We start from the raw sequence: 115,343 nt of genomic DNA, 5'->3' as shown, positions 1-115,343 counted from the left end.
CCGAGCACGTCGCCGCCGCCCAGCGGAAGCTGTTCCGGTCGCTGCTTGACTAAGGATCGATTATCACATTCCGACGCCGCGAGAATCCGAGGTCCGTTTGATGGGCATGGGGAGCGTACGCACGGGTATGACGGGGCGATCCACCCACACCTTCGTCTGCCCGGAGTGTCGGCGCTCGATCGAGGTGGACGACGCGATGCGGGCGACGCTACTCGAGACGGGCTGTGTCGTCTGCGGGGCGCCGGTCACCGAGGAAGACATCGGCGAGGCGCCGACGATCAGCTGAACGGAGTCGGCCGGCGACCGCCGCAGAGCCTCCGCCGTCGTCCGCACCACCGAGACGCCTCTCCGCTGTCCCCGCGCTGCGCGCCGTCTCGTTCCCTTTATCAACTCGTGGGAAGAAGGTTCGATATGCCGACGAACAGCGAGGTCGAGATGTCGTCGACCGAGGTGGACGCACACCTGTCTCGCCACGAGACGGGCGTTCTCGCGCTCGCGCGCGACGACGCGCCGTACGCGATCCCGATCTCCTACGGGTACGACGCGGACGAGCGCGCGTTGTACCTCCGGCTGGTGTCGACGCCCGACAGCGAAAAGCGCGAGTTCCTCGCGTCGACGCCGCGGGCCCGCGTAGTCGTCTACGAGGACGAAGACGACGAGTACGCCAGCGTCGTCGGCGTCGGCACCCTCGAACGCGTCGATGTCGACGAGCTCACCCCCGAAACGATCTCACAGTACGGTGAGACGCAGCGTCCCCTCTTCGAGATCTGGGCCGACGACAAGCCGGACCTCGACATCGAACTCTACCGCTTTGCGCCCCAAGAACTGACCGGACGGAGGGTCGTTGTCGAGCGCGACGAGGCGTAGGGATTTTTCCGATTAGGTTTGTATTTAATCCAAACTAATTTTTCTGCCGTCTCATGGGAAGCGAATAAGTCAGGCTGTTTGACACCCTCCCCGCGCTGAAGCGCAAAGATCCCCACGGCACCGCACCACTGGGTTGGGATATTGTAGTTTACCTGAATTGAGGCGCTGAGGCCCCTTCCTCAACGAACGAGCGAAGCGAGTGAGTAGAGAGGGGATACAGTGTTCACAAGAGCAGCTCTTGTGTGCGGACGAGACGCAAGAGCGTGGCATTCAGCGTGGACTCCCGTTTTAACTGCCCAAGGTAGTAGGCGAGGATCCGCCATTCACATTCAACGCCTCGCTGTCCAATCACACGCCTACGGATGCGCCTCTATGCCTAGACTTTTGCTGGTCGCAGAGGTACTTCAGCCCGATATCCTTCACCGCATTATTTCACTACTCGATCAAAACGAAAGGTGTCGACGACGCACCCGGACCGATGCCAAGTCAGGTAACCGTACACACTAGTACAGATCCCAGAGTAGCATCGCCGACAACAACCGGTGACTCTTGCTGGATAGATAGCTACCTGTCCAAGCAACAATTCGACTAGAATTACATGTCGAAAATATACTGACCATCCGTCTTCAGTTAATGCTCACAGTAATACGCAGTGGGTTCGTTTTCTTCCCCTATTCGACACCTTCACGCCAGCTACACGGAGAAAATAGCATTGATGGGGGATGCGTATCGCTCGATAGTTGGACCATCAGATTCTGAACTGTATATTCTCCCATGCTTAATACCATTGGGCATAATTCACTATAGAATATTACCACCGGGCTTAACTAAAGACGGATGATATACTGACTTCTTCCCAACCCTACTCAATCACCGCTGACACGGTTCTCCTCTTGAGGGTGAAGGGTTTGTTTCTATAGCTTACTTTGTAAAATTATAATACTGGCAAATATTGAATCTCACCCAGAGACAGACAGGTTGATCCCTTCCCATATCCCGTGATAGTGCTCCCACAACAACACTGCTGGAGGAAGCGCGATCACTGTGAATACGAAAGAGTATACCACGCTCAGCGCCATCAAAAGGCCGAAGTCCCCAAGCACGGGTGTGATGGCGAGCGCGAGCGCGCCCGTCCCGAGCGAAGTGGTGAGCATGCTTCCGAGCAGGGCGCCTCCCGTCCCCGAGAGCGTGATAATCATCGACTCGTAAGCGTCGGCGCCGGCGTTGTACTCATCGATGAACCGATGAGTGGCGTGTACTGAGTACGCAATTCCGAGCCCAATGGAAATCGATAGAATTGTGCCGGTCAGTGCGTTCAGTGATATCCCGAGATATCGCATTGTCCCAAGTAAGAATGCGATTGCGATTAAGATCGGGAAGAGATTCGCTATTCCGAGGAGCGGCTTGCTCTCCAATACGGCGTAGGCAATAACGAGGAACAATCCTGTTAACCCAATTGCGATGATTAGTCCCTGAATCGAAGAATTGAAGATGATATCAGTCACGGCATCAAATACGACGATCTGACCGGTGGCGGTCGTCTTGTACCGGAACTCTTCAGCGAACTCCCGAGTGTCGGCCGCGGCCTCAGCCTGTGAAGCCCCGGAGTCGATCGCATAGTCGACCTGCGCACTCCGTCGATCCGGCGTGAGGTACTGCTCAGCCCGATCGCCGGACGACGAGGCGAACAGCACGTCGTAGATGCGGTCGAGATTCTGGTCGGGAATTCCGTTTCCGTCGATATCGTTGCGGGCAACCAGTTTGGCAAACTCCGGATTCTGTTCGGCATGCGATTGAATCACAGTCACAATACTTGTTGGCTGGGCGCTCCCGCCGTCACCGACTGCGAGTGAGCCTGATGCATCGTCGTTTGGGTCCGCGAGAGCCTCAAGCGCATGGCCCTCTTCGAAGTTCCCTTCGACGTACAACTTCACTGTTTGGTCCTGATTGGTCGAGAACCGATCTTCAAGCAGGTTCAACGTCTCAGTGACGGTGTACTCACTCGGTGCGAACGGCTCAGGGAGGCCGGTCACATAGTCCGGTTGCTCCTCCGGGGGAAGGAAGTCCTCAGTCTCGAAAGAGGTGTCGACGCCGCTGCCGTACGCTGCGGCCATCCCCCCCGTCACGAGCAGCACGACCACGAACGCGATTGGCGCGTACCGACTGACCTGTGCCGGGAACGTCAAGAATTTTCCAAGTGTTGAGTCCTCCGAAGAGATCGGAGCCGAGTTGAATTCTGGGACTCCGTACTGCTCTCGCAGTCTGTCGACGACCAGTTTTGCTGCCGGCAGAAACAACCCGAAGATCAGGAAAGTGAAGGTAATCCCGACCGCCGAGGCGATTCCCAAGTTTCGGATCGGCGTGAGGTCAGAGATTACGTTTGCCCCAAATCCGAACACAGTGGTCACAGTGACAATTATGAACGCGATCATCAGTTGGTTATTCGCCTCACGCATCGCCTCTGTCGCCTCGTACCCCTTGACGGTCTCCTCGCGATAGCGGTTGATAATGTGGATTCCGAAGTCGACCCCGACCGCAAGCAACAGCACAGGAACGGTAATCATCTGTTGGTTAAATGGGATTCCAGAGAATCCGAGGAACCCAAACGTCCAGATGATGGTCATCAGAAGCGACAGCAGCCCGAGCCCGAGGTCGATCGGGTCACGGTAGGCGACGACCAGGAACAAAAGCAGCAACAGCACAACGACAGGCATTACGATGGTGAGCGAATCACCGATGACGTTGGCCGTCTCGGCGTTCGTCACGCCGCTGCCGAACGCCGTGAGATCCCCTGGCTGATCAGCCGCAATCGATCGGATCGTCGTTTGAACCTCTTGGAGGTCCCCATCCGAGAACCCTCCCGGCACGTCGTGTGAGATGACCGTAATCGACGCGCTTGCGCTCACGCTCGCCGGATTGAAATCTGTCGCGAGCGTCCCCGTAAACCGCGGATTTTCTGAGAGGCTGCGAACGACCTGTCTGACTCGGGTCGCACTCGTCGACTCCAGGACGCGCCGCTGTTCGGCTGCCGTGGTCGCCGACGGGTCGATTGTCTGTGCGACGACTGTGGCCGGGCCGTTGGCCGAGGCTACCCGGAGGTCGTCTCGTGACTCAACCTCCTCTAAGACCCGGAGGTCTCTGAGTAACGCCTCTTTTGTCAAAACGTTACTTCCCGAGTGGATGAGTTGTGTGGACTCATCATCGGATTCGAATGGATCTTCGAATTCTTCGTTAACCGCGTCAAGTGCCTGCTGTTCCTCGAGACCATCGGTGAACGAATCGGTGGCCTCAGTGTCCGTGCTGACAAGGCCTATCCCGCCGGTAAACACCAGCGTGAGAACAAGGAATATGATGATGACTCGGCGCGGGCTGTCGACGATGGCGTCGTTAAGTCGCCGTGTCCACGCCTCGATCCGCTCGCCGAGAGACATCGGTTACTGCCGCCTCCGGTAGACGACAAGCGCCCCCGTCCCAACGACAAGCAGCGCGACAATGATAACTGGCAGCGGCAGTCCGCCGCCCTCACTCTCGATCACGTCTATCGGGACACGGTAGGTGTCTGTCAGTTGGCTGTCTCCGTCCGCGTCATCGTACCGGAAGTCAAGCGAGATTGGGTACGTGCTACCCGGCGTTGCAGAGCCTGTAGTAGTCAACTCGAAAGTCATCGTGGTGGTTTCCCCGGAGTCGAGTGATTGGACGTATCCCGTGTCGGTATCACCTGTATCGAGCGGATCGTCGGCGAACAACCGTGCCTCGACGTCGCTGGCAGTCTCGTTGAGATTATTCGTTACGGTGACATCGACGGTACGAGTCCCGTCTGACTGGATAGTGCGGTTCTCGACCGCAACGTCGAAACGGTCGCGCTCAGGGGCAATCTCAGCGTCGACGACGAGGTCTTCGAAGGCCCGCAACTCATCTTCACCGTTTCGGTACTGGACTGCCATATCGAGCGAGCGCAGGCCGGACTCGGCCTCGCCACTAATCGAGATTGGCAGTGTGAAGTTCGCGGATTCACCGGAATCAAGCGTCCCTACAGCGGTCGACCGCTCTGCCGGGATCACGCTCTGGGAATTGCCGGCGTACTGAACAACAACGCTACGGGCCGGGACAGGGCCGTCGTTGCGAACGGTGCCGACCAGTTCGCCGTCCTCGGCGACGCGAAGCTGTGACTCCACGTTAGTGAATGCGAACTCCTGTTCGGCAAGCGGGAGGATCCCGAGTGAGAGCCCATCATCGGTGCGGGTGATCCCGTCTGGGTCTTCGAATTGTACGGAACCGGAGAGCGTGTACTGCTGGACTGGTAGATCGGACGCGACGCCCACATCGTATGCGACAGATGTCGTCTCGCCGGGTTCGATCTCCTCGATCCGAACAGTGTTGGACTGACCATCACTCACTGTGACACTATTACTTTGCGTCCCAAAAGTCACGTCAGCATTATGCGCCGTCTCCGCGCCGACATTCTCAATCGTCGCCTCAACGGTGCCGCTGTCACCGATCTGCGCGTCGCTGTCGATGTCAACGACTTGGAACCGGGCGTCGTCGCGCACGCGGACTTCGACGTCGCGGGAGATCGTTACGGTTCGGCTCTCGCCGGAGGATATGTAGCCGTAGGTGAGATCTAGATCTAGCGAGTATGTTCCGGGCTCGACGCCCTGCGGCACGTTCAGACTCACCGGTAGTTCACCGGGGGCGCTTGTCGTCACGCTGCCGATCGATGTCTCGCCCGACTCGACAGATAGTGGACCACTCGCCTCAACCTCGGCGCGGACGTTGCGCGCCGTAGTGACAAGATCGCTGTTCGCAGCGTTCCCGAACCGGAGGTCTCCGTCGTTGGCGATCTGGAGGGAGATCTGGTTGGTCCGGCCGGGGACGAGGTTCGGGTTCGGCGCGAACACGTCAAGATCAGGAGACCCACCGATGTTCGAGGCCTGTGCGGGCGCGCTAACGCCGATGCTAGGTGCGGCGTCGGAGCCGGTTAGCTCGGCGCCGACAGCACCGATGCCGAGACCATTAGTGAGGAGAAGCACACTCACAAGCACAACGGATAGGGGGCGAGTCCGCATGCGCTACCGCACCTCGATAGTCGTGGTGTTTGTACTCCGGGATCGGGGGAATTCCGTTGCGGGACTATTCGGCGAGAAGTGGCGAGCTCGTTGCACACTCACTACTTCACCCGAGAACCAATAAACATTTTGTTCGTGGACTCTCGTATCTCGGCATGGAGCGAAAAAACGAAGCTATCGCAGCTGACGCGAGGAAGCAATAATGGCGCGCTTTACCGATGAAGATCGCGAGCGTATCCGCGAAGAGTTGATCGAGGCGGGCCACAAACTTTTCGCGCAGTTCGGTTTCGATCGAACGCGTGTGAATGATATTACCGAAGAGGTGGGAATCGGTACTAGTACGTTCTACCAGTTTTTTGACTCGAAAGAGCAACTGTATCTTGTTGTGCTGGTCTCTGAGCGCGATCAGTTATTTGAACAACTCGAAGCAGTCATCGGTGAGGTGGAGACACCACAGGCGGAAGCTGAAATGATCCTGCGGACGACACTTAAACAAGTCCGATCGAACCCTCTTATTCGGAGGCTGTTTGTGGAGGGTGAGATACGGCGGATCGATGAGCAGTTGAATGGAACAAACTATGATGATGCTACCAGTACAGGGGACAACAATAACACGGGCACGATTAGTAAAAGCGATAGTGACAACAAACCCGACACAGGTGCCGAAGCAGATTTCCGCGTGTTACCGCAGCCGGAAGCATGGGTTGCGCGCGATGATGTCCGGATAGACGATCCGGACATCGTACGAGGACTCCTACGGTCGCTGCTGTTCGTCACGCAAGCACAGAACACACCGATCGTCCTGAACGAGACCTATGATGAGGTTGAGGAGGCACTAATCGACACGGTTATCACGGGATTGTTCGCAGATGAATCGATGACTTCTTGTGACGATCACAGCGGGTGAACTACCCCACCCTGCTCGCTCACGGCTGACGCCGTTCGCTCCTTGATAATGTTCAAGCAAGTCATTTGCCAATAGCCGTTGTTACAGACTCAGTCGGTCACATCGGGTCAGAGAGAGTATCTGCTTTGGGAAAGTGTGGAACAACCCGAAGCAGACAGTGAGATAGAGGAAGAGCACCTGTTTAATTTTGTCGTCAACAGCCTCAACGAAGAGCTTGCGATAGATCTCGACGAGAACGTCAAGGTCACGACAGAGATGTTGTACGAGGTCCTCGCCGGCGCCAGCGCCGGCGGGACCTCGATCAATCACGTCTGCGAAACGACCGAAGACTCGCCACACACCAACACCGTCCGAGGACATCTCACCGAGCAGTTCGAACTTGACGCCGTTGAGGCGGTTGGTGACACGCTACTTCAACGAGATACGCTTGAGACGCTTCCAGATCGACCGGTGGAGGTCTGTGTAGACCTCCACCTCGACCCCTACTACGGCGATGAAGATGAAACAGAAGCGCTGTACTCCTCACAGGCGAAACGGAGAACGACGACGTTTTACGCGTACGCGACGCTATACATGCGGGTTCGCAACAAGCGGTACACGCTGGCGGTTCGCCAGCTTGTCGCTGGCGACACCACCAGCGACGTCCTTGGTGAGTTTCTCGAGCTCCTCGACGGCCTTGACCTCGGCGTCAAGGCCGTCTATCTCGATCGCGGATTCTACAACGGCACCTGTCTTGGGCTGTTGTCCACGCACAACTACGCCTACATGATGCCGATCGTCAAGTGGAGTGAAACGATCCAAGACGAACTCAGCAGAGGCTGGAGCCGCGAGATCGAACACGAACTCGCCGGCAAGGTAACGTTCCCTGTGTTCATCGACTGCGTCTACCAACAGGGACGATACGATGAACACGGGGTGGCGCGTCATGGCTACGCCGCTGACGCGCCGTTTATCGACACGTCACGGGATGCCCGGGAGCACTACAGCGAGCGCTTCGGCATCGAGTCGAACTACCGATTAGCCAAGCAGAGTCTCGCATTCACCGGTTCTCAGGACGCTGGGCTACGGCTGGTGATGTTTGTGGTGAGCCTACTGCTCCAGAATAGCTGGCGGTATCTACACTGGCGGTACGTGGCGGCGCCCCCCGCGGCGGGGCGCCGCCTCTGGCAGTGGTCGTTCACGGAGTTCTGTGAGATGGTGTTGCGGGCCGCTTAGACAGCGCTTGGTGTGCGTAGGACTGTTCCAGCGAACCAACCACTCGACGACCGGTTCTTCCGGTAGCTGTCCACCGGTCCGGACAGCAGTTGTGAATGGGGACGCTGTCGCGTCGGCGGCAGTCTGCCGCCGACAGCGACGGTCCACCCCGAAGGCTAAGCTCACCGGCACTTCGAAGACACTCCACGATCAGTCCAATCTGGTTCACCGCCATTAGGCAAGATCACGCGGCTGTCGATGTGATCGACTGAGCATCGCATCTTCGCCCCGGACGACCAGGCGCACAACGCTAGAATCGACGATACTCGCTACAATCAACGCTCTATGGCCGAACCCCTGAATTCGGCTGTGAAACGCTCGCTCGGCTTCCCCGTGCGAGCGCGGTCATGATTCCGTGAGTTCCGCGAAATCGCGCTGATATGTGTCGTCTATAACATCAAACGCTTCGTCAAACAGTGAATTCCAACGCCTTACAGCGATTCAACACGGCCGAGAGAAAAGTCGATCCACGATTGAAGCAAATCTGTTACAACAGGCTCGCTGCGACCGATTCCAACCTAAACACATCCAACAAGATCACTTATGTGAAACACCGCTAACGTGAGTGAACCAGTGGATATTTATTTGTCTGTTCACACCAATATAAATGGGACCACAAGTCCCTGATGAGAGCCAGTCGGACGTACAGCCCACGTCACCAACTGGCTCTCAGACACGCTGCGTCCCAGATTTCTACTAAACTCAGCTTTGAACGTTGAGTATCTAACACTTAATCGACCGAAAATGGCGTCTGAGACGGTGTGAGCATGGAAAAGGGAGTTCAGCCGCAGACGCTCCACTTTCCACTAGAGGTTCAAACGCCGTGAGCGCTGCCTTCATTATCCTCTGTGAATCGCTCTCCAGTTCGGCCGATACCGTAAACTCCTCGTAGAACGTCTTTTCCTCCGATTTCGGGTCCAATAGTGTCAACACGACAATGTTCAAAGCTGAGTTAGGGAAGTTGATGAGTATCGCGGATGATATTTAGGCCAGCACAGTCATATGAATTGCTGGGAGGATGATGGTATACAAGCGGTGTTCACCGAAACAACATGATAGCAAGTTCTATGAAGCCGGTAAAAGGTCCAACTTACAGGCGCTGGGCGAGTGTTCTGTGCGGGATGTGTATTTTGGGCCTGCTCATGTATACCGGGGTTGGGGCTGTAGCTGCACAAGAGGCAACAACCAATATAACCATTGATGGGGAGCAGGTCAAGTCTGAAGATAATGTTGTCGTATTAAACGACCCAAACGCAAACATCACTGTCACAGCAGATGCGCCGATTGAGTTGATCGAACTGCGAGTCAATGGGGACGTATACCGTTCATATCGACCTAATTCGGCGACATTTGACCGATCAGTTACACTTGATCTTGACCCAAATGAAAATACGGTAGAAGTGATTGCAAAATCTGATACAGTGACAACATTCAAGACATCAATAACGAAGCATACAGCCGCACCAAGGGTAGAATACATCTCGCCATTTTCAACGACAGTCAAAGGTGGGCCAAACAATACAGTAAATGTTACTAGTGGGCAAGTCACTCTGGCTGGCAATCTTCACACGGTAGTAGATATTAAAAGCATCCGAATTGAGCGAACGAGCAACTACGGGCCTGATGAGAGTAGCTCAGATGTAGACCGGAAGATTCATCGAATTTCGAACCCCGGAGAGTCTTTTTCTCAAGAGTTACTGCTTGTCGACGGAACAAACAATCTCACTGCAGAGTACACAGATACGCTCGGCCGCACAAACACTGACCGGTTTGTAATTGACGTTAATGATGAGTCGGATCCTACCATCAATATCACCGTCGCGGATGAAAGTTACACGGACACGGCGAGCATCAGCGGTACGGTTCAGGATGAAACGAAACTCAAGCGTGTCGAAATAAATCGGACATCGAACAATGGCTCACAGGTTCTGATGTTAAGCGCAAACGCAAAACCGAATCCAGACAAACTCAAATACAGTTTCGATACGACGGTTGAATTATATGACGACAACGACGACAATGAATTCAAAATAACAGCAGAAGATGCGGCAGGAAACATACGCAATCAAACGTTTGTAATCAAGTATGAACCAGAACCTGAGGTGAACATTACAAACGCGACGATCAATCTAGAGGGAAAAACAGTCCACCTTGCTGGCACAGTCTCACAGGCAGAGATTAGTCGAGTCACGATCGAGACATTCAATACATCAACTGGAGAGCGACTTGATCTTGATCGAGTGTATGATACAGAAACATTCACGAATGCTGTTAGCTTTGATAAAGAGTTTAGAGCGTCTGCCAGGGGTACAATAGTGACCATACTGGTGAGTTATCGGTCGGGACAGTACTCAACAAGTATTACACCAGAGATTCCAGATTCACAAAAAGAAACAAACACAAACAACGGCACAGAGACGACTGATAATACGACTTCAGTACAATCCGAGACAACAAATAGAACAGTCCAAAACACAAGCGAAACTAAGCCAGATAATCAAACGTCTGTTGAAACTAATTCGTCTAGTGGAAATGAAAGCCAACCAGACACGACACCAAACTCGCCGACGTTACTCCCTGTTCGGACACGCGATGCCTTTGGTGGCATTGTTGTCGTGGGGGGATCATACATACTTGGACACTGGGTATGAGGTGGTGAGAACCATATCCAGTCAGTCTGACATACTTGTGTAATACATTGTCGGTGGTTTGCCGTCTTGCGATTTCCGTCTGTGTCGAGTGAATTCGGTTCAGTTAATCTTGGTTGGTCCAGCGATCACGACACCATCTCGTTTAATAGCGACATCAATATTGAACTCATCAGCGGGATGAGAGAGATCAAAATCACAACCAATTCTACTGTCGCTATCGACTGTGGCTACACAATTAAGAACTTGACTAATTCCGCCATCCTTCTCATCCGCAGTGATACGAATAATCGCGGAGCTGTTCGGCGCAAGGTTGGTGCTAGCTGTCACAGATAGCCGAGTAGAGTTGCTGATGGTGTGATTTGTTAGTTCAGCAGTGGGCTCAGACACGGTGAATGACTGCCGAAGGGAGGCCCTCGGTACAGAGTTCGGCGCTGACTCATCAACTTCAAGCGTAACCGTGTACTCACCCGGTTCCAATGTGGTTGTGTCAACCCCCACGGCAAGTCCAGGTACGCTGTCATTGTACACTGTGTGGACGCTCGCAAGTGGATCGGTAGGTGACTCACCCTCTTCCGAGGTTAACTGGAGGTTAATTCCATGACCGAGAGTACCTTGACCCGCAAGCCCGTATGTGACGATACCAGTGTGCCGATGAGATATATCACCGTTTTGAAGAGTAACGGAGACGTCTTGTGAGCCTGTTACTTCAGGATTCTCAATGTCGTACGCGACACGAAGTGTACTGTGGTTAGAAATCTCAACTGGATGGTCGAGTGAGATTGCTAAGCGCCCGTCTGTACCCGTCTGGATGCTCTGTATCGATCCTTTCAGTGAGCGATCGATATATCCGTTCTTGTTTGTATCAATCCCAAATACCTCGATATCGGGCTGAGTAACCTGTTGAGTAGCTGCGTGAGATCCGCCGTGATTGCTCTGATAATTGATCGAGACTGATGTGAAAGGGACTGTCTCATTACTATTTATATCGGCTATGTGGGTTGTTTCAGCACCAGGGGTGCTATCAACAGGGAACACAAGGTTTGACGCTGGAGCTGGTGAGGTAAGGAGACCACCAATCCCGGTAATTGGAAGCCGTGTCCAAAACTCATCACCCCGGGCAACATTAGGGGAATCCACATCCGTGGTGTCCGTAGCACCTATCTCCGACAACTCCGACTCCCTTTTTAATCCCGTTTCAATATTTTTGTACGATGTATCAGGGGGAACAATCACACTCGTTCCATCCAGTTGGGATGGTTCAGTAATCATAAGCACTGCTGCAACGCTTGTCTCATCAGTTGAGACAATTAGATTATATCGGCCAGTATCGAGTACGGCCCCTTCAGAAAGTCCAGATTCAGAAATGAGTCGGGCTGAGTCACCGCCAGTAGCTGTGAAGCGGTTGCTTTTGTCCACATCAGTTGGATAGAATGTATTAGCCCGGACAGTGACCGAACCATCTCCATTGTTATCGTACGCACGGAGTGTTGTCTGGTACTGTTGATTCGGTGCCTGGATGGTGAGCGTCACCTCATCAGTGTCACGCATCTGGATCCCAAGCGTAGCCACATCGCCCTGCGTCACCGTTGTCTTTGCAGTATCAAACCCAACTGCAGGGGATGACTGTGATTGTGCCGCAGTTGAGATGCTGAGCGGCATAGCAAGGCAAATAACCCCAAGAAAGAGGATCACTACGCCAAGCGAGACACGTGTATTCATGATCAACTCCTCCTACCGTTCTCGGTTGTAAATACTTTCTGTCAGTCCCAGTGTGTCTGCCTCGCGAAAACCATGAACACGTAGAAACAAGAGGCCCTATCCTCAAGCGCGAACCGAAAGGCGATCGGTAGGATGAGGTAGTTCACACTAGCGTATATCAACGAGGAGAGACGCTTAGGTGTCGGATTCTTCTGGCCATCAGGTTTTGTAGTAGTCGCGTCAGTTGTCTGTGAAATATCCGCTACGCTAGCAACTGACGAGCCTTAGGCAGCCGCAAAAAATGAAAATACGCACCGCGAGGACCGAACGGAGTGATCCGTTCGGTTATTAGCTGGCGTTAGTTGTTGCGACGGGTCGCGAGCAGCGCAGCCGCGATGAGCGCAACAAGGGCGACGAGCGCGCCGAAGCCGGGCGTGCTGCCGTCAGTGCTGCCGCCATCGGAGCTGCCGTTGTCGGCACCAGTGTCGTCGCCGGTGTCGTCACCAGTGTCGTCGCCGGTGTCGTCACCAGTGTCGTCGCCGGTGTCGTCACCAGTGTCGTCGCCGGTGTCGTCACCAGTGTCGTCGCCGGTGTCGTCACCAGTGTCGTCGCCGGTGTCGTCACCAGTGTCGTCGCCGGTGTCAGTACCGTTGTCGGTCTGCTGCCGCTCTTCGACGATCTCAACGTCGGTGGAGTCAGTGGTATCACCACTGTCAGCCTCAAGCGTGTACGTGCCCGTCTCGAGGTCGGAGGTATCGACGGTCAGAGTGAACTGGCCGTCATTGCTCCACTCGTCAACAGACGTGGACTCAACCGAGTTATCGTTCTGATTGAGCACGTTGAGCACGATGGAGTTGTCGTCAGGCTGGAGGTTCGTCGAACCCTCCACGACCATCGTCTCACCAGCAGCAACGGGGTTGACACCGTTAGCCTGAGCGCCCTCCGGGTAAACCGAGTCAAGCGAGACCGAAGCATCAGTGACACGGAAGGTCGTCGAAACCATCAGGTCGTCCGTAGCGTCGGCCTCAGTAGTCTGAGAGACAATACGGTCACGGACCTGATTACCGGTAAGGGACTGGTCCTCAAGACCGGTGATGAAGCTCTCTAGATCTTCGGTGCTGTCACTCTCAGCTTCGTCCGGAAGATCACCGTCACCAACTGTGCCGTCGCGACCAAGCGAGATGACGTGCCCGGACGCAGCGCCCTGTGAAAGGTCGACGCTGACGTCTTCTTCGTCGAACGTACCGTCGTTGTCAACGGACACTTCCGTGACATCAACGTCGCCACGCTCGCCAACGAAGGCAACAATAACATTCGACTGACCCTCTGCGGTCCCGTTGACAGTCATCGTACTGTCTTCAGTGGCGAACTGGCCGTCGATAGTCCCGAACTGAGCCGTAAGACCGCCCGACTCAGACCGGATCGTGGCACGGGTTCCATCGTTGCTAGTCCACGACGACGTGTTAATCTCGCTGTTGTCTCCGGTGTCCAGCTGAATGTTGCGTGCGTCGTTAGCGTCAATTACGCCAATCTGGTACTGACCCTCGAACGCCAGAATGTCATTACCGCCCCCGTCACCCTGCGAGAGAACGACATCCTCGACTTCGAAGGTATCGTCGGAGTCAACGTCAATGTTGGTCTGACCGTTGACCTTTACAATTTCCCAGTTGTCGTTGTTAAGCGCGTAGAGACGCACCTCGTCAGCAGCCTCAGCGGTGCCATTCACGTCAACTTCCGAACCGATGGTGTACTCATCCGACGGACTGTCAAGTGTGAGTTCACCCTCGGTGACTTCAAGATCGACATCGTCTTCGAGGTCGTCACTATCTAGCGACGACACTTCATTCTCGTAGGAGTAGACCTCGACAGTCGTATCAGCAGTATCGAGGTACTGGGTTTCTATCGACCCGACAGCCGACGTGCCATCGATCTCGACGATAGCGTACGCGTAACTGTCATCGGCCGAGTTGTAGCCAGTCTCACTAACATCGTCGACGTTCCGGAAGATGTCAGCAGCCTGCTCGTCGCTGACACCATCCGCGAAGTCGCCTTCGTCAATAGTGACGAGCCGGAACTGACCGTCGGTCCCACCGCTTACCGTGTAGTCCACGTTGGAACCCTGCGTGACGGAGTCTTCTGCGACATCAATCGAGAGCTCGTCCTCGGTGGTGAGCTCGATCGTGTACTCCTCAATCACGCTATCTTGATCGAGATTGTCGTTACCTTCGAAGATGACAGTGTACTCACCAGCATCTTCGCCCGCGAGGTCGAGGCCAACGCTGGCGTCCTCAGCGTTATCTTCATTTTCACCGTACTGGAGGACATCAGTGCCGCCGTCCGTGTTGGTGTCATCGAGGAGAACCTCGTTTGTGATGTCGGCACCACTCGGGTCCTCCACAGTGATGGCAAGTCCTTCAGCTTCGCCGAAGTTCCATTCGGCGAAGATCTTGAGCTGGCCCGCAGAGTCGGGACCAACCTGTGAGACATCGCTTCCGGTATCAGCCAGCTGGACCTCCGAGGTGGTGATCCGCGGCTCAACGACCGTGGTACTGAAGCCACCGTCACCCGAGTCAGGACCGTTCAGGTCGTAGGTCCCTGTCTCTTCATTAACTGGAATCGGCATCTGGAGCGGCGTACCTTCGCGGTTCCCAGAGGTTCCCGACAGCTGGCTGGCGGAGAACGTCTCGTCAGCCGAGTTTCCGAAGACCAGCCCTTCTTCGCCCTGGAAGACCGTGTTGCCGCTGGTGACGAAGACGTCGCCATTGACGACATCACGGTTTTCGATCGCTCCGTCGGAGCCGTCAGACCCGTCGGAGCCGTCAGACCCGTCGGAGCCGTCAGACCCGTCGGAGCCGTCAGACCCGTCGGAGCCGTCAGACCCGTCGGAGCCGTCAGACCCGTCGGAGCCGTCAGACCCGTCGGAGCCGTCAGAGTCGCTGACGACATCGAGCGTGACAATGTTGCCTGCTAGGTTAAACTCAACTTGGTCCGCTCCGTCCGGGGGGACCATACTAAAGCTAACCGTGTCCGGCAGACCGCCAAGGTCTTGCGCGAGGAGGCCATCTTCAGTCTCGGTAAAGTTACCGGGGTCGCTAACCTGGCTACCGTTTGGCAGTTCGGTCACGGCAACCGAAGCGGCGCCGTTGGTATTGATTGTTACTTGACCACCGTCGGCAGCAATCTCTGCTGTCGACAGTGTCGGATCCTGTTCTTGCGCTGCGGCCGGTGCCACAGCAAAGCCGGCAGCGAACATAGACAGCACCATTAGTGCTGACAGGAACGCTGCGTTGAGTTGTTCTCGTTTCATGTTTGCTTATAGGCGATAGATCCCAAAGCGGGACAACAGCATATCTACGCCAACTCGGTAAATGCTTTCTGATACCGACGTTGTCGTAAATAGTCCCACTTTGGTTCACCTACATCTGCCAATCGCGTAGGTATATGTTTTGTGTGTTCGCTCTGCTGTAGGAGATTGTTGATACTGGTGAGCTGTCGCTGTGGAGTCGAAGAAGACAAGACGCTCTTCGGTAGACTGGCGGAACTAGCGGAATACATTGACAGCGATACAGTCCACGAGACTGTGGATCGGTGCCCCAGTAAGGTTCAGTGACCGGAGGAAGCCGTAGGTCCGAGCGGCCTGTTCCAAGCCTAGTACCTAGCATAACTTTTGAAGATAGTCGTCGAGATGATTGTCGATCCAAGAGGCCGCGAAACTAAGCTGAGCTGTGAGCTTCTCAAAGAGTTCGGTAAGGAGAGCGCGGTATTCTGCCGCGCTCTCCACAATCAACGGTGACGCTTCCCATTTCAAACTCTTCCAGACCTGCTCGATTGGATTGAGATCCGGTGAACCAACGGGCAAAAACACGAGGTCAATTCCGAGTTGATGGGCTCGCTTACGCGTGTACTCGCAAACGTGAGAAGAGAAGTTATCCAAGACGAGCAGAATCCGTCGACTCGGATTCTGCTCGCGGATTCCTTCGAGACACTCACAGATTCGTTCTTTCTCCTGATTACTTGGAAACTGGACCACGCTCTCACCGGAGAGTGCATAGAACCCGACCGCTGGTTCGTCTAACTTCACCAGCGGTCGGGTGATGTGAGGGTCGTCGACGGTGTAGAGTCGCTGTGAGTTGTCCCACGGTTGCCCTGTTGAACGCAAGACTGCGTCGGGGTAGGGTCAATAACTCACGGTTTCACAGCGTCAAAGAGCGGTTCTTGCGCTCAGAAGATGCAGTAACTGCCGCTGGCGGTGGTCGTCAAAGGGTCAAAACTATGGTACCTTGCTCCCTTGATCAGGTGACGACGGCGATGCCTCTCCCGGATACGTCCGGAGAAAGGGAGCAGGCGGCGAGCCTTAACTCGCCGCCTGCGTCAGGTTATGGATGATACACTTCCGCGTGAGCTCCCGGAACTGGCCGTGCCAGCTCCGGGAGCGAAGCTTCTCGCCGTCGTCTTCCTTCAACTGCGAGAAGCCGGTTTCACTCATCCACCGCTGGTTGTAATCCTCGTTCATCCGGGCGTTGTGAGCTTTCTGTAACGGTGTCTGTTCCCTGTGCTTGATCAGTGGGCGCGTTGACTTAGAGCGACACTCCTCACGAAGCTCTCCCCACGAGTAGTTCGCGTCGGCAGACAGCACCCGCAGGTCTTCCGCGTTCCGGCGGAAGACCTGCATCCCGATGTGGCCGTCCCACGCCTTCTGCGTCGTAAAATGAACGTCTTTGATCGCTAGGGTGTTCACGTCGATCAATATCGTCGTCTTCATCGACTGGAACGAGTAGTTCGCGCGGTCGCGGTAGTGGTAGCTGGTTTGATCACGTTGAAAGCCGCTTGCGTCAATTGCAGCTTCACCACTCCAGCCCGCCTGCTCCGCCGAAGTGCGGAGCAGGCGGCGGAGTTCACGCATCCGGTACTCGTTTTCCCACCGACAAAACGAACTGTAGTGCGGTGCCTCGTCGAGATCAAACACGGCGAGGACGCCAGGCATCTCGTTGAGATAATCTTCGGTCTCACGGAGACTCTTTTCTAATTCGACGCGGAACAGAATCAATGCGATCTGCGTCCACTCGGCGTACCCGTCCGCGCCGTCTGGCGCGGCGGGTACGTCCGGCTCATCAACGTGCTGTTTGGCAAGGTTTCGACACATCCAGGCAAGCCGTCTGAGCGATGCCATATCGCCAGACGGCGTCCAATTCCCGGTTAGCTTGACGGAATCCTTCCGTGAGAGCGTCTGAGATAGCCGTCACTCGGCGGCAAAACAAGGCACCCACGGTTGTGGATGCGATGTATCGAGAAATCCAAGCACAGTTCCACCGTCCGTACGGATCTCTTCGTCGACGACCCAGCCTTCCTCATCATCTCCATCGCGTTTGTTGTGCGGCTCATCAGTTCCCTCGTCGAACGCGTCGCCGACGCGTTCGTCGAGGATTTCTTCGGCATTTTCTGGCCGTGATGGGCGCTTAGTCCGCGGAATTGCGTAGGAGAGGCCGAGCTTTTCGAGGAACGTAGTGAGATGGGCTGGATGAAATTCAACGTCGAACTCCTCGTTGATGAGGTGTTGTATCTCTTGTTTCTTCCACGGTTGGCCCTCCCGGAGCAGTTCCAAGAGGCGTTGCTGTTGTTCTTCGCCGAGCTTCGGGGGCCTGCCGCCCCCGAAGTTCGGCATTAGAAGTCCAAGACCGCCCTTGTTCCATCGGCGAGCCCAGCGTGTTCCTGTCGCGGAGGACCTGCCGACATCGTCGGCAGCGTCCTCCAAGGTTGCCCCCTTGTAGAGCCGTTTAACGAAGATCAACCGCTCAGTGAGTTTTTCATCCGTAGACTCCGCGAGGAGTCGATCGAGATCGTCCTCACTGAGGTGACGGACGATCTCTTTGCGGCGATCCCCAGACATACCTCCTCATCAGACTCTACCTTCATAACTTTCACTAGGCACTACCGCGCCATTCCCTTGGAGGGCAAGCAGATCCACGATGTGGTCGATGATCTCTCGCGGCAGTACATCGACGTAGAGGTCGAAGCGGAGTTCAAGCGGGGCCAGTATGAGGGAACGCGGTCGCTGGACACGAAGCGATTCCGCGTCGTCGGCGTCCGCGACGAGGACGCCGACGACTACCATCTCTACATCACGAATCTGCCGCGAGATGAGTTCTTCCCAGAGGATCTAGCAACGTTGTATCGGTGTCGGTGGGAGGTAGAAACGCTGTTTCGTGAACTGAAGACGCAGTACGAGTTGGACGAGTTCGACACAAGCGACCCGGATGTGGTGAAGATTCTGCTGTATGCGGCGTTGCTGTCACTGTTGGTGAGTCGTGAGCTGTTGGATCTGGTCACCGAGCAGGCCGACGACGAGATCGTGTTTCCACCGGAACGCTGGGCGGCGACCCGGTCGCACGCCCAGCTCATCCTCCACGAACTCGGAGTGCTCCGTTGAACGCCGACGCCGTCTGCGGATCGTATCGCTGATTTCACGGGATTTGGACGCCGTCTGGCGATATGGGACGTCTCAAGACCCTCGCACAGACGTTTCACGAATTCGCCACGAACCATGTTGAACAACCAGACGTACCCGCTGTCGCCGACGGCGACAACGGGTACGCCAAGTCCACCAAAATCGCGCTCCTTCTGCTCAAAGAGGAGATCAACAAGCCGCTTCGGAGGCTCGAAGACTATCTCAACGAGATGCCGGGAATTCTCGGTGTGTTTGATCTTGACTCATCGCCGGATTACACATCTTTCAGCGTCTGGGACGATGAATTCCCGATGAAAGAACTGCGCCGCCTGCTCCGCGCCTCCGCGGAGCAGGCGGGGCTCTCAGGCACCGCGTCGATCGACGCCAGCGGCTTTCAGCGTGATCAAGCCAGCTCACACTACCGGAATCGGGTCGGTTACTCGTTCAACGCGATGAAAACCACGCTGCTTGTTGACACGGATTCTCTTGCTATCATGGACGCTCATTTCACGACGAAGAAAGCCTATGACGGCCATATCGGGCTACAGGTCTTTCGGCGGAACGCCGAAGACCTGCAAGCGTTGCTGGCCGACAAGATGTACTCGTGGAGTAATCTCCGTGAAGCTTGCCGTGACAGGTCTACACGGCCAGTGATCAAACACTGCGAGCAAAACGCACTCAAGAAAGCCCACAACGCCAGAATTGACGATGATGTCTACAACCAGCGGTCAATGAGTGAGACCGTGTTTGCGATGCTAAAAGACGACGGCGACGAGATCCGCTCCCGGAGCTGGCACGGCCAGTTCCGGGAGCTCACACGGAAGTGTATCGTCCATAACCTCGAGCAGGCGGCGAGTTAGAGCTCGCCGCCTGCTCCCCTTCTCCGAATGTATCCGAGAGAGGCATCGCCATCGTCCACCTCATGGTTTATCTGGTATCTTGTGAAACTGATGCTTTGGTCGCCGCACAATTCTGCTCGAATCGAATCGCCCGATCTGAGAATCTACAGCTAAAGCGCCGCTACCGGTAGAAGATCGAATATCAAAAATCCGATGTTGCCGCCGTCTTGCGTTCAACACGGCAACTCGGAGAGTACCTTGGCTACTCGCCACCGCCGTTGCTGGAGCGGCTGATCGAGGACGCTCAGAAGATTCACCAGCAGCGACCGATCTTACAGGAGACGCTCGCTACCGCTACACAACCGAGGTGTGAGTCTTAGCTAAAGACAAATGGCGCTGGGGACTTAGCAGGCTTTCATCCCATCAAGAGTGTGTAATGTTATAGACGATACACATCAGCGCGATCTCGCGGAACTCACGAAATCATGACCGCGCTCGCACAGCGACCGCCGCCGACAGCGACAGCTCTCCGTCGGTCGTCAACGATCTTCTCGTCAAGGCCACCAGCACAACCGCTCCGCCACAGAAGTCAGGCTTCAGGAACAGCTAGCCGAGGATGCTTTGTGAAGTACTCGGCTTTGAACGTTGATTATTTAATACTTAATCGACCGAAAATGGCGGCTGAGACGGTGTGAGCACGGAAAAGAGAGTTCAGCCGTAGACGCTCCGCTCTCTACTGGAGGTTCAAACGCCGTGAACGCTGCCTTCATTATCTTCTGTGAATCACTCTCCTATTCGACCGATACCCTAAACTCTTCGTAGAACGTTTCTTCCTCCAATTCCGGGCCCAATAGTGTTAACACGACAACGTTCAAAGCTGAGAGCTGAGTTCGGCTGGTGAAGTACGCTGATCCAGAGTACTACCAGTCGTTCCTCGATGAACTGCTCCAGCGATCAACCAAAACAACAATGAGCAGTGACCTCTCAATTGAGAGTACCAGAGGCAAACTCTAGACTGCTTTGCGACGCGACCAAATCCTCATTCACAGCGCTACATATTGCTAAACCAGTAGTTTATCGCATTGCTAATCTCTTGAGGATTGAATCCAACAGCATTGACGCTGTTACTATCGCTACTAAGCCATTGATTTATTTTAGCAGAGACCTCTTGTGTACTAGGTCGCTCACCATCCTCATAAAATACAAAGTACTGCTTTTCAGATAACTCCCAGTCAGTGGGAACTATAGGTTTACCACCAGAGGCGCTGCGGAACCAGTAGTTGAGCGCGGTGCTAATTTCTTGTGTACTATATTCTACGTCATTAATGCTATTATTTTCAGTACTATGCCACTCATTGAGTTTGGAGGAGATTGTTTGTGTTCCTGGCCGTTTCCCGTCTTCATACAGTGTAAAGTACTGTTCAGTGCTTAGTGTCCACTCTGCTGGAACTGGCAGAGAATCATTGCTGCTGTCTGTACTTCCAGAGGTACTGAATGATAGTGAGTAAGAAGCTGAAGCGTCATCATGTCCGTACACCGCCATATAGTACGTCCCATTCCTTATACTAGTATGTTCAATCTGCTCTCCATCCGTGGTAGACTGAGACTTAGCAACGAGTTCTTGATCGGGATTGTATAGAACCATATCCAAGTCTCCTTGGGTGTGATCAAAAGTACTGGTGGCCGTAAGCTGCTGTCCAGAAAGTAAGTCAGTAGCAAACATATCGACATCGTCGGAGACAATCCGGAGATTGTCGAGTGCTACATCATTAGTAACTTCAGTTGCCGAAATGAAGTCATCATTTGGTTCGAACTGGTCGTTAGCCGCGTCTGGGATCGAATCACTCGCTGTCCACGACTGAATATTACTAAACCTGCTTTCAGTGAGGCGAGTTCCCTGCGTATATTCTGTATTTCCGTCCAAATCCGAGTCAACCGCATATGCGTGGATCGATACGATTTGCCGTTCAGCAGGAGTCGGATACTCTTCAACCCACACAGGACCGCCGCTCATGCCGACTTGTGTATCAACAGTGTATCGATGTACAATGTCTTCGGGCGTTGCTTCTGATGCAGCAAAATTGTATGTGCCTTGCCCCTCTCCAACAGAAGTCCACATAGTTCCTGCTTGCTTATCGCTTGGGTAGCCTGTCACTCGTGTTGGTGTGTGCGTATAGACCTCATCAGCTGTATTATCTATCCCAATATAACCGAGTGCACCAGTTTCGTCACCAATACGTTCATCTAGGGTTATTAGTGCAATATCGTATGCCGGATTTTCATTAGTAATCCACTCGGGATAGCTCCGAATCTTTTGAATACCGACACGCCCGAATGGTTCTTGCGTGCCGTCAGCACCGGGCACAACGTAGCTTGAGTCTGCGGTAGTAGTGTTTACCCACCCCCCTCGTTCAGCGGAATAGACACAGTGGCCGGCTGTAAGTACATGGCCTGGTGGTTGACTACTACTTCCATTTATGATTGCCCCTGAACACTGACTTCGTGTCCCATCAGGAAAGACGAGTTGTAACGTAACAATGGACGACCATGGATAGTTCGTTATGTCGTAAGCGCTGCGCACAGACAGTCGGCTATCATCTCCAATTATCCCGTTGTTTATATTTGGCTCAAGTGCGGCATTTGTCGGGGGAGTCGGTGATTGAGAATATTGATCTACACCCTCCGTGCTCGTTTTGCGGACTGAGGTTGCTTGGTTGGCCGCAATTGGGCCTTCAGTCCATTGAGCGGACCCATTATATACAACGGTTAGATTCTCTATCGTATCGTTCGTAGCGATTTTTTTGTTTGTTGTGACATGTTGAGTGTCTGTGATACTCACTTTTGTGCTGTTAGTCAGCTCAGCTTGGTTCTTATGCGCTCGTGAGTTTGGCACATAAGCTGGGATTGCTTTTTGAGAGCTATTAGATGCGTTTGACTGTATAGGCACGCTGGTGCTGCTATCAGCGCTAGATTTGTGAATTGATTTGGCTGCTTCACTGTAGGCAGCATTCTTCGGCTGTTGTTGGTTCTGAGTTGCGACTGAAGATACTGGTATGAGTGAGATAATAAGCAGTACACAGAGCCCGATTGTAGCTATACGACGCTGATTCACATCCGTAGTTCGTATTGAGGTTATAAAAATTGTACGTCGGGAAGTGCGTGTTCAGACTGTTCTAGGTGAACTACCCTACCCTACTCGGTCACGGTTGACGTCGTTCGCTCCTTGAGGGTGGGGCTTAGCGCCAATATCCAGCTAACGAGCTTCCCTTATTTTGGTCTAACCACATTAATTATCCCAATATTTGTGGTATGTGTGTGAGGTACAGAAAGTGCTCCGTTTATCGCAAGAGGGCTCCCGTATTGAATTCCTTACATAGTAGATTCTGTAGTCTATGTCGCTAAGCTACCGCATTTCTAGATACAGGCATTGCGGAAGCACCCAAATCAGATTCTTCAGAATTATCAAATTTATCTGATATCCTGCGTGGGTCAGCTGGAGAGCAGTGATTCCTCTGAGCAATACGTCCGAAGAAGGAGCGCGGGCGGCGAGGCTAACTCGCCGCCTGCGAGAGATTATGAACGATACACTTCCGCGTTAGCTCCCGGAATTGCCCATACCAACTCCGGGAACGCAACCGCTCTCCATCAGCCTTCAACATCGAGAAGGCCGTTTCACTCATACTTCGTTGATTGTACGAATCATCGTCAAGACGAGCGTTATGAGCCTTCTTGAGGCTGTTATGCTCTTTGTGTTTGATTAGTGGGCGAGTGTTCCCCTCTCGGCACTCTTCACGAAATTCGCTCCACGAGTAATTCGCATCTGCACGCAGACTCTGCAGGTCATCGGCGTTCCGCCGATAGACCTGCAGCCCGACGTGGCCATCCCATTTCCGCTTGGTTGTGAAGTGAACGTCTTTGATCGCTAGCGAATCCGTATCTACCAGTGCCGTTGTCTTCACCTTGTGGAAGGAAAATCCAGCGCGGTTTCGATAGTAGCAGCTCGTTTGATCACGTTGAAAGCCGCTTGCATCGATTGTTGCAGAACCTGACCAGCCAGCCTGCTCCGCGCTGCTGCGGAGCAGGCGGCGTAGTTCCCGCATTGAGACTTGTTGTTCCCATCGGCAGAGAGTCGTATGATCCGGTGTTTTCGGGAGGTTAAGTTCCTCATAAGTGGTTTGGAATCGTTGAACCATGCCTCCGTCTCTCGAAAGCTCTTGTTAAGTTCCGTATGCAGGAGGATGAGAGTGATCTGTACCCACTCAGCGAACCCGCTGTCGCCAGTCGGCGCAGCGGGTTCATCTGGATTGTCAACGTGCTCTTTGGCAAGATGCTTACACTGTCGTATCGTTGACCGCTTCAACCTCATATCGCCAGACGGCACCCAATTCCATACAAATCTCACGAAAATCAGACGGAGAAAGGCCAAGAGTGCAGTTATTCAGCGTCGCAACGGAGCAACAGAAAGCCTAGAGCTGCTCTATTGTTCAGTTTATAAAAAATAAAACCGCGAGTTACGGGAGAGACTGCTTACTGGTCGTTGAACCAGTAGTTGACAGCGTCACTGATGTCCTGCGTGCCGAACTCAGTGCCGTTAATGGTGTTATCCTCACTGTTGAACCACTCATTGACCAACGCTGAGATATCCTGAGTACCAGGCTGCTCACCGTTCTCGTAGATTGCGAAGTACTGGTCTTCACTGAGTTCCCAGTCAGTCGGGACTTCGCTGCTATTGCCACCGTCGTCAGCAGTGACGGTCAACGTGGCTCTCTCGGAGTCGATGCCGGTGTCGATCCCGTGCTGGTAGTCACCGTCTGCGACATCAGGCACAGTCACGGTGAAGCTGACCGCGCTAGTCTCACCTGCATCGAGGGTGATCTCTTGGCTCGTCACGTCAGAGCCGTTGAAGACGAATGTCACGTCGCTGGTCGCTTCCTCACCAGCCGTGTTTGTGACGTTTGCCGAGACTTCAATTTCGTCGCCAGATGCTGCCTCAGGCGGAGCCTGGAGACTACCATCTTCAATGTCGAAGCCTTCAGGCGCCACAACGTCTTCGATGACGATGTCAGCGTTTGTGGTACCGCCGGGGATCTCGAAGATCTGGGCGAAACCATTTCCTTCAGTACCTTCCTCGTCGGTGAAGGTTGCTTCCACAGTGTAGTTCTCACCAGAGCGGACACCATCCCCACCCGTGAAGGAGAACGATCCTCCGGGGCCAGCAGTGGTGTTGGCTATCTCAACGAAGTCGCCAGTTGCGTTCTCTTCGGTAAGCGTAACCTCGGCATTCGGCAGATTATTACTGGGCGTGGCGTCGTCAACAACGTCGCCAGTAATCTGTGCGTCCTGGAAGACGTCAACAGTTGCCTGCTCGCCACCTTCAGTGGTGAAGACATCGTTGCCAGCATCGAAGCTTGCACTAATGTTTGTCTCACCAACAGTCGGGCTGTCACCAGTAAATGTGGTACTGGCTTCACCATTCGCGTCAGTGGTCACGGTGGTGTCAGCCAAGTCACCGACGTTCTGGTCAGTTGCTTCAAGCGAGATCTCGATGCCCTCAGCAGACTCATTATTGTTCGTGCCGAGTTCGCGTTGGGTAGCACTCACCTCAACACTGACTGGCTCGTCAATCGGCACTTCAACCGATTTGTCACCGTTGTCAACCGTCACGTCAAGCGAGTACGCGAACTGGTCGGTCGGTTCAATCTCTTGAACACTTAGGTCGGTATCAAGCTGACCGCTGCGTTCGTTCGCGTCAACACTCACCGTATCGTACCCGGCGAAGTTGGCGAATCCGTATTCGGTACTGGCTGAACCCGTATCGCTGCCGCCAGCCATTACAACGTAGTCCAGACTACTACCAGCGTCGGTCGGGAGGTTGAGCAGTTCGAAGTTACCCTGCTCGTTGGTCACGTCAGTCTGGATCGTCCGATCTTCGTCACCGAAGCGGGCTTCGGTACCCTCGTAGGTCAGATCCTCCGAGGCATCGAACGTGTCCTCGGGAGTACCCTGGAAGGAACCATTCAGATCCTCGTCTACAGTAATGTTCTGGTAGACAGAAACCCGCTCTTCGGTCGAGTCATTCTGGATAACGACCTTCTGCTGAACCTGGTAGCTCGCATCCGAGAGGAATGCCAGTTCAAACTCAGCAGAAGACCCATTGTTGTCGAAGATTTCGACACTTTGGTCAGTCTCGTTTTCAATGACTTCGACATCCTGCGGATTCCGGACTAGGTAATCAGAGCGCGGATCCTGAACAACTGCTTCACCACCTTCGTACGTGACGACACGGAACTGGGCGCCAGTCCCGAGTTCAACGTCACCATTACGTGTCTCTTCACCGGAAAGGGTGCCGAAGTTCGGGGTAACAATGCTGGCGTTCGTATCGTTGAAGTCGTCAATACCAATCTGGTCCAGCGTAGCAGCGATGTTGGTGCTGTTGATCGACTCAACTCCATTATTGTTCGCTACAACACGAACACTGTCGCCGACAACGCGGTCTTTCTGTACTGCGTGGACTTCAATTCCAGCCTTGTTCTCGATATTGGACTGCGTGCCGAGTGTGATGTTTTCGTCAACGACATCCACCGTTCCCGAGAGGGTACCGGTGTCGCCAATCGACGGAACAAACTCAAGATCCTGGCTCGTCGAGACATCGTCGCCCTCTGTCGCAGTAAAGTCAATCTGCGTTTCGATTGTCTGTTCGATGTCTCCCGGAGTGCCGCTAACATTCACGCTGAATGTCGCCTGGCCATTACTGTTAGTGTTCGTCGTTTCGTCTCCACCATCACTGTCGATGAAGATGTCGGAGTAACTACCAGAAGGGTTGGTGGTTTCACTATCGTTGACAGTTGCAACGACGGGCGTGTCTGCGAGCGCGCCGCTGGGGCTCGTGTCATCCGTCGTCACTTCAACAGTGACATCAACCGTGTCATCAATGTCGGCAGGGCTACTCGGTGACACATCAGTAACGTTGATGTCGTCCGGCGTAATCAGCCGTTCAAGACGGATGTTACGCGTATCAGACTGTCCCGCACTGATATTGCGCGTCGGACCGGCGAAAGCAGCGAAGTCACCTTGGAGGTCACCGACTGGTTCCGCGGTAAACGTGTACGTCTGTGACGCATTGCTCGCCAGTTCGAGCGTGTACTGGTCGACATCCTCGCCACCACTACCCTCGACGAAGTTTGCCCTCTCAACGAGGCTGTTGTTGGCTGCGAGCGTGTCGAAGTCTGAGAAGTTCACACTATTAACGACGACAGCGGTATCGTTCTCAACAGTGATTGAGATGTTACCGGAGTCTTCGATCTTGGTGAACGGAAGCGTGTCGTCTGAGACATCACCTTCGATAAGGACCGTGTCAGAGTCATTGACCGCCGCAGCAGGAGCCGCCGCGAAGCCAGCCGCAACCATGGAGACAACCATGATTGCAGCAAAGAACACTGCGTTCGCCTTCTTACGTGTACCTGTCATAACTGTACGCCTCCGTCATACCGGCTGCTCCGATTGTATTGTGTGTCGTGTTGCATTTGATTTGGGTTAGGCATCATCGTCCTCGAAGTACTCAATGAGGATCTCCTCGAGCTTCTTCGAGACGTTCTTGCCTTCGCCGACTGCCTCTGCACGGACCTGCCGCCATACCTGACGGTCTACCTCGATGGTCGTCCGCGCAGTGTCGTCTGTGCTTGTGTCATCTGTCATCGCTTCACTCATGACGACTTCATAGTGTTTCGTAGTGCCTGGGTGTCGCGGTGTAGCACTTACTCACGCTACATCGTCTGATTTAATCGGCCACTACTTATAACTAGTGATAGAGAACAATTGAACTGGGTCCAATACACTACGGCTTACAAGCAACTCTGCTGTCTAATCACTGTTACAGAGTGTACTAAAATCTGCTCTTGAGCATGGTGAGTACTAATTACACACAAGACGTTTAGTACAGCTATTTAATTTACTTCAACGTAATAGAGACCGGCTACGACTCCGAGCTCGATGGATCGCGCAGTACCACATCGATCTTAACTGTATCAGAATCGTCATCTGACGAAGAGGTCTCTTCTGCTGCTTCAACAGCAGGAGCAGCCAGCAGAGATGTGCTCGCGACGGCAGCGATGTCGAGCAATTCTCGTCGGTTCATGGCTCATAGATTTCCGGCGTCTTATAAACGCTTTGTGGTTGAGCGTGCTTATTTAACCCGACCTGAGACGAAATGTCTGACGCGTGTCTGTCAAACTGGAACTACACACAGAGAGAGATAGACAAGCCGAGCAAGACGGAGCGCTCGGATTTCACCTCTCTGATGCAAAACTCTTTCACACCGACACTGAACTGTTGAATGAGGGGGCCCTTACAGTCGATAACTCTCAGACACGGCGAGTTTACGCGCACATTATCGTATCTCGTGAGATCACATAATTCGGTTGCGCCGCGTACGGAGATCTTTCTAATCGCCCCAAAACAGCGGATATCAAGAAAAGCGGATGCTGTCGAGCGGGCCAACTTTTACGGATCTGGTCGAACAGATGCGGCTAGCACGTCTCACGGCGAATACCGCGCGTGCGGAGATATCCGGCTGCATGCCGACGTTCAGCTGGCAGCCGTGTCTTTGACACACTCTCTATGCAAGAGCGGAGCGGCTGCTCGATGCCATTAAACTCTCGCCATATTCCGAGCGCCCCATACCCTACGCTCGACGCCATTTTTCGGTCGACTCCAGGTGTAGCTATGACGGAAAACTACTCAGTCGAGAGTCCTAATGAGATAGCCAGCTGCGACATGCTTGTCCGCGCGAGAAACAAGGCAAGCCGTCTGCTATACAACCTATGAGCTCCTCAGCTGTTGCAACGTTTACGTCTGTTCGAAACAGATCAGACAGAAGGTGATCGTGCTCGACGACCTGATCAATTGTGAAAAGCATCATTGATCCCGACACATCCACGATCGACAGCCGTCGGAAAATCTCCGTCTGACTGCTTGGGAAGAAGTGTGAACCTCACCGAACAGACACGAATGCAGCGACTAAGAGAGGAAGAGCATTACTCCATCCGTCTATAGATTATTGCCGTCACAAAACCAGCCGTCCGATAGATAGACATGAGACATTAATTACATCGAGGGCAGAACTGGAAGGCCTCACGCTGGCCGACAGCGAGACATCGGCTCTTCCCGACCAACGGAGGACATGCTCGCCGCCGCCCAGGACCGCGGCGGACCGCTGTCTGACCGACCGACATCAATTACGAGTCTCAACCGCACCGAAGAACCGTCGTCTACGCCGTCACTATGACCGCCTGGACCAGACCGTGCGACAACACCAGGCTGCGCCCGAGAACACTGCGCGATACTCGCATCCTGAGCGCTAAATCGAACTTCGCAGCTCCACCGTATCCAACGGCGGTGTCGCTACAACAGCTAGCCGGCTCTTCCACAGCGGGACGAATGGGCGCTTCATGCGCACACTCTCACAGAGCCATTTCGGTAACCGTGGGAATAGGCCCTGCAGCACCTCACAACTATTCTTACGCGAGTACACCTAACCACACAAAATACACCGGCGATGAAACGAACCCAGTAAGCCCCATGTCGTTCCTGAGAACTGGTGACCATCCACGAAGCGAAGCGGGAATAGCCTCGACGACGTTGCGCAGCGCCGGGATCGCAGACACTCGTACGGCGCGGCTAAGCAACAAACGGTACATCGGACTCGGCGAAGCTCCGAGCAGCGCCGTACACTGCACAGTGCTAGCGCGACGCTACTTGTCCGTGTCGTGCCAGATGTAATCCGTCGAGCTCGCGTCGCGACGTGCTTAGGCGACCTACAGCGTCAAGCGACCGCCGCTCTATCTCGATCGCGGGTTTACAACAGACCTGTCTTGGCATGTTTTGTCCACGCACAAACTACGGCTACGTGATGCGATCGTCCAGTGGGTATGACGATCCCAAACGAACTCCCAGTAGATGGCCGGAGCCCGAGATCGAAAACACCGAACTCCGCCGGCAAGGTAACGTTCCCTGTGTTCATCGACCGGCGTCCTACCAACCAGGGACGATATCACGAACACGGGGTGGCGCGTCACCGGCTACGCCGCTGACGCGCCGTTTATCGACACGCCACGGGATGTCCCGAGAGGCATACAGCCAAGCGCTCGGAATCCGAGTCGAGCTACAAGATTAGTGCCAACAAGACCATGCATTCACCCAGTTCTCAGGACGCTGGGCTACCGCTGTGATGTTTGTGGTGAGCGCTACTGCTCAGAATAGGCTGGCCGTATCAGCACTGGCGTACGTCCGCCCGCCGCGGGGCGCGCCCTCGGGCAGTGGCGTTCACGGAGTTTGCGAAATGACGCTTCCGCGCAGCTTGGTAAAGGCGCTGGTGTCCGCAGGTCTGTTCCAGCGAATCAACCGCTTGACGACCGGTTCTTCCGGTAGCTGTCCATCGGGTCGGACAGCGGTCGTCAGTGGCGACACTGTCGCGTCGGCGGCAGTCCGCCGCCGACAGCGACGGCCCATCCCGAAAATCATGCTCACCAGCGGTTCGAAGATGCTCCACAGCTAGTTCCATCTGGTTCATCGCCATCAGACGAGATTACGCGGCTGTCGATGTGATCGACTGAAGATTGATCACCTCTTCGTTCACTCAACAGCCGACGCTAACGTTCAAAGCTGAGCTCATCATTAGCAGATCGAGGGCACAAGCATCCCAGCTTTGAACGTTGAGTATCTAACACATAATCGACCGAAAATGGCGGCTGAGACGGTGTGAGCGTGGAAAAGAGAGTTCAGCCGCAGACGCTCCGCTCTCCACTAGAGGTTCAAACGCCGTGAACGCTGCCTTCATTATCCTCTGTGAATCACTCTCCTGTTCGACCGATACCGTAAACTCCTCGTAGAACATCTTTTCCACCGATTTCGGGCCCAATAGTGTCAACACGATAACGTTCAAAACTGAGAAGTATGTACAGTTGGAAAACACATTCCAATGACAGATGTCTTTGGAGAGGGCATAGAGAAAAACCACAGCGTCAGTTTTGGGATGGGTCCAGTGACGGGTTCACTCGACGGGCAACAAGTTCAATGTCGAATGTAGCGGGGTCTGTGGACCCGTTTGCGTCATCAGCATCATACTGGATCACGATCTCACTGAGAGTCCGTGTTCCTGTACCAAACGAATCGTACTGTCGCTCAATATACGTTCGTCCAACAGCAGTTCGCTCAGAGACACGTGGTGGATGATACGTTCGGTCATCAGCTGGTGGCTCGTAGTAGGCGTCAGCCCGAAACTCAAGAGTTCCATACCGTGCTGGTCCAACGTTCGAAATAACAATGTCAGCAACAACCTGTGATTGATATGGCGACTCAATAATGCGGTTAATACGAACAGTTTCGACAGCGATGCCCGCAGTATCAAGCGAAATTGGTTCGCCATCCGGGCGAGCAGAATCGGGTGGTTGAGTCTGATTACTTGTACTCGTCTGAGGGCGTGGTGACTCGGTTGTGTGTGAGCGAGATGGTTCTCCAGACTCATCAGCCGTCCCTGTATCACTCTCAACAAGACAGCCAGCAAGGGAGAGAGAAGTAACAGCAGCGAGGAACTTCCGCCGGTGATGAGAAAGTGTCATAGATGATGTTTGGTCGCACCTGAGTTAAATCCTGATCACGTGGGGTATCCAAATTTACTATCTCTCGCGGCTGAAACCACTATCTTTCTGCAGGGAGAGAATGCCGGCGTTACGCCGGGAGTGGATCCAACAATGCTGATACGATCCATCATGGACGGCAGGTCAGACATTCCATGCTCATCCACGTTATTAACTAAAGTGGCAGGACGGGGATTGCGAGCGTCAAACTTCCATCGCGGGATTCCTCTCGATTCAGCGCGGAGAAAATGTCAATCAACGCGCTGGAACAACCAGCTTTCGGTCAGCTCGCCTTGCCAGCGGGTGCGTTCTTCCCACGCATCACCAGAAAAGCCGGTGGCGAAAACGAACGGACCGGCTTGGAGTAAGTATCCATATTGAACACCCGGAAAATCGTCCAGATTTGTTCGGTCACTCCCAGCTTCACGATGGTAATAACGATGCCATTTGATCGAGTCAGTCGCTGAGGTGACGCCTGAACTGATCGAGGTCATTCCTTCTGTATCGCCGGCCGCAAGAGTTGTCGTAAATTGTTTACGCGCGGTCGCACGGTCACCATATTGTTGGATATACAGTGGAGTACCGTCTAGATCGCTAGGTGGCCCACGAAAGACGTTCCGCTGGCGAGTAACAGGATCTGGACGGGTCGCAAACGTAAAAAACACTTCTTCAGTACGGCCTGACGGTTGGACAACTGGTCCAAGCCGTCTCCGAAGTTTATTTCGGCGAGCGACCGGGAGCGGGTCTGCGGTGAACGTAGGCGGATAGCTCCCGTCCTCATCGACATATGGCTCGTGTGCGAGCGTCGTAAAATTGCGACGAGTGGGGACCGCAACTTCGACCAGCACATCACCGGTAGCGTGTGGTACAACTCGGTCAAGCAACCGGTTATGGATCGGGTTGCGTGAAAAACGCCTGCTGACGTACACTGGAGTCTGGATTTGGAAAAACGAAAGTCGCATCCGATCGAGTTCCTCGACAAATCGGTCAGCATCGTTACGACGTGCTGCGCGAGCCAAAGACGGGATATGCATATCAGTCCGTGACTGAAGAAGGTCAACAGGAGAAAAGTGGGGTTCAAACGCTGTTTCCGCGCGGTCCGCAGCGTCGTATCCGACAGTTTCGAGTCGGTCAACCATCTCGGCTGTTGGCATCGTTGGCTGATGGATTGTGGTACGGACTGTGTCGATAGTCTCAATCACACTGTCAATAGCCTGGTTATATGACTCAACCGCGCGTGGATAAGAGATAGCAAACCACACCACATCAGCAACAATCGCTTGCGTCCTCTCAGCAATGAGTTGTATCAGGTCGGAGGCGTAACCGTCGGCATCCGTTGAGTTATCTGTAGGTGGCTCATCGGTGCCAGCTTCCAGCGTAGTATTTGACTCGTCTGAGGATTCTATTTCGTCTGGATATCTCACACCATCAACACTCAAACAGCCAGCAAGACTTGCGGCAGCGCCGAGCCCGGCAAGCACGTTACGGCGCGGTTGTTCCATGCTCCATGTCGGTGGGGCCAAAACTTAAATGTCGTAGATTACATTATCAGCCATGCGAAAAGGTCAACAATAGTTAGACTGTATGAAATGATTGTGGAGTTATGAGATTTCGCATACCTATTGCTGATCAGCCTGTAGCATGTGTAGATATGTGGTGTGGCGGTGCTGAGTTGCTTACGTCGCCGCTTGTGGTGGGAGTCATTGCTAGTCTTGGAGCAATGTTGTTACTTGTAGTAGGTAAACTCCAGACAGCGATTGAAACATGCCAGGATGAACGGGAGTGTATTATTGCGGAACAAGACGCATTTCGTCGGTTTCAGACGCAGATACGGCAGGTCGAGCCAGTACAGTTTGAATCGCCAGATACCGCGCTAACAGATGTAGGTGACCGGACAGAAGTAATGGACGTAGCCACAAGTCCCGGAGATGCGACACTCAAGTATGTACTTTCTGCGTATGAAGAAACAGTGCGATCAGTTCCGCACTATAGCATTGGCGATGAAGAGAGCCTTGCTGAAAATCTCGCTGCTGAGCTTGGAGAAGATATAGTGACGTCGTTGGCAACAAATCGGGTTCTCACTCCAGCGGTCCAACAAGCAATCGTTGACCGGAGCCAGCAGGCAATCGATGTACGTGCGGAGCTTATAGAGGTAGTGACAGAGGAGATGGATCGGCTCGCAAACTATCAAACGGAACTTACTAACATCGAGACCCGACAGGATAATCTCTGCGCGCACTTCGGGTCCGTACAAATGCGGCGCAGGGAGGCCGCGTTTGATATTTGGTGTGCGCTTCAGGATCTCGAGACAAAACTGGATAGAGTCGCTGAACAGCGACAGAGAGACCTTCACTCACCACCGGTTGCTGAGCCCCCAAGTGAGGAGACATCTGATGAACAGATCGAGTTCTGTGAGTACCTGTATTCAGATAGCGACACACCACAGTATCCGGTCTTATCAGTAATTGGGGAACTCGGAGAAGCAATCCGAACCGACAAAGAGCAAATCAGACCGTATCTTGGATGAGTTCTGAGTCGATATACGAAACAAGCATAGAATGTGTCGCCGTGACAGCGTCTACTCGATCTGTTGTAACACGAGTATATATGCCACCCTTAATCGTTGCGAGAATGTATTCTGTGACTTCAGAGGCATTGACCGCTTCAAACACATTTTCAGCAATACCACGTTCAAGAATCTCCCGGATCGTATCTGCTAACCGTTCATCAACGTGCGTAAATTGAGCGCGGATACGACTGTTCGTGACTGCTTGTGATCGAAAGCCGACAAGCACTGTTTGAAACTGATAATCGTCTTCAACCGGGTCCGGTGCGAGAAGTTTGGCAATGAGCTGTTTGAGGGTTTCAGCTGGATTCTGGCTTGGTTCGGTATCAAGAGTCGATTCGAATTTGTTGACAGTGAACTCAAGCAGTGTAATAAGCAAATCGTCTTTTGAATCGTAGTAGTGGTAGATAGAAGATTTTGATCCATCAAGCTCGTCACCAATACGGGCAATTGAGAGATCAGCATAGCCGTGTTTGAGCAACGCTGTGTGTGTTGCCTTCATAATGTTCTCTTCCGTGGCGCTCAAAGTGTGTTCCGACTGATCGCTTGTCATTGCTCGGTTGAGTCCGTTGTTTCAGAGGCCGTCTCAGCGTTGGTGAAATCAAATTCGGCAGAGTTTGAGTCCTCATCTGCTGATGGCTCAACAGTCTGTGAGTTCATCTCATCAGTTGTCGCCGTCTGTTCTGTAGTAGTTGAGGGTCCCGAGGTTGTCGTGACAGCGTCTTCTACAGGAGCCGCGCGACGTTGAAGTTCATCAATCTGTGGAACAGACGTCACATTTGCGAGAACGACAGTTGCCGTGAGTTCTGTTGTGTTTTGAATTGGCTCATCGCCAGCAAGCACTTCAACGGTCTGCGTTTCTTCTTCAAGCAGATATCGGCCGGTCTCAAATCCTTTCCGAGAGATTGTATCTGGGGGTCCACTGAGGATGAGCAAAACCCGATCTGCAGAAGTGATTTCACAGGGTAGCGTGAGTTTCGATTGGACTGCGCGACTGATCAGTGTCTTTATTTTCGACGCATCAACCGGAGTAGACCCAGAGGGCTGTGATCGACCAAGCAGGCGAAGAATCCGAGCAAGAAGTCCATGAGCGTTACTGTCAATTTCAATTGTGGCGCGACCAACAGTTGTTACCCCACCAACAGCAAGTGTCCGTGAGATATCAGCAGGGTCAATCCGAAGTTCAGATTCAAACGTCGTGTTGGCTTCACCGGCACCAAAAACGCTCAACAGTCGGTTGACGGTCATCTGATTAATCGACTGATAGCAATCAGCAACAGCGTCTCTATCCCGGGACCATGAATCGTTGTCGACAAGAAGCGTTGACGCAGCACGTGGGACAAGTGTTCGAAGACCACGGGCAGCGGTCAGTGCTCGTTGGTCTGACTCCGTGTCAGCGGGGAGAACACCCAGTGTGTACACTTCAGTTTCATAAATATCGGTGAGTTCTTCCAACAACACACTCCCAACACCAGCACCAGTGCCGCCGCCAAGCCCAGCAACAATCATCGTGGCTGCGACTTCTGTTTCATCGATTTTATCGAGTGCACGTCGAATTTCTGGCCGCTCCGCTTTAGCGACTTGTGCGCCAACATCTGGATCGCCACCGACACCATACTCATTGATGTCATATTCACGCGTGCGCGAGTTACTGGAGGCACCTTGTTGACTCGTGGTTGTGGATGTCTCTGAGTGTCGTTTGGGATCGTGAGCCGAATTTTGGGCGTCAGTAACAGGAGAGTTTGTGTCTCGTCGAAGTACTGCCGGGTGTGTATCGCCAAGGAGGATATGCTGGTCAGTACTGAGGGCGGTTGTCTGAGAGAGTGGTTGTGATTCAGTGTGAAACGCGAGAACGTTTCCATTAGTCACCGACCGGCCTGTGCGGTGTTCAGTTCGAACAAACTGATCAACGAGTCGGGTACCACACCCGCCAACGCCGAGAAGTGCTACCTTCATTTACACACCAACGGCTGCGAGTGATGGTGGCGGCCAACAGAGTGGTGATGCGTCTGTCGGACAAGCGTTTGACGACGTGTTCGCTCAAACAATAGGGTCCAGATCATTGTCGTCATCGGTAATTAGCGACTGAATTTCCTCTTCGCGAACCGCATCCTGTTCTTGAATTTTGTTTTGTGCGTCAACAGCTTGATCTTGGATTTCGTTAATCCGCGGTGTATCAGTCACATTTGAGAGCAACACCACAGCCGCAAGGGTTGACGAGTCGGGACGAGGATCATCACCAGCAAGGACATCAACGGTATCAGCTTCTTGTTCAAGCCATTCACGAGCAGATTCAACCCCTTTTCGTGAAATCACATCAGGCGGCCCGGCAAAGACAATCAGCGCACGGTCAGCACTCGAGACATCACATGGAACAGTGAGCCGAGAATTCGTTGCTCGGCGCACCAAGCCTTTGATTTTTGCAGCATCTGTTGATTCACTCTGTGAGTCATCAACTTCTTTGAAATTGGCTAACAGTCCTTCTTTTGCGGGGGTAACGTCAGTTGAAGCGTACCCGATTGAGGAGACACCACCGGTATCGAGGGTTCGCATAATGTCACTCGAATCCATTGCGTTCTCACCCACCTCCGACTCATCAACTTCGCCGGCGGCGAGCAGAGTGACAATGCGTGTCGCAAGTTCTTCGTTCATCTGTTCGTAGCCCTGCTCAATAGTCTGCCCCCGAGAACGCCACGCATCGTTGTCGAACGCGATGAAGTTGTCAACTTTGTTGACGAATGACTGAAGCGAGCGGGCAGCGTTGAGGGCTGGTCGGCCGCCTTCGTATGTGCCAGGTAACACTCCAAGTCCGTACACTGGCTCATCGTACATCTTCTGTAGTTCGTCGATAACAACGGGAGCAGCGCCACTACCAGTGCCTCCACCAAGGCCGGCTGCGACTAAGACGGCATCAACCTCGTGAATTTCAACATCGTCGAAAACGCGCCTGATTTCATCAATGTCGGTTTGCGCAACCTCAGCACCAATTTTAGCATCACCTCCAACCCCGTGTCCACGCGCTTTCTGATGGGTATCGCCGATTAACACCCGGCGATCTTCATCGAGATGTTGTGGTTTGGCGAGGTCTGTCCGAGCCGTATTAATGACCAATGCGTGACGACACAGATTACGACCAGTCTCAAATTCAAACTCAATCATCTGGTCGATAAGCTTACTGCCTGCGTTACCGACCCCAATCGTTGCGAGTTTCATTGGTTGTTTCTCTGTTGAGCCGTATGAAAGTGTGTTGGTTGTGGGTTGACCTCACCGAGCGCAGAGTACGTGGCTGTGGAACAAGCCATTGAATACTGGTACGTGTGGTTCGGGACGTATTAATTAACAGTTTGTAGGCGGTGAACTACCCCGACCTACTCGCTCACGGCTGACGCCGTTCGCTCCTTGAGGGTGGGGCTTCCTGTTTCCACGACGCGCTTTGCAGATACAGGCGTATCCACAGGGAGCGCAGTCTCCACAGGCGTTGATTCGGAGTATCCCACTCCTACTTCTTCAAGACCACGAGAAAGGATGTTCCACGCCGCGTTCGCATCTCTATCCGCTTCAAATCCACACGCCGGACAGGAGTGTTCGCGCATCCACAGCGGTTTCTCAGTCTTCACACCACAGGAAGCGCACTCTTTTGCTCCGTTGAACGCCGACGCCGTCTGCGGATCGTATCGCTGATTTCACGGGATTTGGACGCCGTCTGGCGATATGGGACGTCTCAAGACCCTCGCACAGACGTTTCACGAATTCGCCACGAACCATGTTGAACAACCAGACGTACCCGCTGTCGCCGACGGCGACAACGGGTACGCCAAGTCCACCAAAATCGCGCTCCTTCTGCTCAAAGAGGAGATCAACAAGCCGCTTCGGAGGCTCGAAGACTATCTCAACGAGATGCCGGGAATTCTCGGTGTGTTTGATCTTGACTCATCGCCGGATTACACATCTTTCAGCGTCTGGGACGATGAATTCCCGATGAAAGAACTGCGCCGCCTGCTCCGCGCCTCCGCGGAGCAGGCGGGGCTCTCAGGCACCGCGTCGATCGACGCCAGCGGCTTTCAGCGTGATCAAGCCAGCTCACACTACCGGAATCGGGTCGGTTACTCGTTCAACGCGATGAAAACCACGCTGCTTGTTGACACGGATTCTCTTGCTATCATGGACGCTCATTTCACGACGAAGAAAGCCTATGACGGCCATATCGGGCTACAGGTCTTTCGGCGGAACGCCGAAGACCTGCAAGCGTTGCTGGCCGACAAGATGTACTCGTGGAGTAATCTCCGTGAAGCTTGCCGTGACAGGTCTACACGGCCAGTGATCAAACACTGCGAGCAAAACGCACTCAAGAAAGCCCACAACGCCAGAATTGACGATGATGTCTACAACCAGCGGTCAATGAGTGAGACCGTGTTTGCGATGCTAAAAGACGACGGCGACGAGATCCGCTCCCGGAGCTGGCACGGCCAGTTCCGGGAGCTCACACGGAAGTGTATCGTCCATAACCTCGAGCAGGCGGCGAGTTAGAGCTCGCCGCCTGCTCCCCTTCTCCGAATGTATCCGAGAGAGGCATCGCCATCGTCCACCTCATGGTTTATCTGGTATCTTGTGAAACTGATGCTTTGGTCGCCGCACAATTCTGCTCGAATCGAATCGCCCGATCTGAGAATCTACAGCTAAAGCGCCGCTACCGGTAGAAGATCGAATATCAAAAATCCGATGTTGCCGCCGTCTTGCGTTCAACACGGCACACTCTTTTGTCGTCCCGCGCGGGTTCACGGCGACGAAGTGCGTCCCTTCACGTTCACACTTGTATTCGAGCATCCCCAGGAACGTTCCCCACGCCACTCCCGCCCGATTTCGTGAGTTTCTGGGGAGTTCTACCAGCCCTTTTACATCCAAGTCCTCAACAGCCACCAAGTCGTACTCGGTGGCGTAGTAGTTCGACAGCTTGTGGAGAAAGTCGCAGCGCTTTCGCTTGAGATCAGCGTGGCGTTCCGCCACGGTTTGTCGTTGTGTCTCCCAATTCGTAGAGCCGTGTTCCTTCCGCGAAAGGTCGCGTTGGGCGCGTTCCAATCGTTCGCGCTCGTCGCTGAAGTCGGGACTTTCGATGGCGTACCCATCGGTGTCGTGGGCATACTTGATACTCACGGACATAAATACGTAAACACATCTGGGATTTCGACCCGGTCGAGTGCAGAGAGAGCAGCCTCACGGAGATCGTCGAGTGTGTCAAACAGGCGGTTCCCAAGTTCTTGATCAAGTTGTCTCCAACACTCTTCCGCGGGGTTCAGCTCCGGTGAACCCCGCGGTAGGTAACAGAGTTCTATCGGTGTACCTTCAGCAAACTCTTGGACCTTGTTCGCCGTGAAATACGAGGCGTTGTCCAAAACGACGCAAATCTTCTCGCCGAATTCAGTCTGAAGTGCGTCGAGAAGTCGAATCGTCGTGTCGCTGTTAAAATTCCCTGCACACGGCAGGAAGAACGTCTCACCGCCATCGCTGACTGCACCAAGCAACTTGATGCTATCCCACGCGCCCGTCACCGGCAGTGACGGGCGCTCCCCTTCCGGAAACCACGCATAAATCAACGTCGAGAGAACCTGTCTCGTCTGATCGATGGTCAGGATCGTGTATTCGTCGTCCAGGTCGTTGCGCTTTTTTTGAAGCCTTCTTTCCAGGCTTCTTGGGCTCTTTCGTCGGATTTGTAGAACTCCGGCCGGGCTGTCTTCCAGGACAGCCCGGCCTCAGACATCAATCTCCGGACGTGCCGCTCACAGTACTCAACGTCAAACTCTTCGGCGAGATAGTGACGAGCTAGTGGAACAGACCACGCGGGCGCGTCTAATCCTACTTCCTCGGGCGATTCGTGAAGTACCTTGACGAACCGCTTGTGCTGTTCATCAGAGAGTTCGGTTGGTCTGCCTTCGCGCGGATCGTCGTAGGCGACTTGCTCGACCGGCTCATCAGCGAGCCGGTCGAGCCGACCAACCCACCGAGACAACCATGGACCGGTGTATCCGTATCGTTCAGCAACCTCCGCCATCGTTGCATCGTCTTCTTCAAGATAGTTGATCACCGCCATTAGCCGCTGTGTCGGCTTTTTATCTTCGACCTCCGCGAGAGCGTCGCGGAGGTCGTCAAGAGTGGCGGCGTCAAGCGTGGACATACTTGCTAATCACACTCTAACCTAAAGAATATTTAGCTGACAGTATGAGAATCCCCACGTCGATACCAACGCACCGATCTGGATCGGTTGGTTTCTCAGGTGTCTCTTTCCCGTCGACAACGAATGAAGCGAACCAGTCCCCAGTTGGCTCCTTCTTAATCGTGACTTGTTTGATCGTCTCGGTGTCGGGGATTGTGCGGTGTTTGATGAGTGGAACATCCGCAAGTTTCGACAGCGACAATACGGTCTGACCGTTCTTACTATCGAACTCGAAGCCAGACTGTATGTAGGTGAAACTGCGGAAGTCCTTGGGAGCCTTCCAGTTGAGGCTTCCGACCTTGTAGCCGTTCTGTTTCAACTGGGAGAGGGCTTTGATGCTGTCTTCGATACGCATGACAGCGGCTTGTGCGACCGTTGAATAGAGGTCATTTAGTTCATCCCACCAGACTTTAAGATCGGTGAGCTGATCGCGTACTTGGCGTACTCGTTGGGTGAGTGTTCCCGCCGATTCGGGGATTTTCTCAAATTCGGTGAGTGCGTGATTGTAGAGTTGCCTACAGGTATCTCGGTGATGATCCAACAGCTCACGCTGTTCAGGCGTGGGATCAAGCCGGAATCTGTAGGTGTAGCGCATTGACTATTCGTCGGGGGCTGACGTTCGGACGATTTTTACGTCTGCACCACGCCATCGCTTCGGAACGAGAACGTGTGCGCCGTTGCCGGTCGGCTTCACCTCTCCCTCAATGACTTCGTGGCCTTCTACTTCGTGTCTATCCATCATCTGTGTTTAAACATTATTTCAACTTAACTCTATCGGTGGGGTGGTTGGGCAGCGAGTACGAACGTGTTTGAGACATGATGACGGCGGTGTATCCCCTCCCTACTCGCTCCCGCTGGTCGCTCCTTGAGGAAGGGGGCTTACCGCCTGTATTCTGCGTAAAAAGGTTAGTCGAGCTCCCGGGGAACTCGCGCAATCGTGCGGGGGCGGCATGGAGTACGGTCCTGCGGATGCTGGAGTACAAATGTGAACGCGAAGGCACGTACTTCGTAGCGGTAGAACCGGCAGGGACGACCAAAGAGTGCGCTGCTTGCGGTATCAAGACGGACAAGCCGTTGTGGGTCCGCGAACACTCTTGTCCCTCGTGTGGCTTCACCGCCGATAGGGACTGGAACGCGGCATGGAATATTCTTTCTCGCGGAATCAAGCAGTTAGGAGCGGGACGCTCCGAAACAACGCCTGCGGAGACTGCGCTCCCTACGGGGACCGATTCGGTCCCTGCAAAGCGCGTCGTGGAAACAGGAAGCCCCGACCTCAAGGAACGAGCCGCCCCAGCGGCGAGTGAGTAGGTCGGGGTAGTTCACTCTGCGTCAGACGTGAGTATCAATAGTTTAATCAGACACATAACACATTCCAACGCAAGCAAGGTTGGAATAATAAAAATTATATTTTACAAGCGCGGCTGCCAACTGTGAAGAACTTACGAGTGATTCTACTGGCGGTGGTTGTGGCGACAGCAGTTGTTGGCGCCCCAGGAACCGCCGCTGGCGCACAGTCAGTAGGAGCAGAGTTTGAACACGCAGAGAGTGAAAGTCTGTCTACCAATTACAGCGGTCAGGAACCGATGCAGACAGCAGGAAATAATACCTGTGGGTTTCCGCTCAACGTAACTGATGCGACAGGGACAGAAATCACGCTTGATGAACGGCCGGATCGGATCACAACAACAAATCCGTCAGCAGCCCAGACTCTCTGGGAGATCGGTGCGCAAGACCGGGTTGTTGGTGTAACCGAATTTGCGGGGTACTTGAGCGGGACTGACAGCAAAACAAATGTCTCCGCAGAATTCGGTGTCAGCGTCGAAAAAGTCGTCGCAACCGATCCCGATCTTGTGTTAGCACCGAACGCCTCAGCTGATCAAGTCGCAGATCTTCGTGCACAGAATCTCACGGTCTACCATTTCCCGGCCGCGACCGATATCGATGACATTGCGGCAAAAACAGAGCGCACAGGCCGTCTTGTTGGAAACTGCGAGACAGCAGCGGAGGTAAACACCGAGATGAATCAGACTGTAGAGGATGTAGAAAGCCAGACTGCTGAGCTTGATCGTCTCGATGCACTGTACCCACTTGGGGGAGGCTTCGTCGCGGCTGACAATACCTTCATCAACGAAATCATGAAGATTGCTGGGACAACCAACGTCGCCGCGTCAGAGGCAGATGGGTATCCACAACTCTCGGATGAAGTCATCCTCAAAACAGATCCTGAGATCATACTCGTGACCGATACAGAGGGCGCAATTCTTGATAGAGAACCCTACGCGAGCACAACTGCTGGGGCAGAAGATAACTATGTAGTTATGAATACAAATTATCTAAACCAGCCGGCGCCCCGGAGTGTGATTGAATCGACCAAAACTCTCGCTGCTGCTGTTGAAGATCTTCAAGCCAACAAAACAGAAGAGACAGTCAATAGTAGTGGTACGTGTGGGTTCCCACTTACTGTAACAGACGCAACAGGGACAGAAATCACGATTAATGAACAGCCAGATCGGATCACGACAACAAACCCATCAGCTGCCCAGACCCTCTGGGAGTTAGGTGCGCAAGACAGGGTTGTCGGTGTAACCGAGTTTGCGGGGTATTTGAACGGGACTGCCAGCAAAACAAATGTCTCCGCAGAATTCGGTGTTAGCGTCGAAAAGGTTGTTGCGACTAATCCCGATCTTGTGTTGGCACCGAACGCCTCAGCTGGACAAGTCGCAGATCTTCGTGCACAGAACCTCACTGTTTACCATTTCCCCGCTGCTACCGATGTCGGTGACATTGCGGCAAAAACAGAGCGCACAGGCCGTCTTGTTGGAAACTGTGAGACAGCAGCGGAAGTAAATACTGAGATGAACCAAACGGTGGAAAATGTAGAAAACCAGACCGCTGAGCTTGATCGTCCTGACGCACTGTATCCGCTTGGAGGCGGGTATGTCGCTGCTGACAATACCTTCATCAACGAAATTATGCAGATTGGTGGGACTACTAACGTTGCTGCGTCAGAGGCAGACGGGTATCCACAGCTCTCAGATGAGGTAATCCTCCAAACAAATCCTGAATTGATAGTTGTGACAGACTCTGAGGCGTCGATTCTTGAGCGACAGCCGTATGCTAGCACAAACGCAGGTGAGAACGGTAATTACGTCGTATTAAACAATAATTATCTCAACCAACCTGCGCCTCGCAGCGTTATCGAGTCAACGAAAACGCTCGCAAACGGTGTTGAGGAGCTTCAATCAGAGGATGCCAAAGACGATAGAAGTAGAACAGATGAGTCCAGTGGCTCAAGTAGTGACGATGATGATAGGAATGAAGAAGATGAGCAAGACGAAGTAGTAGATGCGAACAAAACGGCTGTAGACACGAACGAAACAGCTGTGGATACGAACGAAACGGCAGTAGATGAGAATGAAACGGCAGTAGATGAGAATGAAACGGCTGTGGACACGAACGAAACGGCTGTGGATACAAACGAAACAGCTGTGGACACGAACGAAACGGCAGTAGATGAGAATGAAACGGTTGTGAATGGTAATCAAACAGCCACCGATACATCAAGTAAGGAGAGCACTACCTCAGCAGAGCCCAATGACACCTCTAATCAAGAGGGCAATGAAACCGAGACATCGAATGATGTTGTCAATCAAGAGACTGAGCAAGACGGTGGACCATCCAATACAACTGATGATGGGACAGAGTCAGAGGTTCCTGGATTCGGGATCGTCGTAACCGTATTAGTAATTCTTGGCTTCGCATATCTATCACCACAGAGATAGTACCTCAGTTACCCACAAATCGACTGCCCCACCTCAAGGGGCGAGTGAAGTACCTCGGGGTCAAGCCCCGAGGCTTCACCGTCTTGGGGCCGCACCGAGCCCGCAGGCGAATTTAATTCCCCTCGACCTTCCCAGATGGGTCGGCTGGAATTAACACCCGAACACGCCGATGTGTCCGTGAGGGGCGGCCGCTCCACCACGGCCCGACAACTCCCGTCTCACCGCCGTAGCGGGTTTTGAGAGGAGTCGCATTTCCAAACTGCCGAACGACCAGCAAAGGAATTGAGGTCTTCAATTCCATGCTTTGGGGGTGGTTTCTGGCCGTTACAACCCTATTTGTCGCTAAGTGTATTAACTACCATCTTACCGAGGTGAAAGTGAAAGTGAGCGTACGGCCTTCACCCTTGGGTCAAGCCCCGAGGCACTCGGCCTGCTCTATCTGTAGAGGAGGAGAGGGTAGGGTAGGGTAGTTCAATGGGATTGCGCACTACGTATTTAAGTAACTCGAAAAGTCGATACCGAGACAGACTATTTCGGCTGAACGACTGTTTGATTACCGTTGTGAACAGCGTCATCGCTTACGGTCACAGATTGTGTTCCAACCTGATACTCTCCGGGGTGTGCGACCCGGATTGTTGCGGTTCCGTTCGAGACAGTAGCGTGGCGTACATACTCGAATGTTGTGCCAGTTGCTGTGACTTCACCGGACGAATTGGGCACAGTCACAGTTGTTGTTGCGGTCACCGTTCCATTTTCGACGCCGACGGAACTGGGCTCTGGCACGGAGATCGTCGCGCCGGGGACGACCGCAAAGGTCCGGATCCCCTCAGTGGAAGTGAGTAGCTGGTAATGGCCGGTTGCGGTGGTGTCGTTGACGCCGGCGCCGAGCCCATCATAGAGGGCTGTGTAAGTAGACTCCGTTGGAGGTGCGTTTTCGCGTTCAGTGACGACGACGTACCCGACACGATCTTGAAAGCGGTTGTACCATTCGTCTGGGTGCGCAGCGGTAAGGAACTGATCGTAGTTGCTTCGTGCATAGCCGTAACTGCGGGCTTCACCGTTCACAAAGTAATTGTACATTCGGTTGTCGCCCCACTGGCTCAACACGAAGTTCTGTGGGTACTCACGGTCAGCGTCCTCGGCGTGAGAATCAACCGTAAGCGTAGCGTCAAACTGCGCGCGATCATAGGTAGTCTGTCCGACGAGTGACGGGACGAGGAGAAGGTTGAACAACAACACGAGCGCGACCGTTGCGGCCAGATACCCCCGCAATCGGGTTCCTTCAGGCAGCGCGAGCGACGTGATCGCGGTCCCTCCATCCGGTTTGCTGTTCGCTCCGGCGCGACTCGGTCGACCACGGCTCGATTGACCGCGAGTCGACGAGGAGTCGGTGCCGTTGCCGCGACCGAGGGCGGCTACAGGACGTGCGATGTCTATTGCCGACAGGAGGTAAACAAGACCGATCCCCGCGAAGGGCGCAATCATGATCGCCAACTGCCCGGCAAAGCGGACCTGAATCGTTGCGAGCAGCGTGTAGTACCACGCAAAGCAGACTAAGACGAGCCAGCCGGGCTTGTAACGGCGCGCGACCACCCACGTCGCGACTGCGAGGACGGCGATTGCGAAGTAGAAACCGAGGCCGAGCTGGAGGAGCGGTCCGAACACGACCGCAAAATCCGGGCTGAATAGCGAGACTGTCTCGGAGATACCTTCCCGAAAGAACAGATCGTCGGCGCGCGTCCGGAGTCGTTCGATATCGCCCGGACGCAGGCGCGCATAGGCGACAAGCCCCCCCACGGCGACGACCGCCTCTGCCGCGACAAGGGCAAGCGGCGGAAACGAGACGCGGCGCCACAACTCCCCTAGCCCGACAACGACAAACGCACCGCCCACGACGAGGACGGGCGTGACCGCGGCGATCGACTCGTGCCAGCCTAACGCGAGGTGTGCGGCGAGCGCTCCCGCAGCGCCGAGCGCGAGCCCAGCAAGCAGGGGGGCGTTTGCGTAGGTCGGGGAGAGGTCCCGCCGAACGTCGAGCGCAACGCGGAGCCCGACGACAGCCGCGACTGGGACGAACGTGAGCGGCGAGCCGCCGTAGGCGTGCGCGGACGCCGCGACGGCGACAGCGAGCGCGAGTGCAATGGGCCACATCGTTGTGTTATGTGCGTGGGCCCGCGCGATGGCCTGCTGGTCTGGTTCGGTTTCGGACTGGGCGTCCCGGCGGGAAAGGTCGACACCGAGCGCGGTCAGTGTGGCAACGAGCAGACCGAGCCACAGGTACTGGTGGGCCTGATGGTCAAGGAAGCCCACGGAGGTGTACACGACGTTGACGGGCGCGAGCCCGTAGAACAGCACGGCGGCGAGCGCGACACGCACATCGCTGGTGAGCAAGCGTGCGGTCCGGTAGACGAAGTATCCCAGACAGACGGACGCCACGACCGGAAGCCACGCGGCGACCACGGGCGCAGCGTCGACGCCACCGAGCAGGACCGTCAGCCACCAGTTGACCGCGTGGGCAAGCGGACGCGTGCCCGCGGCGCCGCCCATGTCCGCGAACAGCCCCAGATCGAAGATTCCGTCCGCGCGAGCGGCCAGCTGCTCCTGCCAGTAGCGGAAAAAGTACGTGTCGTTACTTGGGGAGACGACGAAGCCCTGCTGGAACACCGCAGGCGCGGCCACGAGGCGCGCGCTGGCGACCACAAGCAGCCCTCCAAGAAGCCCGAGGAAGGTGAGAACGTCGACGTCAGCTACCGAGGAGACTCGCGACATCACGATATCACCGGCGGCTGTCTCGCTGCCATCGTCATCGCTTCCCTCGGTAGCTGTGGACGAGTCAGTGGCAGCGTCAGTCGTATCGGCAGCGTCGGCCGGCCCCGACTCAATCGCGGCGCGGATCGCGTTCGGATTTTCGAGCCGGTAGCCAGTATCGACCTCATGGGCGAGGTCGCGGGCGACAAGCTCGCCGAACCGACCGGAGTCGAGGTCGATGTCGGCAAACGTCCACGGCTCGTCGCGGGCGTCGCGCTCAACGAGGGCCGCGAAGGCGTCTTCCGCTTCGGGGTGGTCAGCGAGGAACTCGCGCGCGGCCGCGGTCGTCTCCTCAGGCGAGGGCATTGGCTGTCACCTGTCGGGCGCGCCGATTAGCGGTTTCGGTCGTGGACGGGCCCACCCTCGGGTTCGGAGGCGTCGCGGGCGAGCGAGACCCCTCGATCCGACCACCGGAGGAAACATAGTGTTTAACTTGACACACTTATCACGGATCAGTAATGGACACCGGATGGCGGTACCGGCTCGCGAGCGTGGGAGGCGTCGCTGCCCTCGTTGGGCTCGCGGTGATGCTCGCCAACAACGCGACTGTTCAGGCGGCCGCGGCGATGGTTCCTGTGCTCGGTCGGCTGCCCCCCGACCCACCTGCGGGCGCGGAGTTCGTCATCGAGGTGGCGCTGACCGTGGTGGTCGTTGCGGGTGCGTTCGTCCCCCTCTACAAGCCGCGCCCGCGGCGGATTCTCGATATCGTCGCGCTCGCACACAAGCGCACGTTCGTGGCCGTGTTCGCGCTGGCGACCATCGGCTACTTCGATTACACGTACAAGGTGCCGCGGCTGACGCTCGTGTTGATCACGCCGCTGCTGTTAGTCATCCTGCCGGTGTGGTTCATTTGGCTACGCCGCCCCGAGGCGCGCAGCGAACGCGCGATCATCGTTGGGGACGACCTCGCGGAGATCTCGCGCGTCGCGCATGCGGCTGGCGAAACGGATCTTGCGCTGCTCGGCTACCTCTTTCCGGCGCAAGCACGCGCGAGACCCCGCGGACAGTTGGGCAAGGAACACGAATCGGACGCCAACGTTGAGTCCGTTGCTGACGGAGGTGTGGACGTGGACGCGACCCTCGAACAGCTCGGGGGGCTCTCTCGGCTCGAAGACGTGCTGGTCACGCAGGATGTCGACACGGTAATCTTAGCGTTCGGGGAGACAGATCGGGCCGAATTCTTCGGCGCGCTCGATGCCTGTTATGAACACGGAGTTGCTGCGAAGGCACACCGTAACACCGCAGACGCGGTGTTGCTCGCTGAGGATGACCCGGGGACGCTCGTCGACATCGACGTCGAACCGTGGGACGTTCAGGACCACATCCTGAAGCGCGCGTTCGACGTCGCGTTTGCGGGGGGCGGGCTGCTCGGACTAGCACCGATTATCCTCGCGATCGCAGTTGCGATCAAACTCGACGACGGCGGATCGATCCTGTACCAGCAGGAGCGGACCGCCGTGTTCGGCGAGACGTTCGACGTGTACAAGTTCCGGTCAATGGTCGAGGACGCGGAGTCGGCAACAGGTGTGACAATCAGCGACGAGGACGAGGGCGGCGTCGATCCGCGAGTGACCCGCGTCGGGCGCGTGCTGCGACAGACACATCTCGATGAGATACCGCAGCTGTGGGCAGTGTTGTCAGGGAAGATGAGCGTAGTCGGGCCCCGCCCCGAGCGCCCAGAGATCGACGCCGACATCCAACACGGTGTCGACGACTGGCCGAAGCGGTGGTTCGTGAAGCCGGGGTTAACCGGACTCGCACAGATCAACGACGTGACCGGCAAAGAGCCTGATCGAAAGATCCGATACGATCTTCAGTACATCAAACGTCAGTCGTTCGGCTTCGATACAAAAATTGTCGCGCGACAGGTGTGGAAGGTACTCGCAGATGCAATGCTTCTCGTTACGGGGAGATCAGAGTAGACTGCCGGATTTCCGCCTTGCGTCATGTTCTGCTAGAAGCCTCGGAAGTCGTGGTGGCTTGCGACGACCAGTCACTAGCAGAGAGATCAAAATCCGACAGCACTTGTCGTTGAGCTATAGAAATTAGTTATGAACACGCCAACAAGTCAGTCGATACTCGTGAGCGGTGGTGCCGGCTTTATCCTAAGTCACCTCGTCGAGACGCTGGTTACTGACAACGACGTCACTGTTCTCGATAATCTTCCGAGCGGCCGTCGCGAGTGGGTTGCTGTCCAAGCGGCTCTAAAGGAGACACGGCAATCACGTCGAGTCGACCACGATATCGTAGGTGTTCGTCCATCTGGCCAGCAGCAACGCAGACGCCGGTAGAAAGACGAAGGCGGTCACCAGCGCGAACGTCATCGCAAGCGCGACGGCGATGCCGAAGTTTGCGAGCACGGGGAACTGTGAAATCCCAAGCGCACCGAATCCAAATAGCGTCGTCGCGCCAGAGCCAATGACCGGCCGCGACTTACGCACCATAGCCTCACGCATCGCTACTACGGGGGTCGATCCGCGCTCAAATAGCTCTTCTTTGAACCGCTCATGGACGTGTATCCCATATGTGATCCCCGCACCGAGCGCAATCGAGCCGGTCGCAACGGTGAGGGGATTCCACGGGATACCTAGTAGGTACATCGCTATCGAAATCAGCATCACGGCGCTGATAGCGACGCTAACAACGAGCAACACAGACTCGCGGACTGATCGCAGCGCTAATGCGAGAAACACTGTTGCCAACCCGAAGCTCAATACGGTCATCGGATCGCGGCCAGAGGTCACATTCTCGATCACGTTCCGGTTGACGACCGGTTTGCCAGTGACGGCGGTCCGCTCGGTGACAAGGTGTCTATCGGCAGTCGCCTCCGTGTCGTCGATCAAGTGTCTAACTTCCTCGCCTTCAATATCGTCGACAAATAGCTGAATGACGAACCGGTCCGGAGTATCTTCACGACTCCCGACCGGCATGAGGTCGGACGCCGCCTGCCGGTCAACCGTATCGATAAGCCGTGTCCGGCGCTCTGGGATGTCCCCCCCAGTGGCCATCTCGACAGCAGTGACTGAACTCATCGCAGCGTTTACGTCGTCATGATCCTCAATAGCGGTCTCGAAGGCTGATGCCCGCCTGAACGTCGTCGGCGAGTAGGCATCTTTGCTCTCTACTAGGAGGTAGATTACGTTCGGGCTCTGCGCAGTGCTTTCGAGTTCTTCGAGATCGTCGCGCTGTTCGATATCCGGCCAGTAGTCAAGCATTTCCTGAGTCGTCGGTACATCGTGATACACAGCCGCGCCGCCGCCGATTGCCGCGATCATAAGCAGAATCACGATAAGTGGCGACGCAGCGATCCCACTAGATAATGTACCGATGAAACGCTCGAACGCAGGCTCGTCGTCACTGAGGACCCCGCTCGATTGGTCGTTGGCCGACGGCTCAGGAGAAGGAGAGTTTTTATTTTTGCTATCCGTCGAAGAGTTTCTCTCGGCCGCAGTAGCGGCTGCTGTCGCTTCGGTGGTGTCTGAAGCTGTTGGCCCCGTCTGGTCGTACTCGTCATCGTCAAATTGAACCAACAGCGCGACGAGTAGCGTGAGTGACAGCGCGGTCGCAGCGATTACGCCAAACGCCGCCGTCGCGCCGAGTTGCCGAGTCGGTGGCACTGCCGAAACCAACAGTGCGCCAAGACCGATCGACGTCGTCGCCATCGCTAACAACAGCGTGTTCCCAGTTGTGCGTGCAGCCGAGGCTGCAGCGTCAACGGGTTCTCGCCCTTTCTCACGTTCTTCGATGTACCGCGTATGTAGTTGGAGGCTGAAGTCGATCCCGAGTCCAAGCGCGATTGGGAGGACGCCGAGCATAATCGCGTTGAAGTTGAACCCGACGATTCCCATCATCCCGAGCATGTACACAAGCGCAACGAGTGCCGTCCCGACGGGAAGAAACACTTTCCACGTTCGGTACAGTCGCCCACGCATGACCAGAAACACCACGGAGAAGATGATAGCGAACGCAACTGCGAACAGTTGGATCATCTCAGGGAGCATGAGTCCGAACGCAGCGTTTTCGAACACCGGCGCGCCGGTGACCGTGACGTCAACGTGTGGCGGCACGGTTACATGATCGGTTGCATCTGATACCTTATCGGTGAGGTACCCTGCTGCCGTTCCGGGGAGAAACCCAAAGTACTGGTCTTCTGCGTCTGGGACATCAACCTGCCCGTAGGTCGCAACGATCAATGCCGTTTCTCGGTCGGGGTTCACGTTGTTCACGAGCGCCGCCGTGCTCGTGTCGGTTGATTCAACGCGATTAATTGCGGCGCGGACCTCTCGCTCGGTTGCTGGGATCTCGCCGCCATTTCCTCGTTTGACTACGTCTGCGAGGCTTGTAACACTGGAGAACTTATCGGTCGCTGTATACCGTCTGTCAAGCCGGTCTATCGTTCGAATCGTTTCTGGTTCATAGAGGTGATCGGTCTCGATCATCACGAACACGTTGTTCCCAAGATCGAACGTGTCGTCGGCTTTGACCTCCTGCCAGTTTTGATTCGTCTGTGAGCTGTCGTCAATATATAATTCCATCCCGAGGCTCATTTGGACAGAAAGTCCGGCAATAGCGAGCGAAACGACCACGAGCACAGCTACGACACTAAACACAGTCCGGCGGTTCTCAGCAGAAAACCGTCCGAGTCGCTCTAAGCCGTCACGAAGTGGGGTTGGTCCATCGTCAGTCATGTTCTCTGTCGTCTGTCGTGTCGCTGGTTGGTCTGCCTCGTAGTGCCCCACGAACTGATGGTGTTGTGCCCAGTCACGGAGTTATGCCGACCACGGGAGTCCATCGCCTTGCCGGCGCACGTAGACGGTTACACCGGCACCGACGAGTCCGACACCAACGAGCGGCAGGATTGAAAATACTCCAAGCCCGTCATTCTCTTCGACCTGGACAGGAATCTGATACGTCTCGGACATCATCGACTTGCCGCGCTCGTCATCGTACCGGAAGTCAATACTCGCAGCGTATCCTTTCGGGTTGGCGTCGCTGGTCGCCGAGAGCTCAAACACTAGCGTCGTCGACTCGCCGGGGTCGAGCGATTCGATGTATCCATCGTCGTCATCGCTGTCGAGCGGGTCACTCGTGCCGAGACTCGCCTCGATGTTGGTGAGCGTCTGGTTCCGGTTGTTGGTGACTTCGATCTTGATGAGTCGCGAAGAATCAACACCAATAGTGGCGTTGGAAGCTGCCACTCGGAAGTCGTCACGGCGTGGGGCAATTGCGGTCACAAGCGAGACGTCATTGTCGTACCGCTGCTCATCAGCGTCCGTTCGGTACTGTACCCGCATGTCAAGAGACTTTTCGACGGCTTCAGCATCACGGGTCGCGGCAATCGGAAGCCGAACGGTAGCAGACTCACCCTGTTCAAGCGTCCCCGCAGACACCGATCCTACAAGGAGCCGCAGCGTCGGGTACTCACGAGCGAAATCGAGGGCGACATCGTTTGCGGTGCGGGGCCCCTCGTTGGTTACCCGGACTTGGATGGTGGTCTCTTCATCGACTCGCACGGTCCCATCAACAATATCTAGGCTGAAACCCTGCTCAGCAGCCGGCTCGATCCCAGTCGAGAGATCGGTGTCGCGGCCATCGATCCCATCTGGGTTCGTATACTGGACTGTCCCGTCTAATTCGTACTGTCGAACCGATGCGTCCGACTTCACAGCCGTCTCATAGGTGATTTCAGCAGCCTCACCAGGCGCTAACGTGTCAACACGCCCGACATCGCTCTGTTGCCCGTTGAATCCAACCATCGAGCTCTGCGAGCTGAGCGAGAGCGCCACATTACGGGCAGGCTCGCCACCAATGTTTTCGATTTGTACCGTGAGCGGCCCCGACTCACCGATCTGTAGTCCACTGTCGTCAACAGTGGTGAGTCGGAATTGTGGCGCATCGTCGATCTCGATTTCAACGGTGTCAGTCATGGTGTAAGTCCGTTCGTTTTCACCGCCACCAGATCGCCGGAAAGAGGTGTACGAGTAGGTCATCTCAACGTCAACCTCGTAGGTCCCTGGCTCGGCATCCTCAGGGATGTCAACGGTAAATGGGACTGATCGCGGCTCATTCTCACTGATCGAGCCGACTGAGTGCTCAGCAGTTTCAACTGTCAAGGGAGCGCTGCTGCTGTCTAGTTCAACGACTACGTTTCGAGCGGTAGTAACGCGGTTTCGCTCGGGTGGAGTGTCGTACCGCGTGGTGGCATCATTTGCGATCTGAATTGTCAGCGTCTCAGTGTTACCGGGCGTCAGCGTTGGCTCCGGGGCGTATGCCTCAAGATCTGGATCCCCACCGGTTGCTGACTGTGCCTGTGCCCCGATCGTAGTTGTAGCGACTCCCGCCGTCGAAAGGAGCACTACCATAGACAGTACAATGAGAGTTCTCACTGTGTCGGAACGGAGAATTGATTCTCGACTTTTCGACTGACCCTTGGAACCTCCAGTATATCTCACTGTGTACAATACTACACACGGACGCATGTATATCCTTCGGCTTATTCGGCACCAAACAAGAGCCATTTTAGCGCCCTTTGTACACCAAAATTAGATCTTAATTATGTTTCAACCGTTTTGACCATCTATCTTCTCATCCAATGTATTGTTATTTACACCCAATATTAATGGCAGGTGTCGCGCTCGCGGTGGAAGGGGTTTCACCTGAGGTCGCAGCAACGATCGGCGTCATTGACATCCTCCCCGCGCTGAAACGCGAGAATTCCCACGGCACTGCACCGCTGGGTTGGGATATTGTGGTTTACGACGTTACCTGTTCTTGAGGTACAAACGCACCAGTTTCCTTGTCAAACAGGAACGTCGATGGCTGTGCCAACCAGCCGTTACTCCTATCACCGCCATCCATGGCGGGACTCGGAGATACTTTCTGTCGGATGTTCTCGGCCCCGTTCACATTGCCAGAGCCGACTCCACTCAGCGACTACCGTCCGGCAAAGCATTATGACGCTTCACAGCGAAGCGTTTAGCATGAGCGTGACAATCCCCGTGGTTTCGACGCCAAACGTACTCGGCGGAAAGCCACGAGTAGAAGGGACACGGGTCGGTGTCCACCAGATCGGGTCACTGATTCGTGAACAGGGCTGGTCGACCGCGGCCGTCGCCGAGGCGTTCGACCTCACGCCAGACGAGATCGACGCCGCTCTCACTTATTACGAGGCGAACCCGCAAGAGATGGACGCGATCAGCACGGAAGCAAATCGGTTCCGTGAGCGGTTAGCCGACGAGAGTCGAGCACCACGGTGATGCGGCTGCTCTGTGATCAGAACGTCGCGCGACGGTACGTCAAGGCTTGTATTCAGGCGTGTAAACTACCCTACCCTACTCCCTCGGCGCTCCGCGCCTCGGTCCTTGAGGGTAGGGCTTTGATGTGGACTCCCGGCAATCAGTCGCCAGCAATAGGCTGGTGACTCTCACCGTTCAACGTCCCACCATTCACACGCACGTCTACTGGTGCGTCTCCGCTCCCCGACTTGGGCGAGGAACGGAGTTTGTGTTGTCGCTTCCGAGCATACCGCACGCCAATATTCTTTGCAGCGTTATAATCCGCGTTCACTTCATACCCACACTTCTGGCACTCGAAGTGTTCGCCCTGGCGGTTGCCGTCGTGCGTGAACCCACAGTCCGTCCGAGAACAGCGTTGGGATGTATGGGTCGGCTCGACCTGCTCTACGGAGACGCCCTGTTCAGGGGCTTTGTAGGAGACGTATTCAAACAGGCGTCGGAACGCCCAGACGTGGTGCCACTTCGCGTGTGGAAGCCGCTCTCGAATGTCACTCAAGTCCTCGAATGCGATCACGTCGCAGTCGTGTTCGACGGCTTCCGAGACGAGTTCGTTGGCGATCGTGTGGATGTACTGTTTGCGCCAGGCTTCCTCTCGCTTCCCGAGGCGAAGCAGGGCCTTGTGTGCGGCCTGCGTGCCGCGTTGTTGCATCTCGCCACGTCGCTTCTCGAACTCACGACACCAGTGGTCGTAGTCGTCCCCCTGCCAAAACGTGCCGGTTGAGGACACAGCGAGGCTGTTGACGCCGAGGTCGATACCGAGGACCGTTTGGTCGGAGTGCCCGGTATCTTCCGAAACCTCATCGTCACCGTCTGTCCGCCGCGTCGAAATGTTGAGGTAGAACTCGTCAGTGGCCGCGTCGTACCGAAGCGTACTCTCACGGAACTCGTAGCTCTCGGAGAGTACGTACCGCTCGTAGGGCGTCGGATTGTCTGCCGGGAGAACGAACGACGGTTTGACTCGGCCCTCAACAGTTGCCAGCGACACCTTATTCCGGTAGAAGGTCGCGCTCCGCGTGTCGTAGTCCATCGTTTCGGCGGTAAACGTCGGTTGAGAGACGCGCTGTCCCTTTTTCCACCGTTCGACACACGCTTTGACAGCTTCGACAGCGCGTTTGATAGCGGCTTGAACAAGTTGGGCCTGTAGGTCTGTCTCCTCTCGAAGTTCGGCGTAGAGCGCGTCACGAACCTCTCGCTTGTTGGTCTTACACTCGGCGTAGGAGGTGTCAGACCAACAGTAGTCGGCGGTTCGGTTCGCGCAGTACAGGTATTGCTGGGCGGTTCGGTGGAGTGCGTCGCGTTGCTCGTCGGAAACGGCAAGTTTCACGACGGCGGTTCGACGCACGCCCATAGTTTCAGGGAGTACCCGATGGTAGTTATATGGTCGGGAGTCAGTCGGTCGAGGTGTGGTGGTTGTGTCGTCCCATGTCGGTTTCCTCCCCGACCTACTCGCTCACTCCGTTCGCTCCTTGAGGTCGGGGGCTCCACCTCGAAAATGCTGATCTCCGAGCGGTGACCGTTCGGGACGCCCTCGATCCCCGTGCGACGGACTCGATATCGCGGCGCACGCTCGTGAAAACGGGTACGTGGTGTTGACCGCAGATGACGACTTCTTCGAACTATCCGACCAGTGCGGATGTCTCTACTTCGACCAGGTCGACCAACCGCCCGTTGGCGACGTGCTGACTGCTATCCGCCGGATCGACGACGCGTACGCCGATCGAACGGCGATAGTCGAGGTCGTACCAGATGGGTGGATCTGAGCGGCGGACACGACCTCACTGTGACCGGTGTCGTGGGCGGCCCCGGCTGCGCGCCCGCCTCCGTCAGGGGCCGTCGACTCCCACAGCTCGCCCACCCTGTTGTCGGCCTACGGAAGCACGGAATTCCCGATGACGCGTGTGAGATCCGATACGGACGGCCGAACGACGACGGCAACCATGCTGACGCTTGGAAGTGGGTGGAAGTGATCCCGTGAGTCAATAGACGACGTGATCTCCAACCCATTCCCTCTTCGCGATGGGATCAGGACACATTTCACGCAGGGAAGCGACCACCTCGATATGCGTATTCTCGTCACCGGCGGGGCCGGCTTCATCGGCGGCCACCTCGCGGAGGCGTTCCTCCGCGACGGCCACGACGTGACTGTCCTCGACAACCTCGAACCGTTCTACGACGTGCGGCTCAAAGAGCACACCCTCGACATCCACCGCGAGGTCGCGAGCGAGCACGACGGGTCGTACACGTTCCGCGAAGGAGACGTGCGCGACGCGGAGACGGTCCGGGAGGTCGTCGCCGACGCCGATACCGTCGTCCACCAGGCGGCCCAGGCGGGCGTCCGGACGAGCGTCGCAGAGCCGCGGAAGGTGACCGACATCAACGTGGGCGGGACGGTGACGCTGTTGGAGGCCGCGAAAGAGGCCGCCGTCGAGCGCGTGATCCTCGCGAGTTCGTCGTCGGTGTACGGGAAACCGGAGTCGCTCCCCTACGAGGAGGACCACCCGACCGAGCCGGTGAGCCCGTATGGCGTGACGAAGCTGACCCAAGAGCATATGGCGCGTGTCTACACAGAGCTCCACGGGCTGCCGACGGTGTGTCTCCGCTACTTCACCGTGTACGGCCCGCGGATGCGGCCGAACATGGCCATCTCGAACTTCGTTTCGCGGTGTGTGAACGACGAGCCGCCGGTGATCTACGGCGACGGTCAGCAGACGCGCGACTTCACGTACGTAGCCGACGTGGTGGACGCGAATCGGACGCTGTTGGAATCGGACGCGGCCGACGGCGACGTGTTGAACATCGGGAGCTCGGACAACATCTCGATTCAGGAGCTAGCCGAAACGGTACGAGATCAGTTAGCGCCCGAGATAGAGATCGAGTACGAGTCCGCCCGTGAGGCCGACGCCCAGCACACGCACGCCTCCGTCGAGAAGGCCGCCGAGGTGATCGGCTACGAGCCATCGCGGACGATCGCGGAAGGCGTCGGGGAGTTCATCGAGTGGTATCAGGCGAACCGCGAGTGGTACGAACCGTTAGTGCGGGAGTCGTAGTTGAATTCCGCTTTCGTCCGGGCCGTTAAAACTCGACGCAGACGGGCGCCTCGGGCCTGTATTCGTCGGGGGAACCGCCGCCTCGTTCGCCGAGAAAGACGATAGCGTCGAGTTCCCCGCGTGTGAACCGTGCTTCGTACGACCAGTGAAATCCGTCTTCGATGTCGTCGCTCCGACCGTGGAACTCGAAACTGCCGTGCATATTGTGATCGAGCCAGAACTCCTCGTCGACGGTCCGAGAGTCCGGCGCTCCAAGACCGATTCCACGTTGGATGCGGTCATCCGGGTCGGCGTCATCGCAAAATGAGACGTACTCGTTCCATGATTCAAAGCCGTGATCGGCGGCCACCGCCTGCTTTTCCGCAGACGTTTTCTCACGGAACTCCCGCTCGCGTCGCAGGAGTCGTCCGTCTGCGGTCAGCTTGTACGCTTGCATGGCTGGCCGACCGATCTCTTTCGTCTGCCACCCGATATCGGACGGACTGGCGTCGGCCGGAAATTTCGGCAGCCTGACGCCATCTGCGACCAGCACGTCGTCGTACAGGCCCATGCTAGGGTGTTATTGAACGCCGACAGACAAAACACCCTCCCAACTCGATACGGCTGTTTCAACGGTCCGCCGGTGATCGACAGGGACGACCAGCAGACACGTGACGTCACGTATGTAGCCAATATGGCGGATACGAACCGGACGCTGCCAACAGCAACGTGGTGAACGTCAGGAGTTCGAACAACGCCGGCGCTGAAACTGTGGGCGGCCTTCTTGTACTGAAACCCGGAGAACGATCGCCACAACGGACCCGAACAACTATTATGAACACGATAATATTATCGCACGCATAATGATAAACAGAGAAACTGAACTCGAATGGCTCACGTCGCATCTCTCACGAGCCGAGCGACAGCTCCTCGTCGTATACGGGCGACGGCGGGTAGGGAAGACGACGCTGGTGACGACGGCGCTCGACGCACTCGAAGACACGTCAGTCTACTATCTCTGTGACGAGCGGGGCGCAACGCACAACGCTCGGCGATTTGCGGCACAGTGCGCTGCTGCGTTGGACGATATCACTCCGGATGTCGACGGGTTCGTCGAGGCGTTTCAGTATCTCACGGCGCGCGTCGACGGGCCGTGCGTGGTAGCGTTAGACGAGTTCTCGTATCTCGTCGACGAGGACGACACGATCCCGTCGGTGTTTCAGACCGTTGTCGACGACGTACTCGCAGGAACGGACGTCTCGCTCGTGTTGTTGGGGTCATCGATTTCGATGATGGAGGAGGGCGTGTTAAGCTACGAGAGCCCACTATACGGGCGCCGAACCGGACAGTGGGAGCTCGCTCCGCTCTCGTTCGCGGACGTTCGCGCGTTCTTCCCGGACGACGATCTGGAGACGCAGATCCAGCTGTATAGTGTGCTTGGAGGCGTTCCCGCGTATCTCGAACAGTTCGATCCAGGACTGAGCCTCCTCGAGAACGTCGAGCAATCCATCCTCTCGAAAGGTGAGTTCCTGTACGAGGAGCCGGAGTTTCTGTTACGCCAAGAGCTCCGTGAGCCCGCGACGTATATGGCGATCCTCGAAGCCATCGCCGGTGGCGCGACACGCGTTACCGAGATCGCCAACGAGATCGGCCGCGACGCGAGCAGCCTCTCCCGGTATCTCCAGAACCTCACGCAGTTGGCGATCCTCGAGCAGGAGCATCCGGTGACGGACCCTGACGGCCGGGGACTGTATCGGCTGACGGACGATTTTCTCCGGTTCTGGTTTCGGTACGTGGCACCTAATCGGGGAACGCTTGAACAGGGGCGGACGGCACCGGTTCGATCGGCGATCGCCGAGACGCTCCCAACGCACACGAGTCGGACCTTCGAAACGGTGTGCCAGCAGGCGGTCCGGACGCCGGGGTTTCCCGTCTCTTGTTCACGCGTCGGCCGCTGGTGGTACGGCGGCGAGGAGATCGACGTCGCCGGAGTCAATCGGGAGACTGAGACCTTGCTTCTCGGGGAGTGTAAGTGGACCACGGAACCAGTGGGTCCCGGGGTATTTGACAAACTCACGGCGCTCGAATCGGAGGTCCGGTGGCAAGGAACCGACCGAGAGGTGCGGTACGCGCTCTTTTCGCGGGGCGGCTTCACGGACGAGTTACGGGCTATCGTCGACGATCGTTCCGACGCGTCGTTGTATGGGATCTCAGAACTCGCGACGCTGTTCGAATCCCAGCGGTGAGCGGACGGTACTCTGCGATCCGAGTTTCCTCAGAGAGACGATTCCAGAAGGAGTCACTCAGGCCGCGGCATCGCTTCGAGTTCAGCGATCTCACCGGTCTTCTCCACGCGAGCGTACTGCCGCTGCCAGGCGTCCGCGGGGAACAGGTCATTCCGATCGAACAGCGCTCGCGCCTGCGGGGTGAGCTGGTAGAACTTGTACGGGTACCCGCGCACCCGATTCCCCGGCTCAACGACCAGTTCCGCGACGACGCCGACATCTTGTAACACTCCAAGGTGGCGACGGATCGCGTCCTCGCCGAGCGCGGGGTTCATGTACTCGAGCTCCCGGACGCTCGGGGCCCCCTGTGGGTGGCCGACAATGTCGGCGATTAGGTTCGCGCGGGTCTGATCTGTCACCTTCTGGAGCGCGGTCCACGTCTCGAACGTCGTCGCGACGACCTCCTCGTCGACCATCTAGATGTCTCCTCTCGCAAGCCGATCGATGAACTCGCGCCGGTCCCGTTCCCGATCGGCGGCAGTTCGCTCGTATTCGGCGTCTATCTGCTCACGGTAGGCGGTGAGCTCTCGTTCGTCACCGACCAGCCGAACTCCTTCCCGGAGGGCTGCGCGTCCGATCGGAAGGGGAAGGTCTTCGATGTCGCTTACGTCGACGAAGTCGTCCGCATACCCTTGGAGATCCGTATCGATACGGTTCCGTCGACAGAAGCGTTCTTTCGGGGATAGCTCCTCGGGGAATCGAAGGACGACGTCGACGTCGGACGAGTCGTGTGTCTCTCCCCGGACTCGGGAGCCGAACAGAACCGCGAAGCGGACATCTGTCGTCGCGAGATATCGGCGGAGCGCCGCCACGTCCACACCGTCGATCGCCGACCCGTCGTGATTCGACTCCACCATGTCGCGTTTGTACGTGCCGGGCGACAAAACCGTTTGTGAATATCACGGTCGCCCGGCGGCTCGGAATCGATCGGCCGTCGAGCCGCGAGCCATGGGAAGTCACAGGAAGCGATAGTCCCGTCGATGAAGTCAGGTGACCAGCGGTGGCGTCTCGTGACTTGGATGCGGTCATCCCCGCCGCGGGTCGGGGGAGTCGAGTCGGCGAGCTGACGGCGGACCGACCGAAGGGGCTCGTCGACGTGGCGGGGCGACCCCTCCTCACGCGCGTCTTCGAGACGGCAGTCGACGCCGGGGTCGGCCCGCTGGTCGTGGTACGAGGCGGCCCAGATCGTCGAGCGGTTCGGCGACGCCTTCGAGATGAAAACATCACTCGGATAGCACCTCAACGACGTCATCAACAGTAAACAAACCGAGGTCGTCCCGCTCTTTGGCCGCTTCCTCCAGTGACGACGCGAACCCGCTTCGGCTGAACAGTGCGTACTCGTAGTTCACGTCGCCGTCGGTCGGCGCCCACTCAATCTCGGGTACCTCCTGTTCGAGCTGTGCGAGAACATCGTACCCCATCGGTTGCTGCTGGAACTTCGCTTCCCCGACCAGTAACGTATCGCCGTTCGTCGGGGCCACGATATCGATCTCGCGTCCGTCGGTGTCCCACCAGTGACCCGGAGATTCCGTGAACGTGTACACATCCCCGTACTCGTAGAGGAGTGCCCGCTGACAGAGACGTTCGAACGACGAACTGACGAAGTCCGGGAGGTGTGGTTCGACGAGTTCGTCGTACGCATCCGCCCCGAACACTTCGTACCGGGACGAACGACCGTGGACGAACCGGAACCAGAACGCGAACAGTTGGTCCCGGATCCGATATCGGCTGTTCCGACTCCGGGAAGGATCAACGGTGACTGGGTACTCCTGCTCGATTATCTGGAGCTCTCGCAGGCGGGAGAGGTAGTAACTCGCGCTGTTGGCGTTGATGCCGGCAGCCTGAATGATCTCGTTTCGCTTGTGATTCCCCTCCGCCATCGCTTTCAGAACGGCGAAATACCGATCCACCTCGTCCAGTTCCCGGTACAGGACATCCTCGGGCTCCTCGTGGAGGCCGCCATCACGGAGCAGCATGGTGTCCGTAATGTTTCCCTGGAGTGACTGCGTGTCGTCTACAGCCCGGAGGTATTCCGGCGTTCCTCCGAAGACACCGTACGCGATCACTTGCTCAGCCGGCGCGTAGTTCGGGAAAAAGCTCATGCCGGCGCCGAACGGTAACGGGCCGATCTCGAGTTTCCCGTTCGGTCGTTTCGAGATCCGGCCATACAGTGGTGAACTTCCGTCGATCGCTATCTCGTGTATCATCCCGATCGCCGAGCCAGTCAGCACGAAGGTCGTGCCCGTATCGACGACGTTGTGATCCCAGAGCCGCTGAATGAGAGAGGGGAGCGCTTCGTTTTCGTCTACGAGATACGGAAACTCGTCAAGAATCACGATCGCATCCTGTTCGGCGAGATGCGTGAGAACGTTCTCCCAGTCTTTCCGAATCCGGTTGATCCCCGAAAACACCGTTGCAGCATCAGCGATGAAAGAATCGAGTTGCTGCTCCGTCGTCCCGTGTGCTGCCTGATGATACACCGCGTCATCGCGATCTTCGATAGATTTGACGACGAGTGCTGTCTTTCCCATTCGCCGACGTCCGTAGACGACGCTCAATTCCGCGGAATCACTTTCGTATAGCTCGTGGAGCCTGTTGAGTTCCCGTTCTCGGTTGACGAACGTGGGCATGTGCTCACTGTCGGCTCCCCGTATATAAAACGCGCAGATAACGTAGTTTAGACTATCATAGTTTAGACTACTGTAGTCAAGACTACTGTAGCTGAGAATATACGAGTAAGGCCTGCCAACGGATTGAGATTGGTGGTGTGCTAGTGTTGGTCTGGACGCGGTCATCCCCGCTGCCGGGCGCAGCAGTCGACTCGGCGAGCTGACCGGCGACCGACCGAAGGGGTTCGTCGACGTGGCGGGGCGCCCCCTGCTCGCGCACGTCTTCGAGACGGCGTCAAGGCAACAAACGTCGTGACTGAAGCGAGTGGACGAACGGCGTTACTAAGTAGCACGACGCCGGATCCAACGACATGAGCAGCATCGATCTCCCGTCGGACGTGTTGGACGCGATCGCGGCACCACCGGAGGATCGCGAACCGATCGTCCGGCAGGAACTCGCGGTGTCGCTGTACCGGGAGGAGTACCTGTCCTTCGGAAAGGCACGAGAGCTAGCCGGTCTTTCGAAGGCAGATTTCCATCGGCTCCTCGGAGAACGCGGGGTGGAGCGACACTACACCGAGGAGGATCTCGCGCTCGACGTCGAGTACGCGCGAGAATGACGGTTGTCTGGAGCGCATCACCCGTCTTTGTCGATAGTCTCAAACAGGGACTTCCGGTCCGCCTCGGAGAATCGGTAGCCATCTTGCTCTCGTAGCTCGTCGACGAGCGTCGACAGCCCTTCACTCGTGGCGATCACGCCACGATGGATCGCCGCCTTTGACATCCTCCCCGCGCTGAAGCGCGAGGATTCCCACGGCACCGCACCGCTGGGTTGGGATATTGTGGTTTACGACGTAACCCGTTCTTGAGGTGCGAACGCACCTGTTTCCTTGTCAAACAAGAACGTCGATGGCTGTGCCAACCAGCCGTTACTCCTATTCACCGAGAGATTCGGTGAATTCGGAGATACTTTCTGTCGAATGTTCTCAGCGCCGTTCACATCCGCATTCGCCACTGTACCGCACTCATCGCAGACATACAGTCCGCGTTCAACACGGTTCGCGTCACGCTTCCGGCCACAGCACGAGCACGACTTCGAGGTATCCCGCTCAGACACTTGCTCAACCGTGATGCCTTCCATCTCGGCTTTGTATTCGAGGAGGTCGGTGAATCGGTCGAACGCCCACGAGTGTAGGTCAAGATTGCCGTGTTTCCCCCAGTCCTTTGACTCGCCGTTCTCCGCATCTTCACGGATACCGGAGAGATCGCCCACCACGATAGTTCCAATTTCCTCGTCAACACACCGCTGGACGATATGCTTCGAGAGGGTGTGGAAGTAGTGTGTGCGGCGAGCTGACTTCTTCTGGTTCAGCCGGGTGGCCTGCTCGGAGTCCGTGTCGTCACACCGAGCGATTCGCTTGCTGAAGTAGTAGTCGTCCTGTTTCAAGCAGTTGAGCGGGTACAACTCGCTGTGACCGTCTTCATAGGCGAGCGCGGCGAAGTTGTTGATCCCGAGATCAATACCCACAGTCTTCTCACCGGGGGCCTCAGCCACGTCCATTTCGACCTTACAGATAAAGTGTAGTACCCACTCGTTGCCCGTCCAGACAATCTTGACTTGTTGGACGTTCTCCACCTTGGAGAGATCAACGTCGGGGCGAGTCTGGTACGTACACAGGACGAAGTCTGACCAATACTCTTTCAGGTTCGATCCTTTTGAGAGTCGGACTCGGTCGTACTGCGTGTCGAGTTTGAAGCCTTTCTGCTTGAATGTGACTGTGGAACGCGGGTGTTCGTCGCCGTGTTTGCGGTAGCCGGGCGGGTTCGCTTTCGTCTCTCCGTTTTGTCGGTTACCGTACCAGCTGTTGAACGCTTCAGCGAGTTCTTGAAGGACTCGCTGACTTGACTGAGAATGGAGGTCATCATAGCGTTCGTGGCTTTTGAGGTACGTGGTGAGTTCGTTGTGGTTCGGGATGTGATCGATTTCATCCCAGATCCGACTACACGTCCACCGTCCGACGTTCCAGAGCTTACTGGCTGCGAACCCGAGCGAATCAAGGTCGTCTTGTACCCGCGACTGGTTCCGTATGGAAGCAGTGTAAGTGCGGGTAACGACCTGTTTCGCCATACGTAACCTATGTAGACAAGATTACTTGAATGTGTGTATTGGAGCAGCGTGGAATATCCAGCCGTGCCATCGAACGGTGGACCGTGAAGGGTAGTGTCGGATTCATCCCCGCGCTGAAGCGCGAGGCTTTCTCCTCGATTCTCCGTAACAACAGCACGAGGTCCCAGACCTCAACGTCGAGTTGTTTTCCGCGCGTGCCGACGTGGGCGTCATCGGTCACAAGCCGAGCGTCGCGCTGGGACGCGATCGCGAGGCACCGCGCGTCGGTCGAGGAGAGCGCGTGATCGACGATGTCGTCCGCCAGCTTGAGTTCGGCTCGCGTCGGGGCGGCAATTTCGAGCCAGCCGTCGTTGTACGATTTGACCGCGTCGATTCGAGAGACAAAGTTGTAGCCGTCGACTTCAGCACGGTCGAGTTCGTCGATGACCGACGGCGGCGTCTCGACGGTCTCGAACACCGACGGTAGCAGGTCCAACCGGTCGATCTTGGCGAGCGAGCTCAAGATATTGTTGTCAACGAGCGCCATCCGCCGATCTACTCGCGAAGGGTTTCCAGCCTGTCCTCCCGGGAAGAGTCGTCCAGAAAGCCGGCGTCGCGGTCGATCCCGCGGTCCGCGAGTTCCGCTTTGAACGCCTCCGCGGAGACGCCGGCGAGCTCGGCCGCCCGGTTGAGGCTCACGGTGCCGGTTCGATACTTTTCGACCGCGAGCGACAATCGAAGCTCCGGACGTCGACGCAACAGCTCACGGACGGCCTCCTCGACCACGGCGTCGGTGTCGTCGTAGCCGCCGGCGGCTGCGATGGCGTCGAGATCCTCCGCGAGCCCGGACATATAACCTTCTAGGTCGGAGCCATGGATAAATACTCTGCCACCTCGGATCGACTGCCGCGTTCCGGGACGACCCTCGTGGACATGTTTGGTGACGCCGATTCCGAGTTGTGCGAGTTGCCTGTCCCCCTCGATTTGAGAGACCGACGACTTGAGATGGCTCGTGAGTGCCGGTCCGCTTATGGATACGGTCATGCCCACCGCCGGGTGCGGCAGTCGACGCGGCGAGCTGACAGCGGACCGACCGAGGGGACTCGTCGAGGAGGGCGACCCCTGCTCGCGCACGTTTTCGAGACGTCGATCGACACTGTGGTCGACGAGTTGGCCGGTGTCGCCTGTATTTGAAGCGGGATAATCCGTCCAAGAAAGTTTTATCACGTGTTGGACCGCACAGTACCGTATGGAAGATCCGGGTTCGGATATTCAAGCCGACACCGACGAACGGGTGCCGAACTTCGATGCGTTGACCCCGCCGGAGGAGGTCGTTCGTGGTGATCGAACACGGGACGACTTTTTCGATGCCGTGCTCGGACTCAACGATCCGGCGACAGCAGGTGAAGTTGCCGAGCGTGCGGGACACGGGGTCGACGCCGCACGTGAATACTTGGACTGGTTCGAACGGATGGGCATCGTCACGAAGGTCACAGATTCGCCAGCTACCTACGAACGGAATCAAGAGTACCTGAACTGGCGACGCGTCCAAACGCTCCGACGCGAATACGCTACCGAGGAGTTACTCGACCTGCTACAGTCGGAATCAGAGCGGGCGGACGCACTCGCAGCTGAATTTGACGCCGAGTCCCCGACGGGCATCTCGATCACACAGTATGCCGCAGCAAGCGACCAGTCCATCGAGGACGTCTGGGAGCAACTCTCGTCGTGGGAAACCGCTCGGCGTCGTGTGTTTCTCCTCGAACGAGCACTCACCCCCGCGTCCGGCGAAGCTATAGATCGCGAATCCGCGGCATGACTGCCGGCTGCGAGGACGAGACGGGAGGTTCGATTTCCGGTGGACCGATCGATTTCGACCGGCTAGAAGTCATCCGCGAGCGTCTCGCGACGGACAATCGGTTCACCGAAGTCAATGATCAGCCTGGCTTTGCGCCCGAACGGCTGGTCTGTCAGTACGATCAACGATTATACCCAGGGCGGGTTCGGAGTGCCCGTCTAGAGATTGTCTGGTTCGAAAACGGGGATTTCTCGCTTCACTATCACGAAGCGCACGGGACGGGGGCGTTCAATCATCGGTGGGATAGGCATCCGTCCGGGCACAACGCCCGTGACCACATCCATCCGGGACCGGACGCACCGACACCCGGCGACGATATGACACACCCGACCGACTGGCGTGACGTCTTCTCGACGGTGCTTTCGGAGATCGAAGCCCGCCAACGTGGCTTCTGGACCGGGTAGTCCCGTCGATGGGGTTCGGCGATCGGCGTGTGGCGTCTCGCGTATGGACGCGGTCAGCTAGGACGAGGCCGCCTCGATCGTCTCCTGACCGCGCCAAGCACCGCAGGAACGAGGCGCGCAGCTGTGGTCGCGGGTTCTTAAGTGGCCGAGGGATTTCCGCACAACGGCCATCTCCTGACCTAGATCAGCCGCATCGAGTCGCCCGAATCGTCACCGATGATGTCTTCCAATCCGTGAACCGCGATCGTGTCTGTGTATCCTTGCGCCCGGACGGCGTTCTCGATGCCCTTCTTAGCAGGCTTGTCGTCTGTGAGGACGATAACACCCGCCGTTGAACGGTCTCTGACGTACTGGATTGCTAACCCGGCCAGAATCGCATCCGTTTTTTCGACCTCGTGTTCGGGCTGATCGGTTTCGTTCGCAATAGTTCGTTTGGCGATATCACTCGCGGCGACAGCATCACCATCCGTCGGTGAGGGGGCATCAATGATCGTTGCCCAACCCTCGTCGAGTGCCGTTCGAACACGGTCCGTCTCTGGTCCTCCAAGTTCACCGATCACGCGCCTAGGGAGTTTACGGAATGCAAGGGGAATGCCCCGGGGCTTGATCCCGGGGTTGAATCCGACACTCTGTGACACAAACCATTAAGCGGACACATCGCTAATCAAGAGACAGCGATGGAGTACAGTCACCGCTACCCTGCATATCCGACACAAGCGATAGCGGCTGAACTGGAATACCACATCGACGTTCATCGCCAAGCGTACAACTACACTCTGTACGAGTATGAGAACGTGGACGCCGACACCATCGGATCCGCGTACAAACACCACTACCGACTCCCCGACTGGAAAGACGAGTTCCCCATCTTCTCAGAAGTCAACTCGAAGGCTCTGCAACGAACAGTCACACGGTTCTACCAGAACCTCGGAGGACTCACCGAGCAAAAGGAGAACGGACGGAAAGTTGGGAAACTCAAGTGGAAGTCACCTCGGGAGGCCCAGAGTATGACGTACTCGCAGTCCGGCTTCGAACTCAAAAACACGAGTGGCCGACACGCGACACTCTGGCTCTCCAAGATCGGTGACATCAAAATCCGCTATCACCGCGACATCCCGAATGAAGCGGACATCAAAGAAGTCACGATCAAAAAAGAGACAACCGGCGAGTGGTTCGTCTCCTTCGGCCTCGAAACCGACGACGCTGGCCTGCCCGAGAAGCCCGACGTGGACTCGCTTGACGCGAGTAACAGCGTTGGAATCGACCTCGGTATTCTCAACTACATCCACACTTCGGATGGCAAGACCGTGGACTGGCTTGATCTTGAAGACGAGTACGAACGACACCAGTGCGAGCAACACAAGTTGTCTCGCAAGGAGAAGGGGTCGAACAACTACGAGAAGCAACGTCGGGAAGTAGCGAAGGTGAAGCGTCACATTCGTCGGAAAGTGCTGGACTACCAGCACAAGATCACGACGTGGCTCGTCCGTGAATACGACGCCGTGTTCGTCGAGGACTTGAACGTGAAGGGGATGCTCGAACAGTCGCACAACGCCCGCAACAAGCAGGATGCGGCGTGGCGACAGTTCATTAGGCTCCTCGAATACAAGGCCGACCTGTACGGCTGTCACGTCAAGCAGGTTGAACCCGAAGGGACGACCAAAGAGTGTGCGTCGTGTGGTGTTGAGACTGCGAAGCCAATCTGGGTCAGGGAACATTCCTGTCCGAGTTGTGGGTTCGAGTGTGACCGTGACGCGAATGCGGCGATGAATATTCTGCAACGTGGTTTTTCTGAGCTAGGGCTGGAATGGCCCGAAGACACGCCTGTGGAGACTGCGCTCTCTACGGACACCACTACGGTGTCTGCAAAGCGCGTCGTGGAAACAGGAAGCCTCGGGGCTTGACCCCGAGGCGATTCACAGACAACGCCAGCATTTTGCACTGCACTCCGGAAGCGCTGATACTGAGGATTCGAAGGACTGCCGATTGCGTAGATAATATTCGCGTCGACAAGGATGTCCTGGTCAGCAGAGAATGGTGTGTCGGCGTCCATTCGACCGACTCACCTATCGAGATCCGACGAGCGGGTCGGGGCATCAGATATTTCGTCAAGGTCGGGGAGATCCATTTCGTCATCCACATCCGGGAACAGATACTCGAAGAACGGATCGTGGTCTCGGCCAACAACCAGTGCCGGTTTGAGTGCGTAGATGATCATCATTGCTTCCGTTTCGCGAACGTCGATATCAGCGGCGACCATCCGCTGGGTTGTCTTGCCTGCGAAATGGAGTCCAGCCCCCCGTAGCGCAGCGATGAGCTTCCCAATACCGTAGCGGTCGATGAAGTATGCGACGTCCTCGTCGACCTCTTGGAGCGCGAGGGCGTGGAGGACGGTTGGTGTGATGACGATCGGGGCGTACTGCTCGACGATGACGATCGGATCGGCAGTCAGTTGCTGGGGGCGCGTCGAGTCATCACGGTCGACGAGGCCGAGGTCGACCAGCCGATCGACGTACTCGTAGGTCGTCGATTTCGAGATATCGAGTGCCTCCATGATCTCCGGCGGGGCAACCGACCCCCAGTAACAGACGTAGACGTAGACGCGGGCCAGCGCTGGGTTGTTGAGCAGCTGAACGACTGTCTCGAGTCGCGGAGCGTTCCGGGCCAGCGTCTCTGGCTTGAGCGTCTCTTCATCCATCACATCTCTCGGTGGCGGGTCCAGCGCGTCGATCCCGCCGTCCGAACGAACGCCGTCGTGATCAGCGGTCATATTTGTTAGTTCGTAGTCTGTGTACTTCAGACTATCGCCGCAAACGACTGTCACACCGCCCGTGACCACGTCCACCCGGAACCAGAGGCCCCAATTTTCGGCGACGGTACGACACACCCGAGCGACTGGCGTGACGTCCTCTCGACGGTGCGTTCGGAGATCGAAGCCCGCCAACGTAGCTTCTGGACCCGGTAGTCCCGGCGATGGGGTTAGGTAACCGGCGTGTAGAGTCTCGCGTATGGACGCGGTTATCCCCGTTGCCGGGCGTGGCAGTCGCCTCGGCGAGCTGACGGCGGAAGGGACTCGTCGACGTTGCGGGGCGCCTCCTGCTCGCGCACGTCTTTGAGACGGCGGTCAAGGCTGGGGCCGACGGGCTGGTCGTGATCGTCGGCTACGAGGCGGTCCAGACCGTCGACCGGTTCGGCGGTGTCTTTGACGACGTTCCGATCACCTACGTCCACCAGCTAGCTGTTTCCCTTCGCAAGTCGATCGACGAACACTCGAGCGTCTCGTTCCCGGTCGATGCTAGTTCGATCGCACTCAGCGCCTCATTCACAAACCGAGCGCGCGAAAATTCACTGGGGGCGGTCGACAAAACTCACAGACCGCCCCCGGCGGGAACTCACAGACCGCCCCCGGCGGGAACTCACAGACCGCCCCCGGCGGGAACTCACAGACCGCCCCCGGCGGGAACTCACAGACCGCCCCCGGCGGGAACTCACAGACCGCCCCCGGCGGGAACTCACAGACCACCTCTGATGGAGGCCGGTGCGATCTCCATGTCGGACCGCTGCGAAGCACGGTGTGGGGCATCAATATGACTGTGGGGCTATGATGCTGAAAACCGCAAGAAGGCGGCGACTTTGGGGCATCAGACACCGACTGATATAATACTAATAACGATACGTATCACCCCTGCCGAGAGAACGTGAGTACTGATTCAGGAGGGACCCAGGAGCGGCAGAGTAATTTCCCGACCATTTTAGGCGAACCGACAGGTGGCGGCCACCGCTAGGGCCCCACCGCTCTATAGCGCTCGCACGGAGCGCCAATACCTTTCGACGACCAATTGGAACCCAACGCTGACCCAGTAGACTGGTCAGGCACAGAAACAGTCCTCAACCAACATACTTTAGAAAACAACTGGGAATATCGATGGTAATGAGCGACTCAGGACCCGTCCAACGACACCTCTCCGAGACAGCACTGGATCAGGAGCTGAAAGCGGCCGAGAGCGGCAAACACGCTCGGCGACTCGGATTTATTAAGAATCTGTATCAGGGAGACTCCGTGTCGGACGCAATTGCTCGAGAGGGACGCTCAACATCAACGGGGTATCGGTGGCGGAAAAAGTGGAACGAGGGCGGCGTTGACGGCTTACTCCCGGACTATGGCGGCGGACGACCACCAAAACTATCACCGGCAGCAGAGACAGCGTTTCTTGACGAGATTGCCCAGCGACAACCAGTCTCGACAGCCACAGTCGAAGCCATCCTCAAAACCGAGTTTGACGTCGAGTACGCGGCCGACTATCTACCCCGAAAACTCGAATCTATCGGGCTAACGTATCAACCACCGGCCCGCGAGCGCGTCGATCAACAGGAGATTCTTGAGACGGTTGAGTGGGATGACAAAGCCCCTGTTGAAAATACCGGTCGACATCCTTACAACGAGCAGTCAAGCCGGACCGAAGCAGGCTGGGCCATCGCGGAGTAATCGGCGTTTAGAGGCGTCTCATGGGTCATTCCAGTGTTGGGATAGATCGTTCGAAGGCGCACAGCAAGATCCACGAATACGGTCCGCTGTTCCCAATAGTTTTCTTTCAAATGTACTTCAATCGATTGGAATATAAATATTCTTATATATACGTACTGTTCTATCATACTCTCTATTTGATGCGTCGATATTGGGAGGGTACTTACACATCGTGTTACTTGTTCGCATTGGGTGGTGGATCCACCACTGGTGTGTCCGCCAACAGAAATTGGTGTCCAGTACTGGTACGGTGTCTTGCTCACGGCCGCGTTGAGCTGCGACGGGGACGCTTCGATCTGCGATGCTGACGCGAGAGCCAATTGGATGGCATCTTCTCGCACGACCGGGGCCGGCCAATCCGAATCGATTCCACCCGAGCAGCGAGTAGTCACGCAACGACTCGAACCGCGATCCGTTTGGGTGCGGTCGCCCTTGTTGGTCAGTTTCGCGGATCGATTGTGGATCGAGTTCCACTGTGACTCGTCAATGTAGCAGTCGCAGTCAGCTGCTGAACCATGAGGCGGAGTCACAAACCCTTGGGTCGGGAGTTCTCCGCGACCACTCCAGCGGCCAGTCAGGTGGGTCAGTTACACTCCGTTGAGTGTGTCATGTAGTGACATACAAGATCCGGAGATCCGATTCCAACTTTCCGACTCGCTGTTGGGATCGGTTTGTGGAGAGCGTGATCGGTTCGGCGGTGGAGTTGATTCGGCGTCAAGTGGTGGGGACCGTTTCGGCGGGAGTGCTCTCAGTCTGGGATCAGTTCTGGCTGTCGTGGCAGGCGTGATTCGTCATCGTGAGAGTTCCGATCGCGACTCGGTCAGCGTTGACCCGGGACATCGCGACTGACGGTCGATAGTGCGTCGTCGGGACTGGGTTGGTCGGCCTGGGACACATCCCGGCCCGATTGGTGCGTCGTCGATCGACTGCGACCGTGTTACCGATTCTTGCTGCGGGGATTGTTTCGACTGGAGTCGGCTACTGACAGCGATTCAGTAGTCGGGATCTGTTGGGGCTGATACAACAGAGCGTACCCAACTCGAATTTGGTTGGTGGGTTGGCACCGACGTGGCTTGGGGTGTGTTGCGAGTGGTTGGGTTGGTTGCTGTCTTGGGTCCCTCCTGAGATGGCTGCCGTCGGCTCTTGGTCACCCCGCAGTGATGGCTTCATATTAGTATTATATCAGTCGGTGTTTGGTGCCTTGAAGTTGCTCTCGTCATGCGATTTTGGTGGTCTATTCCTTACAGCTCAATCGGTGCCCTCCAGCGTGCCGTCCAGCTGGGATCGGTGGTGTCTCAGTCTGGGGGGCCGGGTCGTATCACAGGCTGTTGTCTACGAGGTCTCAAATCAAGAATCGGGCGCAGCTGTCTCAGTATGCGTTGTATTGGTATCGAGAGCATCCTGGCAAGCAGTATCGATCCGAACTCATCGGCGTCGTCGAACCAATACATTCCCACGACTGCTCTCCCAATATCCCAGCGATCCTCAAAGGATTCTTCATCGATCCTCCGTCGATCCTCTGTCGATCCTCCGTCGATCCTCCGTCGATCCTCCGTCGATCCTCCGTCGATCCTCCGTCGATCCTCCGTCGATCCTCCAGCAATCCTCCAGCGATTCTCCGTCGATCCTCCAGCAATCCTCCAGCGATCCTCCGTCGATCCTCCAGCAATCCTCCAGCGATCCTCCGTCGATCCTCCAGCAATCCTCCAGCGATCCTCCGTCGATCCTCCAGCAATCCTCCAGCGATCCTCTAGCAATCCTCCAGCGATCTTCCGACGATCCTCCAATGGTCCTGTAGCGATCTTCACGCAAACCGCCCGTACTCTCGACGCAAACTTCCGGCACACTAGCAGGAACCTGACAGAGATCACGTGTTCGCTCTTGACGAGTCCAGTACAGCTCACGTTACCACGCCAGCAGCACGCACCGGAGGCTCCCCAACTACCAGAGGCCACAGTTCGAAGCGCTCACAGACTAAGGCTGGACCGTTCATACACTACCCTGAACGCACAGACAACAGCGCACAACGAGAGCCCACGCGGAGACATGACCAGCCCATACTGCGGCCAGACGCGAGCCAGGAGCGAGCCCACCTGAACGATCGGTCTGGACAGCTCAAAAGTAACTCACGGACAGCCCAGTGCGTCTGTATGAACTGGCGACTGTCAACGCACTCTCTCAACGAATCGCAGCGACTATCGTATCTTGAAACACCCAACCGCCACCGAGAAAGAACGCGACACACACGCAAGCGATCCGAACGGCTGCTGCCAGCATACGGTTCCAGCCACTCTGAGGATCAGCTACGGACGCGCTTGGACCCCAAATCAGCGTCAATGAATTCACGACTCCGTATCAGAAGATCGTCCAGCGAACACCACGAGTAGTCCACCGCAAGGTACCCCGCACGTTTCGAAACCATGCGCAGTGCGTTCTCCAGTCCAAGTGAGACACCACACTCCCCCAACGACGCCTCAACAAAACCTCACCGACGACTCCCCGACACTCCAACGAAACCTCACTGATGACCCCCCGACACTCCAACGAAACTTCACCAATGGCCCTCCGACACTACAACGAAACCTCACTGATGACTCCCCGACACTACAACGAAACCTCACCGATGACCCCCCGACACTCCAACGAAACCTCACCGACGACCCCCCGACACTACAACGAAACCTCACCGATGACCCCCCGACACTACAACGAAACCTCACCGATGACCCCCCGACACTACAACGAAACCTCACCGATGACCTCCCGACACTACAACGATCAAACCGCTACAACAAACTCACACCTCGACGACCAAACCGCTACAACAAAAAGAGCCATCCGCAACTTCTCGGTGTTTTCTACAGAGATTGGTGGCTGCCTACGTGAGCTATTTATAAGTATCAGTAACCCCCCCTGACTCTAACAGCGATTTTTACATTCCCTATTGATGATGGTCGTAGGGGATCGACCCCCGAGACAACGATGAGCAAACACCAACCAATGTCGATGATGATGGCGGAGGCGTTATTGGAAACCTCAGGGATCACCGATGTCACGCACGCGCGTGAGAGCGGCCGCCCGGGCGTACAACTACGCTGCCGGATTAACGGCGAACCGGCGGATGTAACAATTGTCACGTCTTCACAGACGCCTCAGCGAGCAGTTCGCGCGGCGTCTGCGGCTACCCAGCGTGATGCTCGTCACGTGATCGTGGCCCGAAATAAGCGGCTCGGTGCTCTCGTCACCCACTGGCTCCGAGATCCCGCTGCCGAAGCGACTGGCGACAGTCTTCAGTTCCATACTGGAACGGCAGTACTCGAACACGACGACGCGGTGGTCGTCACCGCGAGCGAAACTGCTGCGCCAGCGTGGTGGGTCTGCGGGACTACCGCCGACGCGGACCGCGATCGTCGCTACGAGCTGCGGTCTGCTGGGGACGTTCTCGCAACCGCCGTCCTCGAAGATGAGAGTCTCACCCTCAAGCATGGGAGCTGGACCGACGTCGAACAGGAGCGGAGTCCAACGGATCGACCCGCCGTGACACCGACGACAGACTACCAGGCGGCCTCGGAGACAACGACATGGACGCCGGTGAAACAGCCGCTTACCGTCGAGCCGACAGCACCGCTCACGGAGAGTACCGTGTATGCGCTCCCGGACGGATCTGATGACGGCGTCACGACGGTCGCGGGGCCGTCCGAACGCGGCGACGGTGCTGACACCGAAGCGAATCAGGAGATAGCTGCGCTCGTCAACCGGATACTCACGCAGTACACGGTCGACTCGCCGGGCGCGGGAATCGGCTACGAGGAGTTTTATACCGTGGTTACGCGCCATCTTGAGGCAGAAGGCTGCCCTCCATCGTATAAGAATCAGCTCGATTCCGTACTGAGTACTGAACCGAACATTACAGTCAAACGCGTGCTTGAGGCTGGCGGGTCCCACCGCCAGATCTGTGGACGCGCGTGGGCTGTCCCCCCGTCGACAGTAGGCGAGTAACGCTGCCGACGGTCGGCTCTTTCGGACGCGAAGACACCGCAAAACGAGATCACAGTATTCAGAATTCACCTATGGCAACAACCCAATCGACACTAAACGAGGAAAGCGAATCAGCGTCGGCTGAGTCGGACTCAGAGCACGACTCGTCCGACTATCACCACAGTATCGGCGTTCAACCAACACTCACTGAAGGCTCCGACAAAGACCGGACAAATGTTGTATTCGTGAAAGTTGACGCCTCAATGGCCGAGACGTTCGAGACTGGGCCGGAACGGGGTGCGACGGCGATTTCCGATCTGTTCGATGACAGAGAGGTTACAATCGACCAAGCCGAACAGTTCGCCTGGGCCGTCACCGATGGGATGATGTACGCGTTTCGGGCAGATACCCCATCTCGAGAGTCAACGACCCAAGTAACAGTTACAAACCAGCCAGAGAGCGCTGATGCGCTCCCGGAACCGCTCCATACAACGTATCAGAAACTGACCAGCGAACTCCCGGAGTCACTCGATATCCGTATCGGGGCACTGCCTTTGGAACTGTTCGGACCGTCGCCGGCGCTTGGAACGCGACTCGTGATGGAGGAGGAAAATCTGAAGCCTGCGCGTCGTGGGAGCGTGTCCGGGGCGGACGCGAACGCCCTCTTCGAGGACCTCGCCGGCGAACCGTTCCTCTATTACGCGCTGTACCGTCGGTCCAGCGGGCTCCCCGAAAGCTACGAATATCAGGTCACGGTCCGGATCTTCCTGTTTAATCCAGCATATAAGATCAGCACTGAAAGTGAGTACGCCGACTGTCTTCGGTACGGTCGAAAATGTGATCCTGCGGATTCGTTTGCGGACCTTGGGGTCTCGTCGAGTCTCGCCGTCATTGACGACGGGTACAATGTCTCGCTGTACGATGGGTCGGTGGTGCCCAGTCGAGAGAGCGACCTCCCTCATTTTAGTTCGGGACAAGACCGTATCACCGGGAAAACAGAGTTCACACAGATGCGGCGGGCGCAGTACGGAGCGTTTGATATCCTTGAGGATCGCTGTGCGTGGACGAGTCTTCTTGCTCGAAAGATCGATCTTGAACACTACGTCGGGCTGGGCACGGTCAATCCGGGCGTTGATCCCTGGCAGAAAGCCCCACAGGCGACGGGGCTTGATATTGATGCTGTCGGTGTTGACCCCGAGAAACTGCTCCCGGATGAGGTCACAATTGGCGTTACAGAGCCGATCGAAGACGGCGAATTCGATCCTGACCGGACGACGGCCAACGACGGCACTGATGAGCACTGGGAGCGGATTAAACGCGTCGCTGTCGCCTTCGACAACAACGGGTACGACGTGGAAATCGTCACCCAAGACACGGGATCGCGTCCAGATATCTGGATCCGGCGTGACGATGGCGAAATCTTCGCCGTCGAAGTCGAGTACCGAACACGGTCGAAGCCGGGAAGCTTCTATACTCACCGACAGAGATATTGATATACTCCGGGCGGATCAATCTCTTTCATCGCTGAGCGGATCTCACTCCGAAGTTCGTCAACTTCTCCAAAGTATTGATTACCAAGAGCTGATCTAAGTTGTCGCCAACACTCTTCGGTTGGATTTAGCTTAGCCATCCCAGTCGGGAGATATAGAAGCTCTAGCTTCGATTTCTCGGCAAACTCCTTGACTTTCTTCGCTGTGAAATAGGAACCTTTGTCGAGAACTACGAGTAGCTTCTCTCCGAATCTTGCCTGAAGTGACTGGAGAAATCGAACCGTCGTTTCCTTGTTGAACGAACCAGCGCATTCCAAAAACATGGTCTCGCCGTTCTCGGTGAGACCGCCCAAGAAATTGATTCCATCACGAGAGGCCGACACGTTCACTGTCGGCCTCTCGTCAATCGGAAACCACGCATATCTGAGATCAGCTCCAACCGATTTCCTGAACTGATCAATCGTTATGACCAGCCTGTCTTCATCCCGTCTCCCGACTTTTTTTGAGCTCGTCGTCGTACCGTTCAAGATCTTCCTCGTCAGCCGAGGCTGGTTCTGGCCGAGGTTTCTTCCAGGAAACCTCGGCCTCTTTCATTAGTCGCTGAACGTGACGCCGGGAATGTGCAACATCAAACTCAGTTATGAGGTGTTGTTGAGCTAGTATACTCGACCAAGCAGGCTCATCGTATCCAGCTTCTTCGGGTGATTGGTTGAGTGTTTCAGCGAATTGTTGGAACTGTTCGTCAGAGAGCTCAGGCGGTCTTCCTGGACGTTCGTCGTCGTAGAGCGCGTCTTCAAAGTCGCGCTCTTCGAAGCGATCCAACCAGTTGTACACTGTCTGACGAGGCCATCCGTATTTTTCCTCGATCTTATCTGGAGATAGCCCAGCGAGATATTCGCGTGCAGTAGTGAGCCGTTTGATTGCTTTCGGATCACGCTCGTCCGCGAGCTGCTCGCGGACGCGCTCAACTGAAAGATCGGGAATCTTGTTCCCGTCCTTGGACATACTCAAACGATGAGCTTCTGTGTCTCAAAACTTTCGACGTTGAGTATATACGAATCTCATCCGGCAGGCAGTCTGGGGGTATAAAACAATCACCGTAATGGTACCACAGACGGACGACGACGGGCGTACCGAGTCACTCGACACGCTCAGCTCGTGGGCGCTGGACAAGCTCATGGTTCCGATGAAACAGCGAGATCCAACGAAAACACAGCTTCACAACTGCTCGGAGACGATTACTGTCGACGGCAAAACGATGCTGTTGCCGGAAGGGGTCTCTGAGTCTCAGTGGTGGTTGACACGGGACGCGGAATATCTACTCGTTCATGACGGTGAAATACTCGCTCGCGGGGACGCAACAGCGCCGTTTGAGGCCTTTGAGTTCAATCTCCCGCGATACTACAAGAACGACGGCCAGTGGGTTGTCGAAAACAAGTACGGCAAGCCCGTCCAGACATACGACGATGAGAGAGACATCGAACACACCAAAGTCCGTCAGTGCCATCGGCCGGTTGATCTAAGCTATGTCCGATTCGTGGAGGCACTCTACTGTTATGATCCGGACACCGGAGAGCTCGTCCAGCAAGAGATGACGGCCGAGTGGGACGTCGAGCAAGCCTCAAGCCGAAACGAACGGAGCCATCAACAGGCGTTTGAGACGTTCCTCGTCGAACACGAAACCGACGACGCGATCCTCGAGCGGGACTGCCGGCCGTTTATCTGCGACTGGATCGGACGGCTCAGCACCCACGACCATCCGGGGAAAAATATCTACGGAAAGTATTTAAAAGACTACCACAAGCGTGAGCGGACCTCAACGAAGTTTGGTATGGATCCGTGCTATCCCGGTGTCTCGTTCCGCTATCCTCGCGGGCTTGTCTCCCCAGACCTGCCTGGGCTCGACACGACGCCACACTTCCCTGGTCACTGGAACATTGCTGCTGAAGACGTGCTCCGGGAGCCGTTGATTCACGGGCTCGATGATCGGAGCGACGTTGAAGCGAAAGCGGAAGACAATCAGGAGACGGATCGCTAGTACTGATAAACGAGCTATTGTACTGCTTTTTGTAATGACCGACCACACTACACCCAACGATTCGGCAGGCGAGACGGTTGCTATCTCTCAGGACGATGAGCTCCGGTTAAACACAGAGGTGTATCACCCTCATTTTACCAGTAGAGAGTACGTTCGGCTCGGAACACATCCGACCGTGGATCTGATTTTCGTGCGCCCGGTTGCCGTCGATACTGTGGACCCATCAGAGGAGGATATTGCGTCCGCCTACAAGATTGATCATACTAGCTACACCGGTGAAGTGACGTGTCGGCGATTTCTCCAGCATCATAACTACCATCATACGGCTACGACGCAGTACGTTGCGGAGTGGTGGTCCGATCACGGTGTCTTATGTGTTGATCTTACTGACCCGGTGCCGACGTCTGAGCAGCCTTGATCTCGTCTCTTTTAATAAGGCTATTAGGGACATACCCCTCATTTCGTCTGTTCATCGAGTCTCTGGTACCAAGGTTGGTGAAGACACACCCCTCATTTCGTCTGTTCTGTGAGGTAGTATGTGGGATGACCCACTACGGGTCAGACTCCGAAGCACTCCGCCTGCTCACCTGTGGATAGATGAGACACACCCCTTGTTTCGTCTGTTATCGATATGCTTTCGGCATCTGTTCTTTCAATTTTGGAAATTTCTTTTTAATAACGAAGCAGACGAAACAGACGAATATATATATTTATATACAAATAGGTAGTTGCCAGAGACACGCGATGAACGAAGATCTCTTTTCGGATATCACGGATACTCTCTTCGAGGACAAAGCGATTCTCTCGGAAGAGTACCAGCCGAACGAGATCGTCGAACGCGAAGACGAGATTGATGCCTTCCGGTCCGCACTCAAAGACGTCTTGTTCGGCAGGAATCCCTCCAATGTGTTCATATACGGAAAAACAGGAGTCGGAAAGACTGCCGTCACGGAGTATATTATGACTGCGCTCGAAGCAGAAGTGAAGCGACGAGATGACGCGGAAAAACTCCACGTCCACTTCCGGAACTGTAACGACGATACTGTCTATCGAACGGTTCGAGCACTAATCAACAGTATCCGTGGAGATGGCTGTGAACCGTTTCCAGAGACCGGCCATTCAACAGCGCACGCACTAGAAACGCTCTACGAGGAGATGGATTCGAACGGTGGGACGTATCTGTTCGTTCTCGACGAGATTGACCATCTCTCAGATCCAAACACACTCTTGTATGAACTTCCGAGAGCACGCGCAAACGATCATCTGACTTCCTCGCGGGTGGGTGTTATTGGGATCAGCAACAACTACGCGTTTCGTTCCTCACTAAGCCCAAAAGTGAAAGACACGCTGATGGAAAAGGAGATCGCGTTCTCACCGTATGACGCCGACGAGCTTCGGTCGATTCTCACGACACGAGCCGAAAAAGCGTTGATCGAGGACGCATGGGACGAGTCAGCAATCAAACTCGCCGCAGCCAACGCAGCAAAAGATACTGGAAGCGCACGACAGGCTATCGACCTGCTCCGAGAGGGCGGTGATGTCGCCGAGGAGAACGGTGCTACCAAGATTACGGACGAACACATTGAGCTCGCAGTCGATCGCGTTCAGCGCGGTCGCGTCGAGAATAAACTGCGTGATCAGACCATGCATGGTCAACTGATCCTCGAAGCACTCGCGAAACTCGAAGTCAGCGGGTCGACTCCCGCAAAATCGAAGGAAGTACAGCGGACATACGTTCATGTAGCCGAGAGTAGGCGTCAGGACCCGCTCACGACGCTCAAGAGTATCCAGAATCACCTCGCTGATCTCACCATGCTCGGGTTCCTCGAGCGGACTGAGCACAACGAGGGACGCGCCGGTGGTGCTCACTATCAGTACGAGTTAGCACTCGATCCCACTATCGTCCTCGAGACGCGAGATACGATCGAAGCCGAGTCGGCTTGATTTTCTCTTCTTGTGAAGTAGAACAGACGAAACGAGGGGTGTGTCCAGTCGATCTCTGACGTTATCGATCGTGACGATGCGTCGTAAAATGGTCCAAAGGTGTTCACCCGGAAGAACAGACGAAACGAGGGGTGTGGGTTCGATCGTGACGGAACTTATCCACGAGGATATCGTCGCAGAGTACCATGATCGCCCGCCGGTGTTCGAAACCGTGGTGACATCGAATTCGCAGTGGACGACACCGAAGCGGGCAGCTTCGGCTCCGCACTGGAAACCATCCAGCAGAAGGCGTACCTCCTCTTTCGCCTCCCCGTCGCCAATCACCCCTTCATCGATGCGAACAAATGGACGGCGCTCAACGCGGCGGCCTCTTCTACTTCCTTGGCAGATGTTAGATCGCGTGCGATGGCAATGACGCAGTTCGCTTCGATCCGACCACCGTCCTCGCAGCCAGCATATTAACTAATACAACGAACAACACTGTTGGTTAATTTCGCTGAGTCGAGTAGGGTGCGGTCCGGTGCTAGACCCGTTTGTATCCCTCGAATTGGGTGCGAGGGAGGTGGGTGAGAGTGATGCCCAGCGCTCTCTCGTACTGAAATGAAGCGACCATCGAGAGCGATGCGTGTGGCTCCGCCTGCGTCGACGACGGCACTATCGACGTGGGGTCCCGTCACACGTGTACGAGTTCCAGTTGTATCGAGTCACGCAGCGCTCCGGCCGCGAGAGTCGGAGCAGTGGCCGACAGTCGGCCACCAACGAGCAGGTACTCAGTCACAGTCGGACACTGAGGAGGGACAGTAACAATGAGCGACGACGAGTTCCGACAGGCTGTCCGCAACGCTTGGGGCGACGCGTGTCTTGTCTGTGGCCGATCACCCGATGGCTGGCTCAACACCACCCGCGGCGAGCGGCGGCAAGACAAGCTTTCGCTCCATCATCTCAACGGAGATGACACCGACGATCGCGTCGCCAACGTGATCCCGCTGTGTCAGAGCTGTCACGTCCATATCCACAAGGTCGACGAGCCGCCCTACCGGCAGTGGCACCGGCAACTCCCGATCGAACACCGTAACGCTTGGAATGCGCACTACAAAGAGTACTACGAGGGGCCGCGTATCCCCAGTGAGGAGGCAGAACGGCTGTTCGGCGACGACGACGGCACGCCAGAAAGCGAGAAGTATCGCCAGCACGAGCCCTCACCGGCTGCCGACGGCGACGAGTCTGCGGAGGCTACATCGGACGCTGCGAGCGATCAGGGAGATGTCGTAGACTCGTCACCTCGTGACGACGAACCAAACACTGCGACTGAGACGGATGGTGGTCCGGAGTCTGCTCCTGATACAGAATCGATCAGCATCACGTTCGTTCCCCTGAGGTCGTCACGTCGTCGGATCCGGTTCGTCGAACGCGACGACGGACCCGGCTGGTGGCGGATTGACGACGAGTGGACCGGCTGTCGCTGGCGGCCAGTTGGTCGTGAACCGGTCACTGATGTCGAGCGTATGGGTGGGAGTGGCTTCGACGGGGAGTAATTCAGTGAGATAATAGTTCGACAGAATTCCAGATACACATTCTTTCTTTGAGAAATATATACTTGAATTGATATTTTTCGCCTTTTGTAGTAACAAATAGTTACACGTCATAACATATATCTCCCTCTACATCGAACGGTAGTGTATGAGCGGATCAAGCTATGATAAGGTGATCCAGTTCCGTGCCGGAGCCGAAAAAGAGGCCGCGGAACTCCTTGATGAGATTCACATCGGTGGCGTCAACGTGAGCGAACTCGCTCGCGTCGGCTTGGCCGAAATGCTCCGGCAGTCATTAGATGAACAGGACAAGATCGCGGTCTACGAACGATATAGTCGTGACGAGATTGGTGAGGATGTGGCTCGTGTTCTTCTTGGTGAAAAACTCGATAGAATGGAAGAAGAAAACAAGTCGTTCGAGGCAGCTATGGAACGAGACACATCTGAATTTCTGACGGGACGCAATGGCAAGTGAGGCTCGCTATCCGATACTGGCAGATACGAGTTCCTTGATCGCGGTTGCGAACACGACTCAGTGGGAACTCCTGAAAGACACCATCCACCTCACAACGACAAATGTCTGTAAGCACGAACTTCAGAACCACGTCAACTCAAACAAGTACCCTGAAGAAGGCAGCCGTGAATACTACGTGAAGCACGGAAGCCAACGTGTTCTTGAGCATCTAGACGAAGACTCGTCGCCGTGGTCGTGCGTAACTATCGTTCCTCGCCCGCATGGGCCAGACGCAGGCGAGCAATCGCTCAAGCAAGAACTTTCTGAACATGCTTCTCCGTATCAGATTGTCTCGATTCTTGACTCAGCGGCGAGACGTTCACTTCGGCGTCTCATCGAGGACAACGGGTACGACATTGACGTTGTGGGACCACCGTATCTCCTCTATATCTTGCTTGACAACGATCTCATCTCAAAGCCTGAATTCTGCGAAGCAACTGTGGAGATGATTCGGACGGAAGGGTGGACTGGGTACGAGGTAGTGAAGAACGCGTGGACCAGCATTCCCGTTGATTGTTCCGAAATCCTTGATGACGAATATGATGACTCTCTTCCACCCAATTGACAGCCTCCTCTGCGTTCACGTGAGAAGAATGTCAATTGAAAAATGTGAGTAACGGCTGGTTGGCACAGCCAGTAGCCGTCATTAAGACGTCTACAAACCGCAGTCCCGTGCTCTCTCGGAGCCAGTCTGCGGCTTCCTCGTGTTTTGTTTGGCCGTTTGGAATGTATACGGCATGTGGGCCGACACTGAGGAACGACAGCTCCAGTGCCGCGTCGAGGGCAGCTCTCATCTCGTCACCGTCTTCGTCTTTCGTTGCGAGAGCGATCACGTCTTCTTCGGGGATAGGCTGTCCCCACGTGTGGTTCCGGGCCAACTTCCAGACGATCCGAGCTGTCGGACCCAACTCCTCCATGTTAATCGTCGACTTTCGGGTTGAGCCGCCTGTTTACTACTCCTTCAAGACGATGAAGCAGTCGAATAATTTTGTCGCCATCGTTGAGCGTGTACTCAACTGGATCGGAGTTATCCACTTCCTTCACGATTCCAAGATTGACGAGCAGCGTGATGTGTGTATGAACAGATTGTCGACTGACGCCAGCGTGCTCCGCTAGCCGGGATTTACTGAACGTAGTGCCGGGCATATCCATCAGCGCATCAATCATGTATCCGACACTCTCGTTTTGCATGAGCACACGTAGCCCCGATGGATACTCGTCACGCACCGTCGCCATCTCCGTTTGTTCGGTTTGCGACTGCTTCGACATACCTTCTATTACGCTCGAGTTAGGTGTTAAATCTGTTGGACACTACTTACAGGTGGAGGTGTCGTCGACGCTCGTGACGACCGGGTGTTACGTGCTTCTTGAGGACGTCTTCCACGCGTGTACGCTGCTCCGGCCGTCGGCTGAGGGTGAGTACCAGCTGAGCGAGGCCGTGGGGTTGTTGGTACGGTTGGGGTACGAGGCCGCGACGGTTCGGGTGGGTGAGCGCGTGAACGTGAACACTCCCGAAGACGTGGAGCGGGCGGGCGAGTTGGTGCGCGGGGAGAGTGGGACGGGTTCCTGATACTTCGCCGTGTCGAGTGTTCTCGGAGACGACAAACGACAGGTCTACATCGCACTCCACAGCGTCACGTGTTCGACATGGGTACCCAGATGGCTCCACCCCTCACCCCGTCTCGGAAGGAACACTCGACGCGGTGGGGTAGGGGAGCCGATGAACGCTTCGGGAGACACGATCGACACCGATCCCACACAGAAGCGCTGGATCTGGCCGGTGAGATCGGCAAATGGCTTGATCAGTTCGTCCAGCACGGACTGGACCAGTTAACCGGCGACTCCTCGGGCCAGAGCGATTAACGGACTTCGAGATGTCCGTTTCGGTATGGCCACGGAGAAAGAGACGGAAACAGCATCTCCGCTCGATGAGGTGATAGAGGACATCCGGCGGGTGGCGGCGGACGACCGGGATTCGAACCGGAACATGTACGACGCGCTCAAAACCGAGTGAGAAATATCTACAATCTATTGGATATATATTTTCCCAGAGCATAGGAGGCCCTATGTCGAACGAAACGGACGCTGCCGATCCAAACGCTCCCTCGATGACGCGAGGTGAGCGAATTCGTGCGGCCGCGCGAACGCTCCGAACGCCCCGAACCGCATCGTGGGTCTCCGACGAGACAGAAACCACGACGAAGACGGCCCAGAAGTACCTCGATCAGCTCGTCGAGGATACCGTCTTACAGAAGACCGACCGCGGGAGCCAGACGCTCTACTGCGTCGATCAACTGATGGCGACCTATCGCGAAGTTGCGACCCTCCAGCGCGAGCACGATCGGGAGGAACTCGCCGACGCCTTGGAGTCGATGCGAGCACGGATCGCAGAGTGGGAAGCCGAGTACGACGTCGAGTCGCCAAGCGAGCTCCTTGCGAGTGTCGCCGACGTGGATACCCCTGACGAAGCCGAGGGACGGCGTGAGATCGCCAGCGAATGGGATCATCTTGCTGACCGGTTACCGATCGTGAAGGCAGCGCTGAAAGAGTACGATTGGGCGACCGATCGAGACGGGATTCCGGTCTGAACGATGGGGTTGCCAGGAACGATCGACGCGTCTGTCTATACCGGGCTTCGTGACGTGCTAACGAAAATGAGTTACTCGTCGGAAAACATCCGGCGACGGTCCGTGGACTCCAACTCGGACTCTTCGGTATCGACCTGCTCTTCGGCCAGCTCGTGCCAGCCCCAGGCCACCGTTTCGATGGACTGGCCAGTCGCGTCGGCAACATCTTCAGCAGTCACGACGTGGTCGGGGTCCACCATCTTTTCAATACAAGATCCGACTCTAGTGAACTACCCCTGCCTACTCGCCGCCTTCGGCGGCTCCTTGAGGCAGGGGCTTCGCTCCTTGCGGAAGGAAGTTCCTGCTTCCACGACGCGCTTTGCAGACACAACTGCAGTGTCCACAGCGAGCGCAGTCTCCACAGGCGGTAATTCGGAGTGTCCCACTCCTAGATCGGTGAGTCCGCGAGAAAGAATGTTCCACGCTGCGTTTGCATCTCTGTCCGCCTCGAAGCCACAGGCCGGACAGGAGTGTTCACGTACCCACAGCGGCTTGTCGGTTTCGACGCCACACTGAGCGCACTCTTTGGTCGTCCCGCCCGGGTCAACCTCCACGAAGTGCGTGCCTTCACGCTTACACTTGTATTCGAGCAGATCGGTGAACGTGTTCCACGCTGATGATGCCGTGTTGCGGCTGTTACGTGGCGATGCGAGCATCCCTTTCACGTCGAGGCCTTCGACGGCGACCAGCTCGTACTCCCGAGCGTAGTATGCCGAGAGTTTGTGCAGGAAATCACGCCGTTTGCGCTTGATATCGAAATGGCACTCAGCGACACGCCGACGTTGGTTCTCCCAGTTATTCGACCCATGCTCTTTCCGGGAGAGGTTCCGCTGCTCTCGTTCAAGCCTGTCGCGTTCCTCCGAGAGCTTGAGTGATTCGACGGCTGTACCGTCTGTATCGTGGGCATACTTCAGAATGCCCACGTCAATCCCGACCATCTCGGCAGTGTCAATATTCTCCAGCGACGACTTCGCTGGTGATTTTGTGTCCATTTCGATACCGAAGATGGCGAACCACTCGCTGGTTTTCTCCTTTTTGAGCGTGACTTGCTTGACTGTGGCGTCGTCGGGTAGCGGTCGGTGGAGTTCGATAGGAATATCCGCGAGTTTCGACAGCGACAACACGGTCTGACCACCCTTCTTGTCGAGTTCGAAGCCAGACTGGTTGTAGGTGAAACTGCGGAACTCCCGAGGTGACTTCCAGCGGAGTTCACCAACCTTGTAGCCCTGTTTTTTGAGTTGTCCGAGGCGTTTGATATTCTTCGCAATACGCATGACGGTGGGCTGAAGTACCTTCGAGTACACGTCGGTAAGCGCGTCCCACCAGTCTTTGAGGTTTGGAAGCTCGTCACGAATGTTCCGAACACGCTGTTTGACCGTCCCTTCTGATTCAGGAATCTGGTTGAATCGGTACAGGGCGTGGTTGTAGAGTTGCCTACAGGTGTCGCGGTGATAGTCCAAGGTCTCACGCTGACTATCGGTCGGCGTGAGGCGATACCTGTAGTTGTAGTTCATGAGCTATGAGTCGCGTTCTTCGATAAGTTCATCCAGTTGTTCTTGGACGAACGAGGAGAGATTCAGGTGGTTCTCCTGAATCCATTCTTCTTGATCTTCTCGAATGGTGATTGTCTTCCGTTTCACCGTATGCATATTATACGTTTAGTATTTAATATATGTTCGGATTACGTGGGCCTGTGGGCCTGCAACACACACGTGTATAAAAAACGATGACGGCGGTGTATCCCCTCCCTACTGCGCTACTCGGCCTCCGGCCTGCGTTGCTCCTTGAGGAAGGGGGCTTACCGCCTGTATTCAGCTAATCTTCCTCACCGACTTATCCTTCGTCTCGTAGTCCCTTCCCGTGGTTTTTGAGGTAGGTTTGGCCGTACGTTCGAGCGTGTTCATTGAGGTGATCCTCAGCCTCCCAAAGATTTGAGATGGGTACTTCGAAATCCTTGATATCTGCACCAGTCTCCCGGTAGAACCGATCTAGGTGGATTTCTCCCTCATCGTGTTCAGCGTTATCCACCTTTGCCACCTCGATTCGGGACCCATCAGCCAATTCGAAAAATAGGATGGCCGCAAAAGACTCTGGATTGTTTGTGCTCGGATCGGCGCGCGCGCCGATCTGGAACACAACTCCTCCAACACGATCCGCCTCGTAGACATACTCAAAGTCTGATTGTCGAGTCATGTATGTAGTGAATCAGTCTCAGAGACGCAGAACGCCCCTACATTTATTGTATACGTGTCGGATAAAATTAAATCTGTTGATTTTGACCGTTGTGGTATCAAAACTGCCCCTATTCGTCGCAAATTAGCCTTTCAGAAACATTTAACTCGTTGTGGTTCTAAAACAACGATAAGGAGACTAACACATGTCCGATACTGAATCAGAAACTACTGCCATTGATATGGAAGGGCGGGAAGATCGCAGTCACCTTCGCGGTGAGATGGCCCGCTCGCTCGCCCGAGGTGGGATGGAAGGTGTCCAAGTGATCAGCTGGGAAAGCGCAGAGATCGCTCTCACACCGAAGCGTCGTGAGATTATCGAGACGCTCCGCGAGAAGGAAATCGGGTCTGTTCGAGGACTCGCCCGGGAGCTGGATCGAGACAAATCGCAGGTCAGTCAAGATCTGGCGAAGCTCGCAGAGCTAGGTATCGTTCGGTACGAAAAGAACGGCAACGCGAAGAGTCCCCGACTGACACAGGAGCACATCGTCGTCGAGCCGATCGTCTAGACAGACCTGGGAACAAGTGCTGGGGTTTCCCCCAATTCTCACTCGCTCACCAGCAAAGCGAGAGAGTCCGTTTCGTCTGTCTTCGCGGCGGGGTATCACCGGTCGCGTTCCGTTTCGATCTCGTCACTGCTGTCGAGGACGATTTCGGGGGCGAGATCGAGATCGTACTCGTCGTACCGGCCGCCGCTCTCCCCGCAGTTTCGGTTCGTCCGTTGGAGGAAGCCGAGCTTGTGGAGATCCGAGAGGTGCTTCTGGATGCGTTTCAACGTCGTACGCGAGTCCACGGCGTGTGCGTTCGTCACGCGCTCGTACCGGGTTTTGATCGTCTTCGACCGGGCCGGCGTCGCGCCTCGTTGTTCGAGGGACGCGAGCGTTTCGAGCAGCAGGTGGGCGTGCTGGGTTTGTTCTCGGATTCGGTTTCGTAATCGACCGCGCTGGACGAGGTCCTGGGCCTCGACGATGTGTGAATCGTCGATAGCGTCGTCGCCGCGCTTCTTCACCACTTCGCCGCCAACCCTAAGGAGAGAGCAAGCGAGCGAGTCGGTGGGATGAGCGCTCGACACCCCACTGTGTCGAGTGCTTTCCTCGTCGGAGCAGGAGTCGGATCTCCCACCCCACTGTGTCGAGTGTTCTCGGAGACAGCCAACGACAGGTCTCGTATCACGCCCCACCGCGTCAAGTGTTCGGTGTAGGTACCTAGACATCTCCGCGTCCCACCTCATGCCGAGAAGAACACTCGACACAGCGGGGTAGAGTAGGATGAAAGCGATGGGGGCACGATCGATCACGGGGTTTGGCTCGAATACGTAGTCCGGATAGAATTCGGCTTGCGGCCGGCTTGGAGGAGTAGTCGGTAAGAGAGAGAGTACGTTTCGTGTGCTTTCCGTCTCTTTTTCGCTAAGATGTGACGAATAACGGGTAAGCCAGCGAGTCGATGGGACGGGAGGAAGAGAGTACATGACACCCCACCATGTCAAGTGCTTTCCTCGCTGGAGTAGGAGTCAGATCTCTCACCCCACCGTGTCGAGTGTTTTGTGCGTGGGAACCGTCTCGGGAGGCGTTGACCGGTGTCGATTGTCCGGAGTCGCGAACGACAACTGGTTCGGTCGACTGCGAGGCGGTCCACTTGCATCGAACTGGCTGTGTTGAATCGCCATACGGCAGCGAGGTAGGCCACTAAATCAAAGGAGTTGAAGCGGGAAACTGCGGTTGTCTATGACGCAAATCTCCCGCTTCATCGGGGAAGTTGTGCCGGTTGCTCAAAGAGTTACTGGCGATGGAGGCGAATCGGCCGCCCCGGAAGGCGGCGGCGGATTCGCCGACTACGCACTCGTTTCCCTCCACTGTCTGCGAATTTACCTCGATACGTCGTACCGCATGACGATCGACCTGCTCAAAGAGATGCCACAAATAATCGGGGAGATCGGCCTTGACGCGGCCGATCTCCCCGTGCCGTCCACGTTGTGTAAGGCGTTCGACCGGATCAGCATGAGCGTCTGTCGAGTGCTGCTGCGCCAGTCGGCGCAGCTGCACGATCTCTCAGAACACGCAGCGATCGACGCCACATTCTACGACCGCTCACCAGCGAGCCGCCACTACTGCCAGCGAATCAGCTACCGCGTTCAGAAGTTGAAAGTCACGAAACTCGTCGATACAGCGTCGCAAGCCGTCCTTGACGTTCACTGCTCAACGAATCGGGAAGGAAGTGACGCCGATCTTGCTGAGCAGATCGCCCGCCGGAATGCGGGCGATCTGCGGTCTCTCGCGGCCGATAAAGGCTACGACAAGCAATCGCTCCGCGAAGGATTACGCGATCTCGGCATCAGACCGCTGATCAAGCACCGCATCTTCGCACCGTACGACCACGCACACAACGCCAGAATCGACGATAATCGCTACAACCAGCGCTCTATAACCGAAACTGTGAACTCGGCTGTAAAGCGCTCGCTCGGCTTCGCCGTGCGAGCGCGGTCATGGTTTCGTGAGTTCCGCGAAATCGCGCTGATGTGTGTCGTCTATAACATCAAACGCTTCGTCAAACAGTGAATCTCTCCGCCTTACAGCGATTCAACACAGCCATCGAACTGAAATAGGAGGCTGGGATGTGCCCACAGCTTGTACCAAGTGAAACCGGTCCAGCCGTCGTGTCGTAGGAAACCTACCCCACCGTGTCGAGTGTTCCTCTCGGTTGCTATCGACGAGGACTGACCGAGAGACACTCCACTACGTCAAGTGCTAATCGATAGACTTCGATAATCTGTATTTTCATACGATACACTTGACACGGTGGTTTTATGCGTATGGGCCGAGTCGAACGCGATGGAAGATGGCGACGTTCACACGGGACACGGAGATATTCCGCAATGAGGACATGCTCCGCGAGGATTACCAGCCGGATTCGATTACCGCTCGCGAAGACGAGATTTCGACGTACATGGCCGCGCTTCAGCCGATCGTCAACGGCGCACAACCCCGAAATATCTTCTTGTACGGAAAAACGGGCGTTGGGAAGACAGCCGTTTCTCGCTACCTGTTGAAGCAACTACAGCGAGATACGGAGCAGTACGACGACGTCGAACTCTCGGTCTGCTGGCTCAACTGTACGAACCTCTCATCGTCCTATCAGGTCGCAGTCAACCTCGTGAATCAACTACGACCCGCAGACGATCGGATCAGCACGACTGGGTATCCCCAACAGCGCGTGTTCGACATCCTGTACGAGGAGCTCGACCAGATCGGCGGGACGATCCTCCTCGTGTTCGACGAGATCGACCACATCGGCAGCGACGACGAAATCCTGTATGAGATCCCGCGAGCCCGCTCAAATGGCTACCTCTCGAAAGCGAAACCCGGCGTGATCGGCATCAGCAACGATTTCGGCTTCCGAGACGACCTCTCTCCGAAGGTGAAAGACACCCTCTGTGAGGAGGAGATTCACTTCTCGCCGTACAACGCCCCGGAACTGCGCGACATCCTCGAAGAGCGAGTGGCCGGGGCGATGTACGACGACGCGGTGGACGACGCCGTGATCGCGCTGTGTGCCGCTATCGCGGCGCAGGACACGGGAAGTGCCCGGCAGGCGTTGGATATCTTGTATAAATCCGGTGAGATTGCGCGGACGAACAGCGAGAAGCGACTAACAGAGGAGCATGTCCATCAGGCTCGCGAGAAACTCGAGCAGAGTCAGGTCGAACACGGGATGCGCGAGCTGACGAAACACGGGCATCTCGCGCTCGTAGCGATGTTACAGCTCGCGTTCGAGCAGGAGACCCCGGCACGGATCCGCGACGTGTATCCGCTGTATCGACATATCGCGGAGGGCTCCAACGTCGACCCGCTCGTCCGTCGTCGAATGCACGACCACCTCGCGGATCTGGCGATGCTCGGTATCCTCGATCGGCAGATGAAAAATGAGGGACGGGCAGGTGGGCACTACTACCAGTACGAGTTCGACGTCGACCTCGATATCGTCGGCGATGTCGTTCGGGATTTTGATTCTATTGCGCTCCCGAAGGGCGTGACAGCGCGGATTGAGTGAGTTCGATCGGTTTCGTTCGGGTGGCTCTGGCTGGAGTCGTACGAACACTGGATGTGAGGGTCTCAGCAGTTCCGTTCCGTCTCAGGAAGAACACTTGACATGGTGGGGTGGGGATGCCGATGAACTAAGGATGCGGTAAATACTTCAGCTCATGAAATGCCACCGACCTTGCACCGAGTGAGATACGCAACAAATGAATTCTGCCCCTTCTAGACCGGGTTTGGACAGTGAATAAATACGACACAGCGTACTCTCACACAGCAAGCACCGAGTGAAATTGGCAACCGTTGTGCTGCTGGCAGAGCAATTCGGGCCTTGGTGGTGAGATGATGGACGTTTGCGGTCTGTTCACTTTCGTTGGAGCTCTCTCGGTGGGAGGTGTGTCTGCGAGCCTGAATTCTGGTTGGGGGCTGGTTCTAACCGGAGCGGGTCATGTTGACTGCGTTTTACTGTTTCGGCAGGTGTCACTCGGCACGACGTGTGTGACGACGATTTTATCGGGGTTTCATCTCTCGGTTTCACTCGGTGTACGGTGTGTCCCTCCTACTGCCCACCTGAAGAGCCCGACGCTGCCAGTACGAGTTCGACGTCGACCTCGGTATCGTCAGCGACGTGGTTCGGGATTTCGACTCCATCGCGCTCCCGACGGGTGGCGACACGGATCACGTGACCCGGTGAGTTCGGTTGGCGTTCGTTCGGACGATCCCGGGTGATTCTGCTCGAACACTCGACACGGTGGGGTCTCAAGGAAAAGCGTCTCACCCTGTCTTGGGAAGAACACTTGACATGGTGGGGTGGGGGTGGCGATGAGTCCGGGGGGGGCACAGTCGATCTCCAGTATAGTGGAGTCACTTCCAATGATGCTCTTCGGTTCTCCTTCTTACACGAAGACTGTTAATGACCGTTAACGTTGGTGAGAACGCTTATACCCACAGATGGTGTCTCACTGTATGAGCAGTATGGATCACGCGGACGACCGCGGGGCGACAAAGGAACTTCGGAAAGAGCACCCAAGCGGGTGGCTCTACCTCACGCAGCACGATGCGATCCCGATTCTCGTCGACGCGTTGCTTGATCTCCCGCCAAATCGTGAGTTCAACAAAACCGAACTCGCAGCACACGCCGGCGTCACGCGCCAGACCGTTGGCAACTACACCGACCTCTTGTGTGAGGTCGAACTCATCGAGGACGTTCCGAACACGTCACCACGCCGGTATCGGGTCGCGGACAGCGATGTCGTCCGCGAGCTCTTCGAGCTGAACAGCGCGCTTAACAGCGTCGGGGAGTAATTGCTGTCTACGGGGCGTGCTTGGGTACTCCCGTCGGTGTTCGGAATCGGGGTTCGTCGTCTGGTCAACGGGCGGCTTCCGGAGCGCGCCAGCCGGTTCCCGGAGTGGGGACTCGGGACCGGCGAGGCGTTCGACGAGCTGTACCGACAGTTCGATCGCATCGGCGGGACGCACCGCGTCGTGTGCGACGAGATCAACTACCTGGAGGACGCGAACGCGCTGCTGGACGAGCTACCACGCGCGAGAGCGAACGGTCACACTTGAGTATCGACGAGGTACGAATCGTCGCGCTGTCGTCGCTGCGCCTCTTCGCCACTTTGCTGTCGGTTTCGAGGGGGTCGAGACACGGCTGCTGAGGAGTTTGAAAGAGGGTAGGGTCATAGAGAATCGGCGGGAGAGTGACCGGAGAGAGGAGTTGAGTCAGATCAGTGATAGTGTGGAGCTAGCGATCGTTGAGGTATTGCTCAACGTACGGATGGAGGTTCTCGAATGGTGGGCGAAAGACTTGAAAATCGCTGTGTTGCTCGTCGCTGACGATGTCGGGTTCGTCGCGTGTGAAGTGACAGCGGTACCCGGTTGCGAGGTAGTGTTTCGAGTCGACGCCATCAACATCGGCCGTCTCGTAGAAATGTTCATAGGTTCCGAGACAGTCGTCAATGCCAACAGCTTCACCGAGTTCGTCTTTGGCTACACGGTGGACAGCATCAGTGCGAGATTCATTTTTTAATACCATCCCACCGGGCACAAACCACTCACCTTTTGCGGGCTCATTCTGGCGTTTGCCGAGGATGACACCCCCATCGTGTTCGATCACGAGATCAACCGAGACGAGCGGGACGTTCGCGACGATCGTCGGCCACTCGTCATCTGCGATCCATCTGTCGTGTTCGTCGCCTAGTGGCATAGTTATCCACTACCAAGACAGATGGTTTACACGTATCGTTTGTCTGTAGATCTGTGTAGAGAGGTCGCTAAAGACTGACGTCGTACTCGCGGCCGGGGCATCTCGCCTGTAGTCGCGGTGATGATCGGCGTGTTCGGCGGACGAGACGGGGCACGTAGCGGGAATCGTCGAGAAGCCGATGGGCCCGCGGTCGACGCTGAAGCGTATCCAAGACCACCTCTCGGGCCGCCACATGCTGGGGTTCCTTCGACGTCACGCAGAACAAGGGGTTGAGCGGCGGGCAGTACGACGAGCACGGACTTGATCTCTATCGGCCGATCGTCTTAGAGACGCGAACGGAGGTCGCCGAACACACCGAGTGAAAGCACACGAAACGTACTCTCTCCCTTATCGAGGTTACAGTCGCGGAGATTATGAAGGAGATCCGAACGAATGTAGCGTACGACTGTCGTGAACGTGGGGCGGACACGGCGCACGGAACGAGACCGACGACATTATTCGAGTCGCCGACAGAAATCGGAGTAACTCACCGCTATGTCATCGTCAGATCCCGAACCGGTCTCCAGGCGTGAGAAACTCGACGCCCTCCGCGACGTCGCGCGGTACAATCCGAAATATACGGCGGCAGTGGTCGTACTCGGCGTCGTCGCTGCGGTACTCGAGGGTGTGGGACTGAGCTTCATTCTCCCGATCGTCGAACTCGTTCAGCTCCAGGATCCCGCTGCGGAGGCGGACGGGCTGCTTGCGGTGTTCGTAACTGTGTATCAGACGCTCGGGATTCCGTTCACGCTGGGCTACGTCGTGGTCGGCGTGTCGGCCGTGATGGTCGCGCGGTACACGACCAGTTTCTCGGTGGCGTGGTTCCGGGAGGCGCTGCGGACCTACTACATTCGGGACCTCCAGACGCGGGCGTTCCGGAACGCGCTGAATGCGCGCGTAGAGTACTTCGATAAGGAGGGATCTGATGATATTCTGAATGCGATCGTAACGCAGACGAATTATGCGGGCCGAGTGATCGATCAGGGGATCAAATTTACTCAACAACTCTTTCTCGCCGCTGTGTACTTCGTTGTCGCACTGGTTATCGCACCGGTACTGACGGTTATCACGGGAGTGGTTCTTGGCGGCTTCTCGGTCTTCTTTCGACGAGTTCTTGACTCAGGGTACGACGTAGGAGAGAAGGTCGCCGAGGCGAACGAGATGCGTCAAGAAGCAGCACAAGCCGGGACACAGGGTATCCGTGACGTTCGGATCTTCGGGCTCGCCGAAGAACTCTTCGAAGATTTCACGGAGGCGATCGAGCAGTTCACTAAATCACGAATTATTCTCCGACGCAACGAGGCGGCAATTAATAATTTCTACAATCTTGTCGTCGCTGTGTCGGTGTTCGTACTTATTTATCTCGCGTTGACGTTCGCAAGCCTCTCTATCGGCGAACTCGGCGTCTTCCTCTTCGCGATGTTCCGACTCGGACCGAAGGCGAGCCAAGTGAACACGCTGTACTACAGAGTTGAAAACAATCTCCCGCATCTGGTCCGCACAGTCCAGTTCACCGACGAGCTGGCGACGTACAACGAGCCGACAGAGTCGAGCCGGGAGGTCCCCGAGGAGATCCGTGAGGTCGAGTTCGATGACGTTCACTTCTCGTACGACGACGAAGAGGAAGTACTCCGTGGGATCGACTTCACCGTCAAGAAGGGCGAGTTCGTCGGGTTTGTCGGACAGTCGGGCGCGGGGAAGTCGACGATCGTCTCGCTTCTCGCTCGGCTGTATCCGGTAGACGACGGTGAGATCAGAGCAAACAGGGTCCCGATCGACGAGATGGACATCGCGGAGTGGCGCGACCGACTCTCGATGGTTAGACAGGACCCTTTCATTTTCAACGACACGCTGCGGTACAATCTGACTCTTGGGAATCGGGAAGTGTCGGAGGAAGAACTCGATCGCGTGTCCTCTATCGCGAAGGTTGACGAATTCATCGCCGAACTTCCTGACGGGTACGATTCGTTATTGGGCGACGACGGTGTTCGGCTGTCGGGTGGACAACAACAGCGGGTCGCGCTCGCACGGGCGATACTTGAGGACGCCGACGTGTTGATCTTGGACGAGGCGACGAGCGATCTCGACTCTAATTTAGAAAAGCAGGTCCAGCAAGCTATCGAGGAAATGGACCGCGACTACGCAATTATCACGATTGCCCACCGGCTGTCGACAGTAAAGAATGCTGACCGGATTTACACGATCGAAGAGGGGCAGGTCACAGAGACAGGACAGCACGCCGAGCTAGTGAAAGAAAACGGAAAGTACGCGGAGTTATACGAGATCCAAGCAAGTCAATAAAAGATAGGAATTGAGCGTTATGATTGCTTCCGTGTTTATATTTTATTTACTGTCGCAAGATAATTTGTCACCTGAAATCTCTCATCGATTTCATCATATTGATCAATCTCGAATAATTCACCACTGGGTAGTATCCTATACACATGGTACCCATATTTATTGAAGAAATAAAAATAATCTTGAAAAAAAGTTCGAGTGTCAATATTCGCCCCTCCGAATTCAAAAGAAATAAATTGAATATCTTGCTGGGAGATCATATTTTCTGCTCCCATTAATACATCAAGTTCATGCCCCTCTACATCAAGCTTCAGTAGGGTAATCTCCGATATTTCTCTTTTATCACAGTATTCCTCGATGGTTTGAGTTTCAATCTCTTCTTTATGATCGAATTCAATATCATGGTGGTCTAATTTACGCATCGACATTGAAGCCAAACCCGATCCTTCTTGATCATAGTATAATGTGGTTTGTGTCGCTTCATTTGATAGCGCAAAGCAATTAACTTCTTTTGTATTTTGATTAGAATATTTTGTTTTTAGCTGTTGACATAATTTTTGTTGAGGTTCAAATAAATGAATATTTGATTCACTTGCGTTTATACAATAAGATCTGTAAAATCGCCTTTATTTGCGCCAACATCGAATACAGTTTTGGTTCCATTCTGATCCTCCAGCAATTCAGTCAGTATTTCTTCTCCACTGGTTCCAACTCCTGCTCCAGCTCCGATACCTCTGGTGTAATCTAACTCTTTCACGAGTTGTCTTATACCTAACTGGGCCGCTCGATTTGAAGTAAAAGACGTTGTAAAATCATTTCTAAATAAGGTATGAAGAATCTTTGTGGCTAATGGTTTGATCATAAAAGCGATTCAATCAGCCAAGTATAAAAAACCTCTATAATAGTTAATCAGTCCAATGATTCAAATTGGTCTCAAATTCACACACAGACATATTATCATAATAAGTAGAATAATTCAATCAACTTGTTTCCATCTGGATCTGTGTTCCTTGTAATCAATCGATTCATGACAAGTCCACTTCTGAGCCATATGAAGTGTATTCTGAGGTCGTTTCTCCAGAAGTGACCGGACGATGATTGCAACTTCTTTAGGAGCGGTTGAGCGTGGTACATGCCGATAACTATAGATCGACTCTCTGTTCCCGGTACCATGACCAAATAAAAGATCTTGAGTCATATTTCCCCACCTCTTTGGTGGAACTAATTCCACCACACTGCCAGCGTGTGCTGACGGGAGTAGCATATTAGAGCCATGAATCCCAATAACTACGTGACTCTCAGAATATTTATCACATAATTTTTGTTCAGTATTATTATCAAAAGATGTTGTTCTAGCGTCTGTAATAAAATCTGGGAGACCACCTGGTTGACCTAGTCCTGCTACTGTAAATTCAATCCGTGGAAAAGCAGATTTAAGATTTTTGGCTAATCGTACGACGTTACGCCGTTGCTTACCTTTTCTCAGATTTATGCCAAGTTTCTCAGCGGCCCAATAGATCGTTCCGCAAGCTTTTTTTGAGGTTTGAGATGAGTGACGAGAAGGAGCCCAGAGACGGTCATCCCGCCAAATGTAGGTTACTGTCGGCGTCATCTCGGACCAAGAATCAAGTGGAAAAGATTGGATGTCTGTATATCGGGTTATATCATAATCTTCCGGATGTGGGTGTGAGAACGCTACACTTCCCCAAACCTGATCGAATTGTTTAAGAAATGATTTAACTTCTTGACTGATCCAGTCGTTCCACTCTCTAGCTCGGGATAGTGGTATATCAAAACTCCATACTCCAGCTACGCCCTCCGGTACTAACCACTTGAGATTCGACGGGATAAGGATGATGAGGTCGTAGTTTGGTTTTTTATCAAGATAATATTGAGCATTAAGCAGTTTGAGCAAACTATGACCGTACAAACCGTCAAGACAATTGAGAACGATTGGCTTACTGATGTCGTGTTCTGTCTCTTTATTGATCGGAACTTGCTCGTGTTTCCTATCCGCGTAGCTTTCTTCAAGCCAGTTGGCAAACCAATTATTTTCAACCTCTTGGTAAACTTCACCCGTTTCGGCATGTACCAACGCTGGATACACAAGTCCGTGACCGACTGGGAGATCTCCAAAGAATCGACAGTCACATTCTGGACATAGGAGCTCTGCGACCATTCGCATGCCAGGGATATGCCAGTCTTCTACAGGGAGATCGGTATTACAGATCGGGCAGCTATGATCGACCTCAGTATTTGGATGTAATTCAATCATTATGAGGGATTAGAGGAGTTCAGGAATATCAGGCTTCTCATATCGTGTTGAATAACTTCCCGCCGTGTTAAATTTAAATTCTAATTTTACAGTACTAATAGAATCTGCGGAACAGATGTGTAATATGATTAATTTATACAAACATAATAAACGGATTTGTGATATTTTGTGAAATTTTAAATCACTGGTTACAAGCCTAGTTCTAATTACTTCCGTATTCGTTTGTATTTTTGCCATAGTCCTATCGCTTCCAAGAAATCAACAGTATACCGTTTTAATTTTCTTAGATTATTGCCGACAATAAACTGATTGTACCTAGAGTTGATCTCGTTATTAATAAAAGGCTCTTGCGGGAAATTCAGTTCATTAACCGGGGTGGTATCCAGGTCTACACCGTATTTATCAGATTCCCCTGTATGGGTACCTGTCCCGTCGTGTCCAATATTTTGAACTTTTGAATCGACAGGGTTGAGACACAAACCGTCATTAGCAGCAATAGCGAATGACCACCAGACGGCCCACGAATCAATACTGCCCTCAAGCTGGTCACGCATCATCGGATAGAGGTCTTTCCCCGCTTTGTCAGTTATTCGTTTGAGTTCGTTCTTTTTTTGTTCTAATTCTTCAAGTGTCAGTGGATCTCGTTCGAAATTCTCCCATGCGGAGCGCCATGTCCCCCAACCCCACGAAGAACTCCGATACGTGAAGTAGACGTCGTAGGGATAATTGTCAGGGACCTCGATCGGTGGACTATAGCCGTTCACGTTCATTACTCGTTCGTCGTCCGCATACCGCTCCAGAGAAGTATTCATGAACGATACGAAATTGGGAGCAGGAACACAGTCATCCTCAAGTACGATGATCCGTTCGTGATCCTCAAAGACGCGTTCGATTCCGCTTGTGAGTGATTCTGCCAAACCGATGTTATGGTCGCGAGCGGTAACTGTTGTTCGGCACCACTCGATCTGATCAATTATTTCTCTAACATCCGAGACCCGTTTCTGGTCTTGTTCATTTCTTGCTCCATCTACAAATATATATAAATGTCCAACATCATTTTGTTTAAGACCCGAAAGAACACGTCTGAGATGATCCGGACGATTATACGCAAAGACTGCGATTCCAGTTGAAGTCATTACGTTATCAGTAGTACTTGGCCATGCCAAAATGCTTCTGTCATGATCACGCGAGAATATCTTGATATAATTCCCGATGTCAATATGTTACTGTCCCGATCGCAAATCGTTGCTCTGTGGCTTCACGGCCCAACCGTTCATTTCAGCATTAGGTCACGCTGACGCCGAAACAACCACTTCGACCTACATTGCTTTGTTGAATCCGATGACGGCGCGGGGATCACTGTTTGAGAGCTTGTTCGAGGTTGTAGACTGCGGCGGTCAACACGAGTTCGCGGAACTCGCGGTACCACGCGCGAGGGTGGACAGCGGGGCCGAACCGACGCTTGATGGCCGAAAAGGCGGTCTCGGCCATCCACCGCTGGCCGTATAGCTCGCTGTCCAACCGTGCGTTGTGCGCGTGATCGTACGCAGCGAACAACCGGTGACGCAGCAACGGCCGGACGCCCTCTGAACGGAGGGCGTCCCGGAGAGATTGGTCGTCATAGCCTTTGTCGCCGGCGAGACTCTCGATTTTCTCGGTGTTGCGAAGGGCAACTCGACGGCCAGTTTGGGTGTCGTGAGGCCAGTGTGCCGAGCAGTGAATATCGAGGATGGCACACGAATCTGTATCGACGAGTGCCGTCGTTTTGAGCGTGCGTATGTGGCGATCCGAGCGGTGTTGGTAGTGTCTCGATGCCGTTTCGCGGTCGAAGAACGTGGCATCGATGGCACCGTGCGAGCCCGGATCGCAGATGGTCGCAGACTCCCGAAGGAACCCGCGCCACACGGACATGGGCACCCTCTCAAACGACCGGTACAGCGTTGAGGGTGCGGGAAATGCCGTTCGAGCGAGCTGTAACAGACCACGAACACGATCCATTTCACTCGCCCAATCGACGATCTCGCGGTACGTCGCATCCATGTGAACCCGCAAAAAGTGGAGCGTGACATGCTTCCACCCGGGAAATCCGTTGCCAGTCGGATCACTCACCGCCGTTGGACTGGCGGCACAGCGCTTTTGAGCCAGCGACGCGGCTTGCTTAACGAAGCGGAAGAGTAGGTTAGTCACATTCGGCTCTTCCGCTTCGCTTCCACCTTCAGAGCGACGCTATCCCTTTGCCTTCTGCGGATTCAACAGAGCAGACCTACATACACGACGATAAAGAGCGGAAAAGCGGGCCTTTATTGAACGAGGCCGTACAACGGATGACTAGTCAGAATGTCGAATGAAATGGCAAATGACTACAAAATATATTTCGCTGGTTTAGCAAGAGATTGTGAAGATACATTAGAAGAGAATATCCGAACTATTTTGGATGTATGTAGGCAAATGCCGACACAAAATTGTAAAGTATTGATAGCGGAAAATGACTCTCAGGACAAAACACGTGAAATATTAACAAAATTAGAAGATGAATATAATATTGAATTGTTCTTATTTGACAATCTAGATGAAGAATATCCAATTCGTGAGAAAAGAATTGCTCATTTGAGAAATATTCTTTTCGAGGAGATCCAAGATATTTCAAGAGTAGAAGACCCCAAAATACCAAAATTATATGTGCCTATTGACCTTGACTCAGAGATTACACAATCAATTGATATTGACCAATTCCTCAAAGAATGCCACAGGGTTGTCAATGGCGAAACAGATGCGGTCTTCCCGGCTTCCGAGCCATATTATTATGATATATATGCACTGCGAGCAGAAGGGTGGGTAGAAGAAGATTGCTGGAATAAAGTTCGAGAATCCAGAATGCAAATAGGTTCATTTATGTCAAAAATGAAATTCGTTTATTCTAAGCAAAAGAATATTAAGGAATTAAAAAAAGAGGGCAAAATTTCTGTTCAAAGCGCCTTTGGTGGAGTTGGGATATACAATTTAGAAAAATTGGGTGATGCAAGCTATAAACGAGACGGTGACTATCCACAAAATATCTGTGAGCACACCATTTTTAATAAAGCAGTCGACTCAAAAGAGATTAGTACGGACTTTGTAGTTCGGGCACCACAAGAACATATACGATACAATATATCCAGATTAGAAAAATTCAAGCTTTTCCTCACATCAAGTCTATCTGATGTGAAAAATTTAATAGTGGGCTAATATTGTAGAAATTATTCGAATCTCACATACTCAAAAATCGAAACTCTCATTCCAAATATCCAAGATGTTTAAGTTTTTCTTGTACATCTCCGTCCTGCATACTGCCATCATTATTGTTTTTTGGTGGAGCTGCTGTAATTGTTCGACGTCGTTCCGATGGAATAACGTGCCAAGGTACTTTAACAAGATCACTAAGATACATTCCACCAGGATGTGGAAAGCCCGCTTCAGGCAACGAAGGAAAACGGTCTGAGAAAAGATTTCCGTGGTCTGCTGTGACTACTGTTCGGCCTTCTAATTTGGAGACAAGGTCTGTGATAGCACTGAGAACCAATTCAAGATTCTCCTCATAGGCTTCCCTTACAACAGTCTCAGATATTTCCCCGTGTTTCAGTTGATTGTAGGGGTTTTCTCCTTCCCAGTCTGGGTCCTTCCCTAACGCCATCTCCCGGTGTCCATCAACGCTTTTATAATCTTCAATCTTTTTCCCCCGTTCCCCAATAAATGGCCGGTGTGGTTGGATAAAGTGTGAAATCAAGCGTTTCTCTGGATACATATTTGCGTTTTTGGCGGTAATATCAGCCATCGTCTCAGGCATCACGGTATGGAATGTTTCATTCCAGTGGGTTTTCCAAGGGCTAATAACTGAATGTAATTTCCCGGTCACATACCTATCAACGTGAGGGTTTGCTGTTATATATACTGTATCGTAATGCTCATTTTTAGTAAAATTTTTTTGAATGAATTCTGTCGTAGTTGAACCTTTTGAGATTACAGCTCGACATTTTCCAGGTAGGTTCTTTTTTTCTAAGTATGAATCATACCGGCAAGCGTCAAGGATAATGAGATTATCCCAGTCTTCCTCCATGATTTTTATTCCATCCTTTGCTCGGAGTTTTCGTTGATAGAATGTATATATGTCATAAAGGCCGCGATGTGTGATATACGACGGAATCTGACGTGGCTGGCGCATCGCCGTTGAGAGTTTTGAGAACAAAGTCATAGTTATTATTCTTATTTGGTCATATATATGATTTTTCACTGCGCTCTTCTGTAGGAGATTGTTGATACTGGTGAGCTGCCGCTGTGGAGTCGAAGAGGACAAGGGCACCGCGTCAGCGGCGCCCGACACAGATGATTCCGCTAGATATGTTTGGGTCGGAATCGGTCTCAACGTACCTGTTACAGCAGGTTCGCTGGCGTGACGGTGTGACTTGTCCCCGGTGCCGTTCTGACCTATAGTACCTCAGGGAAGATACTGAATAGCTGGAGCTAATTGCGGGTAGTATGGTTGGTCGTGAGAAAGAGGTCGTGAAGCACCTCAGTAGGGAAGATTTAGATCGACTTCAAGCTGAGACTGACAATCTCAAGACCTACAAGCGGCTTACCTTTCTCAAGCATCTCTACGACGGTGAAACGTTAGCTGAGGCAGCTGACAAGGTCGGTATCTCGAATGGAGCGGCTAGTAACTGGGTGCGTCGCTGGAATCAAGGAGGCCTTGGGAAACTCACCCCGAACTTCGGGGGCGGCAGGCCCCCGAAGCTCGATGAAACCGAACAAGAACAACTCATTGAACGCCTCCGCGAGGATCAACCATGGAAGAAACAAGAGATCGAACATCTTCTTGACGAGGAGTTCAACGTTGAGTACCACAAAAACTACCTCCCGACGTTCTTGGATGAGCTTGGACTGCATTACGCGATTCCTCGGACAAAACGTCCTGACCGACCAGAGAATGCCGAAGAGATCCTCGACGAACGCGTCGAATACGCGTTCGACGAGGACGCTCACAACGAACCACACAACAAACGAGAGGATGATGAAGAAGATGAAGACTGGAATGCTGACGACGATATTTACACTGACGGTGGCACCGTAGTGGGATTTTTCGATATCTCTCACCCGCAACCATGGGACAATTCACAGCGAGTATACTCAGTTGATGAGCCGCACATCGAACGGCCGCTGGTGAAAGTAGACACACCAGCGGCCGGGTTTTACGCACTCAATGGGACGAGTGTGTTATCATTTCCACCAGATCAAACGAAAGAAGAGATCTGTGCGTGCTTCGAGGCAATCCGCGAGCAGAATCCCGGCAAGCGGATTCTGCTCGTCTTGGACAATTTCTCTTCACACATCTGCAAGTACACACGCAAGCGCGCTCACGAGCTAGGCATTGATCTGGTCTTTCTCCCTGTTGGGTCACCGCATCTCAATCCGATTGAGCCAGTCTGGAAGAGCCTCAAATGGGAGTCCTCGCCGTTGATTGTCGACGGCGAAGACGAGTACAGATCACTGCTTGATGAGATATTTGGGAACCTCACAGAGAAGCTCAGCTTCGCTGAATCGTGGATCGAAAACCATCTCAGCGGGTTCTTCAGTAAGATGTCCTAATCACTAACGGTCAGAAACGGCAGCTATAGGCAGTTTCAACGGTATCTCTGTAAGGATTGCGGCCGCACATTCAATAATAAAACCGGCACGATCTTCGCTCATTCGAAGATCGCGCTCCGCAAGTGGCTGTTTTCGATCTACGCGTTTCTCCAGTTTAACACGAGCCTCAGGCAGTTACAGTGCGAAATCGAGGTTACCTACAAAACGATCCACAGGCGTGTCGGGCGCTTCAGCGAAGCGCTCGACGCGCCGTCACTCGATCTCGTTGGCCCGGTCAAAATTGACGAATTCTACGTCTCTGCCGGTCTCAAAAGCCGCGAGCGCGACCGCTGGTCGCGCTCTCGCGGTCTCTCCCGACGTGGACGCAGAACGTATCCCAAGACAAACCGCCCGTTTTCGTTCTCGTAGATCGTGGCACCGAGCAACGATACACCGTGCCAGCGAAATCCGCAGATGAATCGACGATTCGGCTCCTGCTGGCTGACCGCCAGCAGGAGCCTCTGACCGTCTATACCGATGGATTTTACGCGTACGAGCCACTTGCGAAAGATGAGAATTTCGACCGTGAATACGTCGTTCATGGAGACGGTGAGTACGCCGATGACACGGTCCACGTGAACACCTGCGAGAGCCACGCGTCGCTGGCGCGACGGTGGCTCTCGCCGCATCGAGGCGTCTCCAAAGATCGACTCACTCCGTATCTCTGAGCACTTCAGCTCCGCCGTGGAGTTCTCAGAAAACTAGGGAAGGAAGCAATGAAAATCATCCTCGAAACTGTGCTGTGATCTACCAACAACCTACGCCACAAGAGCAAAAACGGCAAACACTATTCCCAAAACCACTACCCAGTAGTCACACCCAACCAACAATAGTCTCCGACGCCTCAAAATATGATCGAATGAACGGATGAAGAGAATCAGGGGCCGACCCAAATACTCGTACCTCTCCATGCTGATCGTCAGGGTGAATCTGGCCTGAATCTAACTCCACCGCGTATCCATTTGCGAGATAGTGTTTCGTTTCCACTCCCTCAGCGTCGGAAGTCTCGTAGCGGTGTTCGAACGCTCCAAGGGACTCAGTCACGTCAACCGAGACGCCGAGTTCTTCTTGAGCAATCCGGTGAACAGCCTCAACCCGGGTTTCACCCTTTTGGACCCGCTCACCCGGAACGAACCACTCGCCCTTCGCCGGTTTATTGGTTCTCTTTCCAAGCACGATCCCATCCGAACTTTTCACCACGAGGTCGACCGAGACGATCGGCACGTTTCGAACGATCGTTTCCCACTCCTCCTCCGGAATCCACTCACTCATGAAGATCTTGCCGATAGTCCTCGTACCAACCGATCGTCTCTCGGAGTCCGTCCCGGAAGTCTGTCGACGCCTCCCAGTTGAATCGCTGCTTCGCGCGTGACGTATTCAGTTTTCGCCGTGGCTGCCCATCCGGCTTCGAGGTATCCCATTCTACGGTCCCCTCAAATCCGGTCTCTTCAACGATGACGTCGATCAGTTCCCGGATCGAGATCTCCTCACCGCTCCCGAGATTGACGGGATCGGAAGAGTCGTACCGCTCTGTTGCATCAAGGATCCCTTCAGCCGCATCCTTCACGTAGAGGAACTCTCTGGTAGGTTCGCCCGTTCCCCACGCAGTAATCGAGTCGTCACCACGTTCCCTAGCCTCGATACACTTCCGAATGATGGCCGGTATGACGTGTGACGTCTCCAAATCGAAGTCGTCACGCGGGCCATAGAGGTTCACTGGAAGGAGATAGATGCTGTTGAAGTCCCACTGTTTTCGATACGCCTTAGACTGTGTGAGCAACGCCTTCTTCGCGATACCGTAAGGGGCGTTCGTCTCCTCTGGATAGCCATCAAAGAGATTCTCCTCTTTGAACGGGATCGGTGTATGTTTCGGGTACGCACAGATCGTTCCGAGGATAGTGAATTTCTCGACACCGAACTGTCGCGCCTGTTCCATCAGTTCGATACCCATCACGGCGTTGTCGTAGAAATATCGACCAGGGTTTTCTCGATTGGCTCCGATCCCACCAACCGTCGCCGCGAGGTGGATCACGATGTCCGCTTGTGAATCCTCGAAGGCTCGTTTGATGTCCGGTTTTTCCCGGAGATCGTAGTCGTTACTTCGTGGAACAAAGATTTCGGCAGTATCCGACCGGGATTCGAGATCCTCGACGAGGTGGCTCCCGAGAAAGCCGGCCCCGCCGGTTACCATGACCGTCTTGTTGTCCCAGTATTTCTGACTGCTACTCATCGCCAGTCTACTCGTCCGTACCAGCTGTCAGAATTCTCCGCGTACCACTCGATGGTTCGCCGGATACCCTCACGCCAGGAGACCTGTGGTTCCCAACCGGTCTCCTCGTTGAGCTTCTCGTAGCCCACGAGCAACTCTTCGACGTCGCTGTCACCGGGGCGGAAGCGGTCATCGTCCTGGACGATCTCCGGGGTCTCCCAGTAGCCGTGTTCGGTACCAACGTCAAGGATCATCTCAGTCCACTCTCGCATCGAGAGATTCTCACCGTATCCGTATACGTACTGCTGACCCGCATTACCTTCGAGTGCGACGTGGAGGTGACCGCGAACACCATCGGAGACGTAACACAGGTCTCGTTTCGGAGTTAGGTTTCCGAGCTCGACGATGTCTCGTTCAAGGGCTTGTGTGATGATCGTCCCAGTGATATACCGCGGGTTCTGCCGCGGCCCGTAGTTGTTGAACATCCGCGTCGTGACAGTTGGGAGCCCGTACGCGTCATGATAATTCATCGTGAGGAAGTCAGCAGCCAGTTTGGATGTAGCATAGACACTCGTCGGATTAACCGGAGAGCGCTCGCTGAGGAGTACACGACCCTCTTCGTCAAATTCGTGGTTGTCGGCCATCTCCGCTTTCACATTACCGTACTCCTCACTCGTACCAGCAGTGTCGAACTTGGCGATGTCGAGATCGAGATCAACAATCGACTGGAGAAGATTCAGCGTCCCATTGACATTTGTATCGACGGTCTCATATGGCCGATCCCACGATTCACCAACGTGTGCCTGTGCGGCAAGATGGAAAATGAGTGAATCACTACGTCCTTTGAGTGCCCTGAGAGCCTCGGATACCGAATGCTTGTCTCGAAGGTCACCTCGATGAACCGTAACATCGTCGCTGTGATGTCTGATATTGTTTAGTTCCCCACTTGAGGTTGCACGAACAAACACATGGACGTCTGCTCCGTAGTTGACCAACCGATCCACAAGATGTGAACCGACAAATCCGTCAGCACCGGTAACAAACACCGCTCGGTCCGACAGCTGAGATTCGAGTTGCATCTATGTGAATGTATATGTGGTTGGGATTGTAGTTTATGATTGCGTCCTGCCCTGCTTTCCCCAAGAGTGTGTTGTATATCCCATTCTCAAGTGATTACCACAGAGCGTAGTCGAAAATCGCTACACAGCAATTTTGTTAGTTCACCACGTTGTGTAAAATTGCGTCAAAACGCCGATCCAATAGCAGATAGACGGCTTTGGTTGCCTTGGCCATATTTTCTAGTACGTAACTTGGAACAATCTGCTGGTACAAGCGATGACCGTATATTTGCCGGAGTTCCTCGTCTTGTAAGTCTTGTACACCTTCGAACGTCTTCGCCTCTGGCTGGATGCGAAACGCGCCAAGAGCCTCGGCAACATGGACAAGATTGTAGTTTCCGTCCAAAAGTTTCCAAGTTAGCTCAGCGTCCATAGTGTATTCCAGCTCTTCATCTAGTGGGAAGATTTCTTCAAGTACGGATCGCCGGATGAACAGCGACTGATTACTCGCAAAGAGTGACCATTGACGCTGGACAAATTTAGACGGTCGAGTGGTGAACTTTTTCGACATAGGTTCACCTTTTTCGTCAACAATAACTAAATCTCCGTAGATAGCATCTGCCTGTGGGTTCTTTTTTAGTTCTTTACGAAATATTTTAAATGCGTTAGCTTGGTAAAAGTCGTCAGAATTTTGCCACCCGATCCATTCACCATTCGCCATTTGGAATCCTTTATTAATGGCGTGAGTCTGGCCACGATCAGGTTCGGATACCCAGCGTAGGTTGTACGAGTCTTCGTACTCACGGAGAATATCTAGTGTGTCATCGTCCGACCCACCATCTATGATAATGTGTTCTATGTCATTGTTTGATTGAGACAAGACAGATTCGATATTTTTAGAAATGTAGCCCGATTGATTATAAGAGGGAGTAATTATTGAAAGCAGTTTACTCTCCATATTGCTCATTCAGTCTGCCTGTACTTGAACAAAATGGTATTCAGTTATTCCTTGAATTATACACACCATCTATGACATATCCTAATGTAACGCCGAATATCAGCGCGTTCTTATTTACACCGAATGGGTGGGATGTGTCTGTGAATTGTATTAGTATGAAGGTGATAAGGAGGCAGATTGTCAGTAGATCGGCACGGGATTCTATCTTTGTGATATACTTAAACGTAGACGTGGTGATAACCAGTAAGTACGAAACGCCTCCGATCACTCCTCCAGCAACAAATATTGAGAGGTACGAGTTTTGTGGTGCTATGGAACTGGCGCCTGTATAGGCAGAAATGGCCTCACCAACGTTATGGATTCCGATACCAACGGCTGGGTGTTGTAAAAATGACTCCACTGCTGCTTTCCACAGCGAAATTCGGCCGGCGAATCCATCAGTCGGTACAAAACTTCCGGTCCCAATATTAAGAACAATTAGTATGAAGAAGATTGAACCAAGCACACTAGAGGTTCCCAAATACACGATTGTAGTTGTTTTTCCAAATATCCTGTAAACAAAGTATACTGAATAAGCGATAATAACAGCAATGATTGCCATTCTGCTATTAGCGAGGAACAAGCCACAAATATTTAGGCCCAGTAATAGTAAATAAACTTTGGACTGCCGTTGAACATGTAGATAGTGACTACCTAATAGACCTGCCGCCGCTATTTTACTCATCGCATTAGCATCAGCAAAAATTGACGCAAGTGCTGGAATTCTAATACCATATTGGCGGAGTGGGTCGAGCGCGGTATACGTGGTGATATCCACTCCAAAAATGGAGAAGTCACCGATGACATATGCCGGTATCCCGATCAGGATAGAAAAACTTGAGATAGAGACTACAGTAAGGAAGAACCGGTCCCGGCTAATAACCTTCGGAATGAGAAAAACCAGTGTAATGCTAGCCACTATGTACCCAATTACTTCTGCGGTGTACAAGAGTATTTGAATGTTAGAGGTAGGGAATGTGTATGATGAGGGATGGTTTATTAATCCAGATAGGTCCCTTACAAGCCCAATAATGAACAGCATGTGAATGATAACAAAAGCAAGTAGTGGTTTTTTTGGGAGTTCAAATACGGGGAATAACGAAATGAATATACCTATAAATAGAATATAGCTAGAGAATGCGATGAAATTACCTGCTAGGCCTAATGGGATGTCACCTGAGGATGAAAGCACCGACATCATGATAAGTGATATTACAGAAGATAATAGAATAGCAGATTCTCCGTCGGATATCCTATCGCCTGAAGTGAAGTCTGGGTCCATGTATGAATTTAGGGTATATGCCGGTGAGTTAACTGACAATCGGAGCACAGGGATTCAAGAGTTACGATTATTTGATTTCAGAACTAGCTTTATTTGGGCAAGAATATTACCGCGGTTTCAATAGAATGGAAATACCATACACTGAATCAATAAAATACATATATGGATCAAATATTAGTACTTGTTAACGAAGTTGAACATACATCAATTCCAATTGAGATAGCAGATCATATGGAAGAGGCGATGGATATCAGTATCACTATTGTCTCATTTTTTGACAACAGGATACAAAAAAGTGTTAGAGAGACACTTAGTTCTAAATCAATTGACGTAGTTTGTCTTGGAGGGACATCGCGATTCGACATTAAAGCTTGGAGAAATTTTCAGCTTGAATTAAATAACGGGTACGATCTCGTCCATACTCATCAGAACTTCTCTGGATCAGTTGCTCGACTGGTGGCGTATTTGGAAGGAGTTCCAATCATTAATACCGAACATAGAGATCATGAGTCATTATCACAACTTCAGAATATTGTAAATTCGCCCACACTTCCACTAGCGGATCGGATTATTTCTAACTCACAGGTTACTCAGAATTCATTTCGCTGGTATGAGCAGTTGTTGATTGACCACGATCAGCTGAGGGTGATTCATAATGGAGTTGATGTTGAGCAAATACAAAATGTGATTTCAGACACTAGTGTTGCGAAAGACGATATATTTAGAGTTTGTACAGCCGCTCGAATGGTTCCAATTAAGAATCAATCTAATTTGATACGAGCATTTTATTTAGTGAATAAACAACATCCAGATTCGGAGCTGATTCTTCTTGGTGATGGTCCACTTCGCGGTGAACTTGAGCAACTCACGGCAGAACTACAAATAGAAGATCATATTCGATTTAAAGGGAACGTACCGCGAAGAGAGGTATACGAAGTTTTCGCTCGGAGTGACGTATTCGCGATTCCGTCTCATTCGGAAGGTTTCTGCGTAGCTGCGGTTGAAGCAATGGCAAGTGAGCTACCCGTCGTAGCTAGTGATATAGCAGTATTCCATGAAGTTATTCAAGACGGAGGTTTATTTGTAGATCAGACGAACCCTGAGGCATTCGCACAGGGAATCTTAGCACTTAAAGAAGATGAAGACAAATACCAGAAGACATCTATGAAAGCTAAACAACGTGCGACTACGAAGTTTAGTTTGGATAAGTGTACAAATGAATATTATAGGGTTTATAAAGATGTTCTTGAAGAGAATACATAACAGAGGAGATTCCAATTAGCCGATACATGTGTTTGCGAGTGTAGATGGAAACAGTTTAATTGATTCCACTTTTAAATAGACTGAGGAAAATTGAGACGTAATGTTTGAGCAAATTCAGAAAGCAATCAGATTCCCGGAAGCAGCTAGGCGAAAAGCTGCTGCGACTCTCGTCCGTCCTTTCGTGTCTGATGCGTTCTCCGAGGAATCCCACATCGATACTGATTGGGACAATCTGATCATTCTTGACGGGTGTCGATACGACACGTTCCAAGAGCATAATCCGTTTAGTGAGTCCGTAACGGAGGGTATCTCAAATGCGAGCCACACGACGGACTTTCTGGCAAGGAATTTAACTGGAGACCGGTCGGACATGGTGTACGTAACCGCGTCTCCTCAAGTAACCAAGTGTGAATCGAGGTTCTATAAGGTCGTTCACGTCTGGCAGGACGCGTGGGACGAGGAACTGCGAACGGTTCCGCCCCAAAGTGTAACCAAAGCAGCAATAGAGGCCTCGGAAGAGTATCCAGACAAGCGGCTGATCGTACACTACATGCAACCGCACTACCCCTTCATCGGCCCCACCGGACGCGATTTGGAGACGCACGCCACGTTCACTGGAGGACTCCGGAAACGGGAGCACCCGTCTATCTGGGAGATGTTGTCTTCGGGTGAAGTCTCAGAGGACGAGGTCAAAAAAGCATACGAAGAGAACCTAGAGATCGTACTCGATGAGGTCGTGACGCTAGCTGACCGGATCGACGGGAAGACGGTCATCACCAGCGATCACGGAAACCTGTTCGGAGAACGTGTTTCACCGCTTCCGGTGAGGATCTATGGACACCCCTCGAATTTGCCAGCGAAGGGTCTCACTTCCGTACCGTACGTTGAGTTAGAGCACGACGAACGACGGTCGATCTCGAAGGGTGATCACGAGGAGCAGGAAGAGGAACACGAGGAAGTGAAGTCGAGACTCGAGGATCTCGGATACGTCTAATCAGCGAGTTCCTCTAGCGACGCAGTCGTCTGAGTAACCGTTTGTGTCCAACTACGCGACCCAGTGAGACTCACTTCCTCAGTCGGCTCACCGATCGAAGAATTTAGCTGTTTCACGAGTTCGTGTTTGTCCTCAGTCTCGATCAAGTGGAGGTGTGGATCATCCAGTTCATTGAGTTGCGAGAGGTCCGAACAGACGATCTCCAGCCCGCTCGCCATCGCCTCCAACACCGTCCGCGGCACCCCCTCCGCCCGACTCGGCAACACCAGCACGTCCCCGCTCCGGTACACCTTCGGCATCTCGTCGTAGGGCACGTGTCCGAGGAACGTCACCGCCTCCTCGATCCCCAACTCCTCCGCCTGCGCCTCCAGGTCCTCGCGTAACGCGCCGTCGCCACACAGGTACAACTCCGCGTTCGGATACTCCGACAACACTTCCGCAAATGCCTCGACCGCGAGCCACGGCCGCTTCCCCTCCGCGAACCGCCCGACGAACAACACCACCGGTCCCTCCGCCTCAATCAACTCGCTCTCGGGCCCCTCCGGCGTGAATCGCTCTGTGTCGATCCCGTTCGAGACGACCTCGATCCGCGAACGCACGCCCAAGTCTCGCACGCGCTGCTTGTCCACGTCGGTGTAACAGAACACCACGTCCGCCTGATTGAACGTCCACCGCCCGAGCGTCTTCAGATACAGCGAGAACAGCTTCTCCGGCGCGTTCTGACTGTACAGCCCGTGGTTCGTGATCGCCAGCGGGATATCACCGAGCCGCCGTTTCAGCGCCGCGAGGTTCGTCACAAAGTAGCAGTGCGAGTGCGCGTGTATCACGTCGAAGTCGTCGCTGTCCGCGTGCCAGAGATATCGCGCTACCGCAGGGGAGACGTCGTTGCCGAGCAGCGTCACGCCCGGTGAAACACGAACAATCGTGTATCCGTGCGTCTCCTCGATCCGCGGCAGCGACTCGTCCTCCCGCGTCGTGAGCACGGTCACGTCGTGGCCCATCGCGGCCTGGTCTCGCGACATCGCGTGTACGTGGTAGTCCCCGCCGCCCTTCGTGTCGGGGTAGATCCACGGCGCGACACGGAGAATTCGCATTAGGCGCTCGTACCCGACGCCAGCAAACAAACGTACCGGTTTGGGTTAGACACACATATTACTTAACCAACAATTCTATCGGATTGGCCCGATGTTGGTTAAGTGACATCTGAGACATAGAGTAACTCACAGCGATTCAGGAAATCACCGTTCAGCTGTCAGTAACAGCATCTTCAGTCGAATCATTGTTGGTGTTTTCACTTACTTCCCCCTCAATATACTGCCAATCTTCGGTGTCCAAACGCCCCTCGAGGTATAACTCGCCGTCTTCAGTAATCACATACACACCATTTCCAAGATGATCAACTAATCCCTTTTCAGATAATTTCTTACATCTCCGATCCACCTGTTGGCGTGAATATCGGATCGGGCCTTCTCGCTTCATTTTGGTGGGAGACCCGGATTTATGTTCAGATAGATACTCTAGGATACGGTCATCTGCCGCCGTCATCCAACTACCCGCATATCTCATAGGGCACTCTGTTGTTCCAAGGTCTATATTACGGTCGGATCGCACCCCTAATAGTTTGTAGCTATTCAGATAGACTCCGTAATATTGATAAGACAAGGGCATATGTATCTAGTCACGGAACCCGAGTGACGAACCCTCGGCTCGTGAGAAAGTGTAGAAACCCCGGCCGCGGTGTTGGAGCACCCGGCCGGGACGGGTTCTGTGCGGTGACACAGAACCATGCTGATACTGTCAACTGCGGGGCTTAAGCCCTGCGAGACGACTGACGGATCGAACAGTAACAACTCTGGCTGTCAACTTTGTCCCGACCCAGCCGACGGCTACGACGCTGCCTTCGACGGCCCACTCTGTACACCGTGTGCTACGACGCGCAGCGTCGACGAGGACACCGTGGAGGACCACAATGTCTAGCTCCGGCGAGAACGACGCTATCTCGCTTGCCGATCTCTCAGCCACCCACCGCGATCTGCTCTGGGTACTCTCTCAGACTGGCTCCAGCGAGAGCGGCCCACTCCACCACGCACTCTCCGACTACTACACCGACGGTATCGACCAAACCCGAGTCTACAACATTCTCAAGGAGCTCATCGAACGCGACCTCGTTACCACACAAACCCACGACACCACCAAGTACCGACTCACCGAGTCGGCCCGCCGCGCACTCTCCGCGCGCCAATCCTGGCAAGCTGCCAGTCCCAACGCCGAGGGAGGGAACGAATGACGCGCCCCAACAACCCACAAGCCGCAGACCTCGCCCAACTCTCACGCATCTCGCTCGATACCGACAACCCGATCTGCCAAGTCTGCGGCCAACCCCTCCACGAAGGCGACGACATCACCGCCTACGCCTACCGCGCGGCCAGCGAACCTGCGTACGCGATCGGCTACATCATGTGCGGGTCAGATGTTCACGAACACCCGACCGTCTTCACCCGCGGTGTTCGCGAGTACGTCCTCACGGGTCACATCGGGACGTGTTCAAACACCCGAACGCAATCCACAACGTTCGTCCTCCTCAATCCAACTGCGGTCGTCACGAGTCCCACGACAGCCGCAGAACCACACGTCCATCCGGACGCCCCAACACCACGAGACCTAACCCAGCCAACACAGCGGGAACCAACCCCGCTTCTCACGGCTGTTCGAGAACACGCCCGCTCCGATGGTGGCTGCCCACGCGAGGGGTCGGAGTAATGCTGGCCGATCTGACCCACCAGCCCATCACCAGCAGGTGATCGGCTATGCGAACACGCCAGCCCGCGGCCCGCAAGCGAGGGGTCCGGCTCGTCAGCCACAGCACGGAGATCTCCACCGAGGGGATCACCTGTCCAGCAGTCTCCCCCCGGCTGACCGAGTGGGTACCTGCGCTCCTCGCCAAACTCAGGCCATACACCGAGCAGATCATCCGCGAGTACGCCACCACGGATCCGTGGCGGACGAGCTCCCAGCTCCTCGCCAAAATCCTGCCTGCGTGGCACCACACGGACAACCCCTGGACCGACGAAGTCGCTGAAGCCGTCGCGTACACCCGCGCGATCACGACACTCGCGCTCACCTACGGAGACGAACCCACCAAGACACGCAGTCCGTACCACCAACGGCGACACGCCGACCTCACCGATACAGTCACCAGCATCGGCACGGGGCGCGGTCCGGTCAACGCCGACCTCGGCGCGCTCGCGAAAGGGCCAGTCGCACTCCATCGCGAACTCGACGATCAGCCACGCACCCTCACACTCCTGTTGGACGGCGACGCGTGGACTAACCTCACAGACCGCCGCACGGGCGTCCGCGCACTCGCGGCGATCGCCGTGCTCGCCGACGGGTTCGACGTCAGACTCGTCGCCTCCCCCAGAGTCCGCCGACATCTCTCGAAGCGGTATCCCAAGTGGAGCGAGTGCCATCTCGATCTTACTGCTAGCCGGGATCGGTCCCCCCACACCGACCACGCCAAAACTGTCGAGGCCGCATGGGAGGCCATCCGTGATCTCGACGCCGAGCCAGGGAAACGCCGGCTCCTCGGGAACCTCAAGACAGAGTACGACCGGAGCTACCGGGATCTCACCACCGACCACGCGATCGATGTCGCCGACGGCACGGTTAGCAGGTATGTCCTCGATCTCGAAAATCGTGACCTCGTCACGATCGACCGCCGTGGGAAGCACAACACCGTCCAACTCACCGACCTCGGAAATCTAGCCGTCAAGCAGTGTCTCGACGACAACAACGACCTCGTTCACCCGGATCAGCGCCGGCTCGATGGGTGTCTTACTGCGA

General features: G+C 54.8%; 95 protein-coding genes and 19 pseudogenes (2 of these 114 running past the window's edge). 54 read left to right on the top strand and 60 right to left on the bottom strand.

The annotated features are described in order from the left end of the window. The 3 genes from EO776_RS02490 to EO776_RS02485 form a co-directional block, all read left to right on the top strand. Nucleotides 1-53, top strand: the end of a protein-coding gene (locus tag EO776_RS02490; RefSeq protein ID WP_094520102.1) for a helix-turn-helix domain-containing protein. Its footprint begins 583 nt before the window's first position; only the last 53 of its 636 coding nucleotides appear in the window; its start codon lies off the left edge, out of view; it ends in the stop codon at nucleotides 51-53. A 74-nt stretch (nucleotides 54-127) separates the two neighbouring features. Then, entirely contained in the window at nucleotides 128-286 is a 159-nt protein-coding gene (locus EO776_RS18835) for a DUF7560 family zinc ribbon protein (RefSeq protein WP_007345024.1), read from the top strand. Between the two features lie 125 nt (nucleotides 287-411). After that, nucleotides 412-867 carry a pyridoxamine 5'-phosphate oxidase family protein gene (locus EO776_RS02485; protein WP_049931352.1) on the top strand — a complete coding sequence of 152 codons (456 nt, stop codon included), beginning with the start codon at nucleotides 412-414 and terminating at the stop codon, nucleotides 865-867. Between the two features lie 348 nt (nucleotides 868-1,215). Here the strand turns inward: EO776_RS02485 and EO776_RS19725 are convergent. The 3 genes and pseudogenes from EO776_RS19725 to EO776_RS02470 form a co-directional block, all read right to left on the bottom strand. Continuing rightward, nucleotides 1,216-1,296 (bottom strand): annotated as a pseudogene (locus EO776_RS19725) (zinc ribbon domain-containing protein); the annotation flags it as partial. A gap of 530 nt (nucleotides 1,297-1,826) precedes the next feature. Next, complete coding sequence (locus tag EO776_RS02475) at nucleotides 1,827-4,298, bottom strand: efflux RND transporter permease subunit (RefSeq protein ID WP_094580385.1); 2,472 nt, start codon at nucleotides 4,296-4,298, stop codon at nucleotides 1,827-1,829. Between the two features lie 3 nt (nucleotides 4,299-4,301). Further along, nucleotides 4,302-5,933, bottom strand: coding sequence for a COG1361 S-layer family protein (locus tag EO776_RS02470; RefSeq protein WP_394346123.1), 1,632 nt, complete (start codon nucleotides 5,931-5,933; stop codon nucleotides 4,302-4,304). A gap of 202 nt (nucleotides 5,934-6,135) precedes the next feature. Between EO776_RS02470 and EO776_RS02465 the strand changes: the two genes are divergently transcribed. The 4 genes and pseudogenes from EO776_RS02465 (at nucleotide 6,136) to EO776_RS02450 (ending at nucleotide 10,745) form a co-directional block, all read left to right on the top strand. Further along, nucleotides 6,136-6,840, top strand: coding sequence for a TetR/AcrR family transcriptional regulator (locus EO776_RS02465; protein ID WP_099288888.1), 705 nt, complete (start codon nucleotides 6,136-6,138; stop codon nucleotides 6,838-6,840). Between the two features lie 135 nt (nucleotides 6,841-6,975). Then, nucleotides 6,976-8,121, top strand: a pseudogene (locus EO776_RS02460) (ISH3 family transposase). Nucleotides 8,122-8,304: 183 nt separating this feature from the next. Further along, nucleotides 8,305-8,514, top strand: a pseudogene (locus EO776_RS02455) (IS5/IS1182 family transposase); the annotation flags it as partial. Between the two features lie 632 nt (nucleotides 8,515-9,146). Beyond that, on the top strand, nucleotides 9,147-10,745 hold the full coding sequence (locus tag EO776_RS02450; protein ID WP_129452350.1) for a hypothetical protein: 1,599 nt from the start codon (nucleotides 9,147-9,149) through the stop codon (nucleotides 10,743-10,745). A 99-nt stretch (nucleotides 10,746-10,844) separates the two neighbouring features. On the opposite strand, the gene EO776_RS02445 is transcribed toward EO776_RS02450, so the two are convergent. From EO776_RS02445 to EO776_RS02420, 6 genes and pseudogenes are all read right to left on the bottom strand, one after another. Further along, a complete protein-coding gene (locus tag EO776_RS02445) occupies nucleotides 10,845-12,464 on the bottom strand; it encodes a DUF7827 domain-containing protein (protein WP_129452349.1) in 1,620 nt (539 codons plus the stop codon). A 337-nt stretch (nucleotides 12,465-12,801) separates the two neighbouring features. Further along, the gene (gene csg, locus EO776_RS02440) at nucleotides 12,802-15,750 is read right to left on the bottom strand and encodes an HVO_2072 family ArtA-dependent S-layer glycoprotein (protein ID WP_129452348.1); all 2,949 of its coding nucleotides are present in this window, start codon (nucleotides 15,748-15,750) and stop codon (nucleotides 12,802-12,804) included. Nucleotides 15,751-15,984: 234 nt separating this feature from the next. After that, nucleotides 15,985-16,092: pseudogene (locus tag EO776_RS02435) on the bottom strand (IS1595 family transposase); the annotation flags it as partial. Between the two features lie 6 nt (nucleotides 16,093-16,098). Next, a pseudogene (locus EO776_RS02430) lies at nucleotides 16,099-16,587 on the bottom strand (IS630 family transposase); the annotation flags it as partial. 210 nt (nucleotides 16,588-16,797) lie between these two features. Continuing rightward, nucleotides 16,798-17,613, bottom strand: a complete 816-nt coding sequence (locus EO776_RS02425) for an IS5 family transposase (RefSeq protein ID WP_129452347.1) — start codon at nucleotides 17,611-17,613, stop codon at nucleotides 16,798-16,800. A 93-nt stretch (nucleotides 17,614-17,706) separates the two neighbouring features. Beyond that, nucleotides 17,707-18,330 (bottom strand): annotated as a pseudogene (locus EO776_RS02420) (IS630 family transposase); the annotation flags it as partial. 45 nt (nucleotides 18,331-18,375) lie between these two features. Between EO776_RS02420 and EO776_RS02415 the strand changes: the two are divergent. From EO776_RS02415 to EO776_RS02405, 3 genes and pseudogenes are all read left to right on the top strand, one after another. Then, a pseudogene (locus tag EO776_RS02415) lies at nucleotides 18,376-18,858 on the top strand (transposase); the annotation flags it as partial. 74 nt (nucleotides 18,859-18,932) lie between these two features. Further along, the gene (locus tag EO776_RS02410; RefSeq protein WP_129452341.1) at nucleotides 18,933-19,748 is read left to right on the top strand and encodes an IS5 family transposase; all 816 of its coding nucleotides are present in this window, start codon (nucleotides 18,933-18,935) and stop codon (nucleotides 19,746-19,748) included. Between the two features lie 197 nt (nucleotides 19,749-19,945). Then, a pseudogene (locus EO776_RS02405) lies at nucleotides 19,946-20,107 on the top strand (IS4 family transposase); the annotation flags it as partial. Between the two features lie 671 nt (nucleotides 20,108-20,778). Here the strand turns inward: EO776_RS02405 and EO776_RS02395 are convergent. The 6 genes and pseudogenes from EO776_RS02395 to EO776_RS02375 form a co-directional block, all read right to left on the bottom strand. Continuing rightward, the gene (locus tag EO776_RS02395; protein ID WP_186279048.1) at nucleotides 20,779-22,839 is read right to left on the bottom strand and encodes a trypsin-like serine peptidase; all 2,061 of its coding nucleotides are present in this window, start codon (nucleotides 22,837-22,839) and stop codon (nucleotides 20,779-20,781) included. A gap of 439 nt (nucleotides 22,840-23,278) precedes the next feature. After that, nucleotides 23,279-24,093, bottom strand: a pseudogene (locus EO776_RS02390) (IS5 family transposase). A gap of 161 nt (nucleotides 24,094-24,254) precedes the next feature. Next, nucleotides 24,255-27,194 (bottom strand): surface glycoprotein, encoded by a 2,940-nt coding sequence (locus tag EO776_RS02385; RefSeq protein ID WP_129452345.1) that lies wholly within the window; start codon nucleotides 27,192-27,194, stop codon nucleotides 24,255-24,257. Nucleotides 27,195-27,260: 66 nt separating this feature from the next. Beyond that, nucleotides 27,261-27,422: a hypothetical protein gene (locus EO776_RS18830; RefSeq protein WP_186279047.1), complete on the bottom strand. Its 162-nt coding sequence runs from the start codon at nucleotides 27,420-27,422 to the stop codon at nucleotides 27,261-27,263. Between the two features lie 277 nt (nucleotides 27,423-27,699). Beyond that, nucleotides 27,700-27,861 (bottom strand): hypothetical protein, encoded by a 162-nt coding sequence (locus tag EO776_RS18825; protein WP_186279046.1) that lies wholly within the window; start codon nucleotides 27,859-27,861, stop codon nucleotides 27,700-27,702. A 3,750-nt stretch (nucleotides 27,862-31,611) separates the two neighbouring features. Next, nucleotides 31,612-32,862: a hypothetical protein gene (locus EO776_RS02375; RefSeq protein ID WP_129452344.1), complete on the bottom strand. Its 1,251-nt coding sequence runs from the start codon at nucleotides 32,860-32,862 to the stop codon at nucleotides 31,612-31,614. Nucleotides 32,863-32,963: 101 nt separating this feature from the next. Between EO776_RS02375 and EO776_RS02370 the strand changes: the two genes are divergently transcribed. Next, nucleotides 32,964-33,887 (top strand): DUF7260 family protein, encoded by a 924-nt coding sequence (locus tag EO776_RS02370; RefSeq protein ID WP_432508438.1) that lies wholly within the window; start codon nucleotides 32,964-32,966, stop codon nucleotides 33,885-33,887. Here the strand turns inward: EO776_RS02370 and EO776_RS02365 are convergent. The 4 genes and pseudogenes from EO776_RS02365 to EO776_RS02350 form a co-directional block, all read right to left on the bottom strand. Further along, entirely contained in the window at nucleotides 33,868-34,479 is a 612-nt protein-coding gene (locus EO776_RS02365; RefSeq protein ID WP_094521145.1) for a TetR/AcrR family transcriptional regulator, read from the bottom strand. The two genes, EO776_RS02370 and EO776_RS02365, sit on opposite strands and share 20 nt — an antisense overlap. Next, the gene (locus EO776_RS02360) at nucleotides 34,476-35,882 is read right to left on the bottom strand and encodes a tubulin/FtsZ family protein (protein ID WP_129452342.1); all 1,407 of its coding nucleotides are present in this window, start codon (nucleotides 35,880-35,882) and stop codon (nucleotides 34,476-34,478) included. The genes EO776_RS02365 and EO776_RS02360 overlap by 4 nt, the downstream gene beginning before the upstream one ends. A gap of 84 nt (nucleotides 35,883-35,966) precedes the next feature. Then, a complete protein-coding gene (locus EO776_RS02355) occupies nucleotides 35,967-37,139 on the bottom strand; it encodes a tubulin/FtsZ family protein (RefSeq protein ID WP_089309059.1) in 1,173 nt (390 codons plus the stop codon). A 155-nt stretch (nucleotides 37,140-37,294) separates the two neighbouring features. Then, nucleotides 37,295-37,567, bottom strand: a pseudogene (locus EO776_RS02350) (zinc ribbon domain-containing protein); the annotation flags it as partial. Nucleotides 37,568-37,637: 70 nt separating this feature from the next. Between EO776_RS02350 and EO776_RS02345 the strand changes: the two are divergent. Continuing rightward, entirely contained in the window at nucleotides 37,638-38,453 is an 816-nt protein-coding gene (locus EO776_RS02345) for an IS5 family transposase (protein WP_129452341.1), read from the top strand. Nucleotides 38,454-38,513: 60 nt separating this feature from the next. On the opposite strand, the pseudogene EO776_RS02340 reads toward EO776_RS02345, so the two are convergent. From EO776_RS02340 to EO776_RS02325, 4 genes and pseudogenes are all read right to left on the bottom strand, one after another. Next, nucleotides 38,514-39,071, bottom strand: a pseudogene (locus tag EO776_RS02340) (RNA-guided endonuclease InsQ/TnpB family protein); the annotation flags it as partial. A 2-nt stretch (nucleotides 39,072-39,073) separates the two neighbouring features. Further along, nucleotides 39,074-40,095 (bottom strand): IS630 family transposase gene (locus EO776_RS02335; RefSeq protein ID WP_129452446.1). Its coding sequence is split into 2 segments (ribosomal slippage): nucleotides 39,074-39,589 and nucleotides 39,592-40,095, totalling 1,020 coding nucleotides; the frame shifts between segments, so codons are not numbered across the junction. Between the two features lie 46 nt (nucleotides 40,096-40,141). After that, nucleotides 40,142-40,729, bottom strand: a pseudogene (locus EO776_RS02330) (RNA-guided endonuclease InsQ/TnpB family protein); the annotation flags it as partial. 3 nt (nucleotides 40,730-40,732) lie between these two features. Further along, the gene (locus EO776_RS02325; RefSeq protein WP_121562418.1) at nucleotides 40,733-40,873 is read right to left on the bottom strand and encodes a DUF2080 family transposase-associated protein; all 141 of its coding nucleotides are present in this window, start codon (nucleotides 40,871-40,873) and stop codon (nucleotides 40,733-40,735) included. Nucleotides 40,874-41,034: 161 nt separating this feature from the next. On the opposite strand from EO776_RS02325, the pseudogene EO776_RS02320 reads away from it, so the two are divergent. Continuing rightward, nucleotides 41,035-41,442: pseudogene (locus EO776_RS02320) on the top strand (RNA-guided endonuclease InsQ/TnpB family protein); the annotation flags it as partial. Nucleotides 41,443-41,717: 275 nt separating this feature from the next. After that, nucleotides 41,718-43,916, top strand: a complete 2,199-nt coding sequence (locus tag EO776_RS02315; RefSeq protein ID WP_129452538.1) for a PGF-CTERM-anchored ABC transporter substrate-binding protein — start codon at nucleotides 41,718-41,720, stop codon at nucleotides 43,914-43,916. Nucleotides 43,917-44,444: 528 nt separating this feature from the next. Here EO776_RS02315 and EO776_RS02310 read toward each other — a convergent pair. Next, nucleotides 44,445-47,030 (bottom strand): hypothetical protein, encoded by a 2,586-nt coding sequence (locus EO776_RS02310; protein ID WP_129452340.1) that lies wholly within the window; start codon nucleotides 47,028-47,030, stop codon nucleotides 44,445-44,447. 152 nt (nucleotides 47,031-47,182) lie between these two features. On the opposite strand from EO776_RS02310, the gene EO776_RS02305 reads away from it, so the two are divergent. After that, complete coding sequence (locus EO776_RS02305) at nucleotides 47,183-48,646, top strand: sugar transferase (protein WP_129452339.1); 1,464 nt, start codon at nucleotides 47,183-47,185, stop codon at nucleotides 48,644-48,646. A 300-nt stretch (nucleotides 48,647-48,946) separates the two neighbouring features. On the opposite strand, the gene EO776_RS02295 is transcribed toward EO776_RS02305, so the two are convergent. From EO776_RS02295 to EO776_RS02285, 3 genes and pseudogenes are all read right to left on the bottom strand, one after another. Next, complete coding sequence (locus tag EO776_RS02295) at nucleotides 48,947-51,412, bottom strand: efflux RND transporter permease subunit (RefSeq protein WP_129452338.1); 2,466 nt, start codon at nucleotides 51,410-51,412, stop codon at nucleotides 48,947-48,949. A gap of 81 nt (nucleotides 51,413-51,493) precedes the next feature. Then, nucleotides 51,494-53,080, bottom strand: coding sequence for a COG1361 S-layer family protein (locus tag EO776_RS02290; RefSeq protein ID WP_129452337.1), 1,587 nt, complete (start codon nucleotides 53,078-53,080; stop codon nucleotides 51,494-51,496). 397 nt (nucleotides 53,081-53,477) lie between these two features. Beyond that, nucleotides 53,478-53,639 (bottom strand): annotated as a pseudogene (locus tag EO776_RS02285) (RNA-guided endonuclease TnpB family protein); the annotation flags it as partial. Between the two features lie 65 nt (nucleotides 53,640-53,704). Between EO776_RS02285 and EO776_RS02280 the strand changes: the two are divergent. After that, the gene (locus EO776_RS02280) at nucleotides 53,705-53,980 is read left to right on the top strand and encodes a DUF433 domain-containing protein (protein ID WP_129452336.1); all 276 of its coding nucleotides are present in this window, start codon (nucleotides 53,705-53,707) and stop codon (nucleotides 53,978-53,980) included. 139 nt (nucleotides 53,981-54,119) lie between these two features. On the opposite strand, the gene EO776_RS02270 is transcribed toward EO776_RS02280, so the two are convergent. After that, complete coding sequence (locus EO776_RS02270) at nucleotides 54,120-55,367, bottom strand: RNA-guided endonuclease InsQ/TnpB family protein (RefSeq protein ID WP_129452335.1); 1,248 nt, start codon at nucleotides 55,365-55,367, stop codon at nucleotides 54,120-54,122. A 238-nt stretch (nucleotides 55,368-55,605) separates the two neighbouring features. Here EO776_RS02270 and EO776_RS02265 point away from each other — a divergent pair, with 238 nt between their 5' ends. After that, nucleotides 55,606-55,779, top strand: coding sequence for a hypothetical protein (locus EO776_RS02265; RefSeq protein WP_241988301.1), 174 nt, complete (start codon nucleotides 55,606-55,608; stop codon nucleotides 55,777-55,779). A gap of 300 nt (nucleotides 55,780-56,079) precedes the next feature. Then, nucleotides 56,080-57,066 (top strand): GDP-mannose 4,6-dehydratase, encoded by a 987-nt coding sequence (locus tag EO776_RS02260; protein ID WP_094520783.1) that lies wholly within the window; start codon nucleotides 56,080-56,082, stop codon nucleotides 57,064-57,066. Between the two features lie 25 nt (nucleotides 57,067-57,091). Here EO776_RS02260 and EO776_RS02255 read toward each other — a convergent pair whose 3' ends face one another. After that, nucleotides 57,092-57,616 carry a hypothetical protein gene (locus EO776_RS02255; protein ID WP_094520782.1) on the bottom strand — a complete coding sequence of 175 codons (525 nt, stop codon included), beginning with the start codon at nucleotides 57,614-57,616 and terminating at the stop codon, nucleotides 57,092-57,094. A gap of 292 nt (nucleotides 57,617-57,908) precedes the next feature. On the opposite strand from EO776_RS02255, the gene EO776_RS02250 reads away from it, so the two are divergent. Continuing rightward, the gene (locus tag EO776_RS02250; RefSeq protein WP_129452334.1) at nucleotides 57,909-59,291 is read left to right on the top strand and encodes an ATP-binding protein; all 1,383 of its coding nucleotides are present in this window, start codon (nucleotides 57,909-57,911) and stop codon (nucleotides 59,289-59,291) included. Between the two features lie 53 nt (nucleotides 59,292-59,344). Here EO776_RS02250 and EO776_RS02245 read toward each other — a convergent pair whose 3' ends face one another. Next, nucleotides 59,345-59,746: a helix-turn-helix domain-containing protein gene (locus tag EO776_RS02245; RefSeq protein WP_099289072.1), complete on the bottom strand. Its 402-nt coding sequence runs from the start codon at nucleotides 59,744-59,746 to the stop codon at nucleotides 59,345-59,347. Beyond that, the gene (mntA, locus tag EO776_RS02240) at nucleotides 59,747-60,148 is read right to left on the bottom strand and encodes a type VII toxin-antitoxin system MntA family adenylyltransferase antitoxin (RefSeq protein ID WP_241997605.1); all 402 of its coding nucleotides are present in this window, start codon (nucleotides 60,146-60,148) and stop codon (nucleotides 59,747-59,749) included. A gap of 182 nt (nucleotides 60,149-60,330) precedes the next feature. Here mntA and EO776_RS02235 point away from each other — a divergent pair, with 182 nt between their 5' ends. Beyond that, on the top strand, nucleotides 60,331-60,591 hold the full coding sequence (locus EO776_RS02235) for an NTP transferase domain-containing protein (RefSeq protein ID WP_246041479.1): 261 nt from the start codon (nucleotides 60,331-60,333) through the stop codon (nucleotides 60,589-60,591). On the opposite strand, the gene EO776_RS02230 is transcribed toward EO776_RS02235, so the two are convergent. Then, nucleotides 60,554-61,960 carry an ATP-binding protein gene (locus tag EO776_RS02230; protein ID WP_129452332.1) on the bottom strand — a complete coding sequence of 469 codons (1,407 nt, stop codon included), beginning with the start codon at nucleotides 61,958-61,960 and terminating at the stop codon, nucleotides 60,554-60,556. The genes EO776_RS02235 and EO776_RS02230 overlap by 38 nt on opposite strands. Nucleotides 61,961-62,111: 151 nt before the next feature. Between EO776_RS02230 and EO776_RS02225 the strand changes: the two genes are divergently transcribed. After that, the gene (locus tag EO776_RS02225) at nucleotides 62,112-62,255 is read left to right on the top strand and encodes an NTP transferase domain-containing protein (RefSeq protein WP_129452536.1); all 144 of its coding nucleotides are present in this window, start codon (nucleotides 62,112-62,114) and stop codon (nucleotides 62,253-62,255) included. A gap of 55 nt (nucleotides 62,256-62,310) precedes the next feature. Then, nucleotides 62,311-62,559 (top strand): UPF0175 family protein, encoded by a 249-nt coding sequence (locus EO776_RS02220; RefSeq protein ID WP_129452331.1) that lies wholly within the window; start codon nucleotides 62,311-62,313, stop codon nucleotides 62,557-62,559. Between the two features lie 227 nt (nucleotides 62,560-62,786). Here the strand turns inward: EO776_RS02220 and EO776_RS02215 are convergent, their stop codons facing one another. The 3 genes from EO776_RS02215 to EO776_RS02205 are packed head-to-tail and all read right to left on the bottom strand — an operon-like array spanning nucleotide 62,787 to nucleotide 64,898. Beyond that, entirely contained in the window at nucleotides 62,787-64,067 is a 1,281-nt protein-coding gene (locus EO776_RS02215; protein WP_129452330.1) for an RNA-guided endonuclease InsQ/TnpB family protein, read from the bottom strand. Nucleotides 64,068-64,074: 7 nt separating this feature from the next. Then, a complete protein-coding gene (locus tag EO776_RS19175) occupies nucleotides 64,075-64,593 on the bottom strand; it encodes a hypothetical protein (RefSeq protein ID WP_222104447.1) in 519 nt (172 codons plus the stop codon). A gap of 8 nt (nucleotides 64,594-64,601) precedes the next feature. After that, nucleotides 64,602-64,898: a UPF0175 family protein gene (locus tag EO776_RS02205; RefSeq protein ID WP_129452329.1), complete on the bottom strand. Its 297-nt coding sequence runs from the start codon at nucleotides 64,896-64,898 to the stop codon at nucleotides 64,602-64,604. A 397-nt stretch (nucleotides 64,899-65,295) separates the two neighbouring features. On the opposite strand from EO776_RS02205, the gene EO776_RS02195 reads away from it, so the two are divergent. Together EO776_RS02195 and EO776_RS02190 are read left to right on the top strand one after the other, a co-directional pair. Beyond that, the gene (locus tag EO776_RS02195) at nucleotides 65,296-65,865 is read left to right on the top strand and encodes a DUF7342 family protein (RefSeq protein WP_129452328.1); all 570 of its coding nucleotides are present in this window, start codon (nucleotides 65,296-65,298) and stop codon (nucleotides 65,863-65,865) included. Beyond that, nucleotides 65,862-66,308: a hypothetical protein gene (locus tag EO776_RS02190; RefSeq protein WP_129452327.1), complete on the top strand. Its 447-nt coding sequence runs from the start codon at nucleotides 65,862-65,864 to the stop codon at nucleotides 66,306-66,308. Before EO776_RS02195 ends, EO776_RS02190 begins: the two co-directional genes overlap by 4 nt. A gap of 179 nt (nucleotides 66,309-66,487) precedes the next feature. Here EO776_RS02190 and EO776_RS02185 read toward each other — a convergent pair. Further along, nucleotides 66,488-66,883, bottom strand: a pseudogene (locus EO776_RS02185) (hypothetical protein); the annotation flags it as partial. Nucleotides 66,884-66,985: 102 nt separating this feature from the next. Here EO776_RS02185 and EO776_RS02180 point away from each other — a divergent pair. Next, complete coding sequence (locus EO776_RS02180; RefSeq protein WP_099289076.1) at nucleotides 66,986-68,212, top strand: RNA-guided endonuclease InsQ/TnpB family protein; 1,227 nt, start codon at nucleotides 66,986-66,988, stop codon at nucleotides 68,210-68,212. 158 nt (nucleotides 68,213-68,370) lie between these two features. On the opposite strand, the gene EO776_RS02175 is transcribed toward EO776_RS02180, so the two are convergent. Further along, nucleotides 68,371-69,078, bottom strand: a complete 708-nt coding sequence (locus EO776_RS02175) for a DUF7437 domain-containing protein (protein WP_129452326.1) — start codon at nucleotides 69,076-69,078, stop codon at nucleotides 68,371-68,373. Between the two features lie 248 nt (nucleotides 69,079-69,326). Beyond that, on the bottom strand, nucleotides 69,327-69,539 hold the full coding sequence (locus tag EO776_RS18820) for a hypothetical protein (protein WP_176450632.1): 213 nt from the start codon (nucleotides 69,537-69,539) through the stop codon (nucleotides 69,327-69,329). Between the two features lie 700 nt (nucleotides 69,540-70,239). On the opposite strand from EO776_RS18820, the gene EO776_RS02165 reads away from it, so the two are divergent. Continuing rightward, entirely contained in the window at nucleotides 70,240-70,794 is a 555-nt protein-coding gene (locus tag EO776_RS02165; protein ID WP_176450633.1) for a helix-turn-helix domain-containing protein, read from the top strand. 1,334 nt (nucleotides 70,795-72,128) lie between these two features. Here the strand turns inward: EO776_RS02165 and EO776_RS02160 are convergent. Further along, the gene (locus tag EO776_RS02160) at nucleotides 72,129-72,737 is read right to left on the bottom strand and encodes a hypothetical protein (RefSeq protein WP_129452325.1); all 609 of its coding nucleotides are present in this window, start codon (nucleotides 72,735-72,737) and stop codon (nucleotides 72,129-72,131) included. A gap of 1,429 nt (nucleotides 72,738-74,166) precedes the next feature. Between EO776_RS02160 and EO776_RS02155 the strand changes: the two genes are divergently transcribed. Both EO776_RS02155 and EO776_RS02150 read left to right on the top strand, forming a co-directional pair. Further along, entirely contained in the window at nucleotides 74,167-74,832 is a 666-nt protein-coding gene (locus EO776_RS02155) for a hypothetical protein (RefSeq protein ID WP_129452324.1), read from the top strand. A gap of 242 nt (nucleotides 74,833-75,074) precedes the next feature. Then, a complete protein-coding gene (locus EO776_RS02150; protein WP_246041475.1) occupies nucleotides 75,075-76,304 on the top strand; it encodes a hypothetical protein in 1,230 nt (409 codons plus the stop codon). On the opposite strand, the gene EO776_RS02145 is transcribed toward EO776_RS02150, so the two are convergent. After that, nucleotides 76,286-77,306, bottom strand: a protein-coding gene (locus EO776_RS02145; protein WP_100050522.1) for an IS630 family transposase whose coding sequence is annotated in 2 segments (ribosomal slippage) — nucleotides 76,286-76,804 and nucleotides 76,806-77,306 — 1,020 coding nt in all. Because the reading frame shifts where the segments join, the coding sequence is not laid out codon by codon here. The genes EO776_RS02150 and EO776_RS02145 overlap by 19 nt on opposite strands. A 97-nt stretch (nucleotides 77,307-77,403) precedes the next feature. Here EO776_RS02145 and EO776_RS02140 point away from each other — a divergent pair. The 7 genes from EO776_RS02140 to EO776_RS02110 all read left to right on the top strand — a co-directional run bounded on the left by EO776_RS02140 (nucleotide 77,404) and on the right by EO776_RS02110 (nucleotide 82,894). Further along, complete coding sequence (locus EO776_RS02140) at nucleotides 77,404-78,339, top strand: hypothetical protein (protein WP_246041473.1); 936 nt, start codon at nucleotides 77,404-77,406, stop codon at nucleotides 78,337-78,339. A gap of 34 nt (nucleotides 78,340-78,373) precedes the next feature. Beyond that, nucleotides 78,374-78,757, top strand: a complete 384-nt coding sequence (locus EO776_RS02135) for a hypothetical protein (protein ID WP_100050293.1) — start codon at nucleotides 78,374-78,376, stop codon at nucleotides 78,755-78,757. A 326-nt stretch (nucleotides 78,758-79,083) separates the two neighbouring features. Continuing rightward, nucleotides 79,084-80,283: an orc1/cdc6 family replication initiation protein gene (locus tag EO776_RS02130; protein WP_089309040.1), complete on the top strand. Its 1,200-nt coding sequence runs from the start codon at nucleotides 79,084-79,086 to the stop codon at nucleotides 80,281-80,283. Nucleotides 80,284-80,514: 231 nt separating this feature from the next. Beyond that, complete coding sequence (locus EO776_RS19170) at nucleotides 80,515-80,745, top strand: Fic family protein (RefSeq protein WP_222104446.1); 231 nt, start codon at nucleotides 80,515-80,517, stop codon at nucleotides 80,743-80,745. A gap of 344 nt (nucleotides 80,746-81,089) precedes the next feature. Further along, nucleotides 81,090-81,818, top strand: coding sequence for an HNH endonuclease (locus EO776_RS18815; RefSeq protein WP_186279044.1), 729 nt, complete (start codon nucleotides 81,090-81,092; stop codon nucleotides 81,816-81,818). A gap of 145 nt (nucleotides 81,819-81,963) precedes the next feature. Further along, nucleotides 81,964-82,290, top strand: coding sequence for a hypothetical protein (locus EO776_RS02115; protein ID WP_094521382.1), 327 nt, complete (start codon nucleotides 81,964-81,966; stop codon nucleotides 82,288-82,290). Continuing rightward, nucleotides 82,280-82,894, top strand: a complete 615-nt coding sequence (locus EO776_RS02110) for a hypothetical protein (protein ID WP_094521381.1) — start codon at nucleotides 82,280-82,282, stop codon at nucleotides 82,892-82,894. The genes EO776_RS02115 and EO776_RS02110 overlap by 11 nt, the downstream gene beginning before the upstream one ends. Before the next feature lie 31 nt (nucleotides 82,895-82,925). Here the strand turns inward: EO776_RS02110 and EO776_RS02105 are convergent, their stop codons facing one another. Both EO776_RS02105 and EO776_RS02100 read right to left on the bottom strand, forming a co-directional pair. Beyond that, a complete protein-coding gene (locus EO776_RS02105) occupies nucleotides 82,926-83,246 on the bottom strand; it encodes a hypothetical protein (RefSeq protein WP_129452323.1) in 321 nt (106 codons plus the stop codon). 1 nt (nucleotide 83,247) lies between these two features. Next, a complete protein-coding gene (locus EO776_RS02100; protein WP_246041471.1) occupies nucleotides 83,248-83,598 on the bottom strand; it encodes a winged helix-turn-helix domain-containing protein in 351 nt (116 codons plus the stop codon). 52 nt (nucleotides 83,599-83,650) lie between these two features. Here EO776_RS02100 and EO776_RS02095 point away from each other — a divergent pair, with 52 nt between their 5' ends. The 3 genes from EO776_RS02095 to EO776_RS02085 all read left to right on the top strand — a co-directional run bounded on the left by EO776_RS02095 (nucleotide 83,651) and on the right by EO776_RS02085 (nucleotide 84,917). Beyond that, nucleotides 83,651-83,899 (top strand): hypothetical protein, encoded by a 249-nt coding sequence (locus EO776_RS02095; RefSeq protein ID WP_094519301.1) that lies wholly within the window; start codon nucleotides 83,651-83,653, stop codon nucleotides 83,897-83,899. Nucleotides 83,900-84,217: 318 nt separating this feature from the next. Further along, nucleotides 84,218-84,343, top strand: a complete 126-nt coding sequence (locus tag EO776_RS19580) for a hypothetical protein (protein WP_276424482.1) — start codon at nucleotides 84,218-84,220, stop codon at nucleotides 84,341-84,343. Between the two features lie 52 nt (nucleotides 84,344-84,395). Then, nucleotides 84,396-84,917, top strand: coding sequence for a DUF7342 family protein (locus EO776_RS02085; protein WP_246041470.1), 522 nt, complete (start codon nucleotides 84,396-84,398; stop codon nucleotides 84,915-84,917). 71 nt (nucleotides 84,918-84,988) lie between these two features. Here EO776_RS02085 and EO776_RS18810 read toward each other — a convergent pair whose 3' ends face one another. The 3 genes from EO776_RS18810 to EO776_RS02075 all read right to left on the bottom strand — a co-directional run bounded on the left by EO776_RS18810 (nucleotide 84,989) and on the right by EO776_RS02075 (nucleotide 87,149). After that, nucleotides 84,989-85,156, bottom strand: a complete 168-nt coding sequence (locus EO776_RS18810) for a hypothetical protein (protein WP_160163040.1) — start codon at nucleotides 85,154-85,156, stop codon at nucleotides 84,989-84,991. A gap of 30 nt (nucleotides 85,157-85,186) precedes the next feature. After that, nucleotides 85,187-86,470, bottom strand: coding sequence for an RNA-guided endonuclease InsQ/TnpB family protein (locus EO776_RS02080; RefSeq protein WP_007994985.1), 1,284 nt, complete (start codon nucleotides 86,468-86,470; stop codon nucleotides 85,187-85,189). A 319-nt stretch (nucleotides 86,471-86,789) separates the two neighbouring features. Further along, nucleotides 86,790-87,149, bottom strand: a complete 360-nt coding sequence (locus EO776_RS02075) for a DUF7718 family protein (RefSeq protein WP_129452322.1) — start codon at nucleotides 87,147-87,149, stop codon at nucleotides 86,790-86,792. Between the two features lie 184 nt (nucleotides 87,150-87,333). On the opposite strand from EO776_RS02075, the gene EO776_RS02070 reads away from it, so the two are divergent. After that, on the top strand, nucleotides 87,334-87,696 hold the full coding sequence (locus tag EO776_RS02070) for an HVO_A0114 family putative DNA-binding protein (RefSeq protein WP_223174209.1): 363 nt from the start codon (nucleotides 87,334-87,336) through the stop codon (nucleotides 87,694-87,696). Nucleotides 87,697-87,791: 95 nt separating this feature from the next. On the opposite strand, the gene EO776_RS19235 is transcribed toward EO776_RS02070, so the two are convergent. Further along, nucleotides 87,792-88,484, bottom strand: a complete 693-nt coding sequence (locus tag EO776_RS19235; RefSeq protein ID WP_246041469.1) for a Cdc6/Cdc18 family protein — start codon at nucleotides 88,482-88,484, stop codon at nucleotides 87,792-87,794. Between the two features lie 427 nt (nucleotides 88,485-88,911). Between EO776_RS19235 and EO776_RS02060 the strand changes: the two genes are divergently transcribed. The 4 genes and pseudogenes from EO776_RS02060 to EO776_RS02045 form a co-directional block, all read left to right on the top strand. Next, the gene (locus EO776_RS02060; RefSeq protein ID WP_100050291.1) at nucleotides 88,912-89,742 is read left to right on the top strand and encodes an IS5 family transposase; all 831 of its coding nucleotides are present in this window, start codon (nucleotides 88,912-88,914) and stop codon (nucleotides 89,740-89,742) included. A gap of 280 nt (nucleotides 89,743-90,022) precedes the next feature. Continuing rightward, entirely contained in the window at nucleotides 90,023-91,234 is a 1,212-nt protein-coding gene (locus EO776_RS02055) for an orc1/cdc6 family replication initiation protein (protein ID WP_100050290.1), read from the top strand. A gap of 950 nt (nucleotides 91,235-92,184) precedes the next feature. Further along, entirely contained in the window at nucleotides 92,185-92,523 is a 339-nt protein-coding gene (locus tag EO776_RS02050) for a hypothetical protein (RefSeq protein ID WP_179235261.1), read from the top strand. Nucleotides 92,524-92,574: 51 nt separating this feature from the next. Beyond that, nucleotides 92,575-92,781: pseudogene (locus EO776_RS02045) on the top strand (cell division control protein Cdc6); the annotation flags it as partial. Nucleotides 92,782-92,965: 184 nt separating this feature from the next. Here EO776_RS02045 and EO776_RS02040 read toward each other — a convergent pair. Continuing rightward, nucleotides 92,966-93,427, bottom strand: a complete 462-nt coding sequence (locus EO776_RS02040; protein ID WP_100050289.1) for an NUDIX domain-containing protein — start codon at nucleotides 93,425-93,427, stop codon at nucleotides 92,966-92,968. Nucleotides 93,428-93,611: 184 nt separating this feature from the next. Between EO776_RS02040 and EO776_RS19715 the strand changes: the two are divergent. Continuing rightward, nucleotides 93,612-93,789, top strand: a pseudogene (locus tag EO776_RS19715) (cell division control protein Cdc6); the annotation flags it as partial. Nucleotides 93,790-93,961: 172 nt separating this feature from the next. Beyond that, nucleotides 93,962-95,767 carry an ABC transporter ATP-binding protein gene (locus EO776_RS02030; protein ID WP_100050288.1) on the top strand — a complete coding sequence of 602 codons (1,806 nt, stop codon included), beginning with the start codon at nucleotides 93,962-93,964 and terminating at the stop codon, nucleotides 95,765-95,767. Between the two features lie 35 nt (nucleotides 95,768-95,802). Here EO776_RS02030 and EO776_RS02025 read toward each other — a convergent pair whose 3' ends face one another. From EO776_RS02025 to EO776_RS02005, 5 genes are all read right to left on the bottom strand, one after another. Continuing rightward, nucleotides 95,803-96,345, bottom strand: coding sequence for an FkbM family methyltransferase (locus EO776_RS02025; RefSeq protein WP_246041503.1), 543 nt, complete (start codon nucleotides 96,343-96,345; stop codon nucleotides 95,803-95,805). Between the two features lie 17 nt (nucleotides 96,346-96,362). After that, entirely contained in the window at nucleotides 96,363-96,626 is a 264-nt protein-coding gene (locus EO776_RS02020) for a hypothetical protein (protein WP_129452321.1), read from the bottom strand. Between the two features lie 114 nt (nucleotides 96,627-96,740). Further along, nucleotides 96,741-98,039, bottom strand: a complete 1,299-nt coding sequence (locus EO776_RS02015) for a hypothetical protein (RefSeq protein ID WP_129452320.1) — start codon at nucleotides 98,037-98,039, stop codon at nucleotides 96,741-96,743. A gap of 206 nt (nucleotides 98,040-98,245) precedes the next feature. Continuing rightward, on the bottom strand, nucleotides 98,246-99,175 hold the full coding sequence (locus EO776_RS02010; RefSeq protein ID WP_100050286.1) for a glycosyltransferase family 2 protein: 930 nt from the start codon (nucleotides 99,173-99,175) through the stop codon (nucleotides 98,246-98,248). A 220-nt stretch (nucleotides 99,176-99,395) separates the two neighbouring features. Then, entirely contained in the window at nucleotides 99,396-100,226 is an 831-nt protein-coding gene (locus EO776_RS02005; protein WP_100050285.1) for an IS5 family transposase, read from the bottom strand. Nucleotides 100,227-100,388: 162 nt separating this feature from the next. Between EO776_RS02005 and EO776_RS02000 the strand changes: the two genes are divergently transcribed. Then, nucleotides 100,389-101,264, top strand: coding sequence for a hypothetical protein (locus tag EO776_RS02000; RefSeq protein WP_186279043.1), 876 nt, complete (start codon nucleotides 100,389-100,391; stop codon nucleotides 101,262-101,264). 46 nt (nucleotides 101,265-101,310) lie between these two features. On the opposite strand, the gene EO776_RS01995 is transcribed toward EO776_RS02000, so the two are convergent. Beyond that, nucleotides 101,311-102,267, bottom strand: a complete 957-nt coding sequence (locus EO776_RS01995) for a hypothetical protein (RefSeq protein WP_129452319.1) — start codon at nucleotides 102,265-102,267, stop codon at nucleotides 101,311-101,313. Between the two features lie 131 nt (nucleotides 102,268-102,398). Here EO776_RS01995 and EO776_RS01990 point away from each other — a divergent pair. The 3 genes and pseudogenes from EO776_RS01990 to EO776_RS01980 all read left to right on the top strand — a co-directional run. Beyond that, nucleotides 102,399-102,500, top strand: a pseudogene (locus EO776_RS01990) (IS1595 family transposase); the annotation flags it as partial. Nucleotides 102,501-102,551: 51 nt separating this feature from the next. Continuing rightward, complete coding sequence (locus tag EO776_RS01985) at nucleotides 102,552-103,658, top strand: IS630 family transposase (protein WP_100050283.1); 1,107 nt, start codon at nucleotides 102,552-102,554, stop codon at nucleotides 103,656-103,658. A 6-nt stretch (nucleotides 103,659-103,664) separates the two neighbouring features. Next, nucleotides 103,665-104,443: pseudogene (locus tag EO776_RS01980) on the top strand (IS1595 family transposase); the annotation flags it as partial. A 67-nt stretch (nucleotides 104,444-104,510) separates the two neighbouring features. Here EO776_RS01980 and EO776_RS01975 read toward each other — a convergent pair. From EO776_RS01975 to EO776_RS01955, 5 genes are all read right to left on the bottom strand, one after another. Then, on the bottom strand, nucleotides 104,511-104,969 hold the full coding sequence (locus EO776_RS01975) for a GDP-mannose mannosyl hydrolase (protein WP_129452318.1): 459 nt from the start codon (nucleotides 104,967-104,969) through the stop codon (nucleotides 104,511-104,513). Then, the gene (locus EO776_RS01970; protein ID WP_129452317.1) at nucleotides 104,962-105,927 is read right to left on the bottom strand and encodes a GDP-L-fucose synthase family protein; all 966 of its coding nucleotides are present in this window, start codon (nucleotides 105,925-105,927) and stop codon (nucleotides 104,962-104,964) included. The genes EO776_RS01975 and EO776_RS01970 overlap by 8 nt, the downstream gene beginning before the upstream one ends. Then, nucleotides 105,924-106,985, bottom strand: coding sequence for a GDP-mannose 4,6-dehydratase (locus EO776_RS01965; protein WP_129452316.1), 1,062 nt, complete (start codon nucleotides 106,983-106,985; stop codon nucleotides 105,924-105,926). Before EO776_RS01965 ends, EO776_RS01970 begins: the two co-directional genes overlap by 4 nt. Nucleotides 106,986-107,121: 136 nt before the next feature. After that, nucleotides 107,122-107,922: a glycosyltransferase family 2 protein gene (locus EO776_RS01960; protein ID WP_222104444.1), complete on the bottom strand. Its 801-nt coding sequence runs from the start codon at nucleotides 107,920-107,922 to the stop codon at nucleotides 107,122-107,124. 40 nt (nucleotides 107,923-107,962) lie between these two features. After that, nucleotides 107,963-109,243 (bottom strand): O-antigen ligase family protein, encoded by a 1,281-nt coding sequence (locus EO776_RS01955; RefSeq protein WP_129452314.1) that lies wholly within the window; start codon nucleotides 109,241-109,243, stop codon nucleotides 107,963-107,965. Nucleotides 109,244-109,474: 231 nt separating this feature from the next. Between EO776_RS01955 and EO776_RS01950 the strand changes: the two genes are divergently transcribed. Together EO776_RS01950 and EO776_RS01945 are read left to right on the top strand one after the other, a co-directional pair. Next, a complete protein-coding gene (locus tag EO776_RS01950; RefSeq protein ID WP_186279042.1) occupies nucleotides 109,475-110,506 on the top strand; it encodes a glycosyltransferase family 4 protein in 1,032 nt (343 codons plus the stop codon). Between the two features lie 100 nt (nucleotides 110,507-110,606). Beyond that, nucleotides 110,607-111,500, top strand: a complete 894-nt coding sequence (locus tag EO776_RS01945; RefSeq protein ID WP_129452312.1) for a hypothetical protein — start codon at nucleotides 110,607-110,609, stop codon at nucleotides 111,498-111,500. Here EO776_RS01945 and EO776_RS01940 read toward each other — a convergent pair. Both EO776_RS01940 and EO776_RS01935 read right to left on the bottom strand, forming a co-directional pair. Further along, complete coding sequence (locus EO776_RS01940; protein WP_129452311.1) at nucleotides 111,497-112,594, bottom strand: glycosyltransferase; 1,098 nt, start codon at nucleotides 112,592-112,594, stop codon at nucleotides 111,497-111,499. The genes EO776_RS01945 and EO776_RS01940 overlap by 4 nt on opposite strands. A 151-nt stretch (nucleotides 112,595-112,745) precedes the next feature. Beyond that, nucleotides 112,746-113,066, bottom strand: a complete 321-nt coding sequence (locus EO776_RS01935) for a MarR family transcriptional regulator (protein ID WP_129452535.1) — start codon at nucleotides 113,064-113,066, stop codon at nucleotides 112,746-112,748. A gap of 403 nt (nucleotides 113,067-113,469) precedes the next feature. Here EO776_RS01935 and EO776_RS01930 point away from each other — a divergent pair, with 403 nt between their 5' ends. The 3 genes in view from EO776_RS01930 to EO776_RS01920 are tightly spaced (at most 47 nt apart) and all read left to right on the top strand, a layout consistent with a single transcriptional unit that may run on beyond the window. After that, on the top strand, nucleotides 113,470-113,787 hold the full coding sequence (locus EO776_RS01930; protein ID WP_129452310.1) for a Cdc6/Cdc18 family protein: 318 nt from the start codon (nucleotides 113,470-113,472) through the stop codon (nucleotides 113,785-113,787). Continuing rightward, the gene (locus EO776_RS01925) at nucleotides 113,784-114,260 is read left to right on the top strand and encodes a hypothetical protein (protein WP_129452309.1); all 477 of its coding nucleotides are present in this window, start codon (nucleotides 113,784-113,786) and stop codon (nucleotides 114,258-114,260) included. Before EO776_RS01930 ends, EO776_RS01925 begins: the two co-directional genes overlap by 4 nt. A 47-nt stretch (nucleotides 114,261-114,307) precedes the next feature. Then, on the top strand, nucleotides 114,308-115,343 hold the beginning of the coding sequence (locus EO776_RS01920) for a helix-turn-helix transcriptional regulator (protein ID WP_129452308.1). 1,817 nt of this gene lie beyond the right edge of the window; 1,036 of the gene's 2,853 nt are visible here — the first part of the coding sequence; it begins with the start codon at nucleotides 114,308-114,310; its stop codon lies beyond the right edge, outside the window.

It is taken from the genome of Halorubrum ezzemoulense, from assembly GCF_004126515.1.
GTDB lineage: Archaea > Halobacteriota > Halobacteria > Halobacteriales > Haloferacaceae > Halorubrum > Halorubrum ezzemoulense.
The sequence above is the reverse complement of the archived record's forward strand: the minus strand, read 5'-3'. Positions and strand labels throughout refer to the sequence as shown.

What these genes read in the sequence shown, in the direction of transcription:
- EO776_RS18835 (WP_007345024.1), top strand. Translation starts at nt 128, where the DNA reads ATGACGGGGCGATCCACCCACACCTTCGTCTGCCCGGAGTGTCGGCGC.
- EO776_RS02485 (WP_049931352.1), top strand. Translation starts at nt 412, where the DNA reads ATGCCGACGAACAGCGAGGTCGAGATGTCGTCGACCGAGGTGGACGCA.
- EO776_RS02475 (WP_094580385.1), bottom strand. Translation starts at nt 4,298, where the DNA reads ATGTCTCTCGGCGAGCGGATCGAGGCGTGGACACGGCGACTTAACGAC.
- EO776_RS02470 (WP_394346123.1), bottom strand. Translation starts at nt 5,933, where the DNA reads ATGCGGACTCGCCCCCTATCCGTTGTGCTTGTGAGTGTGCTTCTCCTC.
- EO776_RS02465 (WP_099288888.1), top strand. Translation starts at nt 6,136, where the DNA reads ATGGCGCGCTTTACCGATGAAGATCGCGAGCGTATCCGCGAAGAGTTG.
- EO776_RS02450 (WP_129452350.1), top strand. Translation starts at nt 9,147, where the DNA reads ATGATAGCAAGTTCTATGAAGCCGGTAAAAGGTCCAACTTACAGGCGC.
- EO776_RS02445 (WP_129452349.1), bottom strand. Translation starts at nt 12,464, where the DNA reads ATGAATACACGTGTCTCGCTTGGCGTAGTGATCCTCTTTCTTGGGGTT.
- csg (WP_129452348.1), bottom strand. Translation starts at nt 15,750, where the DNA reads ATGAAACGAGAACAACTCAACGCAGCGTTCCTGTCAGCACTAATGGTG.
- EO776_RS02425 (WP_129452347.1), bottom strand. Translation starts at nt 17,613, where the DNA reads ATGGCATCGCTCAGACGGCTTGCCTGGATGTGTCGAAACCTTGCCAAA.
- EO776_RS02410 (WP_129452341.1), top strand. Translation starts at nt 18,933, where the DNA reads ATGGGACGTCTCAAGACCCTCGCACAGACGTTTCACGAATTCGCCACG.
- EO776_RS02385 (WP_129452345.1), bottom strand. Translation starts at nt 27,194, where the DNA reads ATGACAGGTACACGTAAGAAGGCGAACGCAGTGTTCTTTGCTGCAATC.
- EO776_RS18830 (WP_186279047.1), bottom strand. Translation starts at nt 27,422, where the DNA reads ATGACAGATGACACAAGCACAGACGACACTGCGCGGACGACCATCGAG.
- EO776_RS18825 (WP_186279046.1), bottom strand. Translation starts at nt 27,861, where the DNA reads ATGAACCGACGAGAATTGCTCGACATCGCTGCCGTCGCGAGCACATCT.
- EO776_RS02375 (WP_129452344.1), bottom strand. Translation starts at nt 32,862, where the DNA reads ATGGAACAACCGCGCCGTAACGTGCTTGCCGGGCTCGGCGCTGCCGCA.
- EO776_RS02370 (WP_432508438.1), top strand. Translation starts at nt 32,964, where the DNA reads ATGAGATTTCGCATACCTATTGCTGATCAGCCTGTAGCATGTGTAGAT.
- EO776_RS02365 (WP_094521145.1), bottom strand. Translation starts at nt 34,479, where the DNA reads ATGACAAGCGATCAGTCGGAACACACTTTGAGCGCCACGGAAGAGAAC.
- EO776_RS02360 (WP_129452342.1), bottom strand. Translation starts at nt 35,882, where the DNA reads ATGAAGGTAGCACTTCTCGGCGTTGGCGGGTGTGGTACCCGACTCGTT.
- EO776_RS02355 (WP_089309059.1), bottom strand. Translation starts at nt 37,139, where the DNA reads ATGAAACTCGCAACGATTGGGGTCGGTAACGCAGGCAGTAAGCTTATC.
- EO776_RS02345 (WP_129452341.1), top strand. Translation starts at nt 37,638, where the DNA reads ATGGGACGTCTCAAGACCCTCGCACAGACGTTTCACGAATTCGCCACG.
- EO776_RS02325 (WP_121562418.1), bottom strand. Translation starts at nt 40,873, where the DNA reads ATGGATAGACACGAAGTAGAAGGCCACGAAGTCATTGAGGGAGAGGTG.
- EO776_RS02315 (WP_129452538.1), top strand. Translation starts at nt 41,718, where the DNA reads ATGCAGACAGCAGGAAATAATACCTGTGGGTTTCCGCTCAACGTAACT.
- EO776_RS02310 (WP_129452340.1), bottom strand. Translation starts at nt 47,030, where the DNA reads ATGCCCTCGCCTGAGGAGACGACCGCGGCCGCGCGCGAGTTCCTCGCT.
- EO776_RS02305 (WP_129452339.1), top strand. Translation starts at nt 47,183, where the DNA reads ATGGACACCGGATGGCGGTACCGGCTCGCGAGCGTGGGAGGCGTCGCT.
- EO776_RS02295 (WP_129452338.1), bottom strand. Translation starts at nt 51,412, where the DNA reads ATGACTGACGATGGACCAACCCCACTTCGTGACGGCTTAGAGCGACTC.
- EO776_RS02280 (WP_129452336.1), top strand. Translation starts at nt 53,705, where the DNA reads ATGAGCGTGACAATCCCCGTGGTTTCGACGCCAAACGTACTCGGCGGA.
- EO776_RS02270 (WP_129452335.1), bottom strand. Translation starts at nt 55,367, where the DNA reads ATGGGCGTGCGTCGAACCGCCGTCGTGAAACTTGCCGTTTCCGACGAG.
- EO776_RS02260 (WP_094520783.1), top strand. Translation starts at nt 56,080, where the DNA reads ATGCGTATTCTCGTCACCGGCGGGGCCGGCTTCATCGGCGGCCACCTC.
- EO776_RS02255 (WP_094520782.1), bottom strand. Translation starts at nt 57,616, where the DNA reads ATGGGCCTGTACGACGACGTGCTGGTCGCAGATGGCGTCAGGCTGCCG.
- EO776_RS02250 (WP_129452334.1), top strand. Translation starts at nt 57,909, where the DNA reads ATGATAAACAGAGAAACTGAACTCGAATGGCTCACGTCGCATCTCTCA.
- EO776_RS02245 (WP_099289072.1), bottom strand. Translation starts at nt 59,746, where the DNA reads ATGGTCGACGAGGAGGTCGTCGCGACGACGTTCGAGACGTGGACCGCG.
- EO776_RS02230 (WP_129452332.1), bottom strand. Translation starts at nt 61,960, where the DNA reads ATGCCCACGTTCGTCAACCGAGAACGGGAACTCAACAGGCTCCACGAG.
- EO776_RS02220 (WP_129452331.1), top strand. Translation starts at nt 62,311, where the DNA reads ATGAGCAGCATCGATCTCCCGTCGGACGTGTTGGACGCGATCGCGGCA.
- EO776_RS02215 (WP_129452330.1), bottom strand. Translation starts at nt 64,067, where the DNA reads ATGGCGAAACAGGTCGTTACCCGCACTTACACTGCTTCCATACGGAAC.
- EO776_RS19175 (WP_222104447.1), bottom strand. Translation starts at nt 64,593, where the DNA reads ATGGCGCTCGTTGACAACAATATCTTGAGCTCGCTCGCCAAGATCGAC.
- EO776_RS02205 (WP_129452329.1), bottom strand. Translation starts at nt 64,898, where the DNA reads ATGTCCGGGCTCGCGGAGGATCTCGACGCCATCGCAGCCGCCGGCGGC.
- EO776_RS02195 (WP_129452328.1), top strand. Translation starts at nt 65,296, where the DNA reads ATGGAAGATCCGGGTTCGGATATTCAAGCCGACACCGACGAACGGGTG.
- EO776_RS02190 (WP_129452327.1), top strand. Translation starts at nt 65,862, where the DNA reads ATGACTGCCGGCTGCGAGGACGAGACGGGAGGTTCGATTTCCGGTGGA.
- EO776_RS02180 (WP_099289076.1), top strand. Translation starts at nt 66,986, where the DNA reads ATGGAGTACAGTCACCGCTACCCTGCATATCCGACACAAGCGATAGCG.
- EO776_RS02175 (WP_129452326.1), bottom strand. Translation starts at nt 69,078, where the DNA reads ATGACCGCTGATCACGACGGCGTTCGTTCGGACGGCGGGATCGACGCG.
- EO776_RS02165 (WP_176450633.1), top strand. Translation starts at nt 70,240, where the DNA reads ATGAGCGACTCAGGACCCGTCCAACGACACCTCTCCGAGACAGCACTG.
- EO776_RS02150 (WP_246041475.1), top strand. Translation starts at nt 75,075, where the DNA reads ATGGCCGAGACGTTCGAGACTGGGCCGGAACGGGGTGCGACGGCGATT.
- EO776_RS02140 (WP_246041473.1), top strand. Translation starts at nt 77,404, where the DNA reads ATGGTACCACAGACGGACGACGACGGGCGTACCGAGTCACTCGACACG.
- EO776_RS02135 (WP_100050293.1), top strand. Translation starts at nt 78,374, where the DNA reads ATGACCGACCACACTACACCCAACGATTCGGCAGGCGAGACGGTTGCT.
- EO776_RS02130 (WP_089309040.1), top strand. Translation starts at nt 79,084, where the DNA reads ATGAACGAAGATCTCTTTTCGGATATCACGGATACTCTCTTCGAGGAC.
- EO776_RS18815 (WP_186279044.1), top strand. Translation starts at nt 81,090, where the DNA reads ATGAGCGACGACGAGTTCCGACAGGCTGTCCGCAACGCTTGGGGCGAC.
- EO776_RS02115 (WP_094521382.1), top strand. Translation starts at nt 81,964, where the DNA reads ATGAGCGGATCAAGCTATGATAAGGTGATCCAGTTCCGTGCCGGAGCC.
- EO776_RS02110 (WP_094521381.1), top strand. Translation starts at nt 82,280, where the DNA reads ATGGCAAGTGAGGCTCGCTATCCGATACTGGCAGATACGAGTTCCTTG.
- EO776_RS02105 (WP_129452323.1), bottom strand. Translation starts at nt 83,246, where the DNA reads ATGGAGGAGTTGGGTCCGACAGCTCGGATCGTCTGGAAGTTGGCCCGG.
- EO776_RS02100 (WP_246041471.1), bottom strand. Translation starts at nt 83,598, where the DNA reads ATGTCGAAGCAGTCGCAAACCGAACAAACGGAGATGGCGACGGTGCGT.
- EO776_RS19580 (WP_276424482.1), top strand. Translation starts at nt 84,218, where the DNA reads ATGGCCACGGAGAAAGAGACGGAAACAGCATCTCCGCTCGATGAGGTG.
- EO776_RS02085 (WP_246041470.1), top strand. Translation starts at nt 84,396, where the DNA reads ATGTCGAACGAAACGGACGCTGCCGATCCAAACGCTCCCTCGATGACG.
- EO776_RS18810 (WP_160163040.1), bottom strand. Translation starts at nt 85,156, where the DNA reads ATGGTGGACCCCGACCACGTCGTGACTGCTGAAGATGTTGCCGACGCG.
- EO776_RS02080 (WP_007994985.1), bottom strand. Translation starts at nt 86,470, where the DNA reads ATGAACTACAACTACAGGTATCGCCTCACGCCGACCGATAGTCAGCGT.
- EO776_RS02075 (WP_129452322.1), bottom strand. Translation starts at nt 87,149, where the DNA reads ATGACTCGACAATCAGACTTTGAGTATGTCTACGAGGCGGATCGTGTT.
- EO776_RS02070 (WP_223174209.1), top strand. Translation starts at nt 87,334, where the DNA reads ATGTCCGATACTGAATCAGAAACTACTGCCATTGATATGGAAGGGCGG.
- EO776_RS02060 (WP_100050291.1), top strand. Translation starts at nt 88,912, where the DNA reads ATGACGCAAATCTCCCGCTTCATCGGGGAAGTTGTGCCGGTTGCTCAA.
- EO776_RS02055 (WP_100050290.1), top strand. Translation starts at nt 90,023, where the DNA reads ATGGCGACGTTCACACGGGACACGGAGATATTCCGCAATGAGGACATG.
- EO776_RS02050 (WP_179235261.1), top strand. Translation starts at nt 92,185, where the DNA reads ATGAGCAGTATGGATCACGCGGACGACCGCGGGGCGACAAAGGAACTT.
- EO776_RS02040 (WP_100050289.1), bottom strand. Translation starts at nt 93,427, where the DNA reads ATGCCACTAGGCGACGAACACGACAGATGGATCGCAGATGACGAGTGG.
- EO776_RS02030 (WP_100050288.1), top strand. Translation starts at nt 93,962, where the DNA reads ATGTCATCGTCAGATCCCGAACCGGTCTCCAGGCGTGAGAAACTCGAC.
- EO776_RS02020 (WP_129452321.1), bottom strand. Translation starts at nt 96,626, where the DNA reads ATGATCAAACCATTAGCCACAAAGATTCTTCATACCTTATTTAGAAAT.
- EO776_RS02015 (WP_129452320.1), bottom strand. Translation starts at nt 98,039, where the DNA reads ATGATTGAATTACATCCAAATACTGAGGTCGATCATAGCTGCCCGATC.
- EO776_RS02010 (WP_100050286.1), bottom strand. Translation starts at nt 99,175, where the DNA reads ATGACTTCAACTGGAATCGCAGTCTTTGCGTATAATCGTCCGGATCAT.
- EO776_RS02000 (WP_186279043.1), top strand. Translation starts at nt 100,389, where the DNA reads ATGGCAAATGACTACAAAATATATTTCGCTGGTTTAGCAAGAGATTGT.
- EO776_RS01995 (WP_129452319.1), bottom strand. Translation starts at nt 102,267, where the DNA reads ATGACTTTGTTCTCAAAACTCTCAACGGCGATGCGCCAGCCACGTCAG.
- EO776_RS01985 (WP_100050283.1), top strand. Translation starts at nt 102,552, where the DNA reads ATGGTTGGTCGTGAGAAAGAGGTCGTGAAGCACCTCAGTAGGGAAGAT.
- EO776_RS01975 (WP_129452318.1), bottom strand. Translation starts at nt 104,969, where the DNA reads ATGAGTGAGTGGATTCCGGAGGAGGAGTGGGAAACGATCGTTCGAAAC.
- EO776_RS01970 (WP_129452317.1), bottom strand. Translation starts at nt 105,927, where the DNA reads ATGAGTAGCAGTCAGAAATACTGGGACAACAAGACGGTCATGGTAACC.
- EO776_RS01965 (WP_129452316.1), bottom strand. Translation starts at nt 106,985, where the DNA reads ATGCAACTCGAATCTCAGCTGTCGGACCGAGCGGTGTTTGTTACCGGT.
- EO776_RS01960 (WP_222104444.1), bottom strand. Translation starts at nt 107,922, where the DNA reads ATGGAGAGTAAACTGCTTTCAATAATTACTCCCTCTTATAATCAATCG.
- EO776_RS01955 (WP_129452314.1), bottom strand. Translation starts at nt 109,243, where the DNA reads ATGGACCCAGACTTCACTTCAGGCGATAGGATATCCGACGGAGAATCT.
- EO776_RS01950 (WP_186279042.1), top strand. Translation starts at nt 109,475, where the DNA reads ATGGAAGAGGCGATGGATATCAGTATCACTATTGTCTCATTTTTTGAC.
- EO776_RS01945 (WP_129452312.1), top strand. Translation starts at nt 110,607, where the DNA reads ATGTTTGAGCAAATTCAGAAAGCAATCAGATTCCCGGAAGCAGCTAGG.
- EO776_RS01940 (WP_129452311.1), bottom strand. Translation starts at nt 112,594, where the DNA reads ATGCGAATTCTCCGTGTCGCGCCGTGGATCTACCCCGACACGAAGGGC.
- EO776_RS01935 (WP_129452535.1), bottom strand. Translation starts at nt 113,066, where the DNA reads ATGAGATATGCGGGTAGTTGGATGACGGCGGCAGATGACCGTATCCTA.
- EO776_RS01930 (WP_129452310.1), top strand. Translation starts at nt 113,470, where the DNA reads ATGTCTAGCTCCGGCGAGAACGACGCTATCTCGCTTGCCGATCTCTCA.
- EO776_RS01925 (WP_129452309.1), top strand. Translation starts at nt 113,784, where the DNA reads ATGACGCGCCCCAACAACCCACAAGCCGCAGACCTCGCCCAACTCTCA.